109 protein-coding genes, 2 tRNA genes and 1 pseudogene are annotated in these 114118 nt (G+C 58.6%); 55 read left to right on the forward strand and 57 right to left on the reverse strand.

Annotated features, from left to right (window positions below; all coding sequences use genetic code 11):
• Positions 1-2 precede the first annotated feature (2 nt).
• Together HW561_RS06310 and HW561_RS06315 are read left to right on the forward strand one after the other, a co-directional pair.
• A tRNA-Asn gene (locus tag HW561_RS06310) sits at positions 3-77 on the forward strand.
• Positions 78-207: 130 nt separating this feature from the next.
• A tRNA-Asn gene (locus tag HW561_RS06315) sits at positions 208-282 on the forward strand.
• 20 nt (positions 283-302) lie between these two features.
• On the opposite strand, the gene HW561_RS06320 is transcribed toward HW561_RS06315, so the two are convergent.
• The 4 genes from HW561_RS06320 to zwf form a co-directional block, all read right to left on the reverse strand.
• Positions 303-1922, reverse strand: coding sequence for a long-chain-fatty-acid--CoA ligase (locus HW561_RS06320; RefSeq protein WP_176862826.1), 1620 nt, complete (start codon positions 1920-1922; stop codon positions 303-305).
• Positions 1923-2106: 184 nt separating this feature from the next.
• Positions 2107-3717: a glucose-6-phosphate isomerase gene (gene pgi, locus HW561_RS06325; protein ID WP_176862827.1), complete on the reverse strand. Its 1611-nt coding sequence runs from the start codon at positions 3715-3717 to the stop codon at positions 2107-2109.
• A 4-nt stretch (positions 3718-3721) separates the two neighbouring features.
• Positions 3722-4393, reverse strand: coding sequence for a 6-phosphogluconolactonase (gene pgl / locus HW561_RS06330; RefSeq protein ID WP_176862829.1), 672 nt, complete (start codon positions 4391-4393; stop codon positions 3722-3724).
• Complete coding sequence (gene zwf, locus HW561_RS06335) at positions 4390-5844, reverse strand: glucose-6-phosphate dehydrogenase (RefSeq protein ID WP_176862831.1); 1455 nt, start codon at positions 5842-5844, stop codon at positions 4390-4392. The genes pgl and zwf overlap by 4 nt, the downstream gene beginning before the upstream one ends.
• Positions 5845-6018: 174 nt before the next feature.
• On the opposite strand from zwf, the gene HW561_RS06340 reads away from it, so the two are divergent.
• On the forward strand, positions 6019-6972 hold the full coding sequence (locus tag HW561_RS06340; RefSeq protein ID WP_176862833.1) for a radical SAM protein: 954 nt from the start codon (positions 6019-6021) through the stop codon (positions 6970-6972).
• A gap of 2 nt (positions 6973-6974) precedes the next feature.
• On the opposite strand, the gene HW561_RS06345 is transcribed toward HW561_RS06340, so the two are convergent.
• Both HW561_RS06345 and HW561_RS06350 read right to left on the reverse strand, forming a co-directional pair.
• Positions 6975-7673: a lipid-binding SYLF domain-containing protein gene (locus tag HW561_RS06345; RefSeq protein ID WP_176862835.1), complete on the reverse strand. Its 699-nt coding sequence runs from the start codon at positions 7671-7673 to the stop codon at positions 6975-6977.
• Positions 7674-7776: 103 nt separating this feature from the next.
• Positions 7777-8046 (reverse strand): usg protein, encoded by a 270-nt coding sequence (locus tag HW561_RS06350; protein ID WP_176862837.1) that lies wholly within the window; start codon positions 8044-8046, stop codon positions 7777-7779.
• A gap of 223 nt (positions 8047-8269) precedes the next feature.
• Between HW561_RS06350 and gyrA the strand changes: the two genes are divergently transcribed.
• Positions 8270-10969, forward strand: a complete 2700-nt coding sequence (gene gyrA, locus HW561_RS06355; protein ID WP_211198553.1) for a DNA gyrase subunit A — start codon at positions 8270-8272, stop codon at positions 10967-10969.
• Between the two features lie 63 nt (positions 10970-11032).
• Here gyrA and HW561_RS06360 read toward each other — a convergent pair whose 3' ends face one another.
• The 4 genes from HW561_RS06360 to HW561_RS06375 form a co-directional block, all read right to left on the reverse strand.
• Entirely contained in the window at positions 11033-12292 is a 1260-nt protein-coding gene (locus HW561_RS06360) for a DsbA family protein (protein WP_211198539.1), read from the reverse strand.
• Positions 12293-12387: 95 nt separating this feature from the next.
• On the reverse strand, positions 12388-13857 hold the full coding sequence (locus HW561_RS06365; RefSeq protein ID WP_176862841.1) for a carboxypeptidase M32: 1470 nt from the start codon (positions 13855-13857) through the stop codon (positions 12388-12390).
• A gap of 4 nt (positions 13858-13861) precedes the next feature.
• Positions 13862-15007 (reverse strand): heme A synthase, encoded by a 1146-nt coding sequence (ctaA, locus tag HW561_RS06370; RefSeq protein WP_176862843.1) that lies wholly within the window; start codon positions 15005-15007, stop codon positions 13862-13864.
• A gap of 62 nt (positions 15008-15069) precedes the next feature.
• On the reverse strand, positions 15070-15813 hold the full coding sequence (locus HW561_RS06375; RefSeq protein WP_176862845.1) for an RNA methyltransferase: 744 nt from the start codon (positions 15811-15813) through the stop codon (positions 15070-15072).
• Positions 15814-15966: 153 nt separating this feature from the next.
• Here HW561_RS06375 and HW561_RS06380 point away from each other — a divergent pair, with 153 nt between their 5' ends.
• The gene (locus HW561_RS06380; RefSeq protein ID WP_176862847.1) at positions 15967-16587 is read left to right on the forward strand and encodes a thiamine phosphate synthase; all 621 of its coding nucleotides are present in this window, start codon (positions 15967-15969) and stop codon (positions 16585-16587) included.
• Here the strand turns inward: HW561_RS06380 and HW561_RS06385 are convergent.
• Positions 16584-17717 carry a HupE/UreJ family protein gene (locus HW561_RS06385; protein ID WP_176862849.1) on the reverse strand — a complete coding sequence of 378 codons (1134 nt, stop codon included), beginning with the start codon at positions 17715-17717 and terminating at the stop codon, positions 16584-16586. The two genes, HW561_RS06380 and HW561_RS06385, sit on opposite strands and share 4 nt — an antisense overlap.
• A 171-nt stretch (positions 17718-17888) precedes the next feature.
• Between HW561_RS06385 and HW561_RS06390 the strand changes: the two genes are divergently transcribed.
• The 3 genes from HW561_RS06390 to HW561_RS06400 all read left to right on the forward strand — a co-directional run bounded on the left by HW561_RS06390 (position 17889) and on the right by HW561_RS06400 (position 20432).
• Complete coding sequence (locus HW561_RS06390; protein WP_176862851.1) at positions 17889-18782, forward strand: PfkB family carbohydrate kinase; 894 nt, start codon at positions 17889-17891, stop codon at positions 18780-18782.
• Complete coding sequence (locus HW561_RS06395) at positions 18779-19690, forward strand: pseudouridine-5'-phosphate glycosidase (protein ID WP_176862853.1); 912 nt, start codon at positions 18779-18781, stop codon at positions 19688-19690. The genes HW561_RS06390 and HW561_RS06395 overlap by 4 nt, the downstream gene beginning before the upstream one ends.
• Before the next feature lie 64 nt (positions 19691-19754).
• On the forward strand, positions 19755-20432 hold the full coding sequence (locus HW561_RS06400; RefSeq protein ID WP_176862855.1) for a DUF502 domain-containing protein: 678 nt from the start codon (positions 19755-19757) through the stop codon (positions 20430-20432).
• Here the strand turns inward: HW561_RS06400 and HW561_RS06405 are convergent, their stop codons facing one another.
• Together HW561_RS06405 and HW561_RS06410 are read right to left on the reverse strand one after the other, a co-directional pair.
• Positions 20433-21458: a patatin-like phospholipase family protein gene (locus tag HW561_RS06405; RefSeq protein ID WP_176862857.1), complete on the reverse strand. Its 1026-nt coding sequence runs from the start codon at positions 21456-21458 to the stop codon at positions 20433-20435. It lies immediately after the preceding gene.
• 64 nt (positions 21459-21522) lie between these two features.
• Entirely contained in the window at positions 21523-22296 is a 774-nt protein-coding gene (locus HW561_RS06410) for a 3-hydroxybutyrate dehydrogenase (protein ID WP_176862859.1), read from the reverse strand.
• Between the two features lie 301 nt (positions 22297-22597).
• Between HW561_RS06410 and HW561_RS06415 the strand changes: the two genes are divergently transcribed.
• Both HW561_RS06415 and HW561_RS06420 read left to right on the forward strand, forming a co-directional pair.
• Positions 22598-24412, forward strand: a complete 1815-nt coding sequence (locus HW561_RS06415; protein ID WP_176862861.1) for an extracellular solute-binding protein — start codon at positions 22598-22600, stop codon at positions 24410-24412.
• 591 nt (positions 24413-25003) lie between these two features.
• Positions 25004-25243, forward strand: coding sequence for a hypothetical protein (locus tag HW561_RS06420; protein ID WP_176862863.1), 240 nt, complete (start codon positions 25004-25006; stop codon positions 25241-25243).
• Here HW561_RS06420 and HW561_RS06425 read toward each other — a convergent pair.
• A complete protein-coding gene (locus HW561_RS06425) occupies positions 25232-25855 on the reverse strand; it encodes a helix-turn-helix domain-containing protein (RefSeq protein WP_176862865.1) in 624 nt (207 codons plus the stop codon). The two genes, HW561_RS06420 and HW561_RS06425, sit on opposite strands and share 12 nt — an antisense overlap.
• 65 nt (positions 25856-25920) lie before the next feature.
• Between HW561_RS06425 and HW561_RS06430 the strand changes: the two genes are divergently transcribed.
• The 5 genes from HW561_RS06430 (at position 25921) to HW561_RS06450 (ending at position 31775) form a co-directional block, all read left to right on the forward strand.
• Positions 25921-27438 (forward strand): class I adenylate-forming enzyme family protein, encoded by a 1518-nt coding sequence (locus HW561_RS06430; RefSeq protein WP_176862867.1) that lies wholly within the window; start codon positions 25921-25923, stop codon positions 27436-27438.
• A complete protein-coding gene (locus tag HW561_RS06435) occupies positions 27435-28094 on the forward strand; it encodes a DsbA family oxidoreductase (RefSeq protein WP_176862869.1) in 660 nt (219 codons plus the stop codon). The genes HW561_RS06430 and HW561_RS06435 overlap by 4 nt, the downstream gene beginning before the upstream one ends.
• A gap of 76 nt (positions 28095-28170) precedes the next feature.
• Positions 28171-29379, forward strand: a complete 1209-nt coding sequence (locus HW561_RS06440; protein WP_176862871.1) for a multidrug effflux MFS transporter — start codon at positions 28171-28173, stop codon at positions 29377-29379.
• 57 nt (positions 29380-29436) lie between these two features.
• Entirely contained in the window at positions 29437-31101 is a 1665-nt protein-coding gene (locus HW561_RS06445) for a hypothetical protein (RefSeq protein ID WP_176862873.1), read from the forward strand.
• On the forward strand, positions 31098-31775 hold the full coding sequence (locus HW561_RS06450; RefSeq protein ID WP_176862875.1) for an SH3 domain-containing protein: 678 nt from the start codon (positions 31098-31100) through the stop codon (positions 31773-31775). Before HW561_RS06445 ends, HW561_RS06450 begins: the two co-directional genes overlap by 4 nt.
• On the opposite strand, the gene mfd is transcribed toward HW561_RS06450, so the two are convergent.
• Positions 31772-35233 carry a transcription-repair coupling factor gene (gene mfd, locus HW561_RS06455; RefSeq protein ID WP_176862877.1) on the reverse strand — a complete coding sequence of 1154 codons (3462 nt, stop codon included), beginning with the start codon at positions 35231-35233 and terminating at the stop codon, positions 31772-31774. The genes HW561_RS06450 and mfd overlap by 4 nt on opposite strands.
• A gap of 21 nt (positions 35234-35254) precedes the next feature.
• The gene (locus tag HW561_RS06460) at positions 35255-35779 is read right to left on the reverse strand and encodes a component of SufBCD complex (protein ID WP_176862879.1); all 525 of its coding nucleotides are present in this window, start codon (positions 35777-35779) and stop codon (positions 35255-35257) included.
• Positions 35780-35898: 119 nt separating this feature from the next.
• On the opposite strand from HW561_RS06460, the gene hemB reads away from it, so the two are divergent.
• The 4 genes from hemB (at position 35899) to HW561_RS06480 (ending at position 40744) form a co-directional block, all read left to right on the forward strand.
• Complete coding sequence (hemB, locus tag HW561_RS06465; protein ID WP_176862881.1) at positions 35899-36897, forward strand: porphobilinogen synthase; 999 nt, start codon at positions 35899-35901, stop codon at positions 36895-36897.
• Positions 36898-37041: 144 nt separating this feature from the next.
• Positions 37042-37614, forward strand: a complete 573-nt coding sequence (locus HW561_RS06470) for a lipid-binding SYLF domain-containing protein (protein WP_176862883.1) — start codon at positions 37042-37044, stop codon at positions 37612-37614.
• Between the two features lie 166 nt (positions 37615-37780).
• Positions 37781-40243 carry a penicillin acylase family protein gene (locus HW561_RS06475; RefSeq protein ID WP_176862885.1) on the forward strand — a complete coding sequence of 821 codons (2463 nt, stop codon included), beginning with the start codon at positions 37781-37783 and terminating at the stop codon, positions 40241-40243.
• 105 nt (positions 40244-40348) lie between these two features.
• On the forward strand, positions 40349-40744 hold the full coding sequence (locus HW561_RS06480; RefSeq protein ID WP_176862886.1) for a nuclear transport factor 2 family protein: 396 nt from the start codon (positions 40349-40351) through the stop codon (positions 40742-40744).
• Between the two features lie 2 nt (positions 40745-40746).
• Here HW561_RS06480 and hflX read toward each other — a convergent pair whose 3' ends face one another.
• From hflX to trkA, 4 genes are all read right to left on the reverse strand, one after another.
• On the reverse strand, positions 40747-42018 hold the full coding sequence (gene hflX / locus HW561_RS06485) for a GTPase HflX (RefSeq protein WP_176862888.1): 1272 nt from the start codon (positions 42016-42018) through the stop codon (positions 40747-40749).
• Positions 42018-42257: an RNA chaperone Hfq gene (hfq, locus tag HW561_RS06490; RefSeq protein ID WP_005982826.1), complete on the reverse strand. Its 240-nt coding sequence runs from the start codon at positions 42255-42257 to the stop codon at positions 42018-42020. The genes hflX and hfq overlap by 1 nt, the downstream gene beginning before the upstream one ends.
• A 131-nt stretch (positions 42258-42388) precedes the next feature.
• Positions 42389-43927, reverse strand: a complete 1539-nt coding sequence (locus HW561_RS06495) for a TrkH family potassium uptake protein (protein WP_176862890.1) — start codon at positions 43925-43927, stop codon at positions 42389-42391.
• Complete coding sequence (trkA, locus tag HW561_RS06500) at positions 43927-45303, reverse strand: Trk system potassium transporter TrkA (protein WP_176862892.1); 1377 nt, start codon at positions 45301-45303, stop codon at positions 43927-43929. Before trkA ends, HW561_RS06495 begins: the two co-directional genes overlap by 1 nt.
• A 96-nt stretch (positions 45304-45399) precedes the next feature.
• On the opposite strand from trkA, the gene HW561_RS06505 reads away from it, so the two are divergent.
• Positions 45400-45879: a hypothetical protein gene (locus HW561_RS06505; RefSeq protein ID WP_176862894.1), complete on the forward strand. Its 480-nt coding sequence runs from the start codon at positions 45400-45402 to the stop codon at positions 45877-45879.
• Between the two features lie 9 nt (positions 45880-45888).
• On the opposite strand, the gene HW561_RS06510 is transcribed toward HW561_RS06505, so the two are convergent.
• The 7 genes from HW561_RS06510 to dusB form a co-directional block, all read right to left on the reverse strand.
• A complete protein-coding gene (locus HW561_RS06510) occupies positions 45889-47061 on the reverse strand; it encodes an MFS transporter (protein WP_176862896.1) in 1173 nt (390 codons plus the stop codon).
• Between the two features lie 43 nt (positions 47062-47104).
• Positions 47105-47719 carry a helix-turn-helix domain-containing protein gene (locus HW561_RS06515; RefSeq protein WP_176862897.1) on the reverse strand — a complete coding sequence of 205 codons (615 nt, stop codon included), beginning with the start codon at positions 47717-47719 and terminating at the stop codon, positions 47105-47107.
• Between the two features lie 4 nt (positions 47720-47723).
• Entirely contained in the window at positions 47724-49133 is a 1410-nt protein-coding gene (gene ntrX, locus HW561_RS06520; RefSeq protein WP_176862899.1) for a nitrogen assimilation response regulator NtrX, read from the reverse strand.
• Positions 49130-51394 (reverse strand): sensor histidine kinase NtrY-like, encoded by a 2265-nt coding sequence (locus tag HW561_RS06525; RefSeq protein WP_176863652.1) that lies wholly within the window; start codon positions 51392-51394, stop codon positions 49130-49132. The genes ntrX and HW561_RS06525 overlap by 4 nt, the downstream gene beginning before the upstream one ends.
• Before the next feature lie 123 nt (positions 51395-51517).
• The gene (locus HW561_RS06530) at positions 51518-52894 is read right to left on the reverse strand and encodes a response regulator (RefSeq protein ID WP_176862901.1); all 1377 of its coding nucleotides are present in this window, start codon (positions 52892-52894) and stop codon (positions 51518-51520) included.
• Complete coding sequence (locus tag HW561_RS06535) at positions 52894-53982, reverse strand: two-component system sensor histidine kinase NtrB (protein WP_176862903.1); 1089 nt, start codon at positions 53980-53982, stop codon at positions 52894-52896. Before HW561_RS06535 ends, HW561_RS06530 begins: the two co-directional genes overlap by 1 nt.
• Positions 53979-54962 (reverse strand): tRNA dihydrouridine synthase DusB, encoded by a 984-nt coding sequence (dusB, locus tag HW561_RS06540; RefSeq protein WP_268952723.1) that lies wholly within the window; start codon positions 54960-54962, stop codon positions 53979-53981. Before dusB ends, HW561_RS06535 begins: the two co-directional genes overlap by 4 nt.
• A gap of 184 nt (positions 54963-55146) precedes the next feature.
• Between dusB and HW561_RS06545 the strand changes: the two genes are divergently transcribed.
• From HW561_RS06545 to HW561_RS06625, 17 genes are all read left to right on the forward strand, one after another.
• The gene (locus HW561_RS06545; protein WP_176862907.1) at positions 55147-56277 is read left to right on the forward strand and encodes a bifunctional 2-C-methyl-D-erythritol 4-phosphate cytidylyltransferase/2-C-methyl-D-erythritol 2,4-cyclodiphosphate synthase; all 1131 of its coding nucleotides are present in this window, start codon (positions 55147-55149) and stop codon (positions 56275-56277) included.
• On the forward strand, positions 56274-56771 hold the full coding sequence (locus tag HW561_RS06550; protein ID WP_176862909.1) for a phosphatidylglycerophosphatase A family protein: 498 nt from the start codon (positions 56274-56276) through the stop codon (positions 56769-56771). The genes HW561_RS06545 and HW561_RS06550 overlap by 4 nt, the downstream gene beginning before the upstream one ends.
• Entirely contained in the window at positions 56768-57250 is a 483-nt protein-coding gene (locus tag HW561_RS06555) for a CinA family protein (protein WP_176862910.1), read from the forward strand. Before HW561_RS06550 ends, HW561_RS06555 begins: the two co-directional genes overlap by 4 nt.
• Before the next feature lie 398 nt (positions 57251-57648).
• Entirely contained in the window at positions 57649-58326 is a 678-nt protein-coding gene (locus HW561_RS06560) for an orotate phosphoribosyltransferase (RefSeq protein WP_176862912.1), read from the forward strand.
• A gap of 200 nt (positions 58327-58526) precedes the next feature.
• Positions 58527-60017: a replicative DNA helicase gene (locus HW561_RS06565; RefSeq protein ID WP_176862914.1), complete on the forward strand. Its 1491-nt coding sequence runs from the start codon at positions 58527-58529 to the stop codon at positions 60015-60017.
• Positions 60018-60139: 122 nt separating this feature from the next.
• Positions 60140-61210 (forward strand): Hint domain-containing protein, encoded by a 1071-nt coding sequence (locus HW561_RS06570; RefSeq protein WP_176862915.1) that lies wholly within the window; start codon positions 60140-60142, stop codon positions 61208-61210.
• 217 nt (positions 61211-61427) lie between these two features.
• Complete coding sequence (alr, locus tag HW561_RS06575; RefSeq protein ID WP_176862917.1) at positions 61428-62462, forward strand: alanine racemase; 1035 nt, start codon at positions 61428-61430, stop codon at positions 62460-62462.
• Positions 62459-63241 carry an MlaE family ABC transporter permease gene (locus HW561_RS06580; RefSeq protein ID WP_176862919.1) on the forward strand — a complete coding sequence of 261 codons (783 nt, stop codon included), beginning with the start codon at positions 62459-62461 and terminating at the stop codon, positions 63239-63241. Before alr ends, HW561_RS06580 begins: the two co-directional genes overlap by 4 nt.
• Positions 63238-63984, forward strand: coding sequence for an ABC transporter ATP-binding protein (locus tag HW561_RS06585; protein WP_176862921.1), 747 nt, complete (start codon positions 63238-63240; stop codon positions 63982-63984). Before HW561_RS06580 ends, HW561_RS06585 begins: the two co-directional genes overlap by 4 nt.
• Positions 63984-64343: a hypothetical protein gene (locus tag HW561_RS06590; RefSeq protein WP_176862923.1), complete on the forward strand. Its 360-nt coding sequence runs from the start codon at positions 63984-63986 to the stop codon at positions 64341-64343. Before HW561_RS06585 ends, HW561_RS06590 begins: the two co-directional genes overlap by 1 nt.
• Before the next feature lie 45 nt (positions 64344-64388).
• The gene (locus HW561_RS06595) at positions 64389-64841 is read left to right on the forward strand and encodes a paraquat-inducible protein A (RefSeq protein ID WP_176863655.1); all 453 of its coding nucleotides are present in this window, start codon (positions 64389-64391) and stop codon (positions 64839-64841) included.
• A 151-nt stretch (positions 64842-64992) separates the two neighbouring features.
• Positions 64993-65775: a DNA repair protein gene (locus tag HW561_RS06600; protein ID WP_176862925.1), complete on the forward strand. Its 783-nt coding sequence runs from the start codon at positions 64993-64995 to the stop codon at positions 65773-65775.
• A 121-nt stretch (positions 65776-65896) separates the two neighbouring features.
• Positions 65897-67261 (forward strand): DNA repair protein RadA, encoded by a 1365-nt coding sequence (radA, locus tag HW561_RS06605; protein ID WP_176862927.1) that lies wholly within the window; start codon positions 65897-65899, stop codon positions 67259-67261.
• Positions 67262-67300: 39 nt separating this feature from the next.
• Positions 67301-67894: a CvpA family protein gene (locus tag HW561_RS06610; RefSeq protein WP_176862929.1), complete on the forward strand. Its 594-nt coding sequence runs from the start codon at positions 67301-67303 to the stop codon at positions 67892-67894.
• 657 nt (positions 67895-68551) lie between these two features.
• Entirely contained in the window at positions 68552-70072 is a 1521-nt protein-coding gene (gene purF, locus HW561_RS06615; protein ID WP_176862931.1) for an amidophosphoribosyltransferase, read from the forward strand.
• A gap of 299 nt (positions 70073-70371) precedes the next feature.
• Positions 70372-70620, forward strand: a complete 249-nt coding sequence (locus tag HW561_RS06620) for a hypothetical protein (RefSeq protein WP_176862933.1) — start codon at positions 70372-70374, stop codon at positions 70618-70620.
• Positions 70621-70662: 42 nt separating this feature from the next.
• Positions 70663-71307: an SDR family NAD(P)-dependent oxidoreductase gene (locus HW561_RS06625; RefSeq protein WP_176862934.1), complete on the forward strand. Its 645-nt coding sequence runs from the start codon at positions 70663-70665 to the stop codon at positions 71305-71307.
• A gap of 61 nt (positions 71308-71368) precedes the next feature.
• On the opposite strand, the gene HW561_RS06630 is transcribed toward HW561_RS06625, so the two are convergent.
• The 5 genes from HW561_RS06630 to HW561_RS06650 form a co-directional block, all read right to left on the reverse strand.
• Complete coding sequence (locus HW561_RS06630; RefSeq protein ID WP_176862936.1) at positions 71369-72211, reverse strand: ATP-binding protein; 843 nt, start codon at positions 72209-72211, stop codon at positions 71369-71371.
• Positions 72212-72313: 102 nt separating this feature from the next.
• A complete protein-coding gene (locus tag HW561_RS06635; RefSeq protein WP_176862938.1) occupies positions 72314-73123 on the reverse strand; it encodes a hypothetical protein in 810 nt (269 codons plus the stop codon).
• 175 nt (positions 73124-73298) lie between these two features.
• Entirely contained in the window at positions 73299-74174 is an 876-nt protein-coding gene (tatC, locus tag HW561_RS06640) for a twin-arginine translocase subunit TatC (RefSeq protein ID WP_176862939.1), read from the reverse strand.
• A complete protein-coding gene (gene tatB, locus HW561_RS06645; protein WP_176862941.1) occupies positions 74171-74629 on the reverse strand; it encodes a Sec-independent protein translocase protein TatB in 459 nt (152 codons plus the stop codon). The genes tatC and tatB overlap by 4 nt, the downstream gene beginning before the upstream one ends.
• 6 nt (positions 74630-74635) lie before the next feature.
• Positions 74636-74857 carry a twin-arginine translocase TatA/TatE family subunit gene (locus HW561_RS06650; RefSeq protein WP_176862943.1) on the reverse strand — a complete coding sequence of 74 codons (222 nt, stop codon included), beginning with the start codon at positions 74855-74857 and terminating at the stop codon, positions 74636-74638.
• Positions 74858-75078: 221 nt separating this feature from the next.
• On the opposite strand from HW561_RS06650, the gene HW561_RS06655 reads away from it, so the two are divergent.
• Together HW561_RS06655 and HW561_RS06660 are read left to right on the forward strand one after the other, a co-directional pair.
• Positions 75079-75384 (forward strand): hypothetical protein, encoded by a 306-nt coding sequence (locus HW561_RS06655; RefSeq protein WP_176862945.1) that lies wholly within the window; start codon positions 75079-75081, stop codon positions 75382-75384.
• A 21-nt stretch (positions 75385-75405) separates the two neighbouring features.
• Complete coding sequence (locus HW561_RS06660) at positions 75406-76077, forward strand: helix-turn-helix transcriptional regulator (RefSeq protein WP_176862947.1); 672 nt, start codon at positions 75406-75408, stop codon at positions 76075-76077.
• A 62-nt stretch (positions 76078-76139) separates the two neighbouring features.
• On the opposite strand, the gene HW561_RS06665 is transcribed toward HW561_RS06660, so the two are convergent.
• The 8 genes from HW561_RS06665 to HW561_RS06700 all read right to left on the reverse strand — a co-directional run bounded on the left by HW561_RS06665 (position 76140) and on the right by HW561_RS06700 (position 83584).
• Positions 76140-77312, reverse strand: coding sequence for a LysM peptidoglycan-binding domain-containing protein (locus tag HW561_RS06665; protein ID WP_176862949.1), 1173 nt, complete (start codon positions 77310-77312; stop codon positions 76140-76142).
• Between the two features lie 62 nt (positions 77313-77374).
• Positions 77375-78025 carry a protein-L-isoaspartate(D-aspartate) O-methyltransferase gene (locus HW561_RS06670; RefSeq protein WP_176862951.1) on the reverse strand — a complete coding sequence of 217 codons (651 nt, stop codon included), beginning with the start codon at positions 78023-78025 and terminating at the stop codon, positions 77375-77377.
• The gene (surE, locus tag HW561_RS06675; protein ID WP_176862953.1) at positions 78022-78804 is read right to left on the reverse strand and encodes a 5'/3'-nucleotidase SurE; all 783 of its coding nucleotides are present in this window, start codon (positions 78802-78804) and stop codon (positions 78022-78024) included. Before surE ends, HW561_RS06670 begins: the two co-directional genes overlap by 4 nt.
• A gap of 113 nt (positions 78805-78917) precedes the next feature.
• Positions 78918-79976, reverse strand: coding sequence for an ABC transporter ATP-binding protein (locus tag HW561_RS06680; protein WP_176863657.1), 1059 nt, complete (start codon positions 79974-79976; stop codon positions 78918-78920).
• Between the two features lie 107 nt (positions 79977-80083).
• Complete coding sequence (locus HW561_RS06685; protein WP_176862955.1) at positions 80084-81130, reverse strand: methyltransferase domain-containing protein; 1047 nt, start codon at positions 81128-81130, stop codon at positions 80084-80086.
• A gap of 105 nt (positions 81131-81235) precedes the next feature.
• Positions 81236-82348, reverse strand: a complete 1113-nt coding sequence (locus HW561_RS06690) for a hypothetical protein (RefSeq protein ID WP_176862957.1) — start codon at positions 82346-82348, stop codon at positions 81236-81238.
• Positions 82349-82350: 2 nt separating this feature from the next.
• Complete coding sequence (locus HW561_RS06695; RefSeq protein ID WP_176862959.1) at positions 82351-83130, reverse strand: SDR family oxidoreductase; 780 nt, start codon at positions 83128-83130, stop codon at positions 82351-82353.
• 88 nt (positions 83131-83218) lie between these two features.
• Positions 83219-83584, reverse strand: a complete 366-nt coding sequence (locus HW561_RS06700) for a SnoaL-like domain-containing protein (protein ID WP_176862960.1) — start codon at positions 83582-83584, stop codon at positions 83219-83221.
• A gap of 109 nt (positions 83585-83693) precedes the next feature.
• On the opposite strand from HW561_RS06700, the gene HW561_RS06705 reads away from it, so the two are divergent.
• The 4 genes from HW561_RS06705 to HW561_RS06720 all read left to right on the forward strand — a co-directional run bounded on the left by HW561_RS06705 (position 83694) and on the right by HW561_RS06720 (position 88617).
• Positions 83694-85301, forward strand: a complete 1608-nt coding sequence (locus HW561_RS06705) for a peptide chain release factor 3 (RefSeq protein WP_176862962.1) — start codon at positions 83694-83696, stop codon at positions 85299-85301.
• Between the two features lie 49 nt (positions 85302-85350).
• Positions 85351-86106 (forward strand): hypothetical protein, encoded by a 756-nt coding sequence (locus HW561_RS06710; protein ID WP_176862964.1) that lies wholly within the window; start codon positions 85351-85353, stop codon positions 86104-86106.
• Positions 86103-87032: a glycosyltransferase family 2 protein gene (locus tag HW561_RS06715; RefSeq protein ID WP_176862966.1), complete on the forward strand. Its 930-nt coding sequence runs from the start codon at positions 86103-86105 to the stop codon at positions 87030-87032. The genes HW561_RS06710 and HW561_RS06715 overlap by 4 nt, the downstream gene beginning before the upstream one ends.
• A 184-nt stretch (positions 87033-87216) precedes the next feature.
• Complete coding sequence (locus HW561_RS06720; RefSeq protein WP_176862968.1) at positions 87217-88617, forward strand: DEAD/DEAH box helicase; 1401 nt, start codon at positions 87217-87219, stop codon at positions 88615-88617.
• Here the strand turns inward: HW561_RS06720 and HW561_RS06725 are convergent.
• From HW561_RS06725 to HW561_RS06735, 3 genes are read right to left on the reverse strand one after another with little or no spacing between them, the layout of a single operon-like run.
• Entirely contained in the window at positions 88614-89516 is a 903-nt protein-coding gene (locus HW561_RS06725; RefSeq protein ID WP_176862970.1) for an EamA family transporter, read from the reverse strand. The two genes, HW561_RS06720 and HW561_RS06725, sit on opposite strands and share 4 nt — an antisense overlap.
• Positions 89517-89537: 21 nt before the next feature.
• Complete coding sequence (locus tag HW561_RS06730; RefSeq protein ID WP_176862972.1) at positions 89538-90440, reverse strand: fatty acid desaturase; 903 nt, start codon at positions 90438-90440, stop codon at positions 89538-89540.
• Positions 90433-90636 carry a DUF2061 domain-containing protein gene (locus tag HW561_RS06735; RefSeq protein WP_176862974.1) on the reverse strand — a complete coding sequence of 68 codons (204 nt, stop codon included), beginning with the start codon at positions 90634-90636 and terminating at the stop codon, positions 90433-90435. Before HW561_RS06735 ends, HW561_RS06730 begins: the two co-directional genes overlap by 8 nt.
• A gap of 110 nt (positions 90637-90746) precedes the next feature.
• Between HW561_RS06735 and HW561_RS06740 the strand changes: the two genes are divergently transcribed.
• Complete coding sequence (locus HW561_RS06740) at positions 90747-91613, forward strand: helix-turn-helix domain-containing protein (RefSeq protein WP_176862976.1); 867 nt, start codon at positions 90747-90749, stop codon at positions 91611-91613.
• A gap of 104 nt (positions 91614-91717) precedes the next feature.
• The gene (locus HW561_RS06745) at positions 91718-91900 is read left to right on the forward strand and encodes a hypothetical protein (protein ID WP_176862978.1); all 183 of its coding nucleotides are present in this window, start codon (positions 91718-91720) and stop codon (positions 91898-91900) included.
• 11 nt (positions 91901-91911) lie between these two features.
• Here HW561_RS06745 and HW561_RS06750 read toward each other — a convergent pair.
• From HW561_RS06750 to HW561_RS06765, 4 genes and pseudogenes are all read right to left on the reverse strand, one after another.
• A pseudogene (locus HW561_RS06750) lies at positions 91912-92058 on the reverse strand (SDR family oxidoreductase); the annotation flags it as partial.
• A 25-nt stretch (positions 92059-92083) separates the two neighbouring features.
• Positions 92084-93550 carry a carnitine 3-dehydrogenase gene (locus HW561_RS06755; RefSeq protein ID WP_176862980.1) on the reverse strand — a complete coding sequence of 489 codons (1467 nt, stop codon included), beginning with the start codon at positions 93548-93550 and terminating at the stop codon, positions 92084-92086.
• An 8-nt stretch (positions 93551-93558) separates the two neighbouring features.
• Entirely contained in the window at positions 93559-93888 is a 330-nt protein-coding gene (locus HW561_RS06760) for a hypothetical protein (RefSeq protein WP_176862982.1), read from the reverse strand.
• Positions 93889-93955: 67 nt separating this feature from the next.
• Positions 93956-94870 (reverse strand): BKACE family enzyme, encoded by a 915-nt coding sequence (locus HW561_RS06765; RefSeq protein WP_176862984.1) that lies wholly within the window; start codon positions 94868-94870, stop codon positions 93956-93958.
• Positions 94871-95003: 133 nt separating this feature from the next.
• On the opposite strand from HW561_RS06765, the gene HW561_RS06770 reads away from it, so the two are divergent.
• Positions 95004-95990, forward strand: a complete 987-nt coding sequence (locus HW561_RS06770; protein WP_176862986.1) for a GlxA family transcriptional regulator — start codon at positions 95004-95006, stop codon at positions 95988-95990.
• A gap of 65 nt (positions 95991-96055) precedes the next feature.
• Here HW561_RS06770 and HW561_RS06775 read toward each other — a convergent pair whose 3' ends face one another.
• The 3 genes from HW561_RS06775 to HW561_RS06785 are packed head-to-tail and all read right to left on the reverse strand — an operon-like array spanning position 96056 to position 99081.
• Positions 96056-97102, reverse strand: a complete 1047-nt coding sequence (locus HW561_RS06775; RefSeq protein WP_176862988.1) for an aldo/keto reductase — start codon at positions 97100-97102, stop codon at positions 96056-96058.
• A gap of 37 nt (positions 97103-97139) precedes the next feature.
• A complete protein-coding gene (locus HW561_RS06780; RefSeq protein WP_176862990.1) occupies positions 97140-97598 on the reverse strand; it encodes a DNA polymerase III subunit chi in 459 nt (152 codons plus the stop codon).
• Positions 97599-97602: 4 nt separating this feature from the next.
• On the reverse strand, positions 97603-99081 hold the full coding sequence (locus HW561_RS06785; protein WP_176862992.1) for a leucyl aminopeptidase: 1479 nt from the start codon (positions 99079-99081) through the stop codon (positions 97603-97605).
• 229 nt (positions 99082-99310) lie between these two features.
• Here HW561_RS06785 and lptG point away from each other — a divergent pair, with 229 nt between their 5' ends.
• Genes lptG through rsmA form a run of 5 tightly spaced genes read left to right on the forward strand, consistent with a single transcriptional unit; the run spans position 99311 to position 105618 of the window.
• The gene (lptG, locus tag HW561_RS06790) at positions 99311-100411 is read left to right on the forward strand and encodes an LPS export ABC transporter permease LptG (RefSeq protein WP_176862994.1); all 1101 of its coding nucleotides are present in this window, start codon (positions 99311-99313) and stop codon (positions 100409-100411) included.
• On the forward strand, positions 100411-102573 hold the full coding sequence (locus tag HW561_RS06795; RefSeq protein WP_176862996.1) for an LPS-assembly protein LptD: 2163 nt from the start codon (positions 100411-100413) through the stop codon (positions 102571-102573). Before lptG ends, HW561_RS06795 begins: the two co-directional genes overlap by 1 nt.
• A complete protein-coding gene (locus tag HW561_RS06800) occupies positions 102564-103817 on the forward strand; it encodes a peptidylprolyl isomerase (RefSeq protein ID WP_176862998.1) in 1254 nt (417 codons plus the stop codon). Before HW561_RS06795 ends, HW561_RS06800 begins: the two co-directional genes overlap by 10 nt.
• The gene (pdxA, locus tag HW561_RS06805; protein WP_176863000.1) at positions 103814-104779 is read left to right on the forward strand and encodes a 4-hydroxythreonine-4-phosphate dehydrogenase PdxA; all 966 of its coding nucleotides are present in this window, start codon (positions 103814-103816) and stop codon (positions 104777-104779) included. The genes HW561_RS06800 and pdxA overlap by 4 nt, the downstream gene beginning before the upstream one ends.
• The gene (gene rsmA, locus HW561_RS06810) at positions 104776-105618 is read left to right on the forward strand and encodes a 16S rRNA (adenine(1518)-N(6)/adenine(1519)-N(6))-dimethyltransferase RsmA (RefSeq protein ID WP_176863002.1); all 843 of its coding nucleotides are present in this window, start codon (positions 104776-104778) and stop codon (positions 105616-105618) included. The genes pdxA and rsmA overlap by 4 nt, the downstream gene beginning before the upstream one ends.
• Positions 105619-105687: 69 nt before the next feature.
• Here rsmA and HW561_RS06815 read toward each other — a convergent pair whose 3' ends face one another.
• From HW561_RS06815 to prfA, 3 genes are all read right to left on the reverse strand, one after another.
• Positions 105688-106281: a DUF4167 domain-containing protein gene (locus tag HW561_RS06815; RefSeq protein ID WP_176863004.1), complete on the reverse strand. Its 594-nt coding sequence runs from the start codon at positions 106279-106281 to the stop codon at positions 105688-105690.
• Between the two features lie 240 nt (positions 106282-106521).
• Positions 106522-107367: a peptide chain release factor N(5)-glutamine methyltransferase gene (gene prmC / locus HW561_RS06820; RefSeq protein ID WP_176863006.1), complete on the reverse strand. Its 846-nt coding sequence runs from the start codon at positions 107365-107367 to the stop codon at positions 106522-106524.
• On the reverse strand, positions 107364-108419 hold the full coding sequence (prfA, locus tag HW561_RS06825) for a peptide chain release factor 1 (RefSeq protein WP_176863659.1): 1056 nt from the start codon (positions 108417-108419) through the stop codon (positions 107364-107366). Before prfA ends, prmC begins: the two co-directional genes overlap by 4 nt.
• A gap of 63 nt (positions 108420-108482) precedes the next feature.
• On the opposite strand from prfA, the gene HW561_RS06830 reads away from it, so the two are divergent.
• Entirely contained in the window at positions 108483-108770 is a 288-nt protein-coding gene (locus HW561_RS06830) for a hypothetical protein (RefSeq protein ID WP_176863008.1), read from the forward strand.
• Here HW561_RS06830 and HW561_RS06835 read toward each other — a convergent pair.
• The 3 genes from HW561_RS06835 to HW561_RS06845 all read right to left on the reverse strand — a co-directional run bounded on the left by HW561_RS06835 (position 108711) and on the right by HW561_RS06845 (position 111521).
• Complete coding sequence (locus HW561_RS06835) at positions 108711-109118, reverse strand: DUF1499 domain-containing protein (protein WP_176863010.1); 408 nt, start codon at positions 109116-109118, stop codon at positions 108711-108713. The two genes, HW561_RS06830 and HW561_RS06835, sit on opposite strands and share 60 nt — an antisense overlap.
• Before the next feature lie 65 nt (positions 109119-109183).
• Positions 109184-110131, reverse strand: coding sequence for an agmatinase (speB, locus tag HW561_RS06840; RefSeq protein ID WP_176863012.1), 948 nt, complete (start codon positions 110129-110131; stop codon positions 109184-109186).
• Between the two features lie 226 nt (positions 110132-110357).
• Entirely contained in the window at positions 110358-111521 is a 1164-nt protein-coding gene (locus HW561_RS06845) for a M20 aminoacylase family protein (protein WP_176863014.1), read from the reverse strand.
• Positions 111522-111587: 66 nt separating this feature from the next.
• Here HW561_RS06845 and mazG point away from each other — a divergent pair, with 66 nt between their 5' ends.
• From mazG to HW561_RS06860, 3 genes are all read left to right on the forward strand, one after another.
• Positions 111588-112445, forward strand: coding sequence for a nucleoside triphosphate pyrophosphohydrolase (mazG, locus tag HW561_RS06850; RefSeq protein WP_176863016.1), 858 nt, complete (start codon positions 111588-111590; stop codon positions 112443-112445).
• 63 nt (positions 112446-112508) lie between these two features.
• Positions 112509-113450 carry a nucleoside hydrolase gene (locus tag HW561_RS06855; RefSeq protein WP_176863018.1) on the forward strand — a complete coding sequence of 314 codons (942 nt, stop codon included), beginning with the start codon at positions 112509-112511 and terminating at the stop codon, positions 113448-113450.
• Positions 113447-113896, forward strand: a complete 450-nt coding sequence (locus HW561_RS06860; protein WP_176863020.1) for a GNAT family N-acetyltransferase — start codon at positions 113447-113449, stop codon at positions 113894-113896. Before HW561_RS06855 ends, HW561_RS06860 begins: the two co-directional genes overlap by 4 nt.
• On the opposite strand, the gene HW561_RS06865 is transcribed toward HW561_RS06860, so the two are convergent.
• Positions 113893-114063, reverse strand: coding sequence for a hypothetical protein (locus HW561_RS06865; protein ID WP_176863022.1), 171 nt, complete (start codon positions 114061-114063; stop codon positions 113893-113895). The genes HW561_RS06860 and HW561_RS06865 overlap by 4 nt on opposite strands.
• Positions 114064-114118: the final 55 nt, after the last annotated feature.

Genomic DNA, 114118 nt, shown 5'->3' on the forward strand with positions numbered 1-114118 from the left:
GTTCCGGCGTAGCTCAGCGGTAGAGCAGTTGACTGTTAATCAATTGGTCGTAGGTTCGATCCCTACCGCCGGAGCCAATTTCCCCTTACATCCACTCTCGTCTTCCGTGCATTTTCACAATGCTGGTTGCGATCAGAGTTTTAGTCAAAAAACTTCATCGCCCCCTCTGGACGCCGCGAAATCTGATTGCTATACGGCGCGAACCGTTCCGGCGTAGCTCAGCGGTAGAGCAGTTGACTGTTAATCAATTGGTCGTAGGTTCGATCCCTACCGCCGGAGCCATTTTCCAGCACTTTCAAGGCTCAGCCTGCCAAGGCATTCTCGAAATCTGCGCGCAGATTGCGTTTTAGCACCTTGCCTGTCGCGTTCAGTGGCAACGCATCGACAAACACGACCTTGTCCGGAACCTGCCATTTGGCAATCTTACCCTCAAAGAACGCCAACAATTCGTCCTCGCTCGGATTTTCACCTTCAGCCCTGACCGCGACCAGCAGAGGGCGCTCGTCCCACTTCGGATGCGGCACACCGATAACGGCTGCGGTTGCCAGCTTTGGATGTGCGACGGCGATGTTTTCCAGCTCGACTGAACTGATCCACTCCCCCCCCGATTTGATGATATCCTTGGATCGATCACGGATCGTCATGTAGCCATCAGGATCCAGCGTGGCGACATCACCCGTGGCGAACCATCCGTCCTGTAGCAGGTCTTGATCCTGTAACTGAAAATAGCTGTCCAGCACCCAATGGCCGCGTACCATCAGATCACCCTGCGTTTCACCGTCCTGAGGCAGTTCGTTGCCGTCATCATCGACGATTTTCAACTCGACCCCAAAGGGCGGGCGACCCTGATTTTCTCTTAACTTGCGCTGCGCCTCAATCGGCAAATCACGGTGCTTGGCCATCGGATTGTTGGTTGTGCCCAAGGGGCTCATTTCGCTCATGCCCCAGGCGTGGACGGTGTCGACACCATAACTCTCGCGGAAGGTTTCGATCATGGACGGCGGGCATGCGGCGCCGCCGATCACTGTACGCTCAAGGCTGGTCAGCTTGCTGCCGGATTGGGCTGCATGGGCCAGCAGGCCTTGCCAGATAGTCGGAACGCCCATAGCCAGCGTCACACCGTAGGTATCGATCAGATTGACCAATGCCTCGCCATGCAGATCGGGACCCGGCAAAACCATCCGCGATCCCGACATCGCGCAGGCATAGGGTGAGCCCCAAGCGTTCACATGGAACATCGGCACAACCGGCATGACCACATCCATGGCAGAAAATCCGATGACGTCGCGGGTGTTCGATCCAAAGCTGTGCAGCACCGTCGAACGATGCGAATACAGAACGCCCTTTGGGTTGCCGGTCGTGCCCGACGTGTAGCACAGGCTGGACGCCGTGTTTTCGTCAAAGCTGGGCCACTCAAAATCAGCGTCGCCGGTTTTGATCAGCTCATCATAGAATTGCAGGCCGGGGATTTGCGACAACGCCTCTTCATCACGCGACCCCATCAGTACGAAATGCCGGACTTCGCTCAGGGCGCCGTGCAGCGCAGCGACAAGCGGAATGAACGTGGCATCAAAAAACAGCACACGGTCTTGAGCGTGGTTGACGATGTAGGTCAGTTGCTCGGGGAACAGGCGTGGGTTGACCGTATGACAGACATAGCCCGCACCCGAAGTGGCATAATAGATTTCCAGATGACGCCGGGTATTCCACGCTAACGTCCCCATCCTGTCCTGAGGGTCCAGCCCCAGTTTGGTCAGGGCCGACGCAAGCCGCCGGGCGTTAGCGGCTATTTCCGACCAATTGGTTTGCGTGACCGTCCCATTTGTTTCGACCGAGAAGATCTCGGTCTGGCCATGATAGCGTTCGGCGTGATCAATCAGTGACGAGATCAGCAAGGGCTGCGTCATCATCTGTCCCAGCATGGACATCCTCCCATTATCGGCGCGGTCTTCCATGGCCGCAACCTTTTGCATCTGTCATCGACCCGTTGAGCTCGGCCCAACGGGTCAATCAAGACGTTTCCTCAGAAGGAACCCTGCCAATCATTTAATTGTCTGACAATAAAAGAATGCAGCCCGCCACTATGACAGACTATGGTTTCCGGCCTCAATCCCGATGCGTCAGCACATAAGCCACCAAAGCTGCAGTCGATCCATCTTTGCCGTTTGGACTTTCGTCACCGTCGACAATTGGCCCCAAAGATGTCGCCAATTCCTTACCCAGCTCGACGCCCCATTGGTCAAACGAGTTAATGCCCAGCAGAACGCCTTCGACAAACACGCGGTGCTCGTAGAGGGCTATGATCTGTCCTAGAACGAATGGCGTGAGTTTTGGGTAGATCAACGTGGTCGAGGGGCGATTGCCTGCAAACACACGATGACGTGCCTGCCGGTCCAACTCGGCACCCTGCAGTCCGGTTGCGGCCATCCGCGCACGGGCTTCGTCCAGTGACCGACCATGCATCAGGGCTTCGGATTGGGCCAAACAATTGGCTAACAACAGGCGGTGGTGATGTGCCAGTTCCGGCTCGTGCCCTTCGGCGGCAACCATGAATTCGCAGGAAACAACATCCGTGCCCTGATGAATAAGTTGATAAAACGCATGCTGGCCGTTGGTGCCCGGCTCCCCCCAAACCACAGGCCCTGACGGCACGGTCAGAGAGCTGCCATCCATCGCCACCGATTTGCCATTCGATTCCATTTCCAGCTGCTGAAAATAGGCAGGCAGGCGCAACAAGCGCTGATCGTATGGCAGAACCGCCCGGCTGGCATAGCCCAACACCTGACGATGCCAGACGCCCGTCAAAGCAAGCATGACCGGTACGTTTTCGACCCACTCAGCAGATCGGAAATGCAAATCCATCGCCTGTCCACCACGCAGAAATGCGTCGAAGGCATTGGATCCGACGGCAATCATCACCGGCAAGCCTACAGGTCCCCAGACCGAATACCGCCCGCCGACCCAGTCGGCAAAACCGAATACGCGTTCCTCTGGAATGCCGAAAACCTGCGTCTTGTCCAGCGCGCTGGAAACGGCCGCGAACTGCCTTGCCGGATCACCGCCACCGTCGGTCATCCATGCCCGTGCCGTGCGGGCGTTGGTCATGGTCTCGATTGTCGTGAAGGTCTTGGACGCCACGATCACCAACGTCCGGCTCGGGTCCAGTTGCCGCAGAGTATCTGCAATATGCGCGCCATCGACATTCGACACGTAGTGCAGGCGTGGCCCATCATGGTAGGGCGCCAGGGCATGCGTGGCCATGACTGGCCCCAGATCGGACCCGCCAATGCCAATATTCACCACATCGGTAAAGCTGCCCCCTGCCCCGGCAATTGTTCCGCCCCGAACCTCTTCGGCGAAGACGCGCATGCGTTGCAACGTCTTCAACACGTCCGGCATGACATCTTGGCCATCGACATCCACCGGGCCGCCATCCAGATTGCGCAGCGCCGTGTGCAACACCGCGCGCCCTTCGGTTTCGTTTATCTTCTGGCCTGTGAACATTGCCTCGCGGCGACCCGCCAAATCAGCCTCGTTACACAACTGGATCAAGGCTGCCCGAACATCCTGATCGATCTGTGTCTTTGAATAATCAAACAACAGATCGCCGGTCGAAGCCGAAAACCCTTGCGCCCGGTTTGGATCGGCATCGAACAGGTCCAAAATTCGACGATCTGACTGCGATACGGCCAGAGACTTCAGTGTTTCCAGGAGCATTAACTTACTCCGCCCAATGAACGGTTATGCCGCTCAGCACGGCTGCTATTGGTGCTTCTTCCGGCGGCAGGGACAAGGAATGCTCCAAAGCCTCCCTTTTGCCAGTTCCATAGATGATCAGGTGTTTGGACAAAGCCCCATCCAGCACGGGTGCTGTCAGCGTAATGCGCGGTTCAGGCTGCGTCTCTGTGCGAGCTACTGCCAAAGTTGGGGCGTGACCGCCTAACGCCGCTGCCAAACCTTCCATTCCAGGGAACAGAGACGCGGTATGCATGTCCTCTCCCATCCCGAGGACCAGAACCGCCAGCGGGAGAACCGGCGCGATCAGCGACTCGATCTCGGGCAAGGCGGCTTCAGGGTCTGCGCCGGGCACGTAAAGCGGCACATATTCCGCGATTGAGGCCCGGCTGGTCAGCAATCGTTCCCGGATCAAGCGTTCGTTCGAGCGTTCGTGGTCGGCGGGAACGCAGCGCTCATCCGTAGGCAGAACGCGCACACGATCCCACGCGAGGTCCGCGGCACAAAGACTGTCAAAAATCGACCCCGGCGTGGTTCCACCCGGGACGGCAAACGCGACCGTGTCGTGATGTAGCAATGCGGCCTCAAGGTCTCCAGCCAATTCGTTAGCCACATCGATGGCCAGCATGTCTCGGTCGGCATATTCCTGAATTTTCATGGCTTGATTCCTTGCCAGCGGCGACCGTCACGTTTCATCAGCAGTTCGGCGTCGCCGGGGCCTGTACTGCCGCTGTCATAAGGTTTGGGGACATCGCCGCGCGCCTGCCAGCCGGCAATGACCGGATCAGTCCAAGCCCACGCGGCCTCGACCTCATCGCCGCGCATGAACAAGGTTTGGTTGCCTCGGATCACGTCCATCACCAGTCTCTCGTAGGCATCGGGCGGGTCCTGGTTCTCCGGACCCAAAGCCTCGGCAAAACTCATGTCGAGGGGGACATCGATCAGGCGCATACCGCCCGGCCCCGGCTCTTTGATTGTCACCTTGAGGGTGATCCCCTCGTTAGGCTGTAACCGGATCGACAACGCATTGGCATGCCGCCCGGCCTCTTCACCAAAGATCGAATGCGGTGCGTCCTTGAACATGACATTGATGACCGAGGATCGCGCCACCAACCGCTTACCCGTGCGTAGATAGAACGGCGTTCCGGCCCACCGCCAGTTGCTGACATGCGCCCGCAAAGCGACATAGCTTTCGGTAGTTGAACGCGGATTGCTGACCACGTCCCGGTAACCAGGACCTTCTGGCCCGGCGGCGAATTGCCCGCGGACGATGTGATGGGGCTCCACCGGGTCGAGCGCGCGGATCACTTTCAGCTTTTCGTCGCGCACCGCATCGGGATCAAATTTCGCGGGCGGCTCCATCGCGATCAGGCACAGCAACTGCATGAGGTGGTTCTGCACCATGTCCCGCATCGCCCCGGCCCGCTCGTAATAGTCTTCGCGCCCATCAATGCCGACGGTCTCGGCCACGGTGATCTGGATGTGGTCCACGTATTGGCTGTTCCACAATGGCTCGAACAACATATTGCCGAACCGAACGGCCATCAGGTTCTGAACCGTTTCCTTACCTAAATAGTGGTCGATACGATAAATCTGACCTTCATCGAAATGCGCCGCCAGAGTGGCGTTGAGCGCACGCGCGCTGCCCAGATCATGACCAAACGGTTTTTCGACCACTATTCGTGTGTGCTCGGACGCCATATCGTGCAGCCTGATGCGCTCTGCCAACGGGCCGAATAGGCTTGGACCGACGGAGAAATAGAAGGCGCGAACGCGGTTTTCTTTCAGCTTTTTGGCAAGGGATTGCCACCCCTCTGCAGACAGCGCATCCAGCGATACGTAATCCACGCGCTGCAGAAACCCGTTCAATGCGTCGACATCCTGCGCACGCATTGGCGCGTTTTGGCGCAACGATTCGGCAGTCATCTTTCGGAATTCATCAGGGGTATGATCCCCCCGCGCGGCGCCGATGATTTGCGCGTCCTCAGGCCACTGGCCCGCACAATAGCGGCGAAACAAGGCAGGCAGGATCTTGCGCTGCGCCAGATCGCCGGTGCCGCCGAAAATGACCAGATCAAATGGGTCAACAGGTATGACGCGAGAAACCATAAGTTGTCCTTACCTTGCAACCTTGGGTATGTCCAATGTTAGCGCAACCATAAAATCGACCTTTGCAGCAAAACCTCTGTGATCAAAACTCTGTCAACGCCGTCGCATCGCACTTAACGAACGCGGGGCAAAGGGTTAAGTCAGTCTGACAGTTTCAAAGAACCGGATCCGGGAATGAAAGACAACGCCCTACAGCTTGCCAATATCGGGAAGTTTCAGAACAAATTCGTGACAGCAGACGGGCAAACTCGGGCTTCGGTTGCATTAACCAACCCCGAAACACTCTGGTTTAACACTGGCACCCTGTGCAACATCGAATGCGTGAACTGCTATATCGCCAGCAGTCCGACCAATGACGCGCTGGTCTATATCACCGCGGCCGAAGTCACCGATTACCTGAACCAGATCGAAGAGCGTAACTGGCCCATCCGCGAGATCGGATTTACCGGTGGTGAACCCTTCATGAACCCTGAGATGATCGAGATCACCCGCGCCGCATTAGAGCGTGGCTTTGAGGTGCTGATCCTGACCAACGCCATGCAACCTATGATGCGTCGCAAAATGCGCGAGGGCTTGCTGGAATTGCAGCGCGACTACAAAGACAAGCTGACCCTGCGCATTTCGGTCGATCATTACCGACCCGAATTACATGACGAAGAACGCGGTGTCGGCAGTTTTGCCAAAACCGTGACCGGCATGGAGTGGCTGCGTGACAATAACTTCACAATGGCGGTCGCCGGGCGCTCTGTCTGGGGCGACACCGACGGCGACAGCCGGGCGGGGTACGCCGCGTTTTTCAAGGCACATGACTTTGACATTGACGCGCAGAATCCGGGCGAGACGGTCCTATTTCCCGAAATGGACGAAACCATCGAAGTGCCCGAGATCACCACGGCCTGCTGGGACATCCTGAACAAATCCCCCGATGCCGTGATGTGCGCCAGCGCGCGCATGGTGGTCAAACGCAAGGGCGCTGATCGCCCGGCAGTTCTGGCATGCACGCTGCTATCCTACTCACCTGAATTCGAGATGGGCACGACCCTGGCCGAAGCCGAGGCTGACGTGCACCTGAATCACCCCCATTGCGCCAAATTCTGCGTTTTAGGAGGCGCGAGCTGTTCCGGATGACCTCAGTTCAATTTGGGTGATTTCCAGTATTTCGTTCCCGACGCCGTGGCCGCAACGCGCCAGCCTTTCTTGCCGAGCACAAAGATGGACCGACCATCCACAAACTGTATGGTCTCCTCCGTTCTTTCATCTCCGTACATCGCGCCGGTTTCAGCGGTGGCGTCATATCCGTCGGTCACGAATTTCAGGAAATCGCCTTCGGTCTGGAACAGAATGACAAACTGAGTTGCGAACCCGCCTATCCCGACCGCGGCGCCAACGCCGCCTGTGCCCATATTCATGTAGGTGTGGGTGCCATCCACTTTGTCCACCGCAACACCCCGGCCATATCCGGCGGCGACAGGAAAAACACTGATTTTACGCGTATCGAATGCGGCATAGCCTGCGCTGATATCGTACATCGTGGCGGCGTCAGCGTTTTCCGCCAGCAATCGGTTCAGCACCTCATCGGCCATGATATCCAATTCGGCGCGCGTTTCCTCGGGCGTTGCCTCATTGGTTACAAGATCAGCAGTGGAATCGACGGTGTCCCCGACAATGTCCGCGCCCTTTTCGATACCTTGCCCAACCTTCTGGGCGCCCTGACCGACCGCGTCGAGCGTGTTGTCAGCGCCCTTTTTGATCTTGTCCAGAACACCCTCTGCCATAGTTGGACCGGAAAGTGCCAGGCAAGCGAAACCGACAAAGAAATATCTGAACATGCTTTTCCCTACAATTCGAACGCGTTGTGCATTCGAAGCATAGCCATAGCTGTCAAAAACGCCATGCCACAACAGCATGACACTCCCACTCTTAACAGGCAGGTCAGTTTACCCGGAATTCGCCCACCACATTACGCCATTCACCCGGAGCGATCATTTTCCGGTGCGTGAAACGCACTGAATGCAGCGGCCCATCGATCTCTCTTTGCCAGAAATCAATGAAATCAAACAGTTTCGGATGATCCGGCGCCAGATCGTATTCCTGCCAGATGAACGTGTTCAGAACGTGAATATAGTCGGGCATGCGGTAATAAAATTCCGCCGTCGTCAGCCCGTACCCCTTGAGCATCAGTTCAGTTTCGCTTTGCTCCATGCAGACCTCCAATTTCTTGCAAGGTCTCTTTAGGGTAACACGGAATCCTTCCAACTCGTATAAAAACAATATGTTACCTGAGTGTGAGTAGGGTTTTTTGCTTCAAACAGGTTGCTTGCTTGCACCTTATGTGCCGGGTCTGATAAGGTGTATCCACAAGATATAGACCCTGTACAAAGAACGGGCAGTTTACGTGAGCGATACGCCAGAAATTCCTGAAAACATGGATGAAACCCCACCAGAGCGCCCCGTTTACGACGGCCCGACGGTCTCCATCGAATCTGAAATGCGCACGTCCTATCTGGACTATGCGATGTCGGTCATCGTCAGCCGCGCGATCCCCGATCTGCGCGACGGGCTGAAGCCGGTGCACCGGCGCATCCTGTACGCGATGTACGAGACCGGGAATACACACGACAAATCCTATCGCAAATCGGCGCGTCCGGTTGGCGATGTGATGGGTAAATATCACCCGCATGGGGACTCGGCCATCTATGATGCATTGGTGCGGATGGCGCAGGATTTCTCGATGTCGCTGCCGCTGTTGGATGGTCAGGGCAACTTTGGGTCGATGGACGGCGATAACCCGGCGGCCATGCGTTATACCGAAGTGCGGATGGATAAGCCCGCCGCATCCCTGCTGGCGGATATTGAAAAAGACACTGTCGATTTTCAGGACAACTACGACGGCAAAGACCAAGAGCCGACCGTCCTGCCCGCCCGCTTCCCGAACATGCTGGTCAACGGTGCCGGTGGAATCGCGGTCGGTATGGCGACGAACATCCCGCCGCATAATTTGGGCGAAGTGATTGATGCCACTCTGGCGCTTATTGACGATCCGGACCTGACATCCGAACAACTGATCGAATACGTACCCGGCCCTGACTTCCCCACTGGCGGTGTTATGTTGGGCCGCACGGGCGCACGTAAGGCCTATCTTGAGGGACGTGGTAGCGTCATCATTCGGTCCAAGACGCGAGTCGAAGAAATCCGCAAGGACCGCTATGCCATTGTTGTGGACGAGATCCCCTACCAGGTGAACAAAGCCTCGATGATCGAAAAGATCGCCGAGGCGGTTCGTGAAAAGCGGATCGAAGGCGTTGCCCACGTGCAAGACGAATCCGACCGCAACGGTGTACGTGTCGTGGTTGAATTAAAGCGTGATGCGACGCCCGAAGTGGTGTTGAACCAATTGTTCCGCTTCTCGCCGATGCAAACCTATTTCGGCTGCAACATGCTGGCGCTGAATGGTGGTCGACCGGAACAGTTGACACTGCGCAGGTTCCTGACCTCGTTCATCGATTTCCGCGAAGATGTCGTCGCCCGCCGCACAGCATACCTGCTGCGCAAAGCGCGCGAACGCAGCCACATTCTGTGTGGTCTGGCGGTGGCTGTAACCAATATTGACGAAATCGTTGCAACGATCCGGCAATCCGCTGATGCGTCCGAGGCGCGCGAAAAGCTGATGACCCGACGCTGGCCCGCTCAGCCAATTCTACAATATATCGCGCTGATCGATGATCCGACCCATACAGCGAATGAGGATGGCACTTATAACCTGTCTGAAACTCAGGCCCGCGCCATTCTTGAGCTGCGGTTGCAGCGCCTGACACAGATCGGTGTGAAAGAAGTCACCGACGAGCTGGAAGAACTGGCCGGTAAGATCAAGGAATACCTTGAAATTCTGGGGTCGCGCGAACGCATCATGACCATCATCGGCGATGAGCTGCGCGAGGTGCGCGATCAGTTCGCCGTGCCCCGCCGCACCGAGATCGTCGACTGGTCCGGTGACATGGACGACGAGGATCTGATCGAGCGTGAGGATATGGTCGTAACGGTCACCTCGGGCGGCTACATCAAGCGGACTCCTCTGGGCGATTTCCGTGCGCAAAAGCGTGGCGGCAAAGGCATTTCGGGGATGCAGACCAAGGAAGAGGATGTTGTTACCAACCTCTTCGTGGCCAACACCCATACGCAGCTGTTGTTCTTCACCACGGATGGGATGGTGTACAAGCTTAAGACTTGGCGCCTGCCGCAGTCGGGGCGCACCGGTAAGGGCAAGGCAATCGTCAACATCCTGCCGATCCCGACAGGTGTGTCGATCGCGGCGATCATGCCGGTGGATGTGCCGGATGAGGAATGGGAAAACCTGCAGATTGTCTTCGCCACAAGTGCCGGAGACGTTCGCCGCAATGCGCTGAGCGATTTCACCAACGTCAAGCGTAACGGCAAGATCGCCATGGACCTGCCCGAAGGGGTCGAGATGGTCAACGCGCGCATCTGTTCCGAAGATGACGACGTCATGCTGGTGACGAATTCCGGCCGGGCGATCCGCTTCCAGACCACTGATGTGCGTGTCTTCAAGGGTCGCAAATCCACCGGCGTCCGAGGCATCAGGTTGTCGAACGGCGACCGTGTCGTATCCATGTCGGTAATCCGCCATTTCGAGGCAACCTCGGACGAGCGCGCGGCTTACCTCAAGATGCGCCGCGCCGTGGCCGGGTTGGCCGACGATGCCGAAGGGTCGGATGAAGAGGCCAACGAACTGGCCACGATCAGCCAGGAACGCTATGCCGAGATGTCAGCGGCCGAGAACCTGATCCTGACAATCTCGGCGGGCGGCTCGGGCAAGCTGAGCTCCAGCCACGACTATCCGGTACGCGGGCGCGGTGGCATGGGCGTGGCCGCCATGGACAAGGCGATGCGCGGCGGAGAGCTGGTTGCTTCGTTCCCGGTCGAGATCGACGACCAGATCATGCTGGCCACCTCCAAAGGTCAATCGATCCGGGTGCCGGTGGATGGCATTTCCTTCCGGTCGCGGTCCGCTGGTGGGGTTAAAGTCTTCAACACCGGCAAGGGTGAAGTGGTCGTCAGTGTTGCGTGGATTGCCGATCAAGGCGACGAAGAAGACGCTGAAGAGTAGACCTCTGATCAAATCGAATTACAAAGGCGTCGGGTGTATCATCCGGCGCCTTTGCGTTTCAGGTTAGCGGGTACCGGTCAACAAATCCTCAACCGCCCAGAGCCTGTCCTGCCCCCAGATACTACGCCCTCCGACACGAAAACTTGGCACGCCCCATAAACCAATTTCCTGCAGATGGTCTTGATTGGCAGTGATCCGCGATAGCCACCCCGTGGCATTCAGATCTGCCTGCGCATCCTTCCAGATCAACCCCGCCCTTCTGACGATTTTCGACAAACCTTGATCCGTTGCCGCGTTAAGTCCGTCGGCCCAGACACCAGACATGAACGCCGCACAAAACTCTGGCAACAACCCTTGGCCTTCTGCAAAGTCCAACAGAGCATATCCACGCTCAACTCCTTTGCCCAACGGATCGCAAATGCGACCGAAGGGAATCTCCATCCGCCGTGCCTCGCGCGCACAATCCTTCAGAATGTACGAGGACTTTAACGAGGGAACTGGCAACCCACGCATCAACATTGGCAAAACAGGCCGCAGGATCAATTTGGCATTATGGCGACATGTCAGATCTCGAATGCGATCAAAGGCCAAATAGGAATACGGGCTTCGGAACGAGAAAAAGAACTCGACCTGACGACCTTCCTCAAAAGCGTTTTCCGCCTGCAGTCTAGGAACAGGTACAATCGGTGATACGCGTTCACCTAATCCGGCCTGCTGCAATCTGCTCTCAAGATAGTGCAGGCGATCTACACCCCAGTACCATTCCCCGGCGTATTGGAACGTGCCCCCCAGATAATGCCCGGCAGCGGCCAACGCCCTGTCTCCGGCGTTCATGACATTCGATGGGTCGACCTCTGGCATTGATGGCAAATCTGAACCTGACCATAAATCGCTGCTCACTTGCCTTGCGATAGTCGCAAAATCCGGGCATGAAATTCCGGCCGCCAATATGCGTTCGGCCTGAGATATCGCCTCGACATTGGGTTTCGATATTTTCGGCGACGGCATGTCGAACCGTTTTGCCAACTGCATCACGTCGCGTATTGCGTTGTCGTGGTAGGCCTTGGGGTCGGGTAAGGCGTCAGATGGCGGGCCTGATATCAGGTAAGGGCGAAGCTCCACTTTGTATCTGCGCTGAAACTCAACCAAAACCTGGCTGGTCAGGTAGCAATACGGGTCAGAAACATCGTGGAAGTACCGTACGATGTGCGGTTCTCGCCTGACACGCCGCTTCAACTCCTGCGCTTGCCTGCGCGCCGTTAGCAAACCGCGGCTCGTCAGTATGGCCGCGATATGAGGTTTCACATATGTCTCAAAGGGCAAGGCTGTGCTCCGGCGTTCTGATGCCAGAGCACCTTAGCCACACTGTTGCCTAATGCCATGTGCTAACACAACAATGTGACGGGCGAAGTCACCTGTCAAAGACCGTAAAGAGCCCCGAACTTGCGTTCAAGATATGCCAATAGTGGTTCGGGCCCCGGCTCAACTCCACTGGCCCGCCGGATGATTTCGCGCGGGGCATAAAGCCCACCGTGCTGCTGTACATTTTCACGCAACCAGCCGGTTGCGCACGAAGTGTCACCCGCTGCAAGCTGTTTTTCCAGGTCAGGAACCGCATCGCGCAACGCCTGATAGAGGCATCCTGCGTAAACGTTGCCCAAGGAATAGGTCGGGAAGTAACCGAACAGGCCGACGGACCAATGCACATCCTGCAAGCATCCGTTCGAAGGCTTGTCGACCGCATAGCCAAAGTCGGCTTTGAACCGATCATTCCACGCGGCTTCCAGATCTCTCACCTGCAGATCGCCCGCCATCAGAGCGCGCTCCAGATCAAAGCGCAGCATGATGTGCAGGTTGTATTGCACCTCATCCGCCTCGGTCCGGATATAGCCATTATGGACCCGGTTCACCGTCGCATAAAAGGTATCGGCATCGGCAATGCCGAAATCACCAAACACATCAATCATTTGCCCGTAGAGCCAGCCGGTAAAGGCGCGGGACCGGCCCAGTTGGTTTTCGTAAATCCGGCTTTGGCTTTCATGCACGCCCATCGACACGCCACAGCCCAGCGGTGTCAGCGCAAAGGACGGGTTGATCCCCTGTTCGTATGCGGCGTGGCCGACCTCGTGAATGGTGGAATAAAAGCAATTGAAAGGATCAGTCTCGTTGGTGCGGGTTGTGATCCGCACGTCCGAGCCGCTGCCAGAGCTGAACGGGTGCACCGCTTTGTCCACCCGCCCCCGGGTCAGATCATAGCCAAACGTGGTTGCCAGTTTCTGGGACAGGCGCATTTGGTCCGTTTCATTGAATGCTCTCTCCAACGCTTGCGGAGCCGGTCTGTCCAGAACGGCTGCCCGCAACGCAACCAGTCGAGGGCGCATTTCATCAAAGATCGCGGCAATCTGGGAACCAGTCGTATAGGGCTCGTAATCCTCGACCATGGCGTCGTAGATATTCCCGCCCTGAGCCAGCGCCGCGCCCTCTTCACGCTTCAGCGCCACCACCTCTTCCAGCACCGGCAGGAAGGCGGTTACATCCTCATCCGCCCGTGCCTGCGCCCACTTTCCCTGCGCCGTCGAAGTAACGCGCGCGATGGCTTTGGCCAGATCAGCAGGCACTTTGATGGTTCGTTCATAGGACCGGCGGATCTCACGCACCTGAGCCTGCCCTGCCTCGCATCCGGGTTCGGCCTGATCCAGCCATTCTGCGACCTTTGGGTCTGACCGGCGCGCGTGCAAGACGGACTCGATCGCTGCCATCTCTTCGGCGCGCTGAGGCGCTGCGCCGCGCGGCATCACGGTTTCCTGATCCCAGCCCAGCCGCCCGGCAATCTGTCCAAGAGCGGACGTTTCACGCTGATAGGCCATCAGGTCGTCAAATGCAGTCATCGGGTCAAGCTCCACGAAGTGAGGTTGCAATGGGATAGGCGGTCAGGAAACGGGCACGCAGGATCAGCGTCCAGACAACGACCGCAAGGAATTGGTGGAAGATAGCGATCTGCCAAGGAGCGGCATAGACCACGGTCAAGATCCCGACCACAACTTGCAGCGACAGGGCGGCAAACGCGACATTGAACGCAAACCGGGTCTGCGGATGCGCACTGGTGTTGCCACGTCGCCAGACAATGACACCGAAGGCAAACAGCAGATAGCCGGCGCAGCGGTGAATGAATTGAACCAGACCGGGGCTTTCAAAGAAATTCCGCCACATCGGTTCCAGCACTGTCGCATCCGGTGGCAGGATCTGCCCGCCGATCAAAGGCCAGTCGGTGTAAGACCGACCAGCGTCGATCCCGGCGACGAGAGCACCAATGAGTATTTGTAAAAAGGCGAAGTGCATTAACCCGGTCGACAGTGAGAACAGCTTTGCCTCCTTGGCGCGTCGGGCCTGCATCAGGTCACGCTCTTGGCGCCCCAACATGAAGATATACCACGCCAGGAACCCAAGGATCACAAAAGCCAAACCCAAATGGGTTGCCAGACGATAGCTGGCCACGGCGGTCATCCCCTCACCCTCGGTGACGCCCGAGGCGACCATCCACCAACCAACAGCGCCTTGGACACCGCCCAAAACACCCGGGATCAGCAGTTTGCCCGTCCATCCGGTCGGGATCTTCCGTGCAACCAGAAAACCGAAGAAGCCGATCGCCCAGACCAAACCGATCACCCGGCCCAGTTGCCGGTGGCCCCATTCCCACCAGTAGATAGACTTGAAATCATCCAACTCCATCCACTGGTTCTGAATACGCCACTGGTCGATTTCTTTGTACTTGTCGAACTCGGCCTGCCAGTCCACCTCGGTTAACGGGGGGATGGCCCCGGTGATCGGACGCCATTCGGTGATCGAAAGCCCGCTGTCGGTCAGACGGGTCAACCCACCAACGACAATCATAACAACGACCAGCGCGAACAGGATCATCAGCCAGACGCGAATAGCCTGACGGGCGCCACCGCGCCCCTTGTCGATCATACCCGTCTGAACAGCCTGTTTTTTTTCAGTGTCTGAGACGTCCTCGAAGATGCTGCGCTTACCGCTCATGCTGTCCTCTTGTGCCTTGGATTTCGTCGCAAGCTAGGGCCATGGAGTGCCAAGGTCCAGCCTCAGCCCCGATCCTTCCACCGGACCATCTGCCGCATGACCCCGTGCATCATCTGCACATCCGCCCGGGTCATTCGCATCCGAGACCAAAGATTGCGCAGATTTACCTTCATGCCTTCGGCTTTTTCGGGCGGGTAAAAGAACCCGGCCTCGTCCAACCGGTCCTCGTAATGCTCGACCAGTTTCTCGACCTCGATCCCCGTGGCCCAGTCGCCCTTTCCCAAATCCGTAGCCTCGTGCACCACATCACCGGACTGCCGCATCCACTCATACGCCGTCAGCAAGACGCACTGGCCGAGGTTGAGCGAGGCATATTCGGGATTCACCGGAACCGAGATGATGGCATTGGCCTTGGCGATATCCTCATTCTCCAGCCCTGCACGTTCGGGGCCAAACAAGACCGCGACCTGCTCTCCCGCCGCGATTTTCTCGGCTGCAAGCTGCATGGCGTGCTCGGGGCTATAAACCGGTTTGGTCAACCCTCGCTGCCGGGCGGTCGTGGCAAAGACAAAAGTCCGGTCACCCAATGCCCCGGCGAGATCATCGAACAGTTGCGCTTCGTCCAGCAACCGGCCCGCCCCGCTGGACATCGCCACAGCCTTGGGGTTCGGCCACCCGTCGCGCGGCGCCACAATCCGCATCCGGTCCAGACCGAAATTCCACATCGCCCGCGCGGCGGCACCGATATTCTCGCCCATCTGCGGGCGCACAAGCACAAAGGACGGCTGGGATGTATCGCTGGGCATCGGTCACTCCAAAAGTTCCGCCTGCTCTAATCCTCTGTCCGACGCAGAGCAAGCCGTCGTAGCTGCCAAAAACCGCAGCTGAGGGCATAAAAGTTTGCTTCCCCGCCGCAATCCGCTAAACCGCGCAAAAGACTGAAAGCGAAGGACGCGCCGATGGACACCCCCGAGCAGCCGCAAATTTACCTGATCACACCGCCAACCATCACGTTGAGCAGTTTCCCCAACCAGTTGGCCCGTGTTCTGGACGGGGCCGAGATTGCCTGCATTCGCCTCGCTTTGGCAGGCAATGACGAAGACGCCATCGCACGCGCCGCGGATGCTTGCCGCGAAGTGGCCCATGCGCGAGATGTGGCGTTGGTGATTTCGAACCATGTTTTGCTGGCGCAAAAGCTTGGCCTCGACGGTGTGCATTTGGACGATGGCGCGCGCTCGGTTCGCGCAGCCCGCAAGGAACTGGGCGCAGATGCCATCGTCGGCAGTTTCTGCGGCGTCTCTAACCATGACGGCATGTCTGCGGGTGAGGCTGGCGTGGACTATGTGGCCTTTGGCCCGGTGGGCGCCTCATCGCTGGGCGACGGTACGCTGGCTGAAATGGATCTGTTCCAGTGGTGGTCCGAGGTGATCGAAGTCCCGGTCGTCGCCGAAGGTGGTTTGACTGCCGATTTGATCCGCGACCTAAGCCCCCGCACTGATTTCTTCGGTATCGGAGATGAAATCTGGTCCAGTGAAGACCCCTTGGGCACCCTGAAAACGCTCTTGTCCGCCCTACCCTAAGTCATCAACCAGGGTTCGACCATCCAATATACGCCGACACCAGCGATTATCATCGAGGCCAGAACAGAAATCCGGCCTCGCAGCCGGTGCGATCGGCCAGAGACCAGTACTGCGACGCCAAACGCCGCACAGGCCACCGCGCACAACGTCGCTATGACCCCAGCCCCGAACCCCAGAACGGCTTGGGGTATGTGGTCCGGGGGCGCTCCGATCGCAGTCAGAACGAAGGACAAGCCGATCCCCTGCAGCGCCCCAACGGCACATACGGTCAGTAACCGCCAGACCTGAAGTCGCCGCGAGATCAGATTCCACAGCGCCAGAACGACGATAGCCATGGTCAGGGACTGCGTCACAACCGGTCGTGGAACGGTGACGGCCTCTGACATGCCCAATCCCAAACCGATCACAACGCCCAGAGACAATAACAGCAATTGAGCCACAAGCGGACGCACGTGCAGCGACAAGAATACCAGCACCAGCGCCAGCAAGACCTGTTTTGGGCTGTTTGGAAGGATTTGCGTCACCCCTTTTGGGAAAAACGCCTGTAGGGTTTGCTGCGTGCTCAGCGCGGCTCCGCCGTATAAGGGGATTGAAGGGCTGGTTTCTCCAGCAGCAAGATACCCGGTATAGGGGGCCGAAGCGCGTTGTTGCCGTAGAACCACCGGCCCGAAGCCTTCAGGCCATCTCAGGCGCAGGGTGGACGCGCCTTTCGGTATCGGCCCTGCCAGCAAGAGTTTTGAAACCCGCACCGTCTGAAGATCACCTGTAACGGGAATGCGAATACCCTCATAGGACAAGGCAACTACCCCCCCAGCCTCGACCTGCAGGCTTTGCTTCCAGGTCTGCACAAACTCTTTCACTTGCGGCTCCAGTTCCGACGACACCAGGGCGCGCAAGTCTTTGTATTGCTGGTTGCCCTCAGTAGAGGACGGGTCGACCCCGGCCAGAAACGCCTCGGCGTTCAGGCTGATCTCTAGAAACAGAGTGTCAGATTTGATCCAAAAATCGATAATTGTCGGAGCTGGAGACTGGGCCGCTCCTTGTCCGGGCAGCAACGTCATGACAGCGACAAAACTCAAGAGACAGAATTTGAGGCGGTGGAGGATGGCCAAAATGACACCACGGCTCATGCGAAAAACTCTACAAGATAAATCAAAACACCAATCATCTGCTTTGATAGTCTGGCTGAATGAAAGGAATGGCAAGCCAAAAGGACGCTGCACGTTCGTCCCGTTCGGGAATCTCTGTTGGCGTTAACGTTCCCACTTGCACGGCCATCGGGGCTGCGGCATGACTGCACAATGACTCAGAACAGCCAAATCCTGTGTATCGGTTCGGTCCTGTGGGACGTGATCGGTCGATCCGCCAGCGCCATGCGGCAGGGATCGGACGTTCCGGGGCGCATCACCCGCCTGCCCGGCGGCGTGGCGATGAACATCGCCATGACGCTGGTACGCTTTGGCATGACTCCGACTTTGCTGACCGCCATAGGACGTGACCCAGAAGGCGATGAGCTGGTCCATGCCTGCGCCCGGTTGGGTATGATCACGGATCACATCTACCGCTCGCAGGACCTGCCCACTGATCGCTACATGGCGGTCGAAGGTGCCAATGGGCTGATCGCTGCAATTGCCGATGCGCACTCGCTGGAAGCTGCGGGCGCCAAGATCCTGCGTCCGCTGATGCACGGGCCGTTAGGCTACGAGAGCACACCGTTTGATGGCCCTATCGCGCTGGACGGTAACCTGACGCTGGATCTGCTGGAAGAAATTGCGCAAAGCCCGGCCTTTGCCCGCGCGGATCTGCGCGTTGCCCCGGCCTCGCCCGGCAAGGCCGAACGCCTGCAACCATTCCTCAAACACGCCCGCGCGACGCTCTATGTGAACCTGGAAGAAGCTGGATTGCTGTGCCAGCGCGAATTTGCAGATTCCGAAAGCGCGGCCAAAGGGTTGCTGGATCGTGGTGCGCTGCGGGTACTGGTCACCGATGGCGGCAGCTCGGCCACCGTCGGCAACGCCACGGAAATTCTGACACAAAAACCCCCATCCGTTCTTGTCACACGCGTGACAGGTGCAGGTGATACCTTCATGGCGGCCCATATCGCCTCTGAGACCAATGGCGCAGACAGCAACGCGGCCCTCAGCCGCGCCCTGCACGCCGCCGCAACTTACGTTTCCGGAGAAACCCCACTGTGATCGACATCCAATATTCCGCCGAGGTCCGCGCCGCCAAAGACGCAGGCCAACCCATTGTTGCGCTGGAAAGCACCATCATTACCCACGGCATGCCCTACCCGCAGAACATCAAGGTTGCGGCACAGGTGGAACAAGACATCCGTGACGCTGGCGCAGTGCCTGCCACCATGGCGGTGATTGACGGCAAGCTGCATGTAGGCCTTGAACCCGATCAGTTGAAGGCGCTTGGACTAGCGCAAGGTGTCGCCAAAGTCTCACGTGCCGATATGGCGGCGTGTATGTCAACCGGCGGCACCGGTGCGACAACCGTAGCTGCCACCATGATTGCCGCCCATTTCGCTGGCATCGAGGTCTTTGCCACGGGCGGTATAGGTGGCGTGCATCAGGGTGCCGAGACGTCGTTCGATATCTCCGCTGACCTGCACGAGCTGGGCCAGACCCCGGTCACTGTTGTGGCCGCAGGCGCCAAGGCTATCCTTGATCTGGCCAAGACACTTGAGGTTCTGGAGACACTGGGCGTCCCGGTCATTGCCCATGGTCAGGACGCGTTCCCGGCTTTCTGGTCCGCCAAATCGCCCTATGATGCGCCGCTGCGTATGGACAGCGCCGAAGCCATCGCCAAAGCACACGCGACGCGACGCGCGCTGGGATTGCCGGGCGGGCAACTGGTCGCCAACCCGATCCCGGCTGCCGATCAGATCCCGGCCGAGGAGCTGGCCCCGATCATCACCTCTGCCCAGGCTGATGCCGACGCGCACCGGATCACGGGCAAGGCCGTCACGCCATACCTGCTGCAACGGATATTCGAGAAAACCGAAGGCCGCTCGCTGATCGCCAATATCGCTTTGGTGCGCAATAACGCGCGGCTGGCGGCGGGAATAGCCAAGGCCCTGACAAACGGCGCGTAAACCTGCCCTATTGTACCAACGCCTCGGATTGCCTACCTAATTCCCCAAACCACTCGGGATTACAATGAACACACCCTTCGACGAAGAGCCTCACCGCCGCCCTGGCCTGTTTTCACGGCTCCGTGCGTCTTTTCTAACGGGGGTCGTGGTGATTGCACCGGTGTGGCTGACGATCTGGTTGATCTGGTCGGTTGTCGGCTGGATTGACAGCGCAGTTCTGCCCCTGATTCCGCAACGATTCCAACCTTCGGAATATGTGGGCATAAACCTACGCGGCGTCGGTGTGGTGATCTTCCTGATCTTCACCATTCTTGTCGGCTGGATCGCTAAAGGTATTTTGGGACGCTCACTGATCCACTTTGCCGAAAGTCTGGTCAATCGGATGCCAGTGGTTCGATCCGTCTATTCCGGCATCAAGCAGATATCGGAAACGGTTTTTGCCCAGACCGAGCGGTCCTTTGAAAAAGCCTGCCTGATTCAATACCCTCGCCGAGGCATCTGGGCGATTGGCTTTGTGTCCACAACAGCCAGAGGTGAAGTCGCCCAAAAGGCCGAGACCGGAGGCGAACTGCTCAGCATCTTCGTGCCCACGACACCGAACCCGACATCTGGTTTCCTGCTGTTTTTCCCCGCCGAAGACGTCATCATGTTAGATATGTCCATCGAAGACGCAGCCAAGCTGGTGATTTCCGCCGGGCTGGTCTACCCCAACGACAAAGATCCAATCCAGCCGCCCGAGTGATCAGCCGAACATCGCAGGCAAATCAAAGCTGCTGTTCTGGCCCAGATCGTCCTTGTGTCTGTACAAAAACCCATCCGCGGCATCGCGACCGGCCTTTTTCAGTTTATGCAAAATGACCGGATTCGGAACCGTCTTGGTTGCGACCGACAAACTGTTCATCAACTCATTATCCGCAATCATGTGGACCAGAACACGGCTCATCTCACCAGCTTCCAGCTTACCTTCCTTCAACAGGCGCTGAACGAAGTTGATCGCCCGCAATTCGCGAAACAACGAAGAGTTAAAGCTGATCTCGTTGATCCGGTTCTGGATCTGTTGCGGCGTTACCGGAACCTCATCACGTTCCAACGGATTGATATTCACGATCACGACATCATCCGGAAGGTCAGCATTGAACAAAGGATAAAGCGCCGGATTTCCGGTATACCCGCCATCCCAATAGGCCTCGGTCCGTTCGGTTTTCGGATCATAAATTTCAACTGCCTTGAACAAAGTCGGCAAACAGGCCGAAGCAAGGATTGCGTCGGTCGAAATCTCATCTCCCGAAAACACCCGGATCTTGCCGCTGCGCACGCAGGTGGCACACACGAACAGGCTCGGCCCCTGATCAGCGCAAACTTCGTCAAAGTTGAACCGGTCCACCACAGGCTCCAGTGGGTTGCTGTAAAATGGTCCGTAGGCATAGGGCGACACCATCCGCGACCAGGCGTCGCCGATGGAAAACGGCACAGAATACTCCATGGCCTGCGCGATCTGGGCAGGCTCCAACCCACGAAACCAATTGGCCATACGCATGTCGCCGATTGCACCCATACGCGCCCACAAACCGTTCAGCTGTTCCCGCGCGCCCTCTCGCCCGGCGTGAACCATCCCCGCCTTGAAGGCCGCACCATTCAGCGCCCCGGCCGAAGTCCCGGTGATCGCCGCAACCTCGATATCATCTTCGTCCAGCAGCCGGTCCAGAACACCCCAGGTAAAGGCCCCATGCGCCCCACCGCCCTGCAAAGCCAGATTGATCCGTTTCACGAGCCCACCCCTTCATCTTTTCCAAAATACTCTGGGGGTATGGGGGCAACGCCCCCATAAAACTTCACAAGGCCGTCCAGCCACCATCAACCGATATCGTTGTCCCGGTGATCTGCGCCGCCGCATCCGTGCACAGGAAGATCGTTGTGCCGCCAAGCTGTTCGACGGTCGCAAACTCCTTGGACGGTTGCCGTTCCAACAGAATGTTTTTCACCACGTCCTCACGGCTCATGTTGTATTCCTTCATCGTGTCGGGGATCTGGGCCTCGACCAAAGGTGTCAGCACGTAACCCGGACAGATCGCGTTACAGGTAATCGGCTCCTGTGCGGTCTCCAGCGCCACGGATTTGGTCATCCCGACAACCCCATGCTTGGCCGCCACATACGCGGTTTTAAAAGGCGAAGCCGTCAACCCATGTGCCGAAGCGATATTCACGACCCGGCCCCACCCAGCCTCGCGCATCAAAGGCAACGCAGCTGCAGTGGTGTGAAAGGCCGAGCTCATGTTGATCGCAATAATCGCGTCCCACTTATCAACCGGGAACTGCTCAATCGGTGACACGTGCTGAATGCCCGCGTTGTTCACAAGTATGTCACAAGCGCCTGCCTTTTCGATCAAGGCGCGGCATTCGTCGCCTTTGGACATATCCGCCTTGATGTAGCGCGCATTGGTGCCTGTCTCTTTTGCAATCTCAGCGGCCAGCGCGTGGTCTTCGTCCCGGTCCGTGAACGAGTTCAGAACCACGTCAGCCCCGGCCTTGGCCAGTTCACGCGCGACGCCCAGCCCGATGCCTGAATTCGATCCTGTGATGATTGCCGTTTTACCCGACAGGCTCATGACCGCTCTCCTTTTGCGTTAGAATGCGCACACAATGCCATGCTGCACCTGCAAAGAAAACGGGGAAACACTGGGGAGAAACGTCGCGCCCGCCCAGCATCCAACTGCGTAAAAAAAACGCCCGCACGAAGCGGGCGTTAAGTTATTGAGGCAGGTTTCATACAGGCAAGAAACCTATCGAGCAGTGCACCCTTTATAAGCAATTCCGCGCCTTCGTCCAAGCTAAAAGTTTGATAATAAGAAAAATCATGGCTACGGTGAATCCCAAACAAAATAAGGCCAGAGCAGGATTGTTTCCAAAATGAGCCCCGATTTTCTCCGTCCCGTTCGTACTATGATCACGGGAATCGCTTCCGTTTTTGCCGCCTCGATGGCCTCTGCAGAATCGGCCCATGGCATAGCTATGTATGGGGACCCGGCCCTACCACCGGATTTTGTGTCGCTGCCCTACGCAAACCCAGACGCGCCAAAAGGCGGCAAGGTCGTTTTCGGAAACACCGGTGGCTTTAACAGCCTGAACCCGTTTTTGCAAAAAGGCACGTCACCTTGGCAATTGCGATTTTGGACCCACGAGAGCCTGATGGGCCGGTCTTGGGACGAACCTTTCACTCTTTACGGGTTGTTAGCCGAATCAGTTGAGACGGCTCCGGACCGCTCTTGGGTCGAATTCACCTTGCGCGAAAACGCCCGATTCTCGGATGGCAGCCCGGTCACCGTGGACGACGTGATCTGGTCGTATGAAACTCTCGGCACCGAAGGTCATCTTCGGTATCGCGGGTTGTGGGGCAAGATCGACAGTATCGAGCAGACTGGTCCTCGGACAGTTCGGATCACGTTCAACGAGGCTGATCGTGAACTGGCCCTGATCGCCGGTCTGCGCCCGATCCTGCAAAAGGCACAATGGCAGGGCAAGGGTTTCGCCGACGCCCAGCTGCATGACGTGCCCATCGGGTCCGGGCCTTATGTGATCGATAGTTACGAGGCCGGGCGTTATGTGAACCTGCGCCGGAACCTGGATTATTGGGGCAAGGATATCCCGTTTCGCCGGGGCACCATGAATCTGGATGACATGCGGATCGAGTTCTATGGCGATGGAACTGTCCTTTTTGAGGCGTTCAAGGCCGGAGAGCTGTCCGCCGTTCGCGAATTCAACGCCGACAAATGGGACACGCAATACAACTTCCCGGCCGTTCAGCGTGGCGATGTGATCAAGACCGAGATCCCGCATGGCAAGCCTTCGGGTATGACCGGGTTCGTGATGAACACCCGCAAGGCGCCGTTCGATGACTGGCGCGTGCGCGAGGCACTAACGCTGGCCTTCAACTTCGAATTCATCAACGACACGATCACCGGCGGCGCGCAACCACGGATCACCTCTTATTTCTCGGGCTCGGATCTGGCGATGCAGCCCGGCCCGGCAAGTGGCAAGGTTGCGGACTTACTGCAGCCTTTTGCTGACGACCTCATGCCCGGCATGCTCGAAGGCTATGCGCTGCCGCAGGGCGATGGCTCGGCGCGCAATCGGTCCAATATCCGCAAAGCCTCGAAATTGCTGACCGAGGCAGGGTGGATCATTCAAGACGGTGTGCTGGTCAATCAGATGGGTAAGCCCTTCAAGATGACTATTTTGCTGCAACAGGGCGACAGTGAAATGGCAACGGCGGTCGAGATCTATGCCCGCGCACTGTCACGCCTTGGTATCCAGGTCATGACCGAACAGGTCGATAACGCGCAGTACACAGGCCGTACTGCCGAGCTGGATTTTGACCTGACGCCGTTTCGACGCGCCCTGTCCCTGTCACCGGGCAACGAACAGCGCCTGTATTGGGGCAGTGAGAATGCAAACGCCCCCGGAACGCGCAACCTGATGGGCGTGGCCTCACCCGTTGTGGATGGGATGATCGACGCCATGTTGACGTCCGAAACGCGCGAGGATTTCGTGGCCGCCACGCGGGCGCTGGACAGGGTTTTGACTGCGGGCCGCTATGTGATCCCGATCTGGAGCTTCGATGTCGGACGCATCGCCCATGACAGCGCGCTGAAGTTCCCCAAGACATTGCCGATCTATGGCGACGGGCCGCAATACATGCCCGAGGTCTGGTGGCACGACGGGTAACGGCTCAGCACGGCGGTCCAAATATGCGCGCTGTATGACGGCAGATCTTGGAAGTATAGGTACGGCGAATTTGAACATCACCCGAGCCAGACATCAAACGCTGAAGGTACGTGAGCAGTGATTTTGCAGTCTCAGCGCTTGATTAAGTCGACCACGCGCAGTTTTCGGCAAGAAACGGCACATACGTTTCAAACACCATATGTTGTCGGTCACTGACGCTCGGCGCCTATATTTTGGCCGCACCGCTAATTCTTGTCAGTACAGCTGGATGAAACCCAAACACTCTGCCAAAAGGCCTCAGAGCCGCCATACCAACATCATGTGCAACCCGGCCAGAAATCCAATATTATTATTATTGTCTGATACATAGATTGGACCGGTCCTGTTCAGAAATAGGCAAATGGATCAGCCATGATGCACTCTCGTTGCCAGTACGCTCACGAGTCATCGGATGTCTCAAAGGTGGCTCATTTCCCAAAAACCTGCAGTCCACCAGCTGCGGCATTTTGTCATGTCTCACGTTAGGTCAACCCATCCGTACCCTATTCAAGGGGAGAGCAGTCCTGAAGCCAACACAAGGAAAGCTCGTACATGCTGAACTGGACCGATCTGACGCAAGACTGGAGCACGTCTTTTGCGCGCGCCAAGCGCCGTTTCCCGAACCTGCGCGATCAGGACATGGCGCGTATCTCAAAGGATCGGAAACGGTTCGAGGCCTATCTTGCCGAACGCCACCACCTGACGGTCAACGAGGCGCACGAAGAGGTTGAGGACTTTCTGTTTACAGAAGGTCTGAACCGCGAACTTGTCCGCGCGCCCTTAGGCAAGTGATGTCACCCACAGGATCGTTGCGTCTTCGTCACTGACGGAAACCACGTTGTGCCCCATGCTGCCATCGTAATAGGCGCTGTCGCCCCGTCGCATTTCCACCGGCTCATAGAATTCGGTATAGAGCTGCACGACGCCGGTCAGAACATAAAGGAACTCTTCGCCGTCATGGCGCACCCAGCCGTCAAACTCATCCATTGACCGCGCGCGAACTCGGGCGCGATAGGGCAGCATCTGCTTTTTCGTCAGTGTTTCGGCCAGCAACTCATGCTCATACGTCGTGGTGGCATGGGCCGCGCCCTCCCCCATCCGGGTCACCGACATACGTCCGATCACCTGATCGCGTTGAGGCGGGGTGAACAACTGTGGCACCGAAATCTCCAAACCCGTCGCCAGCTTTTTCAGCGCATCGTAAGTGGGCGACATCTGCCCGTTTTCGATCTTGCTCAGCGTCGACCGGGCCAGACCAGCCTGACCAGCCGCTTGCTCCAGCGTCCATTCGCGCGCCTTGCGCAATTCACGTACCCGCGCGCCAAGGTCCAGCGGTTCGAGTTCCATGTGATCGCCCGTATCACGAGCGATGCGGATGAGGGATTTGGGATCTTGGGTGCTCATGCGCCTTTCTATAGGGCCAGCCAGTCGCGCTTGCAACGCGCCATGCACCGAGATAGCCAGTCACCATGTTGTCGATTTTTGATCAGGGCCCACCAATACCCTGCCCCGCACCGTTTAATCTGGCTGCGCACGTCTTGCGCCGCGCGAACGAATGCTCGGATAAAACCGCTCTCTCCGTCTTGCGCACAGATGACGCCGATGACTGGGCGTATCGCGAACTGCAGGCCGCCATTCTCGGCACCGGAACAGGGTTGCTGCAGGCCGGTCTGAACCCCGGAGATATCGCGCTGATGCGGCTGGGAAACACGGTGGATTTCCCGATCGCCTATCTGGGCGCGATTGCGGTTGGCATCGTACCCGTCCCAACGTCGTCGCAGCTTACCGCGCCTGAAACTGCCCGGATGATTTCGGATCTGTCGCCCGCCGCCATTTTACGTGACCCCGCAGTCGCGTGTGCGCCACACCCATTTCAGATCGGCTTGGCGGAACTGACCGCCATGCGGGATCTACCCTCTGCCGATTACGATTTGGGCGACCCTGAGAGGTTGGCCTACGTCGTCTACACCTCTGGAACGTCGGGCAAGCCGCGCGCCGTCGCTCATGTTCATCGTGCGATCTGGGCGCGACAGATGATGGTGGACGGATGGTATGGTCTGCGTGACACCGACCGCCTGTGCCATGCAGGTGCGTTCAATTGGACTTACACACTGGGTACCGGGCTGATGGACCCATGGACCATCGGCGCCACGGCCTTGATCCCAGAACCCGGCACTGACATCACATCTTTGCCCGACCTGCTGCGCCAGCACCGCGCGACGATCTTTGCGGCAGCCCCCGGCGTGTTTCGAAAAATGCTATCCGACGCGGACCGGATCAACCTGCCAGACCTCCGCCACGGCCTGTGTGCCGGGGAAAAGCTGTCCCGACACCTTCACGAGCATTGGCATAGCGCAACGAAAACCGAACTGTATGAAGCATACGGTATGTCCGAATGTTCGACCTTCATTTCGTCCAGCCCGACACATCCCGCGCGCGGCGATGCGCTGGGTCAGCCGCAGCCCGGCCGTCGGGTGGCCATCCTTGGGCCGGATGGCCCAGTGTCGCAGGGACAAGAAGGAACAATCGCCATTCATCGCTCAGACCCGGGCTTGATGCTGACCTACCTCAACGCCCCGCAAGAGGTCGATGAGAGGATGCAGGGGGACTGGTTCCTAACCGGTGACCAGGGGGCCATGGCAGAGGACGGTCAGGTCACCTATCTGGGCCGCGATGATGACATGATGAACGCAGGTGGCTACCGCGTCTCGCCGGTCGAGGTCGAATCCGTCTTGTCCCGCTGTCCCGGCATCACGCAGGTTGGCGCTGCGGCGGTGGAAGTCAAAGAGGACACATTTGTGATAGCGGCATTCTATTCCGGGCCGGAAAAGCTGGACGATGCCGACTTGCGTGCCTATGTCCAAGCAAACCTCGCGCGGTACAAGCAACCGCGCGCCTTCGTTCACCTGCCTGCGCTGCCAACTGGTGGGAATGGTAAACTCCTGCGCCGGGCTCTGCCGGCCTATTTCAAGGCGTCCACCGAATGACCCAGACCGTCAAGCTCGATATCCTGTCCGATCCGATCTGCCCGTGGTGCTATATAGGTAAGGCCCATCTGGACAAGGCGCTGGCTGCTGTTCCGAACCATCCGTTCGTTATCGAATGGCACCCGTTTCAGCTAAACCCCGACATGCCGGACGCAGGCATGGACCGCCGGGACTATCTGGAAGGCAAGTTTGGCGGCAAGGAAGGTGCCGTCCGTGCCTACGCGCCGGTGGTTGAAAACGCTGAAAAAGCCGGCCTCAAAATCGACTTCGAGGGCATGAAACGCACCCCCAATACGTTGGATGCGCATCGCCTGATTCACTGGGCCGGGATCGAGAGCAAGCAAAACGCCGTCGTTGATGCGCTTTTCCAGGCCTATTTCGTGCAGGCCCGCGACATTGGCGACCCAGAGGTACTTGCAGATATCGCCGACAGCGTCGGCATGGATGCCGCTGTCGTCATGAAATTGCTGAAGTCAGACGCTGATCGTGAAGATATCCGCAAGCGGGACGTCCATTCGCGTGAAATGGGCGTCAGCTCGGTCCCGACGTATATTGTCGCCAATCAACACGCCGTTCCCGGCGCGCAACCCCCTGAAATGTGGGGAAAAGTAATTGGTGAAATCATGTCTCAACTTGAGGCCTCTCCTGCAGAATAGCACATAGGTCTGTGCAAATTTCCGGTCTGGCGCAACCCGATCCGCCGTGATAGCGCGAACGGGTTAGGAGACCTTCATGGCCAACCGCATGTCGAAGGCGGAGTTCATTGCGTTGATCGCAATGATGTTCGCCACCATCGCATTTTCGATCGACTCGATGCTGCCCGCCCTGCCTGAGATCGGCGCACAGCTGAGCCCGGATGACGTGAACCGGGCGCAGTTGATCCTGACATCCTTTGTGTTGGGCATGGGGATCGGGACATTTTTCACAGGGCCGATCTCGGACGCAATCGGACGCAAGCCGGTCATTTTCGGTGGCGCAGCTTTGTACATTCTGGCCTCTGCCGTTGCCTGGGCCAGTTCCTCGCTCGAGCTTGTTCTGGCGGCGCGCGTTGTTCAAGGGCTGGGTGCTGCCGGCCCACGCGTTGTTGCAATGGCCATCATCCGCGATCTCTATTCCGGGCGCGAGATGGCACGGATCATATCGATCGCCATGATGATCTTCACGCTTGTCCCGGCAATCGCCCCTATGCTGGGTGCGGGTGTGATCGCCCTGTTCGGCTGGCGCGGAATCTTCGTCTCGTTCATTCTGTTTGCCCTGATCGTCATAACTTGGATGGGTATTCGCTTGCCCGAGTCTCTGGCAAGCGAGAACCGACGCCCATTTCGCCTGCCGCTGATGATCGCCGCCACGCAAGAGATGTTCGCCCATTCAACCGTGCGCCTGTCGATCATGGTTCAGACGCTGTGTATGGGCATCCTGTTTACTATGCTCACGATGGTGCAGCCGATCTACGACGTGGTCCACGGCAGCGCCGACAGCTTCCCGTTCTGGTTCGGGTTCGTGGCCCTCATGTCCGGTTCGGCCAGCCTGCTGAACGCCGCATTGGTGGTGCGCGTGGGCATGCGCCGGATGGTTACCTGGGCATTGGGGGCACAGATCATGATCACAGCCCTGGTGATTGCCTTGAACAGGGTAGACCTATCGCCCGACGCCTCATTTGCATTGTTTGTCTTCTGGCAAACCACCATTTTCTTCATGGCGGGCGTCACCATGGGCAACCTGAACGCCATCGCGATGGAGCCGATGGGCCACATTGCGGGCATGGCAGCCTCAGTCATCGGATCGGTGGCGACGGTTTTGGCGGCTGCGATAGCCGCCCCTGTTGGGCTGCTGTTCGATGGCTCTCTGACACCACTGACCACCGGCATTCTGACCATGTGCGTCATTGCCTTTGGCCTGATGGTTCACATGGGTCGGATTGAAAACAGACTGCCCGCCTGACCTGTGCAGCGATCCTGAACTGCGCTAACCTGCCCGCAACATGACGGGAGGTTCTTGATGAGTGAGTATTACGATCTAGGCACATATTCCTGCCCGATCACAACATCTTCGGCCGAAGCGCAGACATGGTTCGACCGGGGTCTGGCATGGACCTACGGCTATAACCATGACGAAGCGGTCGTCTGCTTCCAGCGTGCTGCTGAACACGACCCTGACTGTGCCATGGCGCATTGGGGCGTCGCTTATGCAGCAGGACCGAATTACAACCTGCCGTGGGCTTTGCAGGACGCCCAAGGGCAACAAAAAGCGCTGTCTCTGGCTTATGACGCGACCCAACTGGCGCTCGCACTGACCGACGGGTGCACGGATGTTGAACAGGCGCTGATCCGCGCCCTGCCCGCCCGCTATCCCCAGCGCGACGCGATTGAGGCCATGCACCAGTGGGATTACGATTTTGCCGATGCCATGCGTGCCGCTTTTGGTCAAAACTCAGATAATCTGGACCTGCGCACCATCTATGTCGAATCCCTGCTCAACCTGACCCCTTGGCAAATGTGGGATCTGAAAACCGGCCACCCCGCCGAAGGTGCCGCAACGCTTGAGGCACAAGACGCGCTGGAATGGGCCATGTCTCATGATCCCGGGGCCATGACGCATCCCGGCCTGCTGCATCTTTATGTCCACCTGATGGAGATGTCGCCGACCCCCGAAAAAGCGCTCAAGGCTGGGGATGTACTGCGTACACTGGTGCCCGATGCGGGCCATCTGGTGCATATGCCAACCCATATCGACGTGCTATGCGGGCATTACCACAACGTCGTGCATTGGAACGAAAAGGCCACAGAGGCCGATTTGAAGTATTACGAGCGCGAAGGCGCGTTCAACATCTACACCGGCTACCGGCAGCACAACTACCATTTCGCCATCTACGGCGCCCTGTTTCTGGGTCAGATGGAACCCGCGCTGCGCGCCAACCAGGGCCTGTGGGACACCACGCCCGAGGAAATGCTGCGCATCGAAAGCCCTCCCATGGCGGACTATTTTGAAAGCTACATGTCCATGGGGCCACATATCCTGATCCGCTTTGGCCGTTGGGAAGAGGCAAAAGCACTAGAGCTTCCTGCGGACCCTGATCTTTTCCGCACCCTGACCGCCACAATCCACTATGCCCGCGCAATCGCCTTTGCCGCCACAGATCAGGTGGCCGAGGCCGAGGCGGAAGAGCAATTGTTCCTCTCCGCGAAAGCTTGCGTCCCCGAGACACGCAGATTGCACAATAACCGCGTCATCGATCTTCTTGAAATCGCACGTGAAATGCTGCGGGGTGAGATCGAGTACCGGAAGGGCAATTATGACATCGCCTATGCCCATCTGCGCAAATCCGTCGAACTGGACGATACGCTGCCCTATGATGAGCCATGGGGCTGGATGCAACCCACGCGCCACGCTTTGGGGGCTTTGCTGTTCGAACAGGGCCATGTGATCGAGGCCGAAGCCGTCTACCGCGAGGATCTGGGGTTGGGCGGATCTCTCAGTCGCGCCTCGATCCATCCGGACAACATCTGGAGCCTGAAGGGCCTGCATGATTGCCTGAAAGCACGCGGAGAAGACATTGAAATCAAACAGATCAAGCAGCGCATGGATCTGGCGCTAGCCCGCGCCGACCGTGCCGTGGGCGCGTCTTGTTTTTGCGCACAAGCCGCGATGAGGGCCCCTGAATGAAACTCGCACTTGTCCTGCTGGCCGCCCTGATCTGCGGGCCAGCCTTGGCGGATCGCCAGTCATTCCCGCCTGTCGATCAGGCCGGCCGCGACCCGTCACTTGTGGCATTCCGCGATGACCTGCTGGCCAAGGTCGCCGCCCGCGACACCGAAGCCGTTATCGCAGCCGCCTGTCCCGATATCTACATCAGCCATGGTCTGGACAGCGGTCCGGACGCATTCCGCACAAGCCTGACAGTTCCACCCGATTCACTGGCCGAAGAAAACCGCGATCAGGCGGATGAGATGCGCGACGCCTACTGGACTGCCCTTGAAGATACCCTGTCCCAACCCGGCTATTTCGACGATCAGGGTGAGTTCTGGATGCCCCATCAATGGCAGATCACCTTGCCCGCCTCACTTGATCCGCTCTTGGCGTATTACGTGACTGGCGAAAAGGTCACGCTGCGCCAGACACCTTCTCGCGGCGCAGGCATTCTGAGTCTGATCAGTCATGAAGTTGTGTTGATACCGGACTATCAGGACGGTTCCGAGTATCAGTCGGTGCGCCTGACGGACGGCACACCCGGCTACATTCACAGTGACTTCCTATGGTCCATGGTCGGCTACCGCGCCGCATTGATAAAGTCGAAGGTCGGCGACTGGCAGCTGTGCACCTTTGTCGCCGGTGACTAGGTCTTGGCTTTGGCCATTTTCTTCTCGGCAATAAGCTTTTCGGCCAGATCGCGGGCGATGGCAAAGGCGCCCTTGATCTTGTCGCTGTCCTTCTTCCAATCCCGCCGCACGACAATCTTGTTGTCCTTCACCTTGGCCAGGCCCCTCTGATTCTGAATGAACTCGACCAATCCCTGCGGTGAGGCGAATTTGTCGTTGTGGAACTGGATCGTCGCGCCTTTGGGCCCCCCGTCCAGCTTGGCAATACCGGCCCGCTTGCACATGGCCTTGATCCGGACAACCAGCATCAAGGTATTGACCTCTTTCGGCAGGGTGCCAAAGCGGTCGATCAATTCGGCGGCAAAGCCCTCAAGCTCGACCTTGGTCGAAAGTGAGGACAGACGGCGATACAGCCCCAGACGCACATCCAGATCCGGCACGTAATCCTCGGGGATCAGAACCGGTACACCCAGATTAATCTGCGGTGCCCACTGGTCGTCCGCGTCGGACAGACCTTCCATTTCACCGGCCTTGATCTTGGCAATCGCCTCTTCCAACATCGACTGGTATAGCTCATAGCCGACATCACGCATCTGCCCGGATTGCTCTTCGCCCAAAAGATTGCCCGCACCGCGAATATCCAGATCCTGCGAGGCCAACGTGAACCCGGCCCCCAATGTATCCAGCGAGCCCAGAACACGTAGGCGTTTCTCGGCCGTGGCAGTCAGTTTCTGGCGTGGCTTGGTGGTCAGATAGGCGTAGGCGCGGGTTTTCGATCGCCCCACGCGACCGCGTATCTGATAAAGTTGCGAAAGCCCGAACATATCCGCCCGGTGTATGACCATAGTGTTTGCCGTGGGAATATCCAACCCGCTTTCCACGATCGTCGTGGCCAGCAGTACGTCGTATTTACCGTCGTAAAAGGCGTTCATCCGGTCATCAAGCTCACCCGCCGCCATCTGCCCGTGCGCCACGACATAGGTCAGTTCCGGCAGTTGTTCCTTCAGGAACTGTTCTATGTCAGGCAGGTCCGAGATGCGCGGCACGACATAGAAACTCTGGCCACCGCGATAATGTTCACGCAACAACGCCTCGCGAACAGTGACCGCGTCGAACTCACTCACATAAGTGCGGATCGCCAGCCGGTCGATCGGTGGCGTGCCAATGATTGACAGATCGCGCACGCCTGTCAGGCTCAGTTGCAGCGTACGCGGGATCGGCGTTGCGGTCAGCGTCAGGACGTGAATGTCCGAGCGCATCTGTTTAAGCCGTTCCTTATGGCCGACACCGAAATGCTGTTCTTCGTCGATAATCAACAGGCCCAGATTGTTGAACCTTACACTCTTGGCCAACAGCGCGTGTGTGCCGATCACGATATCAATCGTGCCGCGCGCCAATCCGTCACGGGTTTGCTGCGCCTCTTTGGCCGAGACGAACCGCGACAATTGGCGAACTTCCAAGGGAAAGCCCCGGAACCGGTCCTTGAAGCTGGCCGCATGTTGACGTGCCAGCAAGGTTGTTGGCGCGACAACCGCCACCTGAACCCCCGACATCGCGGCAACAAACGCCGCGCGCATTGCAACTTCGGTTTTGCCAAACCCAACATCACCACAGATCAGTCGATCCATCGGCGCGCCAGAGTGCATGTCGTCCATCACCTCGGCGATGGCGCGCAACTGGTCGTCGGTTTCCTGATAAGGGAACCGGGCGCTGAACTCCTCCCACGCATGCGGTGGCGGGTCCATCACTGGGGCCTTGCGCAGGGCGCGCTCGGCAGCGATGCGGATCAGCTTGTCCGCCATCTCGCGGATGCGCTCTTTCAGCTTGGCTTTCTTGGCCTGCCACGCACCACCGCCAAGTCGGTCCAGCAGGCCCTCTTCGTGGCCGTATTTTGACAGCAGTTCTATGTTTTCGACAGGCAAATAGAGCTTGGATTTTTCGGCATATTCCAACAACAGGCATTCGTGGGCCGCACCAGCGGCGGTGACAACCTCCATGCCAATGTAACGACCGATGCCGTGATCCACGTGAACAACCAGATCACCCGGGCTGAGCGACTGTGCCTCAGTCAGGAAGTTTTCGGCCTTGCGGCGTTTCTTGGGCTGACGGATCAGCCGGTCACCCAGAACGTCCTGTTCGGCGATCACCGTCAGGTCAGGTGTTTCGAACCCATTCTCCAACGCCCAGACAGCCAGATGCAGCCCGCGCTTGCCAACTCGGGTGCCTTGAGGAACTGGTATAGCCTCGGCCAGACCTTCATCCTCGATCAGACCGGTCAGACGTTCGCGCGCACCTTCCGAGTATGAGGCGATCAGAACCGGGCCCTTGTTCAGCTTGTCCTTGATATGGCTGGCCAAGGCCCCAAACAGGCTGATGCTTTCCTGTTGCCGCTCCGGGGCAAAATTGCGCCCAATTCGTCCGCCTGCATCAATCACACCCGGCCCGCTGGCCTGTGGCAGAGGGCTGAACTGTATCACGCGCCGATCACCGACTGCCCTATCCCAGGCCACGTCATCCAGATACAACAATCCAGGTGGTGTCGGTTTATAAACCGTATCCATGCGCGAGCGGTTTTCCAGTGCCAGCCTGCGTGTCTCATACTGATCTTCGATACTGTCCCAACGGGCCAGTCGCGTGGGTGTCACCTGATCATCCAATGAAATCGACGCATCCGGCAGGTAATCGAACAGTGTCTCAAGCTTGTCGTGGAAGAAGGGCAGCCAATGCTCCATCCCCTGATGCTTGCGCCCGGCGCTGACGGCTTCATAAAGCGGATCGTCCGTCCCCGCCGCGCCGAATTCGATGCGGTAGTTCTGCCGGAACCGGGTGATCGCGGCCTCGTCCAGAATAACCTCGGACACCGGAGCAAGTTCCACCACGTCCAGTTTTTCAGTCGTGCGCTGCGACACTGGGTCGAACCGGCGCGCGCCGTCCAGAACGTCGCCGAACATATCCAGCCGCACAGGGCCGGACTCACCCGGCGGGAAAATGTCGATGATACCGCCGCGGATCGCATAGTCGCCGGGCTCCATGACCGTTGGGCTTTGGGTGAACCCCATGCGGACCAGGAAATTCCGAAGAGCACTTTCGTCGATGCGATAATTGACGCGAGCCGTGAATGCGGCCTCACGCAGCACATCCCGCGCCGGGACTTTCTGCGTGGCTGCATTCAATGTCGTCAACAACACGAAATGCTTTGGCATCTGGTGCACCAACGCCGCCAGTGTTGCCACCCGGGCTGCGGCGATATCAGGGTTCGGCGAGACCCGATCAAACGGCAGACAATCCCAACCGGGAAACACAAAGACCGGCATGTCGGGGGCAAAAAAGGCCAACGCCGCCCGCATCGCCTCCATGCGTTTGTCATCTCGGGCCACGTGGCACACAGGCGCATCCGAGCGTGCGAGTTCATTCAGGACAAGCTGTGCGTCAAACCCTTCGGGGGCGCCGCCGACTGTTACGTGGTTCGGAGCCTTCATCGCCTCGCCTTTCCGATTTTCCTATCCCAGAACGCCGATCGAAATGTTCTGATACATGCCCCAGAGCGAAGTGACCAGTATCGCGATCATACCAATGATCTGTGTATAAAGCCGACAGCGTAGCAGGGTTTTTGCGACCCTCTCCAACGTCAGATCCTGCCGCCGCAGCCGTCGCGCGTGGAAGATGTTTATGAACATCACCAAAGTCATAGGGAACAGCAGCAGAAACAAGGCCTGTGCGAACTCGACCCCATAAAAGAACCCCAGCGTCGCGAGACCGGTGAACACAAAACACCCCATCGCCAAAAGAATCGTTCCTGACATCTCGACAATTTGGAGCATCCGGTTGGTGTTGATCCGCACGATATCCAGCAGATCAGCCTCGACCGGGCCACCAACCCGCCGGGCCCGAACCACAAGATCATATGGGACACCCATCACCCAATGGCTGGCCGTAGACCAGGCCACTGCCAACACGATCCAGAACCACAGGTTCGAAAAGCTGCGCATGTCGATAAGTTCGAAGATCGATGAATACCAGTCCAAACCCAACCCTTTATTCAAAATCCTCAGGGGGTTCTATCGCACCAGCGCGTCCATTGGTACCCTTGAGACCTCGGCGAATTCATGCCACCCAATGCGCGAATGTTCAAGGAGAACACGTCATGAAACCGACCATCGCCCCGTATCCCCTGACCCGCTTTCGCCGGGCCCGTCAATCCGACGCGATTCGTGGGCTTGTGCGGGAAAACACGCTGACCACGGATGACCTGATCTGGCCGGTCTTTGTGCGCGATGGTGAAGGCATCGAAGAACCCGTACCATCGATGCCCGGCGTTATGCGCCGGTCGGTGGATTTGGTCGCCAAGGCCGCGGTCGAGGCGCAAGCGCTTGGGATTCCAGCTATTTGCCTATTTCCCTACACGGAATCGTCCCTCAAAACCGAAGATTGCGCCGAGGCGTGGAACCCTGACAATCTGTCGAACCGGGCGATCCGTGCGATCAAGGCAGCGGCACCCGACATCGCAGTCATGACCGACGTGGCACTGGACCCCTACAATATCAATGGCCACGACGGCTATGTTGTCGATGGCGAGATTGTGAACGATCAGACCGTCGAAGCGCTGGTGAAAATGACATTGGCGCAGGCCGAGGCCGGAGCCGATATCATCGGCCCTTCGGACATGATGGACGGGCGGATCGGCGCGATGCGTCGTGCGCTGGAAGGCGCAGGTCATCACAACGTGATGATCCTGAGCTATGCCGCGAAATATGCCAGTGCCTTTTATGGCCCGTTCCGTGATGCTGTGGGCGCATCGGGCGCCCTGACAGGCGACAAGAAAACCTACCAGATGGATCCCGCCAATTCGGACGAGGCGCTGCGCCTGATCGAACGTGATCTGACCGAAGGGGCAGACATGGTGATGATCAAGCCGGGCATGCCCTATCTGGACATCTGCCGCCGGGTGAAAGACACGTTTGGCGCGCCGACCTATGCCTATCAGGTGTCCGGCGAATACGCGATGATTCAGGCCGCTGCGCAGAATGGATGGATCGACGGTGACAAGGTCATGCTGGAAAGCCTGCTGGCCTTCAAGCGCGCGGGTTGCGACGGCATTCTGACCTATTTTGCACCTAAGGTCGCACGCACTTTGCAAGGCTAAAACCCTAGATTGTCGCAATTTTTCGCCGACTGCCCGCTGTGGGCAGCAAGCTTTCCCGTGACACAGAGCAGCAATCGGCGTATTCTCGCACACAAGATCGGGATCACCCGACCAATCAGGCACAGTTACAGAGACAAAAAAACCATGAGCAGTTCCAATCTTCCCCGACTGAACCGTCGCGGCTTTGCATTTGGCATGGCAGGGCTGACCTTGACCGCAGCCTGCGGCAATGGCGTCGGCAATTCCAACTCGGCTACCATAGACGCGCGCGTCGATGCGACGCTGACAGAAATGTACAACCGTTACCCCAACACGATCGAAATCGCGAACAAAGCCAACGGCATGCTGGTCATGCCGCTGATCACCGAAGCGGGTTTCGTGTTCGGTGGCGGCTATGGGCGTGGCGCGCTGCGCATCAATGGCGCAACCGTCGATTACTATTCCGCCGTGAAAGGCACCGCCGGTTTGCAGATCGGGGCGCAACAATACGCGCATGTCCTGTTCTTCATGACCGAAGACGCGCTGAACGATTTCCGCCGCTCCAGCGGTTGGACCGCAGGCGCTGATGTCGGCTATGTGGTCAGTGATCAGGGCGACCAGCTGTCGACCGATACCACAACGCTGCGCACCCCCGTGCTGGCCGCCATCTTTGGTCAGGCCGGCCTGCAGATCGGTGCAACTGTCGAAGGCATCAAATACACGCGCATCATTCCGTAACACCGACATACCACTCCCCCCTCCTACGCACCCCGTCGCATTCTGATGCGGCGGGGTTTTCAGTTGCCGCATCAATCGCAGGTTCTTGCGCCGTTCCTCTTTCGGTCGATGCCGCCTTCCTTTACTCTCGGCGCAATCGGAATTTGAACGAGAATGTGGGGCATTGATGGGTCTTGTTTTTCGCTGGTTGGTGCGCATTGCCTCGGGTCTGATCCTGTTGATCCTTGCGGCCATAGGCCTGGTCTATTTCCTGGCCGGTCAATCCCTTCCCGACTACGATCAGACCCTTGAAGTCAAAGGCGTAACCGCCCCGGTCGAGATCGTGCGCGATACTGCAAATGTGCCGCATATTCTGGCTGAAAATGACCCGGATGTGTTCTTTGGCCTGGGATACGCCCACGCACAGGATCGACTATGGCAGATGACCATGATGCGCCGTACCGCCCAAGGGCGTCTGTCCGAAGTATTCGGAGCGCGCACTGTCCCCATCGACAAGCTGTTGCGTCGATTGGACTTGTATGGTCTGGCCTACCACTCGGTCGAGGTACAGGACGATTACACCAAGGCCGCCTTGCGCGCCTATGCCAGCGGAGTGAACGCGCGGCTGGCTGAAATCAACGAAGAAGCCCTAGGTCGTGGCGCGCCCGAAATGTTCCTGTTCAACGCGCCTGTATCTCCTTGGCAACCCGGCGATAGCCTTGCCGTGATCAAACTGATGGCGCTGCAACTGTCGGGCCATCTGCAGGATGAGGTAATACGCGCCCGCACCTCTTTGATGTTGAACAACCCCGAACGCCTGATGGATATCCTGCCCGATGTACCGGGCCCAGGCATTGCCGCATTACCCGAATACGCGGCCTTGTTCCCTCGCTTGCCGCAGTATGCGACTGGATCATCGATGCCCGACACGCCGCTGTCGCCTTTTCCGCAACGCGGACTGGCCGGAGCATCAAACGCCTGGACAGCTGCCCCGTCCCGCTCGGCGAGTGGCGGCACTCTGCTTGCCAACGATCCACATTTGGGCTTCACCGCCCCGGGTGTGTGGTATCTGGCCCGGTTGGAATTGGCCAAGGGCGGCGTGATCGGTGCAACAATCCCGGGCGTTCCAGCCGTCATGACCGGACGCAGTGACCGGTTGGGATGGGGGCTGACCTCGTCCTATCTGGACGATCAGGATGTGCATATCGAGCAACTCAACCCTGACAATCCCGAGGAATACCTGACTCCGAACGGATACAAGACATTCCGCACGCGCCCCTCGATCATCGAAATCAAGGATGGGGCGCCGATTACCCTGACCCTGCGCTGGACAGAAAACGGCCCAGTCCTGCCCGGCAGTCACTATAGCCTGGGGACCATCACGCCTCCGGGTCATGTCGCCTCGTTGTCCTGGACCGCGCTCAGCGCTCAGGATACATCAATGACCGCGTCCATGGCGTTGATGAATTCCGATACGGTTCCACAGGCCATCGACGTCGCCGAGCAATTTATCGCACCGTCGCAAAACCTGTCGGTAGTAGACCGAGACACAATCGGCCTGAAACTGATCGGCGCCATGCCCCGGCGTGATGTGCATAACCAGAGCCGGGGGCGCATCCCGACACCCGGATGGCTCGAAGCCAACCGCTGGCAAGGCCGCCTGCCCTATGCCGACAACCCCGAATTTGTCGAACCGGCAGGTGGTGTTCTGGGGAACACCAACAACAAGATCATCGACCGTCCATTCCCCGAGCACGTGTCCTATGAATGGGGCGACACACAGCGCATCCATCGCTGGGAGCGCCTGATGCAATCGCGCGAAGTGCACACCCGTGACAGCTTTATCGAAGCACAACTGGACACTGTCAGCTTTACTGCCCGATCCTTGCTGCCTCTGATCGGGGCTGATCTTTGGTTCACCGGTGCCTCGTCCCCCGAAGGCACACCTGAACGACAACGTCAGATTGCCTTGTCCCTTCTGGCAGAGTGGAACGGCGAGATGAATGAACATCTGCCTGAACCACTGATCTATGCCGCCTGGCTGCGGGCCCTGCAGATCCGCCTGATCGCTGATGAGCTGGGTCCGTTGGCCAGCGAGTACAAGCATATTGAGCCTTTGTTCATCGAACGTGTCTACCGCGACATAGATGGCGCATCGGTTTGGTGCGATGTCCGCCAGAGCGCACCGGTCGAAACCTGCACCGAAATGGCACAGCTGGCGCTGGACGACGCGTTGATCTGGATATCCGAGCGCTATGGCACCGCGCTGGAATCTCTGCGCTGGGGCGACGCGCATCAAGCTACCCATGACCATCCCGTTCTGGGGGAGGTCCCCGTGTTGCGCTATTTCGTGAACATTCGTCAATCGACCAGCGGGGGCGACAACACTTTGCTGCGGGGGCGCACCTCGGGCGAAGGTCCCGACCCGTTCGAGAACGTGCATGGTGCAGGCTATCGCGGCGTTTATGATTTCGCCGATCCCGACAGTTCGGTTTTCATCACGGCCACCGGTCAGTCGGGTCATTTCCTGTCACGCTACTATGATGATCAGGCACAGCTCTGGCGGCGCGGCGAATACATTCCGATGTCACTGGATATCGACCTGGCCCGTGCCGCAGCGGTCGGAGTCACGACCCTGATCCCGCGCTGATCCGCCCATTCGGCAAGTCCTTGCCCCTTTTTTTTGCTATCGTGGACCTCACTGGCCGTTTTGGCCTAACATCTGCAAGCCGACAATGCGGTACCAGGGGGCAACATGGCTAGTATTCGGGATACACTGAACAATCTTGCGCGGGACTACGCAGTGGCCTGGAGCTCAGGCGATGCGGATGCAGTCGCAAGCTTTTATGCGCCCGACGGGGAAATCACGATAAATCGGGGCGACCCTATTCAGGGGCGCGCGGCAGTCGCAGAAATGGCACGCGGATTTTACGCCGAATTCCCGGACCTGGAAGTCCGCTGTGACATGATGCGATGGGCCGGGTCGCACGCGATATTTGTCTGGACGCTGGAAGGTCATCACTCGGAGACGGGCAACCATGTCGTGACCCGTGGCTGGGAGGAATGGGATATGACGCCCGATAACAAGGTACAGTCCTCATTGGGCTGGTTCGATGCCGATGACTATCAGCGCCAGATCGACGGGAAATAGGTTTAGATCGACGCGAATTTCGCCGCTTGCCTGTCAGTCCACAAAACCGTGATCTCAAATCCGGTCTCGGTCTGCTTTTCCGAACGAACAACATCCTGACGGAACAACCAGGCACGTTTGTCCCCTTCGGCAAACCCAAGGGTCAGCGTGTCCTCACGCCGGGCGCCTTGCAGTTTGACGGCAATCTCCGCCAGCAAGGAATCAATCCCTTCGCCGGTCACAGCCGAGATGGCAAAGATCTCTGGGTCCCGCTCTGTGCGGGCCAGCGCCGCTTCGCGGTCATCCGTGTCCAGCAAGTCAATCTTGTTCCAAACCTCAAGCCCTGGACGCTCATCATCGACGCCCAGTGAGGTCAGGATCGTTGCGACATCCTGCGCCTGTGCTTCGGTGTCTTCGTGGCTGATATCGCGCACATGCACGATCAGATCCGCGCCCAGAACCTCTTCCAGCGTGGCGCGAAAGGCTGCGACCAGTTCAGTTGGCAGGTTCGAGATGAAACCCACCGTGTCGGACAGAATCACTTCGGGACCATCAGGCAACTCAACCCGCCGCATGGTCGGGTCGAGCGTGGCAAACAGCATATCCTTGGCCATCACCTCAGCCCCCGTCAGGCGGTTGAACAGAGTTGACTTACCCGCGTTGGTGTAGCCCACCAGCGCCACGATCGGATATGGCACCTTGGCCCGCGCGGCGCGGTGCAGCGTGCGGGTCTTGATCACTTTTTGCAGCTGGCGGCGCAAGCGTACCAAGTGATCGTCGATGGCTCGCCGGTCAGCCTCGATCTGGGTTTCACCCGGACCACCGACAAATCCCAAACCACCTCGTTGGCGTTCAAGGTGGGTCCAGGCCCGGACCAATCGCGTCCGCTGATAGCTGAGCGCGGCCATTTCGACCTGCAACACACCCTCGCGGGTGCGCGCTCGGTCGCTGAAAATCTCGAGGATCAGGCCGGTCCGGTCGAGGATCTTGACGTTCCACGCCTTTTCAAGATTACGCTGCTGAACTGGTGTCACCGGGCCGTCGATCAGAACCAGCTCGACCTCGGCGTCATGAAACCGTTCGCCCAATTCCTCGATCTTGCCGCTGCCGAACAAATAGCCCGGCTGCGCACGCGGCAAGCGTACGACATCCGACCCGATCACATCCAGGTCGGGTAAGGCAGCAGCCAGTGCAACCGCTTCTTCCAGCGCCGGTCCCGGGACACGGCGCTGTTCATCTGATTTGATTTCTGGATGCAGCACCCAAGCCCGGGTCTGCGTCCGGTCATGTTCCATCAAGAGGCGTCTTCGCCCTCATACAGGTTGATCGGCTGCGATGGCATAATTGTCGAAATCGCATGTTTATAGACCAGCTGCGACTGTCCGTCGCGGCGCAACAATACGCAGAAATTGTCGAACCAAGTGATCACACCCTGCAACTTGACACCATTGATCAGGAAAATCGTGACCGGGACTTTTGCTTTCCGTACATTGTTCAGGAACGCGTCCTGAAGATTCTGTCTGTCCGAAGCCATATTTTATTATCTCGCCGTTGTTCTTGCTACGCGCTGCGGACCAACGCGCTCCCTCTGGGTGAGTATGGAGTGCCGCGCAGAGATATTCCAGATGAAAAATCAGGCAGTAACATGCGGTAATGCGTGTGGGCCTAGTCCCGCCAAAGCGATGGCGTGATCAGCGCGATGATTGCCAACGTCTCAAGACGGCCAATAACCATCGCCGCGCATAGGGTCAATTTGGCCCCTCCGGGCAAATCGACCAGACGGATCGGAACGTCCGTTGCCAGCTCGATCAACGGCCCTGTCGTGCTCAGGGTGGCGACACTCAGGACCATGGCTTGCTCGAACCCAGACCCCATGGCCGCCAACAACAGGTTGAACACGGCCAGTGTCAGGGCAAAGAGCATCAGAAAGATCCAGGCGATGAACGCCCCGTCGCTTTGAATGCGTCGATTGCCGCCCCCTTCACCACTGATGGACGAGGGATAGATCAGCCGGTCAATCTCGCGCGCGCCGTTCAGATAGAGCGCGAAGACCCGCAACAGTTTAACCCCTCCGGCGGTGGTAGCCACGCCGCCGCCGATCAGCGCCAACCCCATGAGGACCAGACCCGGCGTTCCCAGGCCCGACAGCTGTTGCGCATCGTTCCAGTTGGCACTTTCGAACCCGGCTGTCGTCAGAAAGGCCAAAACGGTGAACATCATCCCCCAGATGACCTGCAGCGCCTGAAGGGGGTCGACCTGCCCGCCAATTTCATTCACCCCCGCCAGAACGCGGAAGAACAGTAAACCAGCAACGGCCAGCACGATCATCAGGCCGATACGAAATTCCGGATCCTTGTCCAGACGGGAATACCCGGTCGTGGCCGTATCGGTCGAAAATGTCAGGCGCGACAAGGCGAAGAACAGGAACAGGAACAGGATCGCTTCACCGGTCACGCCAGCCTCAGCCCCTTCAAGCCCGCCGACGGGCGAGATGCCAGACGTTGCCATTGTGGACATGGCATGACAAATCGCCGTCAGGCCGTTTTCGCCAGCGATCAGCAACAGGATGCAGATGACGGCGGTCAACCCGGCATAAACCGGGGTCAGCGTACGCGCCACGCGAATCAGACGCCCGCGCGGATCCACCCTTTCGCTTTGCGCCACGCCAGAAACAGGACGCCCCGGCTGCCCGCGCGCAGTGACCTCGAACCCACCCAAGGACAGAGGCGCGAGGATCGCTGCAGCGGAAATCCACATCAGCAATCCGCCCATCCAGCCGACCAAAGCCCGCCACAGATGCAGCGGTGCAGTCAGGCGATCTGGATTTGGAAACAGATCCGCCCCTGTTGTTGTCAGCGCGCTGACCATATCGAAGTAAGCATTCAGAAAGGTCGTGTTCCCAAGCGCATCATGAAACGGGATCGCAAGAAACAGCGGCAGGATGGTGAAACAGCCAAGCAGCACGGCCAACTGGCCCAGGGTTCCGCGTCGCGGCACCCGGTTCGACGAAGCCAACGAAATGGTTGCCACCAGAAACAACCCTAAAATGCCGGAATAAAAGAAAGAGCGCGAGGTATCGTGATCGTCCAGCGCCAACGCATAAATCGCCGGGATCCACATGGACAACGAGACAATAGCCCAGATCAGCAAGAACAGCGGCAACCGCCGCAAAAGTCCAACCTGTTGTGCCCTCGCGCGTGCCATCAGAAGAAATCGATCGAGACCTGCATCAGCCGCTCAACCTCGGGCACATCCTTGGTCATGGCAAAGATCGCAACCACATCCTTTTCGTCGATCCGAAGACTGCCGGTGGGGCGCAGAACTTCGTCCCCTTTCCGCACTGCTCCGACCAGAACGCCCTCGGGGAAATCGATATCACGCAATCGTTGCCCCGCCATAGGCGAGGTTGACAACACCTCGGCTTCGATCACCTCGGCCTCGGCATCGCCGATGGAATAGACCTGACGCACACGCCCATGGCGGATGTGGCGCAGGATCGAGCTGACGGTGGTCGCGCGTGGGTTGATATACGCATCGATCCCCAGCGGCCCCATCAGGGCCACCATGCTGGGATCGTTGATCAATGCGATCGCCAGTGCACAGCCTTCAGCCTTGGCGCGCACCGCGGCCAGCATGTTGGTGCGGTCATCATCAGTAACAGCCAACATCGCGTCGGCCCGGTCGATCCCGGCCTCGCTCAATAAACTCACGTCCAAGCCGTCGCCATGCAGCACAATCGTCCGCTCAAGCGCTTCGGCGGCCACTTCTGCGCTTTTGCGATCCCGTTCGATGATCTTGGCACGTACCCGGCTTTCGCGTTCTTCCAGCGTTCGGGCCACCTCCAACCCCACGTTACCGCCACCAACGATCACCACGCGGTCTTGACGTTTTTGCGCTTTGCCAAAAACCTCCATCGTGCGGTCCACGTCTTTGACATTGGTAAAGACGTAACACTCGTCACCGACAAACAGCTGGTCCTCGGATTCCGGGGCGAACAATGTCCCTTCGCGCCGCACACCGACCACAATCGAGCTCAGGGTCGAAAACAGATCGGTCAACTGCCGCAAAGGCGTGTTTACGATGGGACAGTCTTCTTCGACGCGGATACCCAATAACTGCGCCTTGCCCCCCATGAAAATCTCGGTGTCGAAGGCAGATGGAGCCGACAAGCGCCGCATGGCAGCAGCAGCCACTTCGCGTTCGGGACTGATCACCACGTCAATCGGCAAATGGTCCCGGCGATAGAGGTCGGAATGGATCGCCTCGAGATAGGATTTCGACCGCAGTCGCGCAATCTTGCGCTGAATGGAAAAGACGGAATGCGCCATCTGACAGGTGACCATGTTCACCTCGTCCGAATGGGTAGCGGCAATGATCATGTCGGCATCGCGGGCCCCTGCCCGATCCAGCACATCCGGATAGCTGGCAAATCCCGCGATCCCCTGCACATCCAGCGTTTCAGTCGCGCGGCGTACCAGATCAGGATTGTTGTCCACCACTGTCACATCGTTCAGTTCGCCCGAAAGGTGCCGTGCAATCTGCCAGCCAACCTGACCAGCACCGCAAATGATGACCTTCATGTTCCTGGCCCTTCTGCCTGAAATCTTTGAATGACAGATGCCCCCAAAGCGGTCAATTGAATTGTCATATCTGCACGGTTGATGCAAGATAAGCATATGAAAACACTGCTTCGCATACTTGTTCCTGTGATGGTTCTGTCCTCTTGTGGCCCGCTGTCGCTGTATTACCGCGAAGGGGAAAGCGTTTCGCGGATGCAAACCGAGACAACTCAGTGTCAGGTTACAGCGCTCAAGGACGCACCGGTGGCCAATCAAGTCCGTCAAAACCCGCCAACCTATTGGCCCGGTCGCACATACTGCGATGGGAATGGGCGATGCTATCGCTCCGGAGGGTGGTGGCAGCCGGGGCAGGTCTACACGGTTGATGTGAATCAGAACCTGCGCAACAAGGTCGAAGCGCAATGTATGGCCGAAAAAGGGTATCGTCCGGTCAGCCTGCCCCCGTGCAAGCAAAACGTGAAATCACGGGTGCCTGCGACACGAACAACGACATTGCCCCCACTCAGCACCGCGTCATGTTTCGTGAAATTCGATGACGGGTCGTTTCAAATCATCACTCCGGGCCAAGCCGGGTAATCGGCTCGTTCACCTGATTCCCGCACGGCGCCGACGAGCCAGCCATAGATGCGCAGCCATGGCTGCCACATAAAACACAACCACTGCACCGAACATTCCCGCCTCGTCCGTACGCCACAAAACAGTCAGCAGAACCGGTGTGCCAAGCAGGTTGCCCGCATTCCCCATTTGCGCAATTGCGCCATAGCTCAGCGCCTGCGCTTCGGCCGTTTCGTTCAAATCCGGCACGGCGGCAAAGCTGCCCCCTTGCACCAGTCCCAGAACCGCAAACAGCCAGATGCAGACCACCGGCAAAGGCAGGCCCAGAAAGGCGGCTGCAATTGCGGCAATCCCCAGCCCGAACCCCAGATTGACCACGGCGATGCTGGACATGACATTCAAAAGTAGCGGAACAGCCACCCAGGATAGAACGATGCCTGCCAGCGGCATCAAGGCGGCAATGGGCGCGCTGAGTTCCTCAGGCAATCTGCCTGGCAAAATGGCAAGCAGGGACACAAATGTCAGCGTGTAAAAGAACCACCCAATCCCCGGAGCAGATATGAAGGGTGAGCGATAGGTTTGCACATGCGCTTTGATCAATGCACTCAGACCCCAATCGCCAACACTGGACTGTGCCAGGTCCACACGTATACGACACAAGCCTATGAGGACGGCAATGACCAACATCAGGATACCGTGCAGAGCAAAATAGGCCGGCAACCCAAACTGTTCGACGATCGGCAGACCGATCCAGGCATTCAACGCAAAGGCGACGCCAAAGAACGTGCTCCAAAGCACCATGGCCACATTGCGCGTGCGCCCCAGCGTGATCTGGGCAATCAGCGTGGGTGCCGCCACAACAATCACGAGATGCGACAGCCCCTCGACCAGACGGCTGGCCATCATGATGTAAAAGCTGGGCTCGCTCGCCTGAAACAACGAGATTGCGCCGCCCAGAACAAGGCCCGAGATCAACAGCCCGGACGGGCCAACCCGCCCCGTAATCATTCCGGATAGCGCGCCCAGAGCTGCTCCGATCAGACTGATGATCGACAAAAGCCAGCCAATTGCATCAGCGTTATCCGGATACAGCCGAGCAACCTCGGCAAATGGAACGGCAATCTTGGCGAACTGAGTAGCGGCGCCCAGCCCAGCAGCCCAAAGCAAGACAACCTGCAGTAAAACGCGGAACGAGTGTGTCATGAGGTGGTTTTAACGGGGTCTTGTACCCTCAGGAACGCATAAATTATGCGCGCCCGGACCGCGCACCACTGACAAGCCGAACCGGTGTGCCATCCGAAAGATACAGGCGTTCCCAGACAATCTCTCCTGCGCTGATACGGATGCGGTCGTGCACAGCCTCCGAGGTCAGAAAGGCCTTGGGATTGGGGGTGGCCAGATCCCACCAGCCCTCGTTTGTCAGCTCAGCCTCGGCCTGCTGAATCTCCTCAGTCGCGAATTGCCAAAGCGACACATCCAGCAATGCCCGCTGGCTGGTCTTCCAGTCCCACGCACGACTGGCCGAATAAGCCAGACATTTATGGCTGGCCTCTTCAACCAGATGCACGCATTCGGTCGAGTTCATGACCAGCCGCTTCAACGCACTGTCATCGGATTTTACGGGACCAATCGCCGAAAAGACCACCTGTTGCGTTTCCACGGCCGGAATCTGAGTACCGTTTTCCCATCTGGAAATCGTCGTTTGATCCACCTGCAACATATTCGCCAAAGCGGATTGTTTCAGCCCGACAGATCTGCGCAGCCGTTTCAATCGCTTGCCAAAGGCTGGATAGCCTCGGGTCACAAGTCTGTTTCCGGGGGATTTCGACACCCCCTGCAAAACCAGATCAGGCCGCGCCATCAGTTCACTCTGCCGGTTCCGGCTCGTCCAGTTGCGCGACCCGGGCACCGGATTTGTTCGATGTGACCACACCCAGCGATTTCAGTTTACGGTGCAACGCGCTGCGCTCCATCCCGACAAAGCTGGCGGTGCGACTGATATTGCCGCCAAACCGGTTGATCTGGGTCAGCAAATATTCACGCTCGAACGCCTCGCGCGCTTCACGCAACGGCAGGGTTGCCAACGCGCCGGACAGAACAACGCGGCCCGACTCTTCGGCTTTGTCTTCGTCACTGGGCAGCTCGCGCGCCTCAATTGGACCGGTGCCATCACCCAGAATCAACACCCGTTCGACCAGGTTCTTGAGCTGGCGTACATTGCCTGGCCACGTCATCGTCTGAAGCAAAGCTACCGCCTCTTCTGACAACTCGCGAATAGGTAAACCTTGGGTTTCGTTGCACATATCGATGAAGTGTTGCGCAAGAACCGGAATATCCTCGCGCCGGTCCTCAAGCGATGGCACGGCAATCGGGACCACGTTCAGACGGTGATATAGCTCTTCACGGAACCGTTCGGCCACGATTTCGTCATCCAGATCACGGTTGGTCGAAGAGATCACCCGCAGGTCGACCCGCACCTTGTCGGCACCACCGACGCGCTGAAATTCCTGATCCACCAACACGCGCAAGATTTTGGACTGCGTGCCCAGAGGCATGTCAGCGACTTCATCGAAATAGACCACACCGCCATGGGCCTCTTCCAACAAGCCCGATTCCACGCCGCGTTCCGACGATTCACGCCCGAACAAAACCTCTTCCATCCGCTCAGGTTCGACCCCGGCACAGTTCACGGTCACGAAGGGTGCATTGGCCCGATTGGAATGCGCATGAATGTAACGCGCAGCGATTTCCTTGCCCGACCCGGCAGGCCCGCTCAGCATCACCCGGCCGTTCGACTTGGTCACTTTGTCCAACTGACCCTGCATGGCACGGAAAGAGGCCGATTTGCCGATCATATCCGAATTGTTGACCTCTTTGCGCTTGAGCGAGGCGTTCTCGCGGCGCAGACGCGAGGTTTCCATCGCGCGGCGGATCACCACCATCAACTGGTCAATGTTAAAGGGCTTTTCGATGAAATCATAAGCCCCTTGCTTGATCGCGGCCACGGCAATTTCAATGTTGCCATGCCCCGAAATGATCACCACCGGCACATCCGGATTGTCCCGCTTTACGGCCTTCAGGATATCAATCCCGTCCATGCGGCTGTCCTTCAGCCAGATATCCAGGATCAGCAGCCCCGGTGGTTCGGCATTTATCGACGACATGCACTCGTCCGAGTTTGCCGCCAGCCGGGTTGAATAGCCTTCGTCCTCTAAAATGTCGGACACCAGCTCGCGAATATCGCGTTCGTCATCTACGATCAGAATGTCGCTCATCTTTGGCCTGCTTTCAGTTTGTTGGTTTTGATTGCCTGCTTCTGTGGCGCGGCTGTTGGGGAAATATTGGCCCCCGGCAAACGGATCACGGCCATCGCGCCAAAATGGTCCTGTCCGTCAAATACGGGCGCGTCCTCCAAGGTCAGCGCTCCGCCGTGTTCTTCGATGATCTTCTTGACGATGGGCAAGCCCAGCCCGGTCCCTTCGTCGCGTGTAGTTACATAGGGTTCGAACAACCGCGCCCGGTCTTCAGGCAGACCGATGCCATTATCCGCAATGGTGATGACCGTACCGGCATCATCGCTGGAAACCGCCACTTTGACTTGGGGATCCAGATTATCAGGTGCGCCTTTTTCCTTCAGCGTTCCAATGGCTTCACCCGCGTTCTTGATCAAATTGGTCAACGCCTGATGCAACATGGTTGCATCAACATCGGCCATGATCTGCTGTTCTGGCAGATCCGCGTCAATCTGCACGTCCGGCTGACCCGCCTGTTGCAACAGAACCGCCTCGCGCACCAGGCCAACAACATTCTCTTCACGCCGGACAGGTTCCGGCATCCGCGCAAATTTCGAGAATTCATCGACGATGCGCCGCAGATCGTTGGTTTGCCGCACGATCACATCGGTCATGGATTCGAGGCTATCGCAGTCCTCTTCGTCCAGCTTGCGTGAAAACTTGCGCTTGATGCGTTCGGCGCTCAACTGAATTGGCGTCAGCGGATTCTTGATCTCATGTGCAATCCGACGTGCCACATCCCCCCACGCGGCCATTCGCTGGGCGCTGACCAGATCGGTGACGTCGTCAAAGGCGACCACATAGCCTTCAAGCCCACCGTCCTCGCCCCGACGGGTCGCCATACGCACCAAGAGGTTTTCAAGCTGGCCCTTTCGGGTAACCTTGATCTCGCCCTGCACTGCCTCTTGCCCGCTGTCCTTCAAACCCTCAAACAACGGCAGAAACTCTGGCACGGCAATACCAATGGCCAGATGATTTTCCCCGCGCGACCAATCCAACAACCGTTCGGCCGAGCGGTTCACAAAGGTCACGCATCCATCCGGATCCACACCGACCACACCGGAGGTAACAGAGCTCAGGACGGAATCGAACAAACGACGGCGAATTTCAATCTGACGGGTATTCTCCAGCAGCGTATCACGCTGACCCTTCAATTGCCGCGTCATCTGGTTGAAGTAGCGTCCCAGCATGGCGATCTCGTCGTCGCTGGCCTCTTCGATGACCTGCACGCTCAAATCGCCAGCACCAACCCGCTGCGCCGCTGTCGTCAGGCGGCCAACAGGGCGAGACAGACGCTCAGCAAACCACATACCCAACGACATCGCGGCCAAAATCAGGATCAGCGCAAATCCCAAATAAAGCAGCCCAAATTCGAACAGGACCCTGCCCCGATCATTTTCCAACTGCTGGTAGAACTGCGCCGTTTCCTTGGTGTCATCGAGCAGCGTCAGCAGCTGCCCGTCCACTTCGCGGCTGACATACAGATAGCGGTCGAGATAAGCCTCCAATTGCACCAGCGCCCGAAATTCATTGTTTGGCCAATCGGCGATGATCAGCAGACCACTGTCCGTGGCCTCGACGATCTGTTCGGGTGTGGGCGGTTCGTAGTTGAACAGATAAGACCGATCGCCGCGCGACCGGATCTCACCGCTGCCATCGATGACATAGGCTTCACGCAGGCCCCGCTGAATCTGCGCCTGACCTTGCGCCAGAACCTCGCGCAATTCAGCATCCGAGATATAGAAATCCACGGCGCGTGCATTGTCCAGAAAGCGGGCCAGCACACCAGCGTCCTGGGTCAAGCCATGGCGGTGCTCTAATTCATACGCCTCGGCGGCGGTGAGAGACGAGCCAACGACCTGCCGGACACGATCCGAAAACCACCCCTCAAGGCCGATATTCACCGTCAGACCGGCAAAGATCGCAACCGTGACAGTCGGAACCAGCGCCAAAAGCGTAAAGGCCCCGATCAGCCGCAAATGCAGGCGCGAGCCCGCCGATTTGGCCCGCCGCGCTGCGATCAGGTTGCCGATCTGGCTCAATACAAGTGCGGCGACAACCAGCACATAAACCAAATCCGCAAGCAGAATCAGGCGCAGCGTTGGTGCCGACGCCCCAAGATCAAATGGTCCAATAACCAGATAAGTGGCCAATGCCAGCGCAGGCCCCAGAAGAACAAGCCCCAAGGTGCCGAAATTGCGCAGTTTTCGGGATTTCCGCCACCGATTGATCGATAGGATCATCCCGCTCTGTGCTCGGGTTGCCACCGTCTGCCCTCATCCTGATGTGCCGCATGCGCGGCTGACCGCCATATATCGTGATCTTTTCCGGATAGAGACCCGGATGCCACGGTTTGTGTGGCGATATTACATCAGTTTGCGTCGGCGTGTCACCTGAATATCGAGGTCAGTAATCTTTTTCCTCAGCGTATTCCGATTAATCCCAAGTAAATCAGCGCATTTTGCCTGATTTCCACCTGTCGCCTCCAGGGCAATTTCGATCAAAGGCGCCTCAACTTCCCGCAATATCCGCTGATACAGGCCCGGCGGAGGCAACATGTTACCATGCAAATCAAAGTATCGCTGCAAGTGACGCTGGACCGAGGTCGACAGTTTCTCGCGTTCTCCGCCCCCAAGAATCGGTTCGGCTTCGGGTTGACTGCCCAACACCATTTCGACTTCGGCTTTGGATATCTCGTCCGCGCGACTGGTCAAACTCAGACGTCGGACGGCGTTTTCCAACTGCCGCACATTACCCGGCCAGGAGTAGCGCCGGACCAACTCCACGGCTTCGGGGCTGAGCCAACGTTTCGTACCATTCTCACGCTCTTCTCGCGCCTGAAAATGGTCGGTCAACAGCGGGATGTCATCTACCCGTTCGCGTAAGGCCGGCACATGAACCGTTGCCCCGCACAGACGATAATACAGGTCTTGACGAACGCGGCCGCTTTCCATCCCCTCGGTCAAATCCGATTGGCTGGTGGCCATGAACCGTGGAACATGATCGCCGGGCGTATCCATCATGCGAACGATACGGGCCTGTATTTCATCCTCAAAATCAGCAATCTCTTCAATCAACAGCGTCCCGCCACGCACCCGCGCCAAGACTCTCGCAGGCCCTTCAAGATCGCGCAGATCAGTTGCGGTCGTAGTGACAAAAGGCAACGTTCTTCTATCCGAAAAGTCATGGATAGCACGGGCAATCAGTGACTTGCCCGTCCCACTTTCACCAGAAATCATCACCGACAGATCAGTATTCATCACCCGCGCCACCAACCGGTACAAAGCCTGCATGACCGGTGTTCGCCCGACCAGAGGTAACTCATCCGGGTGGTCCTCATCGCTGGTGGCAGGTTCAGGTTGGATGTGTTGGATGTGCTGTGTCTGTTCCAACGCGCGGGCCGTACGTTTCATAAGGTCCGGTAGGTCAAACGGTTTTGGCAAATAATCGTAGGCATCTGCCTCGGCTGCTTGAATCGCTGTCATGATCGTGTTCTGGGCCGAGATCACGATGACCGGCAATCCGGGTCGGTCCTGTGCGATTTTCGGCAGCATCTCCAGACCGTTACCGTCCGGCATGACAACGTCTGAAATCACCACGTCGCCTTTGCCCTCACCGACCCAGCGCATCAGAGTAGTCAACGACGATGTGGCGTGCACCCTGCACCCGGCCCGCGTCAAAGCCTGGGTCAGAACGGTTCGGATCGTGCGGTCGTCATCTGCGACCAGGACTGTGCCATCCATCAGGTGATCTCCTTGTTGACTTGTGTGTCTTCGCGCGGCGCACGCCGTAGGGACAGGCGGAACACTGTGCGCCCGGGAACGGACTCGGCCGTGATCCACCCGTCATGGTCCGAGACAATTTTGCTGACCAATGCCAGACCCAGCCCAGTGCCGTTTTCCTTGCCGGAAACGAAGGGGTCAAAAATGTCTCCGAGGATGTCCTCGGGCAGACCCGGCCCGTCATCGATAACCTCAATCTGCAAGGGTAGCGAATGACCCGATCCGTCACTGCGGCGCAGGCGGAAAGAGTGTTCGAAATACGTGCGCAACCGAATGGTTCCACCCTTGGGTCCAGCGGCTTCTGAGGCGTTCTTGAGCAAGTTCAACACCACCTGCAGGAACTGGTCTGGATCACCATAGGCCAGCGGTAGCGACGGGTCGTAATCCTCGATAATCGTCATGTCCGCGCCGAACCCCAACAAGGCCGACCGCCGCGCGCGGTCCAGAACATCGTGGATGTTGACCGGTTTGAAATCAGGCTGTGAGAGGTTGCCGAATTGCTCGACTTGTTCCAGAAGTTTCACGATCCGTCGACTCTCAGCCACAATTAGATCTGTAAGTTCAAGATCTTGTGGCGGGATATTCATGCTCAACAACTGTGCGGCACCGGTGATCCCGGCCAGAGGATTCTTGATCTCGTGCGCCAGCATTTCGGCCATGCCAATCGCAGATTGCGCCGCCGATTTGACCGTGTTGCCACGTGTCATCCGCCCGGCCAGTTCGCGTGGTGAAATGATCATGATCATCGAACCGGCGTACCCCACCAGAGGCGCAATCTGCAGCGCACACTGTAACGGTGCCCGATTGCCTGATCCCACATCCACATCATTGACAAACAATGGTGTACCCTGCTGGCGCGCACGCAGGAACGCCTCTTCCAGGGGGGCATCGACGGCGATCTGATCCCAAACCGGATGGCCGACCACGGATTTCCGTGAGGCGTTCAGAAACCCCTCACCTGACGAATTGACATCGGAAATACGATCCTCGGTGTCGATAATGAAAACCGGGACCGGCAGCGAGTTCCAGATGTCCTGATCCGAAGTCACGCCGCCACCTCTGCCGCACCGTTCAGAGCATCTCCGATCAGGCGCAGCACCTCCTCTGTGTCACGCGAGGTCAGAACCGCGCGACGCAACGGCACCGGGGTGTGGGCCTCATCCATGTACCAACCGAGATGCTTGCGCGCGACACGCAGGCCCAGATCGGCGCCGTAAAACCCTAACATCGCTTGATAATGCGCACGTACCATATCGACCAAGGCTGCGCCGGTCGGAATATCTGGGGCATCGGTTCCATAAATCTCATTGCAGATCTGGGCCAAAGCCCAAGGCTTGCCCTGTGCCCCGCGCCCCACCATGACACCATCAGCACCAGAGTGCTGCAAAGCGGTACGGGCGGCATTGGTATCTATAATGTCCCCATTCGCGATCACCGGGATCGAAACCGCCTCTTTCACCGCGCGAATAGCCCGCCAATCAGCATGTCCTTTGTAAAATTGGCACCGTGTGCGCCCGTGGATCGTGACCATCTGAATGCCGGCATCCTGCGCCCGCCGCGCCACGTCAGGAGCGTTCAGCAAGGTGTCATCCCAACCCAACCGGGTTTTCAGTGTCACCGGCACGTCAACGGCCTCGACCACAGCCTCGATCAACGTCAGTGCATGATTGGGCGTCTTCAACAAGGCCGAGCCGGAATAGCCATTGGTCACCTTCTTTGCCGGACAGCCCATGTTGATGTCGATCACCCGGGCGCCCCGATCGGCCACCTGACGCGCGGCCTCGGCCATCCAATGTGCCTCACGTCCCGCCAACTGAACGGCGGTGTTTTCCACATCTGCTGACAGTTCGGCCCGCTCGCGCACACCGGGCTTGGCCTGCACCATCTCTTGACTGGCGACCATCTCGCTGACCACCATTCCCGCGCCAAAGCGCATCACAAGATCGCGAAAGGGCCGATCCGTGATTCCGGCCATCGGGGCCAGCAAGACCGGCGGGTTCAGATCCTTGTCAGCAAGATGCAGTGTCAACGTGCTTAATCCTTGGGCAATTGCGGGATTGATATCGAATTCGGCGCATATGAACAACAAAACGGAGGCTCGCAAGCCTGCAAAATCATCACTTGCTTAATTTTTAGGCAGGTTGACGCAGGTGATTGCCTCTACATTCACCGCCGCCTAAACATTGCCCTGAAAACAGGAGCACTGAACCCTCATGACAACCGCCGCCATCATCGTTGCTGCAGGACGCGGACTACGCGCCGGGGGCGGCACACCCAAGCAATGGCGGGCTCTGGCGGGTCGCCGCGTGGCGGACTGGACCATCGACAGGTTTCGGGACCAGGTCGATCATGTCGTGCTGGTGCTGTCCCCCGATGACGATGCCGCGTGGCAAGAGTTTAGCGACGGCGATCTGATCCTAGCCTCCGGCGGCAGCGACCGGGCTGCTTCGGTGCGCAATGGGCTGGAGGCTTTGGTGGATCGTGCCATCACTCAGGTCCTCATTCACGACGTCGCCCGCCCCTGTGTCAGCATCAGCATTATTCAGAACGTGCTGGCCGCGCTTGAAACTCACAGCGCCGCAGCACCCGGCCTGACCGTGACCGACGCGCTTTGGACCGGGGACGACACGGTTGTGACGGGAACTCAGGACCGCACCGGCTTGTATGCCGCACAGACACCTCAGGGGTTTCACTATGAGGCCATCGTTGCAGCCCACGCCGCCCATGCCGGAGGCGCTGCAGACGATGTCGAGGTGGCGCGTGTCGCTGGGCTGGAAGTGGCCATCGTGCCGGGCGATCTGGACAATATCAAAATCACTTGCCCCGAGGATTTTGCCCGGGCGGAACGCATAATGAGACAGGATATGGATGTAAGGCTGGGCAACGGCTATGACGTGCACCGTTTTGGTGACGGGGATCACGTCATACTATGTGGCGTGAAGATCCCACATGATCGTGGGTTGCAAGGGCATTCGGATGCCGATGTGGGCATGCACGCGGTGACGGATGCAATTTATGGCGCTTTGGCGCAGGGCGACATTGGTCAGCACTTCCCACCTTCCGACCCGCAATGGAAAGGCGCGGCGAGCGAGATCTTTCTGCGCCATGCGGTCGAACTGGCCGAGCAGATGGGATACCGCATCTCGAATGTCGATTGCACGCTGGTTTGTGAATACCCAAAAATCGGCCCCCATGCGCAGGCCATGCGGGAAGAGATGTCGAATATCATGGGATTACGACCCGATCAGGTCTCGGTCAAGGCGACCACGTCCGAGCGTTTGGGCTTTACCGGACGCAGTGAAGGCATTGCCTCGCTGGCCACTGCCTGTCTGGTGAAATCATGAACGCCGCGCGCCTGATTGGAACCGTTTGCGGCGTAGGTTACCTGCGCCCGGCACCGGGTACATGGGGATCGCTGGCGGCCCTGCCGTTAGCGTGGGTACTGCACTCGCTGGGTGGATTTCCGCTGCTGGTGCTGGCAACCGCCGCCGTGTTCTTCGCAGGCCTTTGGGCCACCGGCGTCATGACGGCCGGCCAAGAGGATCACGACCCCTCTGAGATCGTTGTCGACGAAGTTGCGGGGCAGTTCATTGCCTTGTGGGCAATCTCGTACCCGTCCTGGGCGCATGGCATCGACATCACGGCGCTGTGGCCCGGCTGGGTCGCAGGATTTGTCCTGTTCCGCCTGTTCGACATCACCAAACTCGGCCCCATCGGTTGGGCCGACCGGCGCGGCGACCCGATGGGCGTGATGCTGGACGACGTGATCGCCGGTGTGTTTGCGGCAATCGGCGTGGTGATCCTGGCGGGAATCTCACACGGAGTTCTGGGTCTATGACCGTAAGCGATCTGCTGGACCGAGCCAAAGCGTGTAACATAATGATCGCCACCGCCGAAAGCTGCACGGGCGGCATGGTCGCCGCCGCCCTAACCGACATTCCCGGCAGCTCAGCCGTGGTTGAGCGTGGGTTCGTCACCTACACCAACCGCGCCAAACAAGAAATGTTGGGCGTAGAGACCGATACGCTCGACACCCACGGCGCCGTTTCCGAAAACGTCGCACGGGAAATGGCCGAAGGCGCGCTGCAACACTCGGCCGCCCAACTGGCGGTGTCGGTCACGGGAATTGCAGGACCGGGTGGGTCGGAATTCAAACCCGAGGGCCGCGTCTGTTTCGGGCTTGCAGCCGCAGGCCAACCGACACGGACCGAAACCATCGAGTTCGGCGCATTGGGTCGGAACACCGTTCGCCGCGCAGCGCGGGATCATGCGCTGGACCTGCTGGCGCAGGGGCTTTCGCGCACTGCCCAGAATTAAACCGCGCCCGAACAGCTGACACAAATCCTGACACCACGTGAAAAAGGGCGCCAAAATAGGCGCCTGACCTGATCGTCGGCGCGTATGCCGAACAGTTGGGTAGCAGGATGATGTTGGATGCCTTTACGGCAGCTGTCATAATCGTGTTGGTCAAACAGGTTGCACTGATCACCCCATTTCGCGTAGACGCCGAGACCAAGACAAACGGGCTCGACCTCTCGGTACAGGGGAACGCGCCTATGACATGAGCAGCTGAGCCCACCTCAGCCAGCTCTGCGCCCGCAAGGGCACAAGCGGACCTCCTGGAGGTCCGCTTTTCTTTTGCGCCATCCCCTCTCGACACCAGCCCCGAGGTCAGGCTATCAGCCCGCAACGCCATTCAGTCCAGAGGTCCTGCCATGATCCCCAGTTCATTTCCCGATAGCACCGAAATCGCTCGTCTGACTGCGCGGATGCTGCTGGAGATCAAGGCTGTGCATTTCAACGCGCGCGAGCCTTTTACCCTGGCATCCGGCCTGCCCAGCCCGACCTATATCGACTGCCGCAAGCTGATATCGTATCCGCGCATCCGCTCGACCCTGATGGATTTCCTGACCGTCACTGTGATGCGCGACGCGGGCTTTGAAGCCTTCGACAACATTGCAGGCGGCGAAACCGCAGGCATCCCCTTTGCCGCGATGGTTGCCGAACGTATGGCGCTGCCGATGACCTATGTGCGCAAGAAGCCCAAAGGTTATGGTCGCAACGCCCGCATCGAAGGCGCGATGAGCGAGGGCGAGCGCGTTCTGCTGGTCGAAGATCTCACCACCGATGGCGGATCGAAACTGTCCTTCGTCGATGCGATCCGCGACACCGGCGCGACCTGCGGCCATACCGCCGTTATCTTTTACTATGGCATCTTCCCGGAAACCGAAAAGACACTGGGCGACCATGGAATTCAATTGCACCACCTGTGCACCTGGTGGGATGTGTTGGCCGAGGCCAAGGCACAAAAGACGTTTGATCAGGAAACACTGGACGGGGTCGAGGCGTTCCTGAACGATCCGCGCGGTTGGCAAGAAGCCAACAAAGGTTGACGTGACAAAAACTGTTGACCGATCGGAAACAGTGATCAGCGAGCAGGCTTTTCCTGCACAATATGTTGACGGATCACCCCATCATACTTCAATATGATGGGGTCCGGAGATATTCACAGCATATCCCCAGAAAACATACAATTTGCCCCGACTCGCGGGGCCGGGCTATGGCATCGTCCCGAGGGACAGTGAGAGCAGCAATGAACGAGATCAGCAGTATCGAGCAGGCGGCAGCACAGATTCAAAATGCCGAAACCATGCCGCATTCCATTGAGGCAGAGCAGCAGCTTCTGGGTGCAATCCTGACCAATAATGACCTCTATGACCGGGTCGCCTCGATCATCGGGGCGGAACATTTCTATGATCCGGTCCATGCTCGTATCTACGAGGTCGCCGCGACCCGTATCGCCAAGAATACGCTGGCTTCGCCTGTGACACTGAAATCCTTCATGGCCGAAGACGAGGGTCTGAAGGAACTGGGCGGGGCGGCGTATCTGGTCAAGCTGGCCGGTGCCTCGATCAGCGCCTTTGCGGTGCATGACTACGCCCAGATGATCTATGATCTCGCGATCCGGCGCGAACTGATCCGGCTGGGCCGCGATATCTCGGACAAGGCGGCGCGGGTTGATGTGGCCAGCGAGCCCAAGGAACAGATCGTCGAGGCCGAGCAGCAACTCTATCAGCTTTCCGAACAGGGCCAGACAGAACAAGGGTTCCAATCCTTCCTCAAGGCCGTCACCGAGGCCGTCAATGTTACCAACGAAGCCTACCAGCGTGGTGGCGGCATGGCCGGGATTTCAACCGGTCTGTCCGATTTGGACAAGCAGTTGGGCGGCTTGCACCCATCCGACCTGATCATCCTTGCCGGACGTCCCTCGATGGGAAAAACCTCGCTGGCGACCAACGTGGCGTTCAACGTGGCCAAGGCGTACAAACGCGGCCTCAAACCGGATGGCACCGAAGGTGCGATTGACGGCGGCGTGGTGGGGTTCTTCTCGCTGGAGATGAGCGCCGAGCAATTGGCAGGCCGGGTTCTGGCTGAAGCCTCTGAAATCTCGTCGCACAAAATCCGCCAAGGCGACATGACCGAGGCCGAGTTCCGCCGCTTTGTCGACGCGGCCAAGGAACTGGAAGCCTGCCCGCTGTTCATCGACGACACCCCGGCCCTGCCGATCTCGCAGCTTGCCGCCCGTGCGCGGCGGTTGAAGCGGACGCACGGTCTGGATCTTCTGGTGATCGACTACCTTCAGCTGTGCCGGGGCATGGCCGAGAACCGAGTCAACGAGATTGCCGAGATTTCGATGGGCATGAAGGCCATCGCCAAGGAATTGAACATCCCGGTCATCGCCCTGTCTCAGCTTTCGCGCCAAGTCGAAAGCCGTGATGACAAACGCCCGCAACTGTCTGACTTGCGGGAATCCGGTTCGATCGAACAGGATGCCGACGTTGTAATGTTCGTGTTCCGCGAGGAATACTACAAGGAACGCGAAAAGCCCGGCGATCACGAGCTGGAAAAGATGGAAGAATGGAAGCAGGCGATGGAACGCCTGCACGGCAAGGCCGAGATCGTCGTCGGCAAGCAGCGCCACGGCCCCATTGGCACAATCGAGCTGTCCTTCGAGGCGCAATTCACCCGGTTCGGCAATCTGGTCAAACCCTGGCAGCAGGGTGGCGAGGTCGAAGGGTATTGAACGATCTGCACCGTGAAAACTTGCCGTAAGGCAGGAGTTGCTTTGGATGACCAATCTGAGTGTGATACCCTGCTCAAAGCAACGCGGCGCGGGCCGCGCTTAACGGCCAAGGCTCAGAGTATTTGCCAGCAATCATCACCGAAACAAGGTACCGGAACGGTCCCAACTTTGCTCCGGACGAGGATTTCATCGAAATCCGGGTTCCGACCGGAACAAATGTCTCGGACCTGACTGTCGAAGTGTACAATTCAAACGGTACCCTGCGCAGTTCGGCCGATGTTGATGCCGCACCGATGACCACAGTTGGCGGGTTCGACTATTACGTGGTTTCGGCCCGTATCAACCGACTGGGCGCCATCTCGCTGGTCGACGACGGCACCGCGCTCAACTTCGTGTCTTTCGACCAGCAGGTCACTGCCACTGAGGGCGCGGCGAATGGTCAGACCTCGACACAGATCGGCAGCAACGGCAGCGATGACACCGCGTCGCTTACGTCGACGGATGGGGTTAACTTCGTCGAGAACCCAAACCCGAATCCCGGAGCGCCCTGCTTTACATCCGGCACACGGATACAGACATCGGCTGGTGAAATTCCCGTCGAGAATCTCAGGCCCGACGATCTGGTCCTGACCCATGGCGGGGTGTATGAGCCTGTACGGATAATCCGGTCGCGAACGCTGCATCATTCCGAGTTAATCAAAACTCCGGAATTGCGCCCTGTCCGCATGGTCTCGGGTGCCTTGGGGCAAGACTTGCCACGGCGCGATCTGCTGGTGTCCCGCCAACATCGCATGATGGTTCGGTCCGCGATTGTACAACGCATGTTCGACACGCCAACGGTTCTGGTTTCGGCCATCCGACTGACCGAATTGCCGGGCATCTACGTGGATACCGCCGTCACTGAGGTCACCTATCACCACCTCGTATTTGATCGCCACGTTGTCCTGTTTGCCGAAGGCGCGCCCAGCGAGAGCCTGTTGGCTGGCCCTCAGGCCTTGCAGTCCATGACCTCCGAGGCCCGCGAGGAACTGATGCTGATCTCTCCCGAACTGGCAGACACAAATCAGGTGGATCCTGCGTGCTATATTCCAAGTGGCAAACGTCAAAAAAAACTGGTGGCCCGCCATATCAGCAACAACAAGCCTTTGTTGGACCAGCAGCCGGTCGAAGATACGACATCCCTGTTGCGTTGATCATCGCGTGAACGATCAGACGGTCCAGTCGCTTTTGATCCGCAACTTCAGACAATCCGGACAAAGCTGATTTTACGGTACGTTTTCCCGACTTCTTCCTCACTGGCCAATAAACCTGCCGTATCCCCAGCCATAAGCCGCTTATGTCGCACAAAACCCAAGGGGAATTGTCCAATAACCCCTTGACCTGCCGCAATCCAATGTCATGAACAAACCCATGAGTACCGCACGTTTGACGATCAATCTTCAGGCGCTCGCCAGCAATTGGCGGGCGCTCGACGCGAAAACGGATGTCGAAACCGGCGCCGTGGTTAAGGCCGATGCCTATGGGCTGGGCGCGGGTCCCGTGGCCAGCACCCTGGCCGAGGAAGGCGTCCGCAAGTTCTTTGTTGCCGTAGCCGAGGAAGGCGCCGCAGTGCGCGAAGCCGTCGGCGCTGGCCCGATGATCTGCGTCTTTTCGGGCCATATGGAGGGCGATACGGATCTGCTGCGCACCCACGACCTGACACCGCTGATCAATTCGCCCCAACAGTTTCAACGCCACCAGCAGGCAATGCCTGATCATGCATTTGGCATTCAACTGGACAGCGGCATGAACCGCTTGGGGCTAGAGCCCGCAGATTGGGCCGAGCTGCGCTCCAAGGCCGAAGCCCTGAACCCGGTTGTCGTGATGTCTCATCTGGCCTGCTCGGACGAACCCGACCATCCGATGAACCGCCAACAGCTACAGACCTTCCGCGAGATGACCGAGGGCGTTACCGCACCTCGCTCGCTTGCGGCCACTGGCGGTACATTTCTGGGGCCGGAGTTCCATTTCGAATTCTGCCGCCCGGGCATCGGTATCTATGGCGGCATGCCCTTTGCCGACGCCAAACCGGTCGTCACCGTCGATCTTCCGGTTGTTCAGATCCGTGCGCTCGAAGTAGGTGAGACTGTCGGGTACGGCAACAGCTGGACGGCAAGGCGGCCCTCACGCATTGCGACCGTGACGGCGGGTTATGCCGACGGGTTGCATCGTGCCATCGGCGGCGGCATCGATACCTTTGCCGGTGATCATCCCTGCCCCGTTGTGGGCCGCATTTCAATGGACCTGATCACTGTGGACGTCACCGACCTGCCTCACGACCCAGATCGCCTTCGTATCCTGAACGGCCATCAGACTGTTGACGACCTGGCCGAGGCCGCAGGCACTATTGGATATGAAATCCTGACATCGATGGGCAGCCGCTATTCTCGGGGTTATGTAGAATGAATCCCATTTCCATGCTTGGCGGATTGGGCCGTGCTGTCCTGTCCTTGCTGACCGCATTCGGGCGGGTTGCGCTGTTTGCGTTGGACGCAATCTCGCACATCTTCCGGCCTCCGTTTTACCCACGCGAATTCGGCATCGCCTTGCTGAACATTGGTTGGCTGTCCCTGCCCGTCGTTGGCCTGACTGCGATCTTCACCGGCGGTGCACTGGCTCTGCAAATCTACGCAGGCGGCGCGCGTTTCAACGCTGAGGCCGTGGTGCCCCAGATCGTCGCCATCGGCATGGTGCGCGAACTTGGCCCGGTGCTGGTCGGCCTGATGATCGCAGCCCGCGTGACATCATCCATCGCCGCCGAAATCGCCACCATGAAAGTGACCGAGCAAATCGACGCGCTGGTCACTCTGTCGACGCACCCGATGAAGTACCTGACGGCGCCGCGTGTGCTGGCCGCCCTGATCACCGTACCGGTGCTGGTCGCGGTTGGCGACATCATCGGCATCGCCGGTGGCTACACGGTCGCCACGCAGAATCTGGGCTTCAACCCGGCGGCTTATCTGAAAAACACGGTCGATTTCCTTGAGATGCGCGACATCGTCTCATCTCTGGTCAAAGGCGCTGCCTTCGGCATGATCGCCGCGATCATGGGCTGCTACTACGGCATGACCTCAGGCCGTGGCGCACAAGGCGTAGGCCGCGCCACCAAGGGCTCGGTCGAGGCCGCAGCCGTCCTGATCCTCGCCGCCAACTTCGTACTCACAGGGGTGTTCTTCTCGCTATGATCCGGATGGAGAACGTACATAAAGCCTTTGACGACAACCACGTCCTACAAGGCATGGACCTTGAGATCCCCAAGGGAACCTCGATGGTCATCATCGGTGGCTCGGGCACCGGCAAATCGGTGGCGCTGAAATGTATCCTCGGCCTGATCAAGCCCGACAGCGGCATGATCTATGTCGACGGCAAAGACGCCCAGAAGGGCGACCGCGATGCGTTTCTGGCGCGCTTCGGAATGCTGTTTCAGGGCGCTGCGCTGTTTGACTCCCTGCCCGTCTGGCAGAACGTCGCTTTCCGCCTGCTGCGCGGTTCGCTGAAACGCCCGACTGAGGAAGCACGCGAGATCGCCATCGAAAAGCTGCGCCGCGTCGGCCTGAAATCCAACGTCGCCGACCGGCTGCCGGCGGAGCTGTCGGGTGGCATGCAAAAACGTGTGGGCCTCGCCCGCGCCATCGCCGCCGAGCCCGAGATCATTTTCTTCGACGAGCCCACCACCGGCCTCGACCCGATCATGTCCGGCGTCATCAACGACCTGATCCGCGAAATCGTGACTGAGATGGGCGCGACCGCAATGACCATCACCCATGACATGAGTTCCGTCCGAGCGATTGCCGATAACGTGGCCATGCTGCATGACGGCGTGATCCAGTGGACCGGGCCGGTCAGCCAGATGGATGCTTCGGGCGATCCCTATATGGAGCAGTTCATCAGCGGCAGCGCTGAGGGGCCGATTGAGGCGGTGCGGTGATGAGCATCGTCTGGGGGTACACGCTTGCACTAGGGCTTGTATACTGCTGGGGCTATGCTGTTTACTTCGTAATTATCGGATTTTCACGACTTCGGGTGTTATCAGGGCTGATCGCCGTTACCTTTGGCTATGGGATCTTATTCTCCATTCTGCCGAGCTCTACCTTGTCACAGACACCTTTCTTGATTGGCAATGGACTTTGCTACGTTGCAATTTCTGGTGCCATTCTGATGCCACAGCGCGTATTCGGCCTGAAACCCATGACAAGGATTGCGGGATTCTTTTTTGTTGTTGCCGGACCGCTTACCGTATGGGCGATTATAGAGGGCTTAAAACTTGCGGTTCCTCCAGCTGCTTGAGCTTATGGTAAATCTCATTGAACCGACTAAGTGCAAATGATGCCCATGACCCTCCGCCTCGCCACCCTCTCCCTCCTGATCCTCTACCCCATCGCGTGGTTCGCCCCGCTGATGCGTGCGGGCCTGCTGCCGATCTTCGGTCTTTCCGAAATCAGCGTCATCACCGGCCTGCAATCCCTCTGGCGCTCTGACATCTTCCTCGCGCTGATCGTCACCGTCTTCGCCCTCGTCGCGCCCTACGTAAAAACCATCGGCACCGCCCTGATCCAATGGGACCTGCTGGACCCGCGCGTCCAACCCGCGCTCAACATCCTCGGCAAGCTCGCGATGGCCGATATTTTCCTTATCGCACTGTATATTACGCTGGCGAAAGGCATCTCTTACGCGACCATCGAAACCGCATGGGGTCTCTACCTGTTTACCGGCTGCATTCTGGCCTCGCTCGCACTGGGTCACATTACGGAAATGACATTCAGATCACGAAATGATCAGACCTAATTGATTGAAAACGCTAATCTGAGTATCATCTTTAGTATTCGAGCAGCAATTTTTAGTAGTTTACGGGTCCGCAGCGGATCGTCTTGCGTGTTTGATGTTTCCTTCCGCTTCGGCCCGGTGTGTACCGGTTTGATAAAGGAGAAGGACTATCATGGCCGCCCTCCACAACATTACATTGCAATTCCAGAATGCCTTTTTAAGACTGACTTTTTTGATGATCTGCGTAGCAGCGTTATTCGCCGTCACAGCCACATCACTCTCTGCCTTGGGCGTCTGGCCCTGGCTGTCGATGCAGGCCGGGTTCGGCGAATCTTCAGCCATAGACGCGGGTGTTTTCATCCAGATCGGGCTGACCTGTCTGATTCTCATGCTGGCCTTCTACCTGCCCTCGAACGCCCGAATGATGGCGCTCGAGAACACACACCGTAAGTTCTCACTGAATATGCGGGACATCGCAGAGGCCTACCAGTTGGCCCATGCAGCCGACCGAAATGGCACCTTTGCACTGGCGTCCGAATTCGATGCAATCAAGGAACGCATGGCGTTCCTGCGCGACCACCCTGACCTGCAGGCGCTTGAGCCCGAGGTTCTGGAACTCGCCGCACAGATGAGCCAGATCAGTCAGGAACTTGCCGAGACCTATGGTGAAGCGCGCGTCAGTCGCGCCCGCATGTTCCTGCAACAACGGCAGGAAGAGGTCGAGCTGTTCCAGCAAAGGATCGAAGACGCGCAAACCATCCAACATGAGTTGCACCAATGGACCCGCGACATCGAAGTCGAGGAAGCCATCGCCAAATCGCAACTCACACGCTTGCGGGATGAATTGTTCGAACTGTTGCCCGAACTTTCGGCGCAACTGCAGACGCCGCCTGACGACAACGATCCCAGCGCATCCAGCGTCATCGCCATGTCCCCACCGCGGGCTGCGGAATAGGCGCGTCAGCGCCCGCCGTGGACGATGGCCCGCCGGGGCCTGAGGTTGCGGCACCCCACCAGCGGAGATGAATGCCCGCTAGGGCTTGAAGAACTTCCCATCCTCGGGCACCAAAGGCCGCATGGCAAAGACTACATCTTTCTCCTGCTCGGCCTGCAGCGCCACCCATACCCGCTGGTCCGGGCGTTGCGACGCTTGTGGCGAATGGAACACGATCATTCAGGACGTTCCACTTTCGGCTGGCCCCGCAAAGAAATCGCTGGGTGGCAAACGTGGCCAATCCATTGTACTCACGGATCTGTCGACCGAAGAAACACCCCCACCCCGCACGCTCTGCGGTGTGGAAGAACTGGACCGTGTGTTGGGCGGTGGTCTGGTCCCCGCTTCAGCCCTCTTGGTTGGCGGTGATCCCGGCATCGGAAAATCCACCCTGCTGCTGCAAGCCGCCGCGCGCTTCGCTCGCGAAGGGGTCAAGACCATCTATGTCTCGGGCGAAGAAGCCAGCGCACAGGTCCGCATGCGTGCGCGTCGCCTGGGTCTCGAAGACGCCCCGGTGCAACTGGCGGCCGAAACCAACCTGCGCAACATACTGACCACCCTAGAGGCCGAAAAGCCCGGTCTGGCCATCATCGATTCGATCCAGACCATGTGGGCCGACAACGTGGACAGCGCCCCGGGTTCGGTCAGTCAGGTGCGCGCCGCCGCGCATGAGCTGACGACATTTGCCAAGCGACATGGCGTTTCGATCATCATGGTCGGTCACGTCACCAAGGACGGCCAGATCGCTGGTCCCCGTGTGGTCGAACACATGGTGGATACGGTATTATATTTTGAAGGCGAGCGCGGCCATCAGTTCCGCATCCTGCGGGCGGTCAAGAACCGCTTTGGCCCGGCGGACGAGATCGGCGTGTTTGAGATGACCGGCAAAGGTCTGGCGCAAGTTACCAATCCATCGGCCCTTTTCCTTTCCGAACGCGGCACGCCCAGTCCCGGCTCGGCGGTATTTGCGGGCATCGAAGGCACCCGGCCCGTACTGGTCGAATTGCAGGCGCTGGTCGCCCCTTCGCCCCATTCGCAACCCCGCCGCACAGTCGTAGGATGGGACAGCGGCAGGCTGGCGATGATCCTCGCCGTACTCGAAGCACGCTGCGGTGTCCCCTTCACGGGGCTCGACGTCTATTTGAACGTCGCCGGAGGCCTGAAAATCAGCGAACCCGCCGCCGACCTTGCGGTGGCCGCTGCCTTGCTGAGTGCCCGCGAAGACGCAGCTCTTCCTGCCGACACCGTCGTTTTTGGAGAAATCTCGCTATCCGGGGCACTTAGACCGGCCCCGCAGACCGAAAACAGGTTGAAAGAAGCGCAAAAACTTGGTTTCAAAGCGGCAATTGCTCCGGCAGGTGGCAAAACAGGCACTGTGGCAGGTCTGACACTCACCCGACCCTCTGATTTGGTCGGGTTTGTTGGCGAAACCTTCGGAGCAGGTTAAGGTCGCGCCCGAGGGGCAGAAAACAAACAGGCGAGGGCCATGGAAGGTTTTACAATAATTGACGGGGTCGTTGCCCTGATCATCGTGCTGTCGGGCTTGCTGGCCTACTCGCGCGGTTTCATGCGCGAGGTTTTGGCGATCGCAGGCTGGGTAGCAGCCGCCGTTCTCGCCTTTATCTTTGCGCCACAGGCTGTTCCGCTGGTCAAGGAAATCCCGGTTGTGGGGGATTTCCTGCGCGACAGTTGCGAATTGTCTGTGATCACCGGCTTTGCCGCTGTCTTCGCCATCGCCCTGATTGTGGTCAGCATCTTCACCCCGCTGTTTTCTTCGCTGGTGCAGCGCTCGGCACTGGGGGGACTGGATCAGGCGCTTGGTCTCTTCTTCGGCATCGCGCGCGGCGTCCTGCTGGTTGCCATCGCGTTCTTTGTCTATGACACCGTGATGACCGGTCAGTCCTACACAATCGTTGACGAAAGCCGGTCGGCCAAGGTGTTCGAGCAGTTCAGCAATAAGATCGAAGAACAAAACCCTGAACAGGCTCTGGGCTGGGTCACCCAACAATACGAAGAACTGGTCGCCAGCTGCACCGCGGGCACCGAGGCTCCGGCCACAACCGCACCGACCGACGGTTGACCCCCCCAATAACCCGATACTAGGAAAAAGCCCGGTTCGACCCGGGCTTTTCTGTGCGCAAGGGTCAAACGAACCCTTCCCCACCGCAAACAGTACATCGGATCGTTTTCAACCCGAAACACCCGTCACAGCGGCTGGAAATGGGTTTCCCCAGAATATCCCGGCTTTTGACGACCTCACCCGCCCCGTTGCAGATCTGACAAGGCGCGCGCCCCATACCCCGGCACCTATGGCACCGCCGCTTGGGTGGGTCTTCCTTGCCCGAAGGGCGGTTATGCTGCCACATTCTTGCCTACTGCCTGCAACCCTGACAATTGAATTTCACCAAATTATCAACATCACAGCATATATGATTGCACATGTCATCAGTCTTGGGTCGCACCCCATCAGATGACAAATATGACCTGCGGCAAAACGTGAACGTGATCCTTTGATGACAGCCGGGCCAATAGGCATTATGTGGAGGCCAAACCGTCACGGAATCGGAGCTGCCGATCTTGTTCTTTCTGTTCTCATGCGCGCTCACCGCAGTGATCACCGCTCTTTTGACATCACGAACAGCAGTACCCGAACGCACGCCCTTCGCCGTATCAAGCAGCCGAACCCGTAAATCGGTCAAACCTCGCGTCAAAACGTCATAGAAATTGGAGCCCGTACATGTGTGGGATTTTAGGGATCGCAAGCAGGACACATGATGTCTTTGCGGAAATCTATGACGGGCTGCTGATGCTGCAGCACCGGGGTCAGGATGCCTCGGGTATCGTCACATATACCGGCGAATTCTTCCGTGAAAAGAAGGCCAACGGTCTGGTCAAGGACGTCTTTAACGCCAATGACGCCGAAACCTTGCTGGGCAAGGTCGGCATGGGCCATGTCCGTTACCCCACCGCAGGATCGCTCAGCGCCACCGAAGCGCAGCCATTTTTCGTCAACGCACCCTATGGCATCTACCTTGTTCACAACGGCAACATCACCAACACCGCTGAGCAACGCGAGAAGGTTACCGCCAAATACAGCCGTCATTTGCGGACCACTTCGGATTCTGAAATCCTGCTGAACGTGCTCGCCGACAAGGTTGCCGACGCGATCAAGGTCAACGGAAACGCCGAGCCCATTCGCAATATTTTTGCCGGCGTGAAGATGACGATGGAGCGCATTCAGGGCGCCTATTCTGTGATTTGTCTGGTTGCCGGCGTCGGCATGCTGGCCTTCCGCGACCCCTATGGCATCCGCCCCCTGTCGGTGGCCAAGCGCGCAGCTGAAGGGGAAGGTGATGACTACGCCTTTGCCTCGGAAGATGTGGCATTTGGCATCAACGGTTTCGAGAAACTGCGCGACCTGAAGCCCGGTGAGGCGGTCCTGATCGACCTCGAAGGCAACATGCACGAGTTTCAGGCTGTAGAAGGCAAGCTGACACCCTGTATCTTTGAGTATGTTTATCTGGCGCGTCCGGACAGCCTGCTTGACGGGATTTCGGTTTATAAAACCCAGATGCGCATGGGTCAGACGCTCGCCAAACAGATACAGGACTCGGGTCTGGATATCGACCGCATCATCCCAGTACCTGACAGCGCCCGCCCTGTCGCGCTTGAGGCTGCCAAGATCACCGGCATCCCCTATCGTGAAGGTCTGGTCAAGAACCGCTATGTGGGGCGGACGTTCATCATGCCGGGCCAGGCCGAGCGGCAAAAATCCGTGCGCCGCAAGCTGAACGCCATCCCGCTGGAGCTGAAGGATCACAACGTGCTGCTGATCGACGACTCGATCGTGCGGGGCAATACGATCAAGAAGATCGTGCAGATGTGTCGCGAGGCGGGTGCGAAGAAAGTCTATATCGCCAGCGCCTCGCCACCGGTGAAATATCCCAACGTCTATGGCATCGACATGCCCACCAAACACGAGTTGATCGCGCATGGCAAAGACGTTGAGGAGATCCGTCAGGAACTGGGCGCCGATGCCCTGTTCTATCAGGACCTCGACGATCTGATCTGGGCCGCCAAAGAGGGCAACCCAGAGATCGAATCCTTTGATTGTTCCTGTTTTGACGGCAATTACATCACCGGCGTCAGCGGCGACTACCTGAGCAGTCTGGAAAACAGCAGCCGGGTCAGCAAGAAGAAAGAAGACATGGAAGTCGTCGGCGGGTCGTGGAACGCGGCCAAGCTGGCCTCGGGCTAAGCAGTAACGAAGGAGCTTCACGGCTCCTTCGTGATGTGTCCTCGCGAATCGGTTTGGGTACGTCGTGGCCGGTTTGGTGGTCTGCGCCCCTGTTGGACACTGCTTTCGGCATCATCCGGTAGATCTTTGCCGACAACCCATTGGTGAACCCGCCGCGATTGCAACGACTTCGCCAGCGGCGCACGGCATGGTGAATTGCCGTGTAGCGGCTGGTCTTTTGTTCCCCTGCCCGCTTTGATATCGGACCGGCTGCTGCCACTCATCATAAAGGGGTCCGGGCATCGCCGGGACCACAGATCATGTCAAACGCCACTGTCAAAAGCGCGGCCACACAAAAGGGCGCGCTAACGCGGAATTCGGTTTCGGTTCTCGGGATATTCGGACCAAAGGCGGATTTGCGCGCCTTGATGCGCCTGTCCTCGGGTCGGGTCAAAAAGGTCAAGACCGGCAGCCGCGTCGCCTCGGGCACCGTGGTGGCGATTGATGAATTGGGCATCATGCTGCGACAAAGCGGCCAAACCAAGCGGATCGTCATTCCCGGCAGCTAATCGCGTCTTGACGCCCCGCGCACAGGCGTTCAAACCGCAGCCATGACCGATCAGACAAAAATCGCCCTTATCACCGGGGCCTCTCGTGGGCTGGGCGCAGCGCTGGCCGAAGCGCTGGCACCCGAATATCACATCGTCGCCGTGGCCCGTACAACCGGCGGGCTGGAAGAGCTGGACGATCGCATTCAGGCCTTGGGCGGAACCGCCACCCTTGCGCCGATGGACATCGCCGATCCAAACGCCATGGCCACCCTGTGCCGTGGCATTCATGACCGTTGGGGCAAAGTAAATCTGTGGCTGCATACAGCAATCCATACCTCGGCCCTGACACCGGCGCATTTCGTCGATCCCAAAGAGTGGACGAAGGCGGTGAACACCAACGCCACCGCCACTTCAATCCTGATCCCATACATCGCCCCCCTGCTGGGTGAGGCAGGCCATGCGGTGTTCTTTGACGACCCCAAAGCTGGCGAGAAATTCTATGGCATCTACGGGGCCACCAAAGCCGCGCAGATGGCCCTGGCCCACAGCTGGGCGGCCGAGACCACACGCACCGGGCCGCGTGTTTCCATTGTTGAGCCCGCCCCTATGCCAACCGCCGTTCGGGCACGGTTCCACCCCGGTGAAGATCGGGACGCTTTGACCAGTACAGCGGATGAGGCGACACGGATATTGGCGCTGCTTTAGGAATGGCCCTCGCGGGCCATGCCTCCGGCGGAGGTATTTTTAGCCAGATGAAGCAGACGGATCAGGCGATATGGACGCCGTTTCGCCCGGCCAGATCGACGAAGAATTGCCACGCCACACGGCCCGACCGCGCGCCGCGTGTGGCCTGCCATTCTATGGCTTCGGCGCGCAGGGTATCCGCCGCGACAGTGACACCGTAGGCTGCGCAATATCGGTCGATCATCGCCAGATATTCATCCTGATCGCAGGGATGGAACCCAAGCCACAGACCAAAGCGGTCCGATAGCGAGACCTTTTCCTCGACCGCTTCGGACGGGTTGATGGCGCTGGAGCGTTCGTTTTCAATCATGTCACGCGGCATCAGGTGGCGGCGGTTCGACGTGGCGTAGAATACCACGTTCTCGGGCCGCCCTTCGATACCACCATCCAGCACCGCCTTGAGCGATTTGTAGTGCTGGTCATCATGACTGAACGACAGGTCATCACAAAACAGAATGAACCGGTGTGGAGCCGCGCGCAGATGGTTCAGCAGGCGCGCGACCGAGCCCATATCCTCGCGCTGCAACTCGACCAATTTCAGGTCTGGATAATCTGTCTGCAATGTGCCGTGAACCGCTTTGACGAGGCTGGACTTGCCCATCCCCCGCGCGCCCCACAACAGGGCATTGTTCGCCTTGAACCCCGTCGCAAAACGCCGCGTGTTGTCCAGCAGCGTATCGCGGGATCGGTTGATGCCCACCAGCAGGTCCAGATCAACGCGGTTGACCTGCGCCACCGGCTCTAGCCGGTCGGGCTCCACATGCCAGACAAAGGCCGGGGCTGCGGTGAAATCGGGCGCAGCCAGCGGTGCGGGGGCCATGCGATCCAGCGCATCGGCGATACGGTTCAGGGCTTGGTCGTTCATCGGCTCCTCCGGCCTTATCTTTCGATAGGTCAAACCATGTTCAGGCGACAGCAACAAGGCCACAAATGGCGCGTATCATTGCCGAGCGTTTCGCGGAAAACGTCAGCGGTTCAACGCATCACCCGGCAAATCACGGCTGATGGGTTCTGATCCGACACTGTCCTGATCAAGGTCAACAGACTGATTCCAGATCAACGCCTGGTACAGCCCCATGATTTCCACATCATTCTTTGCCTTGTGAACGAGCAAAGTCCACAAGTCATCAAACAGCTGGATGCTGTCTACCTTCGGATCAATGAGTGGAGAAACCGACAATGCGCCTTCGGCCTTGCGGTCGTAGCCGGAAAAGAAGACCACCGCACATGCGCCAGCACACCGGGCACCGGCTGGGATGAAGGTCGATAGTCGTCCCTCCCATATTGCGTTGCCAATCAGCAAGGCGTGCGATCCGTCCCCGCCGCTACTGTCCAGAGACACGCCGATAAGATCAGGGTGGTTGGACAGAATCCGACCGAACGCTTTGGTCGTTTCCTTGGTTATGGGTCCTGTGATTTTGACCACGCGACCATCACCGGGCACATCAACGCTTGTGGGTTCGTCATCGAGCCCACGCAAACGGATCGCTGCAAACTGCTGTTCGGACAGCTCCTTTCCGTCCAATGATGCCCGCGTTACAGACATTTTTGTCAGCGCGCTGGAATAGGTCGAGGTGTGATAGCCATTGGCCAGTTCAAAGAACGCCCAATTGCCCGAACTGCCGATTGTGACATAACGCGTCGTTTCGCAGTCGTCGTGAATGCAGAACTCGACAGCCTCACCCGGATCATCCGGCGTTTCGGTCCAGACACCGGCCAACACGGGCGAAGACAAGGTGGGCGCGGCAAGAAATGTTGATAGAAGAAATCGAAGCATATGACTGAAATCTCGTTACTTTTCGAATATGACGGGTGATAGATTTCATTTCACCAGATTCCCGCCTACGCAAGCTCCACCCCGGAAAAATCGGGCGTCTTTTGCGGAATTCGTGAAACAGTCAATACAAAAGGCGCGCCGATAACAGGCGCGCCTTTCCTTCTTTTACGGCAGGTTACTTGGTGTCGTCGTAATCCTGCATCATATCGTCGTCGGCTTCGGCCTCGTCATCGTAATAGCCGTCAGCCCGCAATTGCTCTTCGCGCTTTTTCTCGACGCGGGCGACAAGGAAGATCGAAATCTCGTAAAGGCCATAGACAACCACGAACAGGATGACCTGAGTAATCACGTCCGGAGGTGTCACAATGGCGGCGAGCACCAGAATGGCAACAACCGCGTATTTGCGTACTTCACCCAGCCCCTGCGCACTGACCAGACCGGCTTTGCCCATCAGGGTCAACAGAACCGGCAGCTGGAAACACAGGCCAAAGGCCACGATGAACTTGATCGTCAGGTTCAGATATTCCTGCGCCGAGCCTTGGAACACCACGCTCAGCGGCGCGGTTGCGCCTTCGGCCACGGCTTCTCCTTCGGTGCCGAATTGCTGGAAACCCAGGAAGAAATCATAGGCCAACGGTGTGACGACGTAGAACGCAAAGCTTGCCCCCAACAGGAACATGAAGGGCGAGGCCAGCATGAACGGCAAAAATGCGTTCTTTTCCGATCTGTATAGCCCCGGTGCCACAAACCGCCACATCTGCATCCCGATATAGGGAAAGGCCAAAATGAATCCGCCAAGAAGCGAGACCTTGATGGCGACAAAGAACCCTTCCTGCGGCGAGATGAAGATCAGCCCGCAATCCTGTCCACGCTCGGTCAGAACTTCGCACAAAGGCTGTGTCAGAAAGTTAAAAAGCGGCGTGGCCACCGTGAAACAGATGATCATACCGATCAGAAATGCCACCACGCTGTGGATCAAGCGGGTGCGCAATTCGGTCAGATGCTCGATCAATGGGGCCGAGGAATCCTCGATCTCGTCGGTGTTGCTCATGTCTTGCTTTCAGTGTTCAGCGCGGCCTCGGCCTCTTCGGCCTTGGCCAGTGCATCTGCGGCTTCCTTGGCCTTGCGCTCGGCAGCGGCGCGGGCGGTTGTGGCCTGAATCTTCTTGGCCTGATCCGCCCGTTCGGTCGCCAGTTTTCCAGTTTCGCTGTCGGGGTCGAACTTGGTCGGGTCCATGCTTTTGGCCATATCCTGCGCCGCCTGTTTCACACCATCCATGGCGGTGTTCACTGGATTGGTCGCGGCATTAAGACCCTTCTTGATCTCATTCACCCCGGCCTCATCCGCAGCATCGTTCATGGCACTGCTGAATTCCCGCGCCATACCACGCGCCTTACCGATCCATCGACCGACATTGCGGAACAGCACCGGCAGGTCCTTTGGCCCAACCACGATCAAGGCAACGATGCCGATCACCAAAAGCTCGGTCCAGCCCAGATCAAACATTCCGGATCAGACCTTGTCTTTCTCGGAATCGGTCTCGGGCGTGACATCCTTGGCCATCTCGGACGCGTCCTGTTCGATCTCTTCCGAACCTTCCTTGATGCCTTTCTTGAACGACGTGATGCCTTTGCCAACTTCGCCCATCAGCGAGCTGATCTTGCCGCGACCAAACAGCACCAGCACCACAACGGCAATCAGCAGAATGCCCGGAAGGCCAATATTGTTAAGCATGTCTCTTCTCCTTCTACACCGACACTAGGCGCGTCGGATATCTCATTTCGGGTTGTGTTTACGCCTCGATGTGCTTTCGCAAAAGGGAACTCGATCAAATTGGTGATCAAAATTTGGGGGAATGCGCATTTTCTTTGGGGTCGCATTTCTCAACTGACAGGTTTATGTCAGTTGAGACCGGCTAGGTCTACCGCATCGAAACCTAGTCAACGGAGACTACCATGACCCTTGTCGCAGAAATCGTTACTTTCACTCTGACCGATGGCACCACGCCTGAGGCGTTCGTGAAACTCAGCCAGACCACCGAGACCTTTGTCCGTTCGGCCCCCGGCTTCACTCATCGCCAGCTTAGCCAGGGTGAGGATGGCCGCTGGACCGACTACGTCATCTGGCGGGACATGCAGGCCGCTCAGGACGCCGCAGCCCAATTCCCACAGCAAGACTTCGCCGCAGCCCTGATGGCCGCCATCCAAACCGACAGCGTCCAGATGCGCCACGAGAATGTGTTATGGAATATGACCGCCTAATACTGGTCGGGGCAGCGTATCATGCGCCGCACTGACCGCCTGTTCGACATCATCCAGATCCTGCGCGACGGCAAACTGCACCGCGCGCAGGACATCGCGGATCGGCTCGAAGTGTCGGTCCGTACGATCTATCGCGACATGGACACGCTGACCGCCTCGGGCGTTCCGGTCGAGGGCGAGCGTGGCGTGGGCTACATGGTCCGCGAACAGATCACCCTGCCCCCGCTGAACCTGACCCCGGCCGAGCTTGAGGCGTTGAACCTCGGCATGGCCATCGTGGCCGAGGCCGCAGATACGGACCTCAAGACCGCCGCGAAATCCCTGGCTGACAAGATCGATGCGGTGCTGCCGACGCAAGTTGTGGCCGAGGCAGATACCTGGAAATTTGCCGTCTACCCGTTTGCAGACGCGGCGCGGGGTCTGGCCCATATGACTCCGATCCGTGCAGCCATCAAATCGCGGCAGAAACTGCGCCTGTCTTACCGACGTATCGACAGTGTCCTGACGGACCGGATCATCCGCCCGCTGCATATGGAATACTGGGGACGCGTCTGGACGCTTACGGCGTGGTGCGAGTTGCGTAACGGATTCCGCGTCTTCCGCATCGACCTGATCGAAACAGTTACCCCCCAGCCGGAAATTTTCGCCGACGAACCCGGAAAACGCCTGAACGATTACGACCCAAACGCCTGACTGGCTTCATCTTTTCAAAAACACTCCCGCCGGAGGCATGGCCCGGAACGGGCCATCTCGCATCACTTCAGATAAAGCTCAGGATCGACCGACTCAAATCCTTTGCGCACCTCAAAATGCACATACGCATTGTCGCCGTCTCGCAGTTGGGCGATTTTTTGTCCGCGCCGGACACGATCGCCCTTTTTGACACTGATGTCCTGAACATTGGCATAAACCGTCAACAGATCATTCGTGTGTTTGACCACAATGATCGGCACCTGATCTGCATCCGCAGTGATCGCGGCCACTGTTCCCGCTTCGGCGGCCTGAACAGACGTCCCCGGTGCGGCGGCAATATCTATGCCTTCATTCTTGCCCTTGTCATAGGTCCGAATGATGTTGCCCGACACTGGCAGCGACAAAGCTGACGTACCAGAGTTGCTGGGCGCCTCAGCCGTCACATCCGGCGCTTCTGCCGTCGGCTCCACCTTTTCATCCGGCAGAGGCTGTGTCGCACTGGGCGGCGTCGGGGTCGGTGACCCCTGCCCCGGCTGCGTCACTTCGGTCGCGGTTGCAGCCGGAACCGCCGCAGGCGCAGGCTTTGGCGCAGATTGGTTTTTGACCGGGATCAACAGGAACTGACCTTCGCGGACGGCAAAGTCCGAGCCCAGCCCATTCCATTCAGCCAACGATTCGACTGGCACCTGGTACAGGCGGGATATCGTATAGGCTGTCTCACCCCGCTTGACCTTGTGTCGGACCGGCTCAGGCCCGGATGGCGCAGGCGCCGGGGTTGCCGCTGGTTTGGCGGGCTCCAACGTCGAAGTCTGAACGGTACCGTTGTCGGGTGCCTGATCAATCGCCGATCCGGCAATCGTTGCAATGTCGACGCCACTGGACGCCCCGACCGAACGTGGCAGGGCCAGAACTTCGCCATCGCGCAGTTTATCCGTGGGTTGCAGGCCGTTGAACCGGGCCAACTCCGCCACGGGCAAACCTATGCGCGCGGCGATATCACTGACCGTGTCACCCCGACGTGCAACCGCCACCTGATAGTTCGGATAGGTGATGACCCCGCGCCCATCCGGGGCGGGTCGGCTGGTCGTTGCAGATTGCGCGGCCGGCGTCGTCGAAAATCCGCCGATCTGACCGCGTAGATCGTAATCCAACGGCCCTTCACACCCGGCCAGAATGGCCAAAGCCGCCGCACCGGTCACGCAGCGGCGCATCGCTGATCTTGAAACTGCTCTCATAACTCTGTCCTCAACACCTGCCCCTGTTTTCCGGGGTTCCGGCGCAAAATTCGAAACGTCCTTTACGCCTCATCCTTCCCAAGCCCCTCTAGCAAAGGCACGAAACGAACGGACGACAATTCGTCATAGTCCAGACCATCCTCGGTGCGCGTGACCTTGATCAACTGCTGCACCGCATCCGACTGACCCACGGGTAGCACCATGATACCCCCGATTTTAAGCTGCGCCAAGAGCGGGCCTGGCGGGTCCTCGGCGGCGGCGGTCACGATGATCCGGTCAAATGGCGCTTGTTCCGGCAAACCGAAGGATCCATCCGACAACATTGCTGTTACATTTGTCAGACCCATTTCGCTGAACAGCCGCCCGGTTTCGTTCACCAGCCGCCTGTGACGCTCGACCGTATACACCCGACGCGCCAGCTTGGACAGGACAGCCGCCTGATACCCCGATCCGGTACCGATCTCCAGAACTGTGTCGCGTGGGCGTACATCCAATGCCTGCGTCATCAACCCGACAACCGATGGCTGGCTGATCGTCTGACCACAAGCTATCGGCAGCGGCATATCCTCATAGGCGCGGTCGGCAAACAGACCGGTGACAAACTGGCCCCGGTCGATTTTCTCCATCGCCGCCAATACGCGCGCATCCGTCACCCCCCGCTTGCGCAGGGCGAACAGGAACTGCATCACTGTTTCTGGATCAAGTCCGCTCATTCGATCGACTTCAACGCCTCCAGCGCATCGTGCGCCGTCAGATCAGCCCGCATCGGCGTGACCGAGATATAGCCTTCCAGATTAACCGCCGCATCCGTTCCCGGCGCCGTCGGGTTGTGTTGGTAGCCGCCCTTGATCCACAAAAACCGCCGCCCCGAAGGTGAGCTGTGCGGCTCGACCGAGAAATGGGTGTCCCGGCGAAAGCCTTGCGGTGCGATGCGCGTCCCAAGCACCTCGTCCGCTGGTACGGGCGGGAAATTCACATTGTAGAACAAACGGTAATCGCCCTGCTCAGTCGGTGTGGCATCCAGAATGCGGCGTACCAGATCAGCGCCATACCGCTTGGCGGCCTCGAACGGGTCGTCCAGGCCCAGATTTCGCGGTCCGAAATATTGCGACAACGCAATTGCGGGCACGCCCTGCAGAGCGGCCTCCATCGCGCCGCCTATAGTCCCGGAATACAGCGTATTCTCGGCCGAGTTGTTGCCCCGGTTTACCCCCGACAACACCAAATCGGGCGGGCAATCCGTCATTACATCGTGCAACCCGGCCAGCACGCAATCCGCAGGCGAACCTTCGGCGGCAAAGCGACGCTCGCCCAGCTTGGCGACCATCATTGGATGCGTGTAGCTGATGCAATGCCCAACGCCGGATTGTTCAAAGGCAGGGGCAACCACCCAGACCTCGCCATCCGGACCGGCCAGCTCGGCGGCTATCGCTTCAAGCGTGATCAAGCCCGGAGCGTTGATCCCGTCGTCATTGGTCAAAAGAATACGCATGTGCCCGAACTACCCCCGCGTTTGGCCCTTGATAGACCCGCCCCAGCGCTGCGGCAAGCAACGGGGTTACGCAATCTGCGGCTTTCGGGCACCACTCGGGCGGAAACTGCGGCTCAGACGGGGTATACAAAGCACCGGTCACGGCGAATGGTCAGCCACATGACCCGCCCCGGCCCAGGCACAAACACGTTCGGAACCGTCGCCTTCAGGATCGAGCCGTCATAGTCCATCCGAAACTCGACAAGGCTTTCATTACCTAGAAACCGGGCACGCTCGACAACGCCGCGCGCGGCAGTGCCATCCGTTGGCGTCGGCAATGGACCCTTGCCGTTTCGGTCAAAATCCAACTTGATATGCTGGGGGCGGAAAATAATCTCGACGTCTGTTCCATCAGGAAACCCCGGCGCCAGAAATTGCCCAAAGGGAGTTTCGGCCAGCGCGCCATTAACTTGAGCTCGCAAGACGTTGACATCACTAAAGAATGACACGGCGGCCTTGTCCACTGGCCGGTTGTAGACGTTATACGGCGCACCCTGTTGCACGATTTTTCCACGCCGCATCAGGGCAATCTCATCCGCCATGCGCATCGCCTCTTCCGGCTCATGCGTTACCAGCAAGACGGCCGCGTCTTGTTCTTTGAGGATCGACAGAGTCTCGTCACGGATGCCATCACGCAAACGATTGTCCAGGCCCGAGAACGGCTCGTCCATCAGCATGATCCGTGGGCGCGGCGCCAATGCCCGCGCCAGGGCAACACGCTGCTGCTCACCGCCCGACAGTTGATGCGGAAATCCGTCGATAAAGCGCATCAGGTCGACTTTGTTCAGCAGTTCCTCGACCCGGGTGCGTTTTTCGTCCTTGCTGCCTTTCAACCCAAAGGCCACGTTGTTGGCCACACTCAGGTGGGGAAACAAGGCAAAGTCCTGAAACATCAACCCGATCTCTCGCCGCTCCGGCGGGACGCGAAACACCGTGTCGCAGATCAGTTTGCCATCAACATAAATCTCGCCCGAGTCCTGCATCTCGACCCCGGCGATCATGCGCAAAGTCGTGGACTTGCCACATCCTGACGGACCAAGCAGGCATGTCACCTTGCCCGCCTGAACGGTCAGCGAAACGTCATCGACAACGACCCGCCCTTCGAACCGGCGGATAAAATTGCGAATTTCCAGACGAGGAGGAGCTGCGTCACCTGTCACCGATAGACCCCATTGCCTTTCCCGATCAAATCCATCGGGCTTGGCCGGGGATAGCAACCCCGCCCCTCAGGTGCAAGGGATCAGCAGCATCCGCCAGATGCGGTCTCGCCCGTGGCCTCAAAGGGGCTTTCGCCACCGCACCCTTCGAAAATGCCATAGTGGGTCGAGAAATCGCCGATGAAGTCGAAATGCCGGGCAAATCGAGTGTCCTGCAACATCATCCAGGTGTTGCCGCAGACCGGAAAGACTTTGCCGGTTTCAATGGCGTGGTGATCATCCAGGACGAATTCATGCGGTGCATTAGGGATGGACCCTTTGTAGATCACTGCCTGCCCGTAATCTTCGCAAGCCGGTTCCAGTTCGGGCAGCTTGAACAGTCTGTAGGTCGCCGACAGAAATCTCAGCGGCGCGACACGCTCTTCCAAAACCGGATTTTCAATGCTCAGCGGGCGATGCGTCACCCGGCGCGGATCGCCAAATCCCGCAGTTCGTGACATCGACAGGAAATCGTTCCAATACAGCGCGCCTGACAGGCATTCGCCATACAAAACCTCATCCTCAGCCATCGCTTTGGGAATTCGACGGTCAGCATAAACGTCCGAGAAATACATCTCACCGCCATCTTTCAACAGCCGATGCGCCCCGCGCAAAACCGCGTCTTTGTCAGTGGCCAGGTTGATCACACAGTTCGATACGATGATGTCGAACGAGTCCGGCGCCAGATCCAGCTCATCCAGTTTTTCGATGAACCCGTGGTGGAATTCCACATTGCTGGCAGAGTGCCCGAATGCCTGCGCGTGATAGTCCTGATGCGCGCGGGCGACGTCCAGTTGCTCGGGCGTCATGTCGACGCCGACCACCCGGCCCGTTTCACCAACCATTGCCGACAGCGCATAGACATCCCGCCCTGCGCCACAGCCCAGATCGAGGATATGCATGCCTTCCAGATCCAGCGGCGCAATCAGCCCACAGCCGTAATAGCGGGTCAGAACGTCGTCATGGATTTTTGACAGGATGCTTTTGAGATGATCAGGCATGTCGTCTGGCGTGCAGCACGCATTGGTCTGCAAATCCGCACTGCTCTGCAGCACTTCGCCATAGTAATTCTGCACCGATTCATGCTTCATCGCAGCTTTCCCTTTCGTGTCGCTCCAATGCAGCTAGTGCAGTCTGGCTTTCCGCGCAATCCGACCCTGCAAGATTTGACGAAAGCGTGAGGGCGGACAGGCGCCTCATTCCAGCAGATCGAAATCTACACCGGCGCGGATTTTACCGTTCACCTGAACCTCCAACCGGTGCGTACCGGGTACAAGTTTGAACGTTGTAGCATCCGCTTTCAGTTTGTGCCGCTTGTCCAGCCTCAGCGCGCCATCCTTCAAAACAGCCTGTTTCAGTTTGTGCACCTTGGCCGAGGTTTTTCCGCCCGGACGTTGAAAGTGAATGATATAATCCACCAGCACTGGCTGCGCCGCTACCCCCTGCAAAGCAACCGAGAAGTCCAGCGCCTCGCCAATCCGGGCGTCTCCGTTCAGATCAACGGTCGCGGCCACGTCGGCATCAGGATCATAGCCTAGCATCTTCATTGCATCCGGGTGGCCCGCCTTCACAAGCCCCCGCAAGGTGTGCGAGGTCATCCAGCCCAATTCATCAGAATTTTGCCGACCATCCGAATGCCAGGATTGCAACCGATCCAAAACCAGACCGGGGTCTTTCTTGGTGATATCGTTCAGATGGTTCGCCACCGACCGCGTGACATAACGCGTGCTGTCATCGTGCAACTTGTCCAGCAAGGGCAAAGTATCCGTCAACTGCAGCCCAACCGACTGCCCCCACGGCAAACGCGGGCGTGTACCCTCACTGACCAAACGGCGCACATGATAGCTGTCGTGCCCGCACCAATCCTGCATCCGTGCCATCACCAGATCGGGCCAGCGATTCAGGAAAGGCCGGATCGCCCATTCCATGGAAAAGCGCTGGGTTATCTCCTCAAACACATCCAGCGCGCGTTCGGGGTCTTCAAGCCCAACGGAAACCACCCAATCACCCAAAGGCGCAAAAATGAAATCGCCAAAGTCGTCATCCGTTTTGTCGGGGTCCAATGGTGGCGGCAAGGCGCGCAGGATCACCGGAGCCACCTCGGACAAACGTCCCGGCACTGTCTGTTGCAGGCACTCTGCAATCCAGGCCATCCGCTCCTTCAGCTCCAACTCAGGCAGGCGCGACATCACCAGCGCCTCGAACGTGGCTGCGTCGAAATCCGGCTTAGAATCCGCAAACAGTCCCGCAAGGTAGCGGGTCTTTTCTGCGTTAAACAACTGATCCTTCAGTGAAAACCCTTGCGCCATGATCACATCGTCAGGTTGGTGCCGCCACCATCCAGCAGAATGTTCTGCCCGACGATGAAACCAGCATGCTGCGAGCATAGGAACGCGCAAGCCGCGCCAAACTCTTCGCGCGTTCCATATCGACGCGCGGGGATGGTCGCTGCACGCTCCGTCCGCGCCTCATCCATCGATATGCCCTTTTGCGACGCCACGCCGCTGTCCAGCGAGTCCGCGCGGTCTGTGGCATGGATACCCGGCAGCAGATTATTGATCGTCACGCCATGTGGTGCCACCTGCCGCGACGTGCCCGCGACATATCCGGTCAACCCGGTCCGCGCCGCATTCGACAGTCCCAGCGCCGGGATCGGGGCGCGCACGGATTGCGAGGTGATGTTGACCACCCTGCCCCAGCCTTTGTCCATCATGCCCGGCAACAAGGCTTTCATGAAAGCGATCGGCGTCAGCATATTGGCATCCAGCGCCTTGATAAAATCGTCACGCTCCCAGTCCGACCACAATCCGGGCGGCGGACCACCCGCGTTGGTCACCAGAATATCAACTCCCTGCGCGGCATCGATCACTTCGGCCTGCCCCCGTTCCGAGGTGACGTCACACGCCACAGTTTCAACGGCAATGCCGTGTGCCGTTCGAAGACGCGCAGCTTCAGCCTCCAACGCGTCAGCCCCGCGAGCGTTCATCACCAAATCAACACCAGCGGCGGCCAAAGCCTCAGCACAGCCTAGCCCCAGCCCCTTGCTGCTGGCACTGACCAGCGCGCGTTTACCTTGTATTCCCAAGTCCATTCTGGCCCTCCCTTACGGTTCTTGCTGAACATCTAGCATCGGCCCCGCAAGAAAGACCAGAAACGGACACGTGAAACACAATCATGGTTTAGTAAAAGAATTCCTCGCGGATGATTTTACCGTCAGCCACGTGATAAATCGCGACCTCACGCATATCAAAACTGTCGCCGCTTTCTTTCACCGTGCCCTGAACTTCGAAAATTACGGCAAAGCGGTCTTCGCCATGCAGGAACGGGTCGCTGACCGTCGCGCCCGAGACGTCGTGCGCGCTTTCCCACCACTCATGCTTGCCGCGGATCGCATCAACGCCATGCGCTTCGCGCCCCATGGTGCCACTTGCATCCACAGCCTCGACCGAGACGGCATTCGCGGCATAGAGCTTGTCCAAATTTTCCTTAGCCCGATCCTCGCGACATCCGGCCACCAATTCTTGTGCGATATCTTTCAAATTCATTGGTCCACTCCACCATTTGTTCACTATATGTTCTTATTGCCACAATGGCACGATTCGAACCAGCCCCTTTGTCTTGCTTCGGCAGGATTCCCCGCCTATACGCGCGCCTATGCTTGATACCGCCACAAACCAACCTGTATTGCCGCCCGAGATCGCCCGGCGCCGGACATTCGCCATTATCTCGCACCCGGATGCGGGCAAGACGACCCTGACCGAAAAGTTCCTGTTGTACGGGGGGGCGATTCAGATGGCCGGTCAGGTGCGTGCCAAGGGCGAAGCGCGGCGGACCCGGTCGGATTTCATGCAGATGGAAAAGGATCGGGGCATCTCGGTCTCGGCCTCAGCGATGTCGTTCGATTACGGGAATTTCCGGTTCAATCTGGTGGACACGCCCGGTCACAGCGATTTCTCGGAAGATACCTATCGCACATTAACAGCCGTGGACGCGGCTGTGATGGTGATCGACGGTGCAAAGGGCGTGGAAAGCCAGACGCAGAAACTGTTCGAGGTTTGCCGCCTGCGCGATCTGCCGATCCTGACCTTCTGCAACAAGATGGACCGCGAAAGCCGCGATACGTTCGAGATCATCGACGAAATTCAGGAAATGCTGGCCATCGATGTTACACCTGCCGCATGGCCCATCGGTGTCGGTCGGGATTTCATCGGTTGCTACGACATGCTGCGCGACCGACTGGAACTGATGGATCGTGCTGACCGCAACAAGGTGGCCGAAAGTATCGAAATCAACGGCTTGGATGACCCCAAGCTAGCAGAACATGTCCCCGAACACCTGCTGGACAAGCTGCTGGAAGAGGTTGAGATGGCGCGCGAATTGCTGCCCAAGCTTGATCCGCAAGCGGTGCTTGAAGGGCATATGACCCCCATCTGGTTCGGCTCGGCAATCAACTCATTTGGCGTCAAGGAACTGATGGAAGGCATCGGTGCGTACGGCCCGCAGCCACAAATTCAATCGGCGGAGCCGCGTCAGATATCGCCAGAAGAAAAGAAGGTCTCAGGCTTTGTCTTCAAGGTTCAGGCCAATATGGATCCCAAGCACCGCGACCGCGTGGCCTTTGTTCGCATGGCCTCGGGTCATTTCAAACGCGGTATGAAGCTGACCCATGTGCGCACGAAAAAGCCCATGGCAATCTCGAACCCGGTTCTGTTTCTGGCCTCCGACCGGGAGCTGGCGGAAGAAGCCTGGGCCGGTGATATCATCGGCATCCCCAACCACGGCCAGCTGCGCATTGGCGATACGCTGACCGAAGGTGAGGCAATCCGCGTCAAAGGCATCCCGTCTTTCGCACCTGAATTGCTGCAAGGCGTTCGTGCGGGCGATCCGATGAAAGCCAAGCATCTGGAAAAGGCGCTGATGCAATTTGCCGAAGAAGGCGCGGCCAAGGTGTTCAAGCCTTCGATCGGTTCGGGCTTTATCGTCGGTGTAGTTGGCGCGCTTCAGTTCGAGGTTCTGGCCAGCCGGATCGAGCTGGAATATGGCCTGCCCGTGCGCTTTGACAACTCGCAATTCACCTCGGCTCGCTGGGTCAGCGGGGACAGGGCCGAGTTGGACAAATTCGTCAACGCCAACAAGCAGCACATCGCCCATGACCACGACGGCGACATTGTCTATCTGACACGCCTGCAATGGGATATCGACCGGGTTGAACGCGATTATCCTGCGCTGAAACTTACCGCGACGAAAGAGATGATGACGTGATGCAACTGGTTGATTGCACAGTCGAGATTGGCTGTGCAATCCTGCACGCATGAGCGAGGATGATCTAACCTTTCCCGGCGGCTTGCCCGACATGCTGGACAACTATGAAAACCGGCGCAGCGCGTTCCAGTTCGGTACTGAGCCCTTGCCCGATATAGACGTGAATCTTGCGTCGCTGGCCAGTCGGCCTGTACCCGAAAATGCGACGGTTTTGCCAACCGGGTCACCCACATCGTCCTGGGATCGCAAGCGCGTTCAGATTGCCAAAGAGTTTGTTGGCCGGTCTCAACTTGCGTTTCTCAATGCTCAATTGATCTCGAACCTGCGCAAACGGTCCTATCCCCGCCAAGCACCAGCCTTGTTCTGCCGCCTCTGGGCCGAACAGTCCGATCACTTGCTCGCCACGCTTGATCTGCGGTGGCTGGTCTCGTCGGTGCAGACCTTTGCCGATCACGGCGAAACTCCGACACAGCGCGAGGTAGGGCATGCCTTGCGCATGTTCTTTGGAATGATGAAGCTGTACGAATTCGAGCGCCTGTTCTCGGGCAAGGCGCCCGATGTCCCTTACCGGTTTCAGGACAAAAACCACGTATCCCTGCCTTTTGAAATGAAAGGATTTTCCTTTGACAAAGGTGGTCTGGACACCAATCTCATTGCGCCAATCTGGACCAAGGCCCTGAACGACACCACCATCGCACCGCTGGTCGATCACCTAATGACCGAGTTGAACAAAGACCCCGGCGGCGTGTTTCGTCGATTAAAGCTCATGCGCGACCGTCGCGCCGCACGGCAATCCCGCACATGACCACCTGGGGCATCGTTTCCATGGTTCGGGGGCCTGCGGACGATATCCTGCGATTCGCCGCCCATCACCTCGATCTGGGGGCGAATTTCTTATACATCTACATGGACGAACCCAACCGCCGCGCCTTTCGGGTGTTGCGGCAACACCCCAAGATCCGGGTTCGGATTTGTGACGACACTTTCTGGCAAAAACGCAATCGCAACCGCCCGGAAAAACACCAGATCCGTCAAACGGTCCATGCAACGTTCACCTATCGCAACACCAATCTGGATTGGCTGGCCCATATCGATGTGGATGAATTTCTCTGGTCCTCAGAACCCATCGCGGATTTGCTGCAAACGGTTCCTGCCGACAAACCTGCCGTCCGCGTCCGTCCGATCGAGGCCTTGGCCGGGGGCGAAGACCTTTACAAGGCCCATATCCCAAACAGTCCAGATCGCGAGGCTCTCGTCGAGGCCCTGTATCCAAACTACGGGGCTTTTGTTCAGGGCGGTTTCCTTAGTCACGTTCAGGGCAAGCTTTTTGTCCGCACGGGCTTGGAAAACCTGAACTTTCGCATCCACAACCTGTTTCAGAATAAAAAGCTTCTGCCCTGTAAATTCGAAGTGCCGCAGATCGAGCTTTGCCACCGCCATGCACCGGACTGGGGCCATTGGGCGGCGCACTACCAGTTCCGAATGGACCGGGGGTCCTACCAACCCGACATGTCGCCCAACGTTCCGCGCGAACAAGGCGGGCTGAACAAGAACGAATTGCACAGCTGGATTGAAGCCGAGCATGGGTTGGATGGGCTGCGCGCCTTTTATGATGAAATGAGCGGCGTTGACCCCGCTGTGCGTGCCCGGCTCCAAGCGCATGGGTTGATCAAACACCGGCCCCTGCATTTGGACGAAAAAGTTGCGAAACACTTCCCCGGAAGTGGCTGAATTGTTGCAAAAAACCCGGAACCGTACAGGTAAGCGCCGGGTTAAGAGGTCTTCATTTGACCCCGATCCACCTTTTTGTTATGTCCGCGCTCAAGTCGAAATGTGCACGAGGCGCATGGCCATCCGGGCCCGACAGATTTCAGACGCGCGGGCCAAGTCAAGTGTCCGCATGAACCGGACATACATGACAAAGTTTAACGAACTGAACCTGAACCCGAAGGTCCTCAAAGCTATTGAGGAAGCCGGATACGAAACCCCTACTCCGATCCAGGAAGGCGCAATTCCTGCTGCGCTTGAAGGTCGTGATGTGTTGGGCATTGCCCAGACCGGCACTGGCAAGACCGCCAGCTTTACACTGCCAATGATCACCCTGCTGGCCCGTGGCCGTGCCCGAGCACGTATGCCACGGTCACTTGTCTTGTGTCCGACACGGGAATTAGCGGCACAGGTGGCCGAGAATTTCGACACCTATGCCAAGCACCTGAAATTGACCAAAGCGCTATTGATCGGTGGTGTCAGCTTCAAAGAACAAGACGCCCTGATCGATCGTGGCGTCGACGTTCTGATCGCAACACCCGGCCGTCTGCTGGACCATTTTGAGCGCGGCAAGCTGCTGTTGACCGGCGTACAGATTATGGTTGTGGACGAAGCCGACCGGATGCTGGATATGGGCTTTATTCCCGACATCGAACGCATCTTCTCGCTGACACCTTTCACACGCCAAACCCTGTTCTTTTCGGCCACTATGGCGTCCGAGATTGAACGGATCACTGACACGTTCTTGTCCGCCCCAACGCGGGTCGAAGTTGCGCGTCAGGCCACAGCATCGGAAACCATCGAACAGGGCGTTGTCATGTTCAAAGGCGGTCGTCGTGATCGCGAAGCCAGCCAGAAACGCAATGTCCTGCGCGCGTTGATTGACGCCGAAGGTGAAAAATGCACCAACGCCATCATCTTCTGCAACCGTAAGACGGATGTAGATATCTGTGCGAAATCGTTGAAGAAATACGGCTATGACGCGGCAGCAATCCACGGCGATCTGGATCAGTCACAGCGTACGAAAACACTGGATGGCTTCCGCGACGGGTCTTTGCGCCTGCTGGTTGCCTCGGACGTGGCTGCGCGCGGTTTGGATGTGCCTTCGGTCAGCCATGTGATCAACTTCGACGTTCCCGGTCACCCCGAGGACTACGTTCACCGCATCGGTCGCACCGGTCGTGCCGGGCGCGAGGGCAAAGCCATCACGATCTGCTCAAGCCGGGATGAAAAGGCGCTGGCTGCGGTTGAAAAACTAATCCAGAAAGAAATTCCCCGGCTGGACAGCCCGATCAAAACCGAAGAGCCCAAGGCCGACGCGCCGAAGCCCGAACGGAAACCGCGCACCAGATCCACTGAGCCCAAAGTGGCGCCAGAGACCAAACCGGCGCATGAGCCCAAGTCTGCGCCAGAGACCAAAACCCGCACCCGGGACCGCAAGCCAAGCGGCGGACGCGGCAAGGACAGCGGTGGCCGTTCTGTCGTGGGTATGGGTGATCACCTGCCCAGTTTCATCGCACTCAGCTTTGATGAACGGCGCACTGGCTAAATCGCCAGCACAAGCGCCAGTATTGAAAGCCCTAGCAATGCCATCCCGGCGATCTCTCGCCGGGTGATGTTCTCGCGGAACACCAGTGTCGAGGCCATCAGGCTAAAGATCAGCTCGACCTGCCCCAATGCCTTGACATACGCGGCATTCTGCAAGGTGAACGCCCAAAACCAGCAGAACGACCCGCCAAGGCTGGTCAGCCCGACAAAGACACCGGTACGGCGCGTATCCCACACCGCGCGCAGCTCGGCCCGGTCGCGCCACAGCAGCCACAACCCCATGCTGAGGAACTGGAACGACACCACCGCTGCCAGTGTGATCAGAGCGCGAAACCATGCCTCAACGTCACCCAGCTCCAGCGACGCGCCCCTGTAGCTGACAGCTGAGAAAGCAAACAGTACACCTGACCCCAGCCCCAGCTGAGAGGCCCGATTGGTCAGATGTCGCCACCAAGCCCCCTCGCTGCCCGGTGTTTTGGACAACAACAGTACCGCCGAAAGTCCCAACAGAATGGCCACGAGCGCGCCCGCCGAAATACTGTCGCCAAGTATGACAAAGCCTACAATCGCGGTTTGAATCACTTCGGTTTTCTTGAACGTGATCCCGACGGCAAAGTTGCGTTGCTTGAACAGGGCCACCACACAGATCGTTGCCAGAATTTGCGCTGTGCCACCGATGACGACGAATATCCAGAATCGCGCTGACAGCGGCGGCAGTTCTGCACCGGTACTCTGCAATACAATGATCAGGCCAAGAACGGCCAGCGGCATGGAATAGGCAAACCGGGCAAAGGTCGCCCCGGAAGCCGACAATTTCACGCTGCTCAGCGATTTCTGCAGCATGAAACGCACGGTTTGAAACGATGCGGCGGCGATGGCGACGGGAATCCATAAACTCATGGAATTCCTTTTGTCGTTAAATCAATGCTTTGGCCAGAGCGGATGCGCCACCGGGTCCTTGGCTTTCAATAGATATTCCCGAAAAATCTGCGCGTAAGAGCGATAGACATAGGCCTCATTGCAGGCCAGGTATCGGTCTTTTCCCGCGCGATAGAGCGTAGGCAGTCGGTACCACGGCGCGGCAGGGTTCATATGATGAACGACGTGCAGATTGTTGTTCAGAAACAGAAAAGCCAGCAGCCCCCGATCTTCGACAATCACCGTTCGGGCACGGGATTTTTCATGCGCGCGATGTTCAAGGAAGGTTCTTATCTTGACCAACCCCAGCCCGACATAAGCCGACAGAACAAAGGCCCAGACCGGCATAGCTGACTGTGCCACGATCCACAGAACCACTACTGCGCCGGGCAGATGCAGCGCCCAGGCCAGCAGAATCTCGCGGTCCCCACGCATCACTCCGCGCCATTCATCGCGCATGAATGCGACTTGCCCGATGGCCGGGCCCAGCATCATGCGGCCCAACAGAGTGTTGTTGGCGAAATAAAGACGCCTTTTCCACCCAGCCAAAGATGCCCAGACCTGCGGGTCCAGATAGTTCGTCTCGGGGTCGTCATAAGGGTCGGTCAGGTTGGCATCCTGATGATGTGCCAGATGCAAATCACGGAACCGGTTGAATGGAATGAACAAGGTCAACGGCAGCGCCATCAGCGCCTCGTTCAGCCATTTGACGCGGAAGGGATGGCCATGCAGCGTCTCATGCGTCAGCGACGAATGCAGCGCTGCGACCACACCCATCGCCGGGATCGCCAGCCACACAGACCAGCCTGCCAGCCAGAAAATCACCACCAACCACGTCGCATAACAGGCGGCGATCAAAGCAAATGTACCCCATTCCGGAGCTTTGGGTGTCGTAGGTTCAGCCATTGCGGCCCCACGAGATTCCCGCCCAGACCCGTTCGTAAATCACGTACAACGTCAGACCGATCGCAGTGTTGATCAGCGCCAAGGCGCCACCCACGGCAGCTGAACCAGTGGCAATCAGGCCAACCAGCGTCATGACCGCCAACCCCATCGCATTCCAAACGACTGCCTTCACGACAGATCTTCGTCGCGTTTCCATTCCGGACCCCATATTTTTATTGTTCTCTCAACAGTGTTACAGACACGTCGGAGTGTTGGATATTCTGAATATGATTAACAAAATTCATCAATCATGATATTTATCACCACATGGATGAAAAAATCGACAAACGCGACCGTGCTGCGCAATTCCGTCTACGGATGGCCCGCGCTATGGAAGACCGTCACATCAGTCAAAGTGCCCTTGCGCGCAGCATCGGCGTGGATCGGTCGACCGTATCCCAATTGCTGACCGATGATGGCGCGCGCCTGCCCAATGCGCATGTGGTGGGCAGTTGCGCGTCGGCCCTTGGCGTATCGGCGGATTGGCTCCTTAGTCTGTCCAATCGCCCGGAAAGCGCGGCCGAATTGCTGGCCAGCTCTCTGTCCATGACCGAAGCCCCCCGCGCGCTGGTCGACGAGCGTATCTTCGAATGGCATCAAGAGGCGGCAGGTTATAAAATCCGCTACGTGCCAGCCACCCTGCCCGACATGCTGAAAACCCGCGCCGTGCTGGAATGGGAATACGCACCGCATCTGGGCCGCACAGCAGATCAGGCCATCGGGGCCTCAGCCGACAGACTGACATGGATGCGCAGTGCACAATCCGACTATGAAATCGCCATGCCATTGTATGAAATTGCCAGTTTTGCCCATGGTGTCGGGTATTACGACGGCTTGCCACAGGACGTGCGACTGGAGCAGATCGATCATCTTTTAGGTCTCTGCGAACAGCTCTATCCCCGCCTGCGCATCTATCTGTACGATGCAAAACGGCTCTATTCAGCGCCGGTGACAATCTTTGGCCCCCTACTCTGCGTGTTCTACGCGGGCAGTCATTACATGGCATTCCGCGACCGCGACCGGATCGAAGTCTTCTCGCGTCATTTCGATACACTGGTTCGCGAAGCCGACATGACGGCTAGGCACTTTCCCGAACACCTGAAACAGTTGCGCGCCGAAGTGGCGGCACGCTGACTTTTGCCGGTCACGGCACAACCCGTGCGAAACATCTGCTCCTAGTATATACTCCTTTTGCGCGAACCTTCGGGCATTCCGATCAAAGATGGAGGATGACAGGAATGGACGCACTTAAAACCGCTCAATACGCACGCGCCTTGTATTCAGTCCATGGCGACCGGGCCGAGGCTGAAGCTGCTCAAAAGATGCGCGAATACCAGGCCACCGGAAATACACAGGAGGCCCAGAACTGGCAGGCGGTACGCCGCACCATCCGCCAGATTCGCGGCCCGAATCAGAGCTGACCTCGCGGGCTTTACACTTTCGGGTCAGGATTGACCGTATGACCATCCACGGCGATCACCTGCCCCGAAACCAGACGCGCCGCGTCGGAGGCCAGAAAGACCGCCATGTCGGCAATATCCTGGCCTTCGACAAAGCGCCCCATTGAGGTGCCCGAAGCCTCAGCCATGATCAGACCCGGCGGCTCATGCTGGCTTACGGATCGCAGCTCCGGCGCTTTCGGGATAGGGCAGTCCGACCTGTGCCTCGGCAATCCTGACCATCGCAGCCTCGATCTCAGCCGAAGGCGGGCTGGGTCGACGGGTTTCAAGGCTGACATGCAGCAGGAAGCTTTCGCCCGTGGCCAGCAGCTTGTCGCCTTCATACATGCTGTGGAAAACGTGCAGCTTCTTGCCAGCCCCAAGCAACATCTGCGTGCGTATTTCGATTTTCGAACCGGCCTTGGTCTCGTCCATGTACCGGATGTGGTTCTCAGCGGTGAAATAGCTGCCGCCGGACGCGATGTAATCCATATCGCAGCCAATGATTTCCATGAACCGGTCGGTGGCGGCGGCGAAGGCTTCCAGATACTTCGCCTCATTCATATGGCCGTTATAGTCGGTCCAGTCCAGTGGCACCGCGCGCGACAGCGTCAGGATCGGCTGGCTCAGATCCGCCTGTTCCAGCGATGGCAGCGCGCCGGGCTTCAGCAGAGCATCATGCTGGTTCAACACTGCCCCCGCACCATAGTCCTGCGCTTTGAGCGCCCGCATCATGCCGACAAGGTTATTGTCACGGATACGCTCCAACTCACGGATTGAATGCATCCCCGACTGCGCATCCGACTGATCCGCGATCATATCCACCAGTTCATCGGTGAATTCCGGCACATCCATCAGCTTGGTCCAGGGCCATTTCAGCGCCGGGCCGAACTGCGCCATGAAGTGCCGCATTCCGGCCTCGCCGCCTGCGACACGATAGGTCTCGAACAGGCCCATCTGGGCCCAGCGGATGCCAAACCCCATGCGGATCGCCTCGTCCACTTCTTCGGTGGTTGCGACGCCGTCCTTGACCAGCCACAGCGCCTCGCGCCAGACGGCTTCCAGGAACCGGTCGGCAATATGCGCGTCGATTTCCTTTTTGATGTGCAACGGGAAAAAGCCGACGGATTTCAGCAGTTCCTTGGCCTTTGCAATCATCTCCGACGGGTTCTGTTCCGTTGGCACCAGCTCGATCAAGGGCAGCAGATAAACCGGGTTGAAGGGATGCGTCACCACGATCTGCTGCGGACGCAGCGCGCCCTCTTGCAGTTCCGACGGTTTGAACCCACTGGTCGAAGACCCGATGATCGCGTCCGGATCACAAGCCCCTTGCAAGCCTTTGTAAACTTTCAGTTTCAGATCCAATCGCTCGGGCACGCTTTCTTGAATCCAGATCGCCCCCTCAACGGCCTCGGCCATGTCGTCATGGAACGTCAGTGCGCCCTCAGGCGGCAAAGGCACATCGCTTAGCCCGGGCAGCGAGCGGCGGGCGTTGTCCAACACCTCACCGATTTTGCGCACGGCCTCTGGGTCCGGGTCAAACACCCGCACATCCCAGCCATTCAAAAGAAACCGGGCGGCCCAGCCGCCACCGATCACACCACCGCCAATTATGGCTGCCGTCTTTTTCATATTGCCCTCTAATCGATACAGATTACCAATTCGCGTCCGGATTCATCCAGATGCGCGATACAGCCAAATTGCGGGGTTTCCGCACTGCATTGTTTTGTCTCCGACAAGCAATAACCCTGACAATCGGACGCCATTTCACAAGATTTTCCCGCGTCAGGCAGAGGCGTGAAGCACACATGCTGCCGGGCACGTCCGGCAATCTCATAGCTACCGCCCCGTTCTAAACATCGCTCAAACGCCCCCGCATCAGGCGGCGGATCAGGATCCAGGTCCTGCGGCGGGCATCCGGCCAGCAGGTTCGCTGCCGTAAGCGCACAGATCATTGACAGAAACCGCATGACGTATGTTCCCTTCCCGGGGATTCATCAACTCAACACGAGATGTTGGATTGAAACAAACGGAAACTCACCCGCGTGGCGCCCGCTTGGTCAACCCCAGCTTCTCGCGCACTTCCTGCGGACCAATCACCCGCGCGCCCATATTCTCGATGATGTTTCCCGCGCGCTCGACCAATTGCCAGTTCTCGGCCAGCACGCCTTTGCCCAACCACAGATTATCTTCCAGCCCGACGCGCACATTGCCGCCAGCCAGAACCGAGGCCGCCACATAAGCCATCTCGTTGCGGCCCAGTGAAAACGCGCTAAAGGTCCACTCATCCGGCACGTTGTTCACCATCGCCATAAAGGTGTTCAGGTCATCCGGCGCACCCCATGGCACGCCCATGCACAACTGCACCAAAGCGTTGGGTTCCAGAATACCCTCTTTGACCAACTGCTTAGCAAACCACAGGTGGCCGGTGTCGAATGCCTCGATCTCGGGCTTTACGCCAAGATCCGTCATCATCTTGCCCATCGCACGTAACGCGCCCGGCGTGTTGGTCATTACATAGTCGGCTTCGGCAAAGTTCATCGTGCCGCAATCCAACGTGCAAATCTCGGGCAGGCATTCGGCCACATGCGCCACCCGCTCGGTCGCACCAACCAGATCGGTTCCGGCCTCGGTTAGCGGCAGCGGGTTTTCAACGCCACCAAAGACCATGTCGCCGCCCATACCCGCCGTCAGGTTCAGCACAGCGTCCACCTCAGCGTCCCGAATACGGTCCGTCACCTCTCGGTACAACGCCAGATCGCGTGAGGGCGCTCCGGTTTCCGGATCGCGCACATGGCAGTGCACCACCGCCGCACCAGCCTTGGCCGCAGCGATCGCGCTATCCGCAATCTGCTTGGGCGAACGTGGTACATGCGGGCTTCGATCCTGCGTTCCACCCGAGCCTGTCACGGCGCAAGTGATGAAGACGTCGCGGTTCATTTCCAGAGGCATTGTGTTTTCCCCAAGTTATACCCGGTTTCGCCCTGAGTTTTCCCCAGACTTCTCCCCGGATTCCGATTTGCGTTCATATCCGACTCTGGCGCAGCCTAGGGCAGACAACTTGGCAGAATGCGAATCAGACTTGATGAAATCCGCAAAAAACATACTTCAACCCGAACATCGCGCCCTGAAAACGGCGGTGCTGGTTCTGGACGAATGCAACACACTCAGCTTTGCGTCAGCCGTTGATCCCATGCGCGCGGCCAATCGTCTGGCGGACCGCCCTGCATTTGACTGGGACTATGTGACCGCCACGGCCGAGCCCGCCATGCTGACCAGCGCCCTCAGTGTTCCGGGCATTCCGCTGGCCCGGTTGCAAGCCTGCGATCTGATGATCGTCGTTGCCGGGTTCCAACTGGCCCGACACGCCACCCCCAGCCTGTTGGCCGGTCTGCGCCGCATCGCAGCCACCGGCGCCACCATGGCCGGAATCGATGGTGGCCCGTGGTTGCTGGCCGAGGCCGGCCTGCTGGACGGTCATGCCGCCACCACCCATTGGGAAGACCTCGAGAATTTCTCAACCCGCTTCCCCGAGGTGGACGTCCGCCCCGACCGTTTCACCATCTCGGAGAACCGCATGACCTCGGGCGGCGCCATCCCCGCCGTTGACATGATGCTGCATATCATAGCCGCCCGTCACGGCGCTGGATTCGCTGCCCGCGTCTCGGGGCTGTTCCTCTATGACGGCGCACCCGAGCCCTCAAAACCGCAAAGCAGAACCGGCGCTCCGCACCGTCACACCGCCCTGACGGCCAAGGCCAATACGCTGATGGAGTCATCCCTCGACGAACCTCTTCCGCTGGCCTTTATCGCAGACCGGCTCGGAACCAGCCCGCGCACCCTGCAACAGCAGTTCCGCCTGCGCCTGAACACCACCCCGCAGGATCACTACCTGCAACTGCGCCTGGCTGAGGCCCGCCGTCTTGTCACTGATACGGATATGTCGCTGATGGATGTGGCGCTGGCCACCGGGTTTGGATCACAGTCCAGCTTTGCCCGCGCGTTCCGCACCGCCCACGGTCTGTCAGCGCGCGATCTGCGGCAGGACCGAATACAGCCCACCCATCACTAAAGCTTCATCTTTTCAAAAATACTCCGGGGGAGACGCCACAGGCGGCGGGGGCAGAGCCCCCTCCTTCAATACGGCATCGGGTGCGCCCGGTGTGCTGCACTAATTTCGGCCAGCACCTCTTGAGACAAGTCCAGATCAGCGCCCGCAAGAATGTGGTCCAGCTGCGTCACCGAGGTCGCTCCAAAGATCGCCGACATCATGAACGGCCGCGTCCGACACCAGGCCAACGCCATATGCACCGGGTCCAACCCATGCCGCCCGGCAATCTCCAGATAAGCTGCCACTGCCTCGAAAACGCGCGCCGATTTGCGCCCGCCCATTTCCGGTGACAACGACATGCGCGACCTATCCGGCACCGCACCATCCTGATACTTGCCAGTCAGAAACCCGGCTCCCAAAGGAGAAAAGGCCATCAGACCCACGTCTTCATGCACGCTCAGTTCGGCCATATCCGTGTCGTAATGACGGCACAGCAGAGAGTATTCATTCTGCACCGAGGCCACACGCGGCGCACCCGTCTCGTCCGCCAGACGCAGCCACTGCGCTGTTCCCCACGCACTTTCATTTGACAGGCCAAAGGCGCGGATATTGCCCTTGTCCACCTGCGCCTGCAGCGCCTCAAGGCACTCTTGCATATTCTCCAGCACCCCGGCGCTGTTTTCGCCCGAGGGTGCAAAATCCCAGTTCTGCCGGAACATGTAACTGCCGCGATTGGGCCAGTGGAACTGATAGAGGTCGATGTAATCCGTCTTTAATCTCCGCAGCGAACCTTCGATCGCTTCGGGAACAGTCTGACCCGAGATCGGGGCCCCGTCACGCGCATGCTGAAACCCCGCACCCGAGTGCTTGGTGGCCAGTACATAGCTGTCTCGCTTCGCAGCATTGGCCGCATTCCAGTTGCCAATGATCTCTTCTGTCCGACCAACTGTCTCTTTCGTGATCGGATTGACCGGATACATCTCGGCCGCATCGAGAAAATTGATACCCGCCGCCAGCGCCCGATCAATCTGATGATGTGCATCCACTTCGGAAGTCTGATTGCCGAAGGTCATGGTTCCCAGACACAGGTCCGACACCATGATCCCGGTACGGCCCAAAGGCTTCATTTCCATCTGTCGCTCTCCCGAAATTGTCCGCCAGAGTAATACCTTACGCCTCGGCCTTCTTTTCCCACCGCCCCGATTCCTCGGACCAGTACTGCGCCGAACATCCCGCACCGGTCAGCGTCTTCCACTGCCCCCGCGCCCGCTGAACGGCGTCTGCATCATTGCCATCGAACAGAATGCACACCCGCTGCAATGTGGCAACTTCATCAGCCTCAACAGATGCCCCATCCACCGCCATCACACAGGCTGGTTCATTGGCGGCCACCGCCTCGGTCGTCAGCAAGATGAGCTGCGCCGCATCATGTGGCCCACCCGCGCGGCCATGTGGCAGGAACCCGTCCTCGGGTCCCAGCCACAGCTTTTCATCCAGCCAATCCAGCCGCGCAGGATCAGTGCCCCGCACGGCAATCCGCCACCCGGCCTGCCGTGCCTTGTCCAACAGCACCGGCAAGGTCTGCTCTAACGGCTGGCGGGTCAGGTGATAGAAATAGACGGCGCCCATGAAATCACTCGTCCGCTGTCTCGAAATTGTCCTGCACAAAACGGCTCAGCGCGCGAACACCCCACCCGGTAGCCCCTTTGGGCGCATAGGACGTTTCTGACGACACCGAGGCCACACCGGCAATATCAAGATGGATCCAAGGCATCTCTTCCTTGACGAACCGCTGCAGGAATTGTGCCGCAGTGATCGAGCCCGCCGGACGCCCGCCAACGTTCTTCATATCCGCAATCCGCGATTTCAGCTGTTTGTCATAGCCCTCGCCCAGCGGCAGACGCCACGCGCCCTCATCCTCGGCTTTGGCCGATTTCAGGAAGGCATCGCAGAAGGTGTCATTGTTCGAGAATACACCGGCATTCTCATGCCCCAACCCGATGATGACCGCGCCGGTCAGCGTCGCCAGATCGATCATGCCAACTGGCTCGAACCGTTCCTGCGCGTACCACATCACGTCACACAGAACCAAACGGCCCTCTGCATCGGTGTTGATGATCTCGACCGTGTCACCCTTCATCGACGTGACCACATCGCCCGGGCGGGTCGCACTGCCCGAAGGCATGTTCTCGACCAGACCAACCAGACCTACCACATTGGCCTTGGCCTTGCGTTTCGCCAGCCCACGCATGGTGCCTGCGACAACGCCGGCCCCGCCCATGTCCATGGTCATGTCTTCCATACCACCGGCAGGCTTCAGCGAAATACCACCGGTGTCGAACACCACGCCTTTTCCGACCAGCGCCAGCGGCGCATCGTCTTTGTCGCCGCCCTTCCAATGCATGACGACCACTTTCGACGGGCTGTCCGAACCCTGGCCGACGCTCAGCAATGTGCGCATGCCCAGCTCGGCCAGCTTGTCTTCGTCCAGAACTTCGACCTCCAGTCCCAGCGCCTGCATCTCTTCCAAACGGTTGGCGAATTCGGTGGTGGTCAGAACATTCGCAGGTTCGTTGGTCAGATCGCGGGTCATCCGAACGCCATCCGCTACCGCGTAAAGCGGCGCAAAACCCGCTTCAATCTCGTCATGTTTCGAGTGGCCGATCGTGACCGCACCAGCCTCATCACTCTCTTTGGTTTTGTGCGCGTCAAAATCGTAACTGCGCAGCGCAATGCCCAGTGCCAGTTCCTCGCAACGGACCTGATTGCCTGCCATCACCAGCATATCTTTGCCGCCCGCCACCTTGGCCAGCGCCGCCCCCGCCTTGCGCGCCTCGTCATGCTCGGGTCGGCGCGGCAGCACCAACACGTCCAGCGCCTCGGCCATCATGCCGCCCGGCCACGCCATCGAGATCACATCCCCGGTCTTGGCCTTGCCGAACTTCTCACTTTCGACCAGTCGCGCCACAGCGCCCCGTGTCAGTCGGTTGGCCCGACGCGCGGCGGGGCTCATCCTGCCATCGGACGGAATGATGATCACCACACGCCCTTCGGCCTGTGCCATTGCGTCCACGTCCAAGGCCTGAAAACGGATCGGTACCAGACTGCTCATTGCAAACTCCTCAAAATCTGTTCCCCAAGACCTAGCCCGCACCGCGCGACTTGACCAGATAGCAGTTTTCCCCGCCCGCCAATTGCATTATGGTCCCGGAAAAATAACCGGCAGGCTCGGGGGAGAATGAAGTGGCACCAAACGGCAGGCATAGGCCGTCGCGCATGATTCTGCGCGCAGGCGAATCTGGCCTGAAAGCCCGCGCCGCAAACCCTGTGGGGGCACGTCCGTGATCCTCGACCGCTATTTCGCACGCCGTTTCATGCAGAGCTTTCTGGTTATCGGCGGCATTTTCCTGACATTGATGATTCTGATCGACCTGATCGAACAGCTACGCCGCTTCGATGATGTCGATCTGTCTTTTAGTCGGTTGCTGCACCTGACCTTGCTCAACACGCCTGCCGCAATCAGCGAAATGCTGCCCCTGCTGGTTATTCTCTCCACGATCGCCCTGTTTGTCGGGCTAGCGCGCACCTCGGAACTGGTGGTGACCCGCGCTACTGGCCGATCCGGCATCCGCGCGTTGCTGGCCCCGGTTTTGCTTGCGCTGACCATCGGCGCGCTTGCCGTAGCGCTGTTGAATCCGATTGCCGCCGCCACATCCGAAGAGTTTCAGCGCCTCTCCGACTCGTATCGCAACAATGGCAGTTCAGCACTGTCGATCAGCAGCGAGGGCCTGTGGCTGCGCCAAAGCGCGGAAAACGGTCAGGCGGTGGTTCACGCCCGGGGCACGTCGAACGGCGACACACTGGGATTGAATGACGTGACCATCATCACCTTTGCGCGCAACGGCAAGCCAACCCAACAGATTCTCGCCGACCGGGCCGAGTTGGAAGACGGCAATTGGGTTCTGTCCCACGCCAAAATCTGGACGTTGGAGGACGGGCAGAACCCTGAAACCAACGCGGTGGAACACGAACGGCTGGAACTGCCAACGACCCTGACGCGCGAGCGTATTCTGGATACGCTGGGCAAACAGGATTCGGTTTCGGTCTATGACCTGCCACAGCTGATCCGTGACCTGCGCGAGGCTGGGTTCTCGACCAAGCAATACGAGGTTTGGCTTCAAGTGCAGTTGGCCCGCCCCTTATTTCTGGTCGCTATGGTTTTGATTGGCGCGGCCTTCACAATGCGACACGTGCGCTTTGGCGGAACCGGGATTGCTGTTCTCACGGCGGTTCTGCTGGGCTTTTCCATCTATTTCGTACGCAACTTCGCACAAATTCTAGGGGAAAACGGACAATTGCCCATATACGTCGCCGCCTGGGCCCCGCCCTTTGCTGCAATTCTCTTGTCACTTGGTTTATTGCTGCACGCGGAGGACGGCTGATGCGGCGTATTGCACCTTTGTTGCTGACAAGCGCGCTGGCCTTGTCCGTTCCCTTGGGCCTCGCCGCCCAGACGGCTCCGACGCAGACGCAGGGTCAAGGATCCACGGAACAGGAACAGCCCGCTCTTCTGGTCGCCGACAGAGTCTTTATCACGCCCGAGCGCAAGCTGGTGGCCGAAGGCAATGTCGAAGCCTTTCAGGGCGACGTCAAACTGTCCGCACGGCGCGTGACCTATGACCGCGAAACCGGCGAGCTTTTGCTCGAAGGCCCCATTCGCATCGATCAGGGCGGGCAAACGACAATTCTGGCGGATTCAGCACAGCTGGACAGCGGCATCCAGAACGGGTTGCTGATCGGCGCGCGGATGGTGTTCGACCAGCAGGTTCAGATCGCCTCGGTCCAGGCGCAGCGCGCCTCGGGGCGTTATACACAATTCAGCAAGGTTTCGGCCACGTCGTGCCATGTCTGCGCAAACGGCAAGCCGCCGCTCTGGCAGATCAGGGCCCGCAAGGTGACGCATGACCAGTTGGAACGTCAGTTGTATTTCGAGGGCGCGCAGCTTCGTGTTCTGGACTACCCGGTGTTTTACTTTCCCTACCTGCGCCTGCCGGACCCGACACTGGACCGTGCGACCGGCTTTCTGGTCCCGTCCATCCGCAGCACGTCTCAGCTGGGCACCGGAGTACAGATTCCGTATTTCTTCAAGATCGGCGATCACAAGGATCTGACGCTGACCCCCTATATTTCAGCCAGCACAAAAACGCTCGGCTATCGCTATCGTCAGGCCTTTGTAAACGGCCGCATTCAGATCGAAGGCGCCTATACCCGCGATGACATCCAGCAGAATCAGGACCGCGGCTATCTCTTCGCCAATGGCTGGTTCAATCTGAAGAATGACTTCCGGTTGACCTTCAATCTGCAGACCACATCCGACGACGCCTATCTTGCCGATTACGGCCTGCCGGATCTGGACCGTTTGCGCAGTGAAATCGCACTTGAACGGATCAAGCGGGATACCGCGTTCAGAACCAGCTTTATCCATTACAAGACCCTGCGTGACAGCGAAAATCAGGACGATATCCCATCCCGTGTGTTTGATCTGAACTACGAGAAACGTTTTTTCCCCAGCACTGTGGGAGGGGAAATCCGATTAGGCTTTCTCAGCCACGCGCACGAACGCACCAGCGATGTCGACGTTACTGGCCGCGACATCGCACGGGCGACCTTTGATGCGGAATGGTTGCGCAGCTGGACCTTTGCCTCCGGCCTTCGGGCTGACGCACAATTTGGGGCGTCGATTGATACGTTCGACATTCGCCACGACAGCAACTTTCCGGATCGGGTCACCCGAACAACCCCGCGCGCAGCGCTGACGCTGCGTTATCCCATGACACGACGGGAACAGTCCGGAGCGACCCAGTTCCTTGAGCCGATCGCACAGTTCGGATGGACTGATGTATCCGACACGGATGTTCCAAACGACGAAAGCACCTTTCAGGAGTTTGATCAGGGTAACCTGCTGTCGCTGTCGCGTTTCCCTGCGGATGACCAGCGCGAAGATGGCGCCACCGCCGTTGTCGGTGTCAATTGGGCCCGGTACGGCGCTGACGGCCGGCAGGCTCTGGCCACGGTCGGTCAGGTCTTTCGCGCGGATGCCGACCCGGATTTCAACCTGACATCCGGTTTGCAGGGTACATCCTCGGATATTTTGCTGGCCGGACAGATCAGAACGGCAAACGGCTGGTCCCTCGCCGGGCGCGGCTTGCTCGACGGTGATTTCAGTTTCTCCAAGGCCGAATTGCGCGGCGGATGGCAGCGACAGGGCGCAAACGTGTCCGGCAGCTACATCTGGCAAGAAACCGACCCGGCCGAAAATGCCAATGACGAGATTTCCGAGATCTGGTTGCTTGGCAACTATCAGATTGACCGGAACTGGCTGACCGGGGCCGAAGCACGGTACGATCTGAGCGAATCCGAACCCATTCGTCTTGGCCTTGACCTGACCTACCAGAACGAGTGTGTTCAGGTTAACATGTCCGTAAGCAGACGCTTTACTTCAACATCAACTATTGAGCCTTCGACCGAATTCGGCTTTACCCTGTCGCTGACAGGATACGCCATCGAAGGCGGTGGTAATACATACAAGAGAAAATGCAGTTGATATCAGGTTTCTCCAGATTTCTTCGTTCCGGTTGGTTTAAACCGGTCACGCCGGCACTGGCCGCCGTTTTCCTCGCCTTTGCAACGCCGCATGTCAGCGCCCAGAGCTTGTTCTCGCCAGCGGTGCGCGTCAATCAGGACGTTGTCACCTGGTACGAGCTGGAACAGCGGCAGCAGTTTCTGGATGCATTGGGCTCGTCCGGCAGTTCCGAGGCCGAGGTTCGTCAAACCCTGATCGACGACCGCCTGCGCAAACAGGCCATGCGCGAGGCCGGTATCGTTGCCGCCCCCGAAGATGTGCAGGTAGGTATCGATGAATTTGCCGCCCGTGGGCGGCTGACGACCGAGCAATTCCTGCAATTGCTGAGTGATGCGGGCGTTGATCCGGAAACCGTCCGGGACTTTGTGGCCGACCAGTTGTCCTGGCGGGATTATGTCAGCGCACGTTTTCTGTCTCAGGCCAGACCCACCGAAGACGAAATCAACCGGGCGCTCGGTCAGTCCGGTGGGGGTGGTCTACAGGTGCTGCTGTCCGAGGTCATTATCCCCGTCAATCCACAGACGTTGGCGCAGACCGAGCTGTTGGCCGAAGAAATCTCGCAAGTGCAGGGATTCGATGCCTTCTCGTCCGCTGCCGCCCAGTATTCGGCTGCCGCGACTCGCGAAGATGGTGGTCGTCTGGACTGGCTGAACATCACCAACCTGCCGCCCGCGCTGCAACCAGTGATTCTGGGCCTCAAGAATGGTGAGATCACCGATCCGCTGACCCTGCCCAACGCCATCGCGCTGTTCCAGTTGCGGGGCCTGCGCGAGGTCGCGACCGGCACGCCAAGCTATTCCGAAATCGATTACGCCATCTATTACCTGCCCGGCGGCCGCAGCGCTGATGCTCTGGCGTCTGCTGCACGGCTGAAAGAGGATATCGACACCTGCGATGACCTTTATGGTATCGCGAAAGATCAACCCGCAGACGTGCTGGAGCGTATTTCGGCCAGCCCGTCCGACATCCCGCGTGATGTGGCGGTGGAATTGGCCAAACTCGATCCAAATGAGGTTTCAACAACTCTGACCCGCAACAACGGACAGACCTTGATGTTCCTGATGATGTGCAACCGAACCCGTAATCTGGGTGAAGATACCTCTCGTGAGGACGTGGCCAACGCCCTGACCCAACAGCGCTTGCAAACCTTTGCAGAAAGCCTGTTGGAACAACTTCGGGCCGACGCGACCATCATCGAGCAATGACGGCCCCGATCGCGCTCAGCTGCGGTGACCCGGCCGGAATCGGTCCGGAAATCGCAGCCAAGGCGTGGCATCAGTTGCGGGACACCTGCCCGTTTTTCTATATCGGCGATGCGGCTCACCTGCCCGGTGACACGCCAACACGGCGGATCACGACCCCTTGGGAGGCTGGGACCGTCAGCGCAACCGCCCTGCCCGTGCTGCAATTGGATTTCCCTCTCCCAAACGTACCGGGCCAGCCCGAACCTGCCAACGCGCCGTCGGTGATTGACGCTATCGAACTGGGGGTCACGCTGGTCAGGTCCGGTGCCGCCTCGGCGCTGTGCACGGCGCCCATCAATAAACGGGCCCTGATCGACGGTGCCGGATTCGCCTATCCCGGCCATACCGAGTTTCTGGCAGCACTCGCCGGGCGTGAGCGGGTGGTCATGATGCTGGCCAGTGACCAACTGCGCGTCGTCCCGGCCACCATTCACATCCCGTTGTCCCGCGTTCCTCAGGAACTGACCCCGGACCTGTTGCGCGACACCATCGCCATCACTGCAGACGGCCTGCGCCATCAATTCGGTATCGCCCATCCCCGCATCGCTGTGGCTGGCCTTAATCCTCATGCGGGCGAAGGTGGCAAGATGGGGACCGAAGAACTGGACTGGATCGCCCCTTTGTTGGCAGAACTCGCCCTCGAAGACTGCTCTGTCACCGGTCCACATCCGGCAGATACCATGTTCCACACCGCTGCCCGCGCCCGCTATGACGCCGCGATTGCAATGTATCACGACCAGGCGCTGATCCCGATCAAGACGCTGGATTTTGACCGGGGCGTGAACGTGACGCTGGGCCTGCCCTTCATCCGCACATCGCCCGACCATGGCACCGCGCTGGATATTGCCGGAACAGGCACCGCCAACCCGTCCAGCCTGATCGAGGCCCTGAAACTCGCTCAAAAGATGGCATCCAGATCATGAGCACGATCGACAACCTCCCCCCTCTGCGCGAGGTCATTGCGGCCCACCAGCTGTCCGCCCGCAAATCGCTGGGCCAGAACTTTCTGCTGGACCTGAACCTGACCGCCAAGATCGCTCGTCAGGCCGGTGATCTGACGGAATGTGACGTGCTGGAAATCGGCCCCGGCCCCGGTGGGTTGACCCGCGGGTTGCTGTCCGAAGGCGCCCGCACAGTCGTCGCCGTGGAAAAAGACACCCGCTGCATCGCTGCACTGAACGATATCGCCGCCGCCTATCCCGGTCGGCTCGAAGTGATCAACGGGGACGCCTTGGAAATCGATCCACTGGCGCATTTGACGCCACCGATTCGGATCGCGGCCAATCTGCCGTACAATGTTGGAACCGAGCTTCTGGTGCGCTGGCTGACCCCACCGGAATGGCCGCCGTTCTGGCAAAGCCTGACCTTGATGTTCCAGCGCGAAGTTGCAGAACGCATCGTTGCCCAACCCGGTAGCAAGGCCTATGGCAGGTTGGCGCTCCTTGCCCAATGGCGGGCCGAAGCACGCATCGCCTTGTCATTACCCCCCGGGGCTTTCACCCCACCGCCCAAGGTTTCCAGCGCTGTGGTTCACCTGACCGCGCTGCCCCAGCCGCGCTATCCTGCTGATGCCGCAACCCTGTCGCGCGTCGTTGCAGCCGCCTTCAATCAACGCCGCAAGATGCTGCGCGCCTCGCTTAAGGGCGTGGCCCCGGATATCGAGGATCGCCTGACCGCCGCCGGGATCAAACCCACGGACCGGGCCGAGCAGATCCCGCTCGAAGCGTTCTGCGCACTGGCCCGCGAAATCCGAAAGTCCTGAAACACCTCAAAACTAAAAAACCCCGGCACATCGACCGGGGTTTTCTTTGTTTCGACGCCTGCGCGCTGATTATTCAGCTGCCTCAGGCGCATCTCCGTTGTCTTTCGCCGCTTCTTCCTTGGCCGCTGGTGCGGCTTTGGGCTTGCGGGCACGCGGCTTGCGCGGGGGTTTTTCCTTGCGCTCCGGCGCTGCAACGGCCTCGGCCGGTACGTCTTCCTGGCTTTCCGGGGTTTCGACCAGACCACTTTCCGGGGTTGCGGGTTCAGACCCGAAATCCATCACATCGGGCTGCGGCGCCTCGGCCGGGTCCGCCTGACGGGCCGCTTCGCGTTCCTGACGCTCGGCGCGTTCGCGGTCACGTTCGGCCTGACGTTCACGGTTCTGGCGGTCCTGCTCTTCGCGGCGCGCATCGATCTCGCGCTGCGCTTCGCTCAGCATCCGCAGATAGTGCTCGGCATGCTGTTGGAAGTTTTCGGCCGCCACGCGGTCATTCGACAGTTGGGCATCGCGCGCCAACTGATTGTACTTGTCAATGATTTGCTGCGGCGTGCCACGCACTTTACCTTCCGGACCCGAGCTGTCGAAAACCCGGTTTACGACGTTGCCGCCAGAAGGACGATTGCGGTTGTTCTTGGCCCGCGAGCGGGATTTGGAAGATCTCATCTTACTTTACGTCAGCCTTATCAATTCGCTGTCGATCAACTCGTACCTTACGCTGCTCTGAGGCTTGTGCCGTACCGTGTCGTCGACTTTTTTGGGCTTGCGTCAGGGGTGCGCTGAAACAGCGTCAACCTCGCCGACTGATCCTGAGTAAGCATGTCCAGCGCGCGCAAACAAGGGGTTTTTCCGGATTATCGCAGCTTTTTTACATAAACCGGCGTTTTTCGGCCTCAGTTACAGGGGTCAACCCGGCATTCTTGCGCCGACAACCCGGTCGCGCCCATCCAGATCAGGAATGACGCGAATGTCAGACAAACCTGTTGCGTCAAACAATGCGGATACATCCGCAGCCTGCGTTGGCCCGATCTCAACCAGAATACGCCCGCCCGGTGTCAGGAAATCGGGTGCGTCCGCAGCAATGCGGCGATAGGCGTCCAAGCCGTCATTCTCGTCCGTCAGCGCCAGCCGTGGTTCATGCTCGCGGACTTCCGGCGACAATTCGTCCATTTCAGTCAGCGAGATATAGGGCGGATTCGCGACAATCAAATCGAACAAACCGTCAACCGATGCAAACCAATCGGATGCCCGGATTTCGACCCTGCCCTGAACCTCGTGCTGAACGGCGTTTGCACTGGCTTGCAAGCAGGCTGCCTCGCTCAGGTCAACCCCGATACCCGAGGCGCTGATCCGTTCCGCCAGCAGCGTGATCAGGATACAGCCTGATCCGACCCCCAGATCCAGCACGTGATCAAAAGGTTCGCTCAGGGCCGCTTCGATCAGCGCCTCGGTTTCCGGTCGCGGATCCAGAACATCGCGGCTGACGCGGAACCTGCGGCCGTAAAACGCGCGCTCGCCCAGCAGATGAGAAACAGGCACCCGAATGGCGCGCAGCGAAATCAGCTGATCATACCGCTCAGCAATATCCGGCGATAATTCCTCTGGAGCAATCAACGTGACCCGGCTGGCCTCGATCCGTGCGGCATGGGCCAGCAACAGCCGCGCATCACGCGCCGGGTCATCTACACCTGCCGCACGCAAACGCGCTGTTGCAGCCACCATCGCCTGCGCTGCCGTCTGCGCCCCGGTCATTGCGCCATCTCAGCCAACAGGCGGGCCTGATCATTAGCAGTCAACGCAGTGATCACCTCGTCCAGATCGCCCTGCATCACCTGATCCAGCTTATAAAGCGTCAGATTGATCCTGTGGTCCGTCATGCGGCCTTGCGGAAAATTATACGTCCGGATGCGTTCGGACCGGTCGCCTGATCCCACCTGACTGGCACGATCCGCCGACCGCTCACTGTCGATCCGCTGCCGCTCCTGATCAAACAGGCGTGTCTTCAACACCTGCATCGCAATTTCGCGGTTTCGGTGCTGCGATTTTTCCGAACTGGTCACGACGATGCCGCTGGGCAGGTGCGTGATCCGAACCGCCGAATCCGTTGTGTTCACGTGCTGCCCACCGGCACCCGAGCTGCGCATCGTATCGATCCGGATATCATTCGCGTCGATCTGAATGTCCACATCTTCGGCTTCGGGCAGCACCGCCACGGTCGCGGCCGAGGTGTGAATGCGCCCGCCGCTTTCGGTCTCGGGCACGCGCTGCACCCGGTGCACACCGGATTCGTATTTCATCCGGGCGAAAACGTTGTCGCCCTTGATATGGGCAACGACCTCTTTGATCCCGCCCAGATCCGACACCTGTTCTTCTATAATCTCGAATTTCCAGCCCCGCGCCTCGGCATAGCGCTGGTACATGCGCAACAGATCGCCCGCGAACAGGGCCGCTTCGTCCCCTCCCGTACCGGGGCGAATTTCCAGCATCGCCGGACGCACGTCTGCTGCATCCTTGGGCAAAAGCGTCAATTGCAGCGCATGCTCGGCGTCAGGAATCCGGGCCTGAAGCTGCGGAATTTCTTCCTCAGCCAATTCCTTCATGTCCGGATCAGCCAGCATAGCCTGCGCTTCGGCCAGATCGCCGACCAGTTGCCGCCAGGCCATGATCTGATCCACCACAGGTTTGAGGTCGGAATATTCTTTGGCCAAAGCCGCAATATCCCCGCCCGAGGCACCATCGGCCATGGCAGCTTCGAGATACTGGAAACGTTGGGTGATCTGTTCAAGACGTTCTTCGGGGATCATTCGGGCGGTGTCTATCATCCCGGGGCTTTGGTCAAGACCTTGCCCTGTGCTAAGCTACCGCACATGAAACGGATTGTTCTGATTTTGACACTCTGCGCGACACCCGCCCTGGCCGATGTGACCGGCCCCGGCGGCAAGGTACAGGATTGCTATTGCACGGATAAATCGGGCACCCGCGTCGAGCTGGGCGAAATGATCTGCCTGCAGGTCGATGGCCGCATGTTCATGGCGCAATGTCAGATGTCGCTGAACGTGCCGATGTGGCGCGAGGTACAGGAAGGCTGCCTATCCTCAGGGCTGCAACAAAGCGAGCCACCCATCAACACGGCCTCGATTTACCCCAAAATCTGATCTTCCAAAGCGCAGACGGCCATGGATACGCAGGGTGTCACCATCCTGTTGCACCGTCGTGTAATCTGGAAAGCCGATCACCGGGGTGCGGGTAACGTAGGTGATCACCCCCTCTTCCACCGAGCCGGTCAGAACACGCGTGCGTGGCGACGTGCGTGCAATGGCATCCAGACGTTCCAGACCATCAGGACCGGTTTCCACAAGACGCAAGACGCCGCCCCGATCATTTCGGTCCACATCGCCAACGGGTGCTACATGCCAGCGCCCGGGATCGGACGGGGCCAGACGAATATAGGCGCCCATCAGAACAACCGCGCCAACGACCAGCCAGAGACCCATCTTTTTCATCCCAACTCCATCCTCTCAAAAACCCTATTCGGAACGGATCTGGCGGCAAGGCACAACGACCCAACCTACCGCGACGTCACACCCGGCAAAATGCACACCAGCTCAAACAACAGGTTTGCAGCCGTTAACGCGGTGTTGCCCGATGGATCATACGGCGGGGACACCTCGACCAGATCACACCCCACCACGTTCACCCCACCTAGCGCATGGATCAACTGCAATGCCTGCGGCGTGGACAGCCCGGCAATTTCGGGCGTACCGGTGCCAGGGGCAAAAGACGGGTCCAGACTGTCGATATCATAGGTGATGTAGACCGGGTGGTCGCCAATCGTCTTGCGGATTTGCGAGCCGATCTCGGTCAGGTTCTGCTGCCACAGCTCCCAAGCGGGGAACTGACGGAATCCCCATTCCTTGGCCTCGGTAAAGTCTGACGCCGCATAGCCCGAGCCGCGAATGCCAATCTGAAACGTTTTGTCGGGGACGATCAGCCCCTCTTCGTATGCCCGGCGAAAGACGGTGCCGTGGGTTTCCTTTTCGCCGAACATCTCGTCATTCACATCCGCATGGGCATCCACATGTATCAGTGCAACAGGCCCGTGTTTCGCCGCAATTGCCCGCAGGATCGGCAGGGTGATCGAATGATCGCCACCCATCGCAACCGGAATCACATCCTGCGCCAGAATGGCGTCGTAGCTTTCTTTGATGATCTTCAAACTGTCCGGCAGCGAAAATGTGTTGATTGCCAGATCGCCGATATCCGCAATCTGCAGGCTGTCGAAGGGCGCCGCAGACGTGGCCATGTTATAGGGCCGGATCATCGCGCTTTCGCTGCGGATCTGTTTCGGGCCGAACCGCGTACCAGATCGCCACGATGTCCCGATATCCATGGGAATGCCCAGAACCGCAACATCCAGCCCCGCCAACGCGCCGGCCTGAGGCAGCCGCATAAAGGTGTTCGGCCCCGAGAACCGCGCCAGATCATTGCCGCTGATCGGTTGATTGAATTCAGTCATGAGCGTTCTTCCCAGCCCGTTTGATCCCTTAGCACAGCAAATAACGGCAACATGGCTAACCAAAGGTTAAAGTCGGGGACAAAGACCGGGCTTAGATCGTTGATGCCAAAGCTCAGGCAAACCGGACCGCCGCCGACAACACCCTTGATCTTTTGCGCCACCGCAATTGGACCTGACTGTTGGCATCTTCCAACACCAAATCATCGGATTCCTTTCGGCGCCCCGTTCAACCCAATGGCTGTGCTTTTTCCACGATCCGCGCAAAAAAGGATGCGCCAACCGGCGCAATCTCGTCGTTGAAATTGTATTTCGGGTGGTGCAGGCCAGCCCCCTCACCCTGCCCCAGAAACAGATAAGCCCCCGGCCGGGCTTGCAGCATGTACGAGAAATCCTCGGCCCCCATGTCCCGGCCAATCGTGTCGACCACGCGATCATCGCCTGAAATCTCACGCGCCACCTCGGCTGCAAAGGCGCATTTGCCAGCGTCGTTGATCGTGGCCGGATAACCGACCTCATAATCCAAATCGGCCTCGACCCCGTACGAGGCCGCCTGCCCCTGCACGATCTGCGTCATCCGCTCCATCACCATCTTCTGCACCTGTGGATCAAAGGTACGCACGGTGCCGTTCAGATACGCAGTATCCGGGATCACGTTATCGATCGTTCCGGTATGGATCTGCGTGACCGAGACGACCAGATCTTCAACCGCATAATGGTTACGGCTGACAATGGTCTGAATGGCCTGTGCAATCCCACATGCCGCCATCACCGGATCGCGGGTCTGATGCGGCATGGCGCCGTGCCCACCAACGCCCTGAATATTGATGTGGAACGTATCCACAGCCGCCATGATGGGTCCGGGCGTGGTATAGAAAGCACCCTCGGCGTTACCCGGATCATTGTGCAAGGCAAAGACCTGGGAAATGTCGAACCGATCCATAATACCTTCTTCGACCATCACCCCGGCACCGCCGCCGTTTTCCTCGGCTGGTTGAAAGATCAGCGCCACCCGACCCCGGAAATTTCGCGTTTCCGCCAGATATCGCGCCGCACCCAGCAACATTGTTGTGTGCCCGTCATGCCCGCAGGCATGCATCTTGCCGGGGTTCGTCGAGGCATAGTCCAACCCCGTTTCCTCGGGGATCGGCAGCCCGTCCATATCGGCACGCAAACCAATGGTCGGCCCCTCGCCGTGCCCGTTGATGATCGCGACGATCCCGGTCTTGGCGATTCCGTCATGCAGCTCATCGACACCGAACTCACGCAGACGTTCGACCACAAACGCCGCCGTTTCATGGCATTCGAACTCCAGCTCGGGGATCGTATGCAGGTGCTGGCGCCACGTGGCCATGTCGGCGGCGTAGTCGGCAATACGGTTCACAACAGGCATATGGGGTGGACTCCTGATCCAAGCTGCGGGATGTCTGCATCTGACACCGGAACAAAGGGCTTCGCAATGGCTGAAAATCCGCTGATCCATGATCACGACGCTGGCATCGAGCGTCTGTTGGAAATCATGCGCCGGTTGCGTGACCCGCAATCCGGCTGCCCGTGGGATATCGAGCAGGACTTCGGCACCATCGCCCCCTACACGATCGAAGAAGCCTATGAGGTCGCCGACGCCATCGAACGTCAAGCCTGGGACGAATTGAAGGGCGAGCTGGGCGACCTGCTGTTCCAATCGGTGTTCCACGCTCAGATGGCCGAAGAGGCCGGACATTTCGCCTTTCAGGACGTGGTGCGCACCATGTCTGACAAGATGGTCGCCCGTCATCCACATGTGTTCGGCAACGAATCCCGCGACAAATCGGCGGAACAACAGACTCTGGACTGGGAAACCATCAAGGCGGCAGAGCGCGCTGGAAAGGCGCAGCAAGGTGCGCTGGACGGCGTCGCACCCAACCTGCCCGCCCTGCTGCGCGCCCACAAACTGCAAAACCGCGCGGCGCGTGTGGGGTTCGACTGGCCGGACGCCAGCCATGTGCTGAACAAGATCACCGAAGAAGCTGCCGAACTGGAAGAGGCGCGCGACGCCAAGGACGCAGACGCGCTCGAGGATGAGTTCGGCGATCTGCTGTTCGTGATGGTCAATCTGGGCCGCCATCTCGGGATTGAACCCGAGGCCGCCCTGCGCCGCACCAACGCCAAGTTCACCCGCCGTTTCGAACAGGTCGAATCCCGGCTGGCTGCGCGTGGCAAGGCCCCCACCGATAGCACCTTGGAGGAAATGGATGCGCTGTGGGACGAGGTCAAAACCGAGGAACACCGCGCCAACGGCAAACTCCCGCCTGTAAGCGCCGCAACCGAGGCCTGAAACCGCTGGACAAGTCAGGCGACACTTGCCAGTGTCCGCGCTTCAATTCCCCGGAGGCAACCCATGGCACCGCGCAAGATCATCATCGACACCGATCCGGGACAGGACGACGCCGTCGCCATTTTGCTAGCGCTGGCCAGCCCCGCCGAGATCGAGGTTCTGGGGATCACCGCCGTTGCCGGCAACGTGCCGCTGGAATTGACCGCCAAGAACGCCCGTATCGTGTGCGAGCTGGCAGGCCACACTGAGATACCCGTCTATGCCGGATGCGACCGCCCGCTGAATCGCCCGCTGATCACGGCCGAGCATGTCCACGGCAAAACCGGTCTTGATGGCCCGAACTTGCCCGATCCGCAGATGCAACTGACCGAAGGGCATGCCGTCGATTTCATCATCGACACCCTGCGCGCGCATGAACCCGGTACCGTTACACTCTGCCCCTTAGGTCCCCTAACCAACATCGCGACGGCCTTCCAGAAAGCCCCGGATGTCGTGGACCGCGTGCAGGAAATCGTTTTGATGGGCGGCGCCTATTTTGAGGTTGGAAACATCACTCCAACAGCCGAGTTCAACATTCATGTTGATCCGGAAGCCGCTGACATCGTGTTTAAATCTGGAAAGCAGATTGTGGTCATGCCCCTCGACGTCACCCACAAGGCGCTGGTCACTCAATCCCGCAATGACGCCTTTCGCGCTATCGGCAGCAAGGTCGGTATCGCAGTTGCCGAAATGACCGATTTCTTTGAACGCTTCGACAAGGAAAAATACGGCAGCGCAGGCGCTCCACTGCATGACCCTTGCGTCACCGCATACCTGATCAGACCCGAGCTTTTCAAAGGCCGCCACGTGAACGTTGAAATCGAAACCCAGTCCGAGCTGACACTGGGCATGACCGTCGCAGACTGGTGGGGTGTCACCGACCGACCGCCCAACGCGATGTTCATGGGGGATCTGGACGCCGACGGCTTTTTTGCCCTGCTCAAAGACCGTCTGGCGCAGCTATGAGCGCCGCCCTCCGCCTGGCTCGCCCCGAAGATCTGGATCGCCTGATGGGTCTGGTCGCCGCCTTCCACACCGAGGCCGGTATCGATCAGGACGCCGATCAACGGCGCGAAGCTTTGATGCCGCTGCTGGAAGGCATCCCGCACGGCTGCATTTACCTGATCGGTCCGGGCCGCGCGCCACTGGGATACATCATCCTGACCTTCGGCTGGTCGGTCGAGTTTGGCGGCATGGACGGCTTTGTCGACGAAATCTACATCCGCCCCGCCGTGCGAGGCCGTGGCATTGCCACCGAAGTGCTGTTGGAACTTCCAAAGGCGCTGGCCGAGGCCGGGCTGACCGCCCTGCACCTCGAAGTCGATCGCGATAACCAGTCGGCGCAAAAGCTGTATCTGCGCACCGGATTCAAACCCCGCGACCGCTACATGCTGATGAGCAACGTGCTTTAGCGCGACTCGCCGCGGAAAATCAGACCCGGATTATAAAACATCTCCTGGACCGGATCATCCGACGAGACCTTGTCACCGGTAATCGGATAGGTCCCCGGCCCGGCACACGCCGCCATCAATCCAATCGAAAACATGGAAAGTGTCAGAAGGAATTTTGATACAGGCATCGTCTTCCCCTTTTCTGCAATCCAGACAGATTAGGACGCGACGCTTGAGGGTGGT

Origin of the sequence: Ruegeria haliotis (genome assembly GCF_013377785.1) — a bacterium.
Taxonomy (GTDB): Bacteria; Pseudomonadota; Alphaproteobacteria; order Rhodobacterales; family Rhodobacteraceae; genus Ruegeria; species Ruegeria haliotis.

Bases quoted from the DNA above. Each gene is read 5' to 3' on its own strand.
- HW561_RS06320 (WP_176862826.1), bottom strand. From the start codon at position 1,922: ATGCTGGGACAGATGATGACGCAGCCCTTGCTGATCTCGTCACTGATT.
- pgi (WP_176862827.1), bottom strand. From the start codon at position 3,717: ATGCTCCTGGAAACACTGAAGTCTCTGGCCGTATCGCAGTCAGATCGT.
- pgl (WP_176862829.1), bottom strand. From the start codon at position 4,393: ATGAAAATTCAGGAATATGCCGACCGAGACATGCTGGCCATCGATGTG.
- zwf (WP_176862831.1), bottom strand. From the start codon at position 5,844: ATGGTTTCTCGCGTCATACCTGTTGACCCATTTGATCTGGTCATTTTC.
- HW561_RS06340 (WP_176862833.1), top strand. From the start codon at position 6,019: ATGAAAGACAACGCCCTACAGCTTGCCAATATCGGGAAGTTTCAGAAC.
- HW561_RS06345 (WP_176862835.1), bottom strand. From the start codon at position 7,673: ATGTTCAGATATTTCTTTGTCGGTTTCGCTTGCCTGGCACTTTCCGGT.
- HW561_RS06350 (WP_176862837.1), bottom strand. From the start codon at position 8,046: ATGGAGCAAAGCGAAACTGAACTGATGCTCAAGGGGTACGGGCTGACG.
- gyrA (WP_211198553.1), top strand. From the start codon at position 8,270: ATGGATGAAACCCCACCAGAGCGCCCCGTTTACGACGGCCCGACGGTC.
- HW561_RS06365 (WP_176862841.1), bottom strand. From the start codon at position 13,857: ATGACTGCATTTGACGACCTGATGGCCTATCAGCGTGAAACGTCCGCT.
- ctaA (WP_176862843.1), bottom strand. From the start codon at position 15,007: ATGAGCGGTAAGCGCAGCATCTTCGAGGACGTCTCAGACACTGAAAAA.
- HW561_RS06375 (WP_176862845.1), bottom strand. From the start codon at position 15,813: ATGCCCAGCGATACATCCCAGCCGTCCTTTGTGCTTGTGCGCCCGCAG.
- HW561_RS06380 (WP_176862847.1), top strand. From the start codon at position 15,967: ATGGACACCCCCGAGCAGCCGCAAATTTACCTGATCACACCGCCAACC.
- HW561_RS06385 (WP_176862849.1), bottom strand. From the start codon at position 17,717: ATGAGCCGTGGTGTCATTTTGGCCATCCTCCACCGCCTCAAATTCTGT.
- HW561_RS06390 (WP_176862851.1), top strand. From the start codon at position 17,889: ATGACTCAGAACAGCCAAATCCTGTGTATCGGTTCGGTCCTGTGGGAC.
- HW561_RS06400 (WP_176862855.1), top strand. From the start codon at position 19,755: ATGAACACACCCTTCGACGAAGAGCCTCACCGCCGCCCTGGCCTGTTT.
- HW561_RS06410 (WP_176862859.1), bottom strand. From the start codon at position 22,296: ATGAGCCTGTCGGGTAAAACGGCAATCATCACAGGATCGAATTCAGGC.
- HW561_RS06415 (WP_176862861.1), top strand. From the start codon at position 22,598: ATGAGCCCCGATTTTCTCCGTCCCGTTCGTACTATGATCACGGGAATC.
- HW561_RS06420 (WP_176862863.1), top strand. From the start codon at position 25,004: ATGCTGAACTGGACCGATCTGACGCAAGACTGGAGCACGTCTTTTGCG.
- HW561_RS06425 (WP_176862865.1), bottom strand. From the start codon at position 25,855: ATGAGCACCCAAGATCCCAAATCCCTCATCCGCATCGCTCGTGATACG.
- HW561_RS06430 (WP_176862867.1), top strand. From the start codon at position 25,921: ATGTTGTCGATTTTTGATCAGGGCCCACCAATACCCTGCCCCGCACCG.
- HW561_RS06435 (WP_176862869.1), top strand. From the start codon at position 27,435: ATGACCCAGACCGTCAAGCTCGATATCCTGTCCGATCCGATCTGCCCG.
- HW561_RS06440 (WP_176862871.1), top strand. From the start codon at position 28,171: ATGGCCAACCGCATGTCGAAGGCGGAGTTCATTGCGTTGATCGCAATG.
- HW561_RS06445 (WP_176862873.1), top strand. From the start codon at position 29,437: ATGAGTGAGTATTACGATCTAGGCACATATTCCTGCCCGATCACAACA.
- HW561_RS06450 (WP_176862875.1), top strand. From the start codon at position 31,098: ATGAAACTCGCACTTGTCCTGCTGGCCGCCCTGATCTGCGGGCCAGCC.
- mfd (WP_176862877.1), bottom strand. From the start codon at position 35,233: ATGAAGGCTCCGAACCACGTAACAGTCGGCGGCGCCCCCGAAGGGTTT.
- hemB (WP_176862881.1), top strand. From the start codon at position 35,899: ATGAAACCGACCATCGCCCCGTATCCCCTGACCCGCTTTCGCCGGGCC.
- HW561_RS06470 (WP_176862883.1), top strand. From the start codon at position 37,042: ATGAGCAGTTCCAATCTTCCCCGACTGAACCGTCGCGGCTTTGCATTT.
- HW561_RS06475 (WP_176862885.1), top strand. From the start codon at position 37,781: ATGGGTCTTGTTTTTCGCTGGTTGGTGCGCATTGCCTCGGGTCTGATC.
- HW561_RS06480 (WP_176862886.1), top strand. From the start codon at position 40,349: ATGGCTAGTATTCGGGATACACTGAACAATCTTGCGCGGGACTACGCA.
- hflX (WP_176862888.1), bottom strand. From the start codon at position 42,018: ATGGAACATGACCGGACGCAGACCCGGGCTTGGGTGCTGCATCCAGAA.
- hfq (WP_005982826.1), bottom strand. From the start codon at position 42,257: ATGGCTTCGGACAGACAGAATCTTCAGGACGCGTTCCTGAACAATGTA.
- HW561_RS06495 (WP_176862890.1), bottom strand. From the start codon at position 43,927: ATGGCACGCGCGAGGGCACAACAGGTTGGACTTTTGCGGCGGTTGCCG.
- trkA (WP_176862892.1), bottom strand. From the start codon at position 45,303: ATGAAGGTCATCATTTGCGGTGCTGGTCAGGTTGGCTGGCAGATTGCA.
- HW561_RS06505 (WP_176862894.1), top strand. From the start codon at position 45,400: ATGAAAACACTGCTTCGCATACTTGTTCCTGTGATGGTTCTGTCCTCT.
- HW561_RS06510 (WP_176862896.1), bottom strand. From the start codon at position 47,061: ATGACACACTCGTTCCGCGTTTTACTGCAGGTTGTCTTGCTTTGGGCT.
- HW561_RS06515 (WP_176862897.1), bottom strand. From the start codon at position 47,719: ATGGCGCGGCCTGATCTGGTTTTGCAGGGGGTGTCGAAATCCCCCGGA.
- ntrX (WP_176862899.1), bottom strand. From the start codon at position 49,133: ATGAGCGACATTCTGATCGTAGATGACGAACGCGATATTCGCGAGCTG.
- HW561_RS06525 (WP_176863652.1), bottom strand. From the start codon at position 51,394: ATGATCCTATCGATCAATCGGTGGCGGAAATCCCGAAAACTGCGCAAT.
- HW561_RS06530 (WP_176862901.1), bottom strand. From the start codon at position 52,894: ATGGATGGCACAGTCCTGGTCGCAGATGACGACCGCACGATCCGAACC.
- HW561_RS06545 (WP_176862907.1), top strand. From the start codon at position 55,147: ATGACAACCGCCGCCATCATCGTTGCTGCAGGACGCGGACTACGCGCC.
- HW561_RS06550 (WP_176862909.1), top strand. From the start codon at position 56,274: ATGAACGCCGCGCGCCTGATTGGAACCGTTTGCGGCGTAGGTTACCTG.
- HW561_RS06555 (WP_176862910.1), top strand. From the start codon at position 56,768: ATGACCGTAAGCGATCTGCTGGACCGAGCCAAAGCGTGTAACATAATG.
- HW561_RS06560 (WP_176862912.1), top strand. From the start codon at position 57,649: ATGATCCCCAGTTCATTTCCCGATAGCACCGAAATCGCTCGTCTGACT.
- HW561_RS06565 (WP_176862914.1), top strand. From the start codon at position 58,527: ATGAACGAGATCAGCAGTATCGAGCAGGCGGCAGCACAGATTCAAAAT.
- alr (WP_176862917.1), top strand. From the start codon at position 61,428: ATGAGTACCGCACGTTTGACGATCAATCTTCAGGCGCTCGCCAGCAAT.
- HW561_RS06580 (WP_176862919.1), top strand. From the start codon at position 62,459: ATGAATCCCATTTCCATGCTTGGCGGATTGGGCCGTGCTGTCCTGTCC.
- HW561_RS06585 (WP_176862921.1), top strand. From the start codon at position 63,238: ATGATCCGGATGGAGAACGTACATAAAGCCTTTGACGACAACCACGTC.
- HW561_RS06590 (WP_176862923.1), top strand. From the start codon at position 63,984: ATGAGCATCGTCTGGGGGTACACGCTTGCACTAGGGCTTGTATACTGC.
- HW561_RS06595 (WP_176863655.1), top strand. From the start codon at position 64,389: ATGACCCTCCGCCTCGCCACCCTCTCCCTCCTGATCCTCTACCCCATC.
- HW561_RS06600 (WP_176862925.1), top strand. From the start codon at position 64,993: ATGGCCGCCCTCCACAACATTACATTGCAATTCCAGAATGCCTTTTTA.
- radA (WP_176862927.1), top strand. From the start codon at position 65,897: ATGGCAAAGACTACATCTTTCTCCTGCTCGGCCTGCAGCGCCACCCAT.
- HW561_RS06610 (WP_176862929.1), top strand. From the start codon at position 67,301: ATGGAAGGTTTTACAATAATTGACGGGGTCGTTGCCCTGATCATCGTG.
- purF (WP_176862931.1), top strand. From the start codon at position 68,552: ATGTGTGGGATTTTAGGGATCGCAAGCAGGACACATGATGTCTTTGCG.
- HW561_RS06620 (WP_176862933.1), top strand. From the start codon at position 70,372: ATGTCAAACGCCACTGTCAAAAGCGCGGCCACACAAAAGGGCGCGCTA.
- HW561_RS06625 (WP_176862934.1), top strand. From the start codon at position 70,663: ATGACCGATCAGACAAAAATCGCCCTTATCACCGGGGCCTCTCGTGGG.
- HW561_RS06630 (WP_176862936.1), bottom strand. From the start codon at position 72,211: ATGAACGACCAAGCCCTGAACCGTATCGCCGATGCGCTGGATCGCATG.
- HW561_RS06635 (WP_176862938.1), bottom strand. From the start codon at position 73,123: ATGCTTCGATTTCTTCTATCAACATTTCTTGCCGCGCCCACCTTGTCT.
- tatC (WP_176862939.1), bottom strand. From the start codon at position 74,174: ATGAGCAACACCGACGAGATCGAGGATTCCTCGGCCCCATTGATCGAG.
- tatB (WP_176862941.1), bottom strand. From the start codon at position 74,629: ATGTTTGATCTGGGCTGGACCGAGCTTTTGGTGATCGGCATCGTTGCC.
- HW561_RS06650 (WP_176862943.1), bottom strand. From the start codon at position 74,857: ATGCTTAACAATATTGGCCTTCCGGGCATTCTGCTGATTGCCGTTGTG.
- HW561_RS06655 (WP_176862945.1), top strand. From the start codon at position 75,079: ATGACCCTTGTCGCAGAAATCGTTACTTTCACTCTGACCGATGGCACC.
- HW561_RS06660 (WP_176862947.1), top strand. From the start codon at position 75,406: ATGCGCCGCACTGACCGCCTGTTCGACATCATCCAGATCCTGCGCGAC.
- HW561_RS06665 (WP_176862949.1), bottom strand. From the start codon at position 77,312: ATGAGAGCAGTTTCAAGATCAGCGATGCGCCGCTGCGTGACCGGTGCG.
- HW561_RS06670 (WP_176862951.1), bottom strand. From the start codon at position 78,025: ATGAGCGGACTTGATCCAGAAACAGTGATGCAGTTCCTGTTCGCCCTG.
- surE (WP_176862953.1), bottom strand. From the start codon at position 78,804: ATGCGTATTCTTTTGACCAATGACGACGGGATCAACGCTCCGGGCTTG.
- HW561_RS06685 (WP_176862955.1), bottom strand. From the start codon at position 81,130: ATGAAGCATGAATCGGTGCAGAATTACTATGGCGAAGTGCTGCAGAGC.
- HW561_RS06690 (WP_176862957.1), bottom strand. From the start codon at position 82,348: ATGGCGCAAGGGTTTTCACTGAAGGATCAGTTGTTTAACGCAGAAAAG.
- HW561_RS06695 (WP_176862959.1), bottom strand. From the start codon at position 83,130: ATGGACTTGGGAATACAAGGTAAACGCGCGCTGGTCAGTGCCAGCAGC.
- HW561_RS06700 (WP_176862960.1), bottom strand. From the start codon at position 83,584: ATGAATTTGAAAGATATCGCACAAGAATTGGTGGCCGGATGTCGCGAG.
- HW561_RS06705 (WP_176862962.1), top strand. From the start codon at position 83,694: ATGCTTGATACCGCCACAAACCAACCTGTATTGCCGCCCGAGATCGCC.
- HW561_RS06710 (WP_176862964.1), top strand. From the start codon at position 85,351: ATGAGCGAGGATGATCTAACCTTTCCCGGCGGCTTGCCCGACATGCTG.
- HW561_RS06715 (WP_176862966.1), top strand. From the start codon at position 86,103: ATGACCACCTGGGGCATCGTTTCCATGGTTCGGGGGCCTGCGGACGAT.
- HW561_RS06720 (WP_176862968.1), top strand. From the start codon at position 87,217: ATGACAAAGTTTAACGAACTGAACCTGAACCCGAAGGTCCTCAAAGCT.
- HW561_RS06725 (WP_176862970.1), bottom strand. From the start codon at position 89,516: ATGAGTTTATGGATTCCCGTCGCCATCGCCGCCGCATCGTTTCAAACC.
- HW561_RS06730 (WP_176862972.1), bottom strand. From the start codon at position 90,440: ATGGCTGAACCTACGACACCCAAAGCTCCGGAATGGGGTACATTTGCT.
- HW561_RS06735 (WP_176862974.1), bottom strand. From the start codon at position 90,636: ATGGAAACGCGACGAAGATCTGTCGTGAAGGCAGTCGTTTGGAATGCG.
- HW561_RS06740 (WP_176862976.1), top strand. From the start codon at position 90,747: ATGGATGAAAAAATCGACAAACGCGACCGTGCTGCGCAATTCCGTCTA.
- HW561_RS06745 (WP_176862978.1), top strand. From the start codon at position 91,718: ATGGACGCACTTAAAACCGCTCAATACGCACGCGCCTTGTATTCAGTC.
- HW561_RS06755 (WP_176862980.1), bottom strand. From the start codon at position 93,550: ATGAAAAAGACGGCAGCCATAATTGGCGGTGGTGTGATCGGTGGCGGC.
- HW561_RS06760 (WP_176862982.1), bottom strand. From the start codon at position 93,888: ATGCGGTTTCTGTCAATGATCTGTGCGCTTACGGCAGCGAACCTGCTG.
- HW561_RS06765 (WP_176862984.1), bottom strand. From the start codon at position 94,870: ATGCCTCTGGAAATGAACCGCGACGTCTTCATCACTTGCGCCGTGACA.
- HW561_RS06770 (WP_176862986.1), top strand. From the start codon at position 95,004: ATGAAATCCGCAAAAAACATACTTCAACCCGAACATCGCGCCCTGAAA.
- HW561_RS06775 (WP_176862988.1), bottom strand. From the start codon at position 97,102: ATGGAAATGAAGCCTTTGGGCCGTACCGGGATCATGGTGTCGGACCTG.
- HW561_RS06780 (WP_176862990.1), bottom strand. From the start codon at position 97,598: ATGGGCGCCGTCTATTTCTATCACCTGACCCGCCAGCCGTTAGAGCAG.
- HW561_RS06785 (WP_176862992.1), bottom strand. From the start codon at position 99,081: ATGAGCAGTCTGGTACCGATCCGTTTTCAGGCCTTGGACGTGGACGCA.
- HW561_RS06795 (WP_176862996.1), top strand. From the start codon at position 100,411: ATGCGGCGTATTGCACCTTTGTTGCTGACAAGCGCGCTGGCCTTGTCC.
- HW561_RS06800 (WP_176862998.1), top strand. From the start codon at position 102,564: ATGCAGTTGATATCAGGTTTCTCCAGATTTCTTCGTTCCGGTTGGTTT.
- pdxA (WP_176863000.1), top strand. From the start codon at position 103,814: ATGACGGCCCCGATCGCGCTCAGCTGCGGTGACCCGGCCGGAATCGGT.
- rsmA (WP_176863002.1), top strand. From the start codon at position 104,776: ATGAGCACGATCGACAACCTCCCCCCTCTGCGCGAGGTCATTGCGGCC.
- HW561_RS06815 (WP_176863004.1), bottom strand. From the start codon at position 106,281: ATGAGATCTTCCAAATCCCGCTCGCGGGCCAAGAACAACCGCAATCGT.
- prmC (WP_176863006.1), bottom strand. From the start codon at position 107,367: ATGACCGGGGCGCAGACGGCAGCGCAGGCGATGGTGGCTGCAACAGCG.
- prfA (WP_176863659.1), bottom strand. From the start codon at position 108,419: ATGATCCCCGAAGAACGTCTTGAACAGATCACCCAACGTTTCCAGTAT.
- HW561_RS06830 (WP_176863008.1), top strand. From the start codon at position 108,483: ATGAAACGGATTGTTCTGATTTTGACACTCTGCGCGACACCCGCCCTG.
- HW561_RS06835 (WP_176863010.1), bottom strand. From the start codon at position 109,118: ATGAAAAAGATGGGTCTCTGGCTGGTCGTTGGCGCGGTTGTTCTGATG.
- speB (WP_176863012.1), bottom strand. From the start codon at position 110,131: ATGACTGAATTCAATCAACCGATCAGCGGCAATGATCTGGCGCGGTTC.
- HW561_RS06845 (WP_176863014.1), bottom strand. From the start codon at position 111,521: ATGCCTGTTGTGAACCGTATTGCCGACTACGCCGCCGACATGGCCACG.
- mazG (WP_176863016.1), top strand. From the start codon at position 111,588: ATGGCTGAAAATCCGCTGATCCATGATCACGACGCTGGCATCGAGCGT.
- HW561_RS06855 (WP_176863018.1), top strand. From the start codon at position 112,509: ATGGCACCGCGCAAGATCATCATCGACACCGATCCGGGACAGGACGAC.
- HW561_RS06860 (WP_176863020.1), top strand. From the start codon at position 113,447: ATGAGCGCCGCCCTCCGCCTGGCTCGCCCCGAAGATCTGGATCGCCTG.
- HW561_RS06865 (WP_176863022.1), bottom strand. From the start codon at position 114,063: ATGCCTGTATCAAAATTCCTTCTGACACTTTCCATGTTTTCGATTGGA.